At 66.5% G+C, this 115343-nt stretch carries 93 protein-coding genes, 2 tRNA genes and 2 pseudogenes (2 of these 97 only partly in view); 55 read left to right on the top strand and 42 right to left on the bottom strand.

The window, feature by feature from the left end:
- Both OHA42_RS37650 and OHA42_RS37645 read left to right on the top strand, forming a co-directional pair.
- Positions 1-32, top strand: partial view of an aminotransferase class V-fold PLP-dependent enzyme gene (locus tag OHA42_RS37650; RefSeq protein ID WP_406233091.1) — the end only. The gene continues 1153 nt to the left of window position 1, outside the view; 32 of the gene's 1185 nt are visible here — the last part of the coding sequence; its start codon lies off the left edge, out of view; its stop codon occupies positions 30-32.
- Positions 33-38: 6 nt separating this feature from the next.
- A complete protein-coding gene (locus tag OHA42_RS37645) occupies positions 39-956 on the top strand; it encodes a ribonuclease Z (protein ID WP_406233090.1) in 918 nt (305 codons plus the stop codon).
- Between the two features lie 7 nt (positions 957-963).
- Here OHA42_RS37645 and OHA42_RS37640 read toward each other — a convergent pair whose 3' ends face one another.
- From OHA42_RS37640 to OHA42_RS37615, 6 genes are all read right to left on the bottom strand, one after another.
- A complete protein-coding gene (locus OHA42_RS37640; RefSeq protein WP_406233089.1) occupies positions 964-1596 on the bottom strand; it encodes a DUF2461 domain-containing protein in 633 nt (210 codons plus the stop codon).
- 30 nt (positions 1597-1626) lie between these two features.
- Entirely contained in the window at positions 1627-2226 is a 600-nt protein-coding gene (locus OHA42_RS37635; RefSeq protein ID WP_406233087.1) for a hypothetical protein, read from the bottom strand.
- 125 nt (positions 2227-2351) lie between these two features.
- Complete coding sequence (locus OHA42_RS37630) at positions 2352-2612, bottom strand: hypothetical protein (RefSeq protein WP_406233085.1); 261 nt, start codon at positions 2610-2612, stop codon at positions 2352-2354.
- 133 nt (positions 2613-2745) lie between these two features.
- Entirely contained in the window at positions 2746-3726 is a 981-nt protein-coding gene (locus OHA42_RS37625) for a ribose-phosphate diphosphokinase (protein ID WP_366526999.1), read from the bottom strand.
- Entirely contained in the window at positions 3723-5213 is a 1491-nt protein-coding gene (gene glmU / locus OHA42_RS37620; protein ID WP_406233083.1) for a bifunctional UDP-N-acetylglucosamine diphosphorylase/glucosamine-1-phosphate N-acetyltransferase GlmU, read from the bottom strand. The genes OHA42_RS37625 and glmU overlap by 4 nt, the downstream gene beginning before the upstream one ends.
- Before the next feature lie 72 nt (positions 5214-5285).
- Positions 5286-5356: transfer RNA gene (locus OHA42_RS37615), tRNA-Gln, on the bottom strand.
- Between the two features lie 280 nt (positions 5357-5636).
- Between OHA42_RS37615 and OHA42_RS37610 the strand changes: the two genes are divergently transcribed.
- From OHA42_RS37610 to OHA42_RS37585, 6 genes are all read left to right on the top strand, one after another.
- Positions 5637-6251, top strand: coding sequence for a TetR/AcrR family transcriptional regulator (locus tag OHA42_RS37610; RefSeq protein WP_406239874.1), 615 nt, complete (start codon positions 5637-5639; stop codon positions 6249-6251).
- Between the two features lie 216 nt (positions 6252-6467).
- Positions 6468-7115, top strand: coding sequence for a TetR/AcrR family transcriptional regulator (locus OHA42_RS37605; RefSeq protein ID WP_328406083.1), 648 nt, complete (start codon positions 6468-6470; stop codon positions 7113-7115).
- Between the two features lie 165 nt (positions 7116-7280).
- Complete coding sequence (gene mfd, locus OHA42_RS37600) at positions 7281-10895, top strand: transcription-repair coupling factor (protein WP_406233080.1); 3615 nt, start codon at positions 7281-7283, stop codon at positions 10893-10895.
- Positions 10892-11611 (top strand): MazG family protein, encoded by a 720-nt coding sequence (locus OHA42_RS37595; protein ID WP_406233078.1) that lies wholly within the window; start codon positions 10892-10894, stop codon positions 11609-11611. The genes mfd and OHA42_RS37595 overlap by 4 nt, the downstream gene beginning before the upstream one ends.
- 386 nt (positions 11612-11997) lie before the next feature.
- Positions 11998-12843: a C40 family peptidase gene (locus OHA42_RS37590; protein WP_406233076.1), complete on the top strand. Its 846-nt coding sequence runs from the start codon at positions 11998-12000 to the stop codon at positions 12841-12843.
- 150 nt (positions 12844-12993) lie between these two features.
- A complete protein-coding gene (locus OHA42_RS37585) occupies positions 12994-13941 on the top strand; it encodes a phosphodiesterase (RefSeq protein ID WP_406233074.1) in 948 nt (315 codons plus the stop codon).
- Here OHA42_RS37585 and OHA42_RS37580 read toward each other — a convergent pair.
- Positions 13889-15313, bottom strand: a complete 1425-nt coding sequence (locus OHA42_RS37580) for a stealth family protein (protein WP_406239872.1) — start codon at positions 15311-15313, stop codon at positions 13889-13891. The two genes, OHA42_RS37585 and OHA42_RS37580, sit on opposite strands and share 53 nt — an antisense overlap.
- 560 nt (positions 15314-15873) lie before the next feature.
- Between OHA42_RS37580 and OHA42_RS37575 the strand changes: the two genes are divergently transcribed.
- The 3 genes from OHA42_RS37575 to OHA42_RS37565 all read left to right on the top strand — a co-directional run bounded on the left by OHA42_RS37575 (position 15874) and on the right by OHA42_RS37565 (position 17594).
- The gene (locus tag OHA42_RS37575) at positions 15874-16326 is read left to right on the top strand and encodes a flavodoxin domain-containing protein (protein ID WP_406233073.1); all 453 of its coding nucleotides are present in this window, start codon (positions 15874-15876) and stop codon (positions 16324-16326) included.
- Positions 16327-16457: 131 nt separating this feature from the next.
- Positions 16458-16943 (top strand): hypothetical protein, encoded by a 486-nt coding sequence (locus OHA42_RS37570; RefSeq protein WP_406239870.1) that lies wholly within the window; start codon positions 16458-16460, stop codon positions 16941-16943.
- 75 nt (positions 16944-17018) lie between these two features.
- On the top strand, positions 17019-17594 hold the full coding sequence (locus tag OHA42_RS37565; RefSeq protein ID WP_328406071.1) for a TerD family protein: 576 nt from the start codon (positions 17019-17021) through the stop codon (positions 17592-17594).
- Positions 17595-17996: 402 nt separating this feature from the next.
- Here the strand turns inward: OHA42_RS37565 and OHA42_RS37560 are convergent, their stop codons facing one another.
- Genes OHA42_RS37560 through OHA42_RS37545 form a run of 4 tightly spaced genes read right to left on the bottom strand, consistent with a single transcriptional unit; the run spans position 17997 to position 21902 of the window.
- Positions 17997-19031 carry a PLP-dependent cysteine synthase family protein gene (locus OHA42_RS37560; RefSeq protein WP_406233071.1) on the bottom strand — a complete coding sequence of 345 codons (1035 nt, stop codon included), beginning with the start codon at positions 19029-19031 and terminating at the stop codon, positions 17997-17999.
- 39 nt (positions 19032-19070) lie between these two features.
- A complete protein-coding gene (locus tag OHA42_RS37555) occupies positions 19071-20474 on the bottom strand; it encodes a Y4yA family PLP-dependent enzyme (RefSeq protein WP_406233069.1) in 1404 nt (467 codons plus the stop codon).
- On the bottom strand, positions 20465-20719 hold the full coding sequence (locus OHA42_RS37550; protein ID WP_406233067.1) for a hypothetical protein: 255 nt from the start codon (positions 20717-20719) through the stop codon (positions 20465-20467). The genes OHA42_RS37555 and OHA42_RS37550 overlap by 10 nt, the downstream gene beginning before the upstream one ends.
- On the bottom strand, positions 20691-21902 hold the full coding sequence (locus OHA42_RS37545; protein WP_406233065.1) for a TauD/TfdA family dioxygenase: 1212 nt from the start codon (positions 21900-21902) through the stop codon (positions 20691-20693). Before OHA42_RS37545 ends, OHA42_RS37550 begins: the two co-directional genes overlap by 29 nt.
- A gap of 365 nt (positions 21903-22267) precedes the next feature.
- Here OHA42_RS37545 and OHA42_RS37540 point away from each other — a divergent pair, with 365 nt between their 5' ends.
- The 5 genes from OHA42_RS37540 (at position 22268) to OHA42_RS37520 (ending at position 26861) form a co-directional block, all read left to right on the top strand.
- A complete protein-coding gene (locus OHA42_RS37540; protein ID WP_406233064.1) occupies positions 22268-22981 on the top strand; it encodes a lytic transglycosylase domain-containing protein in 714 nt (237 codons plus the stop codon).
- 380 nt (positions 22982-23361) lie between these two features.
- The gene (eno, locus tag OHA42_RS37535) at positions 23362-24648 is read left to right on the top strand and encodes a phosphopyruvate hydratase (RefSeq protein ID WP_328406061.1); all 1287 of its coding nucleotides are present in this window, start codon (positions 23362-23364) and stop codon (positions 24646-24648) included.
- 16 nt (positions 24649-24664) lie between these two features.
- Positions 24665-25324, top strand: a complete 660-nt coding sequence (locus OHA42_RS37530; protein WP_406233061.1) for a septum formation initiator family protein — start codon at positions 24665-24667, stop codon at positions 25322-25324.
- Entirely contained in the window at positions 25321-25851 is a 531-nt protein-coding gene (locus OHA42_RS37525; protein ID WP_406233059.1) for a DUF501 domain-containing protein, read from the top strand. Before OHA42_RS37530 ends, OHA42_RS37525 begins: the two co-directional genes overlap by 4 nt.
- A 62-nt stretch (positions 25852-25913) precedes the next feature.
- Positions 25914-26861 carry an exopolyphosphatase gene (locus OHA42_RS37520; protein ID WP_406233057.1) on the top strand — a complete coding sequence of 316 codons (948 nt, stop codon included), beginning with the start codon at positions 25914-25916 and terminating at the stop codon, positions 26859-26861.
- Between the two features lie 7 nt (positions 26862-26868).
- On the opposite strand, the gene OHA42_RS37515 is transcribed toward OHA42_RS37520, so the two are convergent.
- Positions 26869-27318 carry an SRPBCC family protein gene (locus OHA42_RS37515; protein ID WP_406233055.1) on the bottom strand — a complete coding sequence of 150 codons (450 nt, stop codon included), beginning with the start codon at positions 27316-27318 and terminating at the stop codon, positions 26869-26871.
- Between the two features lie 409 nt (positions 27319-27727).
- On the opposite strand from OHA42_RS37515, the gene OHA42_RS37510 reads away from it, so the two are divergent.
- The 5 genes from OHA42_RS37510 (at position 27728) to OHA42_RS37490 (ending at position 50497) form a co-directional block, all read left to right on the top strand.
- Entirely contained in the window at positions 27728-29194 is a 1467-nt protein-coding gene (locus OHA42_RS37510; RefSeq protein ID WP_406233053.1) for a peptide MFS transporter, read from the top strand.
- A gap of 52 nt (positions 29195-29246) precedes the next feature.
- Positions 29247-30761: an amino acid permease gene (locus OHA42_RS37505; protein ID WP_406233051.1), complete on the top strand. Its 1515-nt coding sequence runs from the start codon at positions 29247-29249 to the stop codon at positions 30759-30761.
- A 166-nt stretch (positions 30762-30927) separates the two neighbouring features.
- A tRNA-Leu gene (locus OHA42_RS37500) sits at positions 30928-31001 on the top strand.
- A 739-nt stretch (positions 31002-31740) separates the two neighbouring features.
- On the top strand, positions 31741-31863 hold the full coding sequence (locus tag OHA42_RS37495; protein ID WP_406233049.1) for a hypothetical protein: 123 nt from the start codon (positions 31741-31743) through the stop codon (positions 31861-31863).
- 445 nt (positions 31864-32308) lie between these two features.
- Positions 32309-50497 carry an amino acid adenylation domain-containing protein gene (locus OHA42_RS37490; protein WP_406233047.1) on the top strand — a complete coding sequence of 6063 codons (18189 nt, stop codon included), beginning with the start codon at positions 32309-32311 and terminating at the stop codon, positions 50495-50497.
- Here the strand turns inward: OHA42_RS37490 and OHA42_RS37485 are convergent.
- The gene (locus tag OHA42_RS37485; RefSeq protein WP_406233046.1) at positions 50475-51095 is read right to left on the bottom strand and encodes a hypothetical protein; all 621 of its coding nucleotides are present in this window, start codon (positions 51093-51095) and stop codon (positions 50475-50477) included. The two genes, OHA42_RS37490 and OHA42_RS37485, sit on opposite strands and share 23 nt — an antisense overlap.
- Before the next feature lie 574 nt (positions 51096-51669).
- On the opposite strand from OHA42_RS37485, the gene OHA42_RS37480 reads away from it, so the two are divergent.
- Together OHA42_RS37480 and OHA42_RS37475 are read left to right on the top strand one after the other, a co-directional pair.
- Positions 51670-53136, top strand: a complete 1467-nt coding sequence (locus OHA42_RS37480) for a phosphoribosyltransferase family protein (RefSeq protein WP_406233044.1) — start codon at positions 51670-51672, stop codon at positions 53134-53136.
- A complete protein-coding gene (locus tag OHA42_RS37475) occupies positions 53133-54005 on the top strand; it encodes a universal stress protein (RefSeq protein WP_406233042.1) in 873 nt (290 codons plus the stop codon). Before OHA42_RS37480 ends, OHA42_RS37475 begins: the two co-directional genes overlap by 4 nt.
- 591 nt (positions 54006-54596) lie before the next feature.
- On the opposite strand, the gene OHA42_RS37470 is transcribed toward OHA42_RS37475, so the two are convergent.
- The 5 genes from OHA42_RS37470 to OHA42_RS37450 all read right to left on the bottom strand — a co-directional run bounded on the left by OHA42_RS37470 (position 54597) and on the right by OHA42_RS37450 (position 57815).
- Positions 54597-54989 (bottom strand): spore germination protein GerW family protein, encoded by a 393-nt coding sequence (locus OHA42_RS37470; RefSeq protein WP_406233039.1) that lies wholly within the window; start codon positions 54987-54989, stop codon positions 54597-54599.
- A 149-nt stretch (positions 54990-55138) separates the two neighbouring features.
- Complete coding sequence (locus tag OHA42_RS37465) at positions 55139-55747, bottom strand: TetR/AcrR family transcriptional regulator (protein ID WP_406233037.1); 609 nt, start codon at positions 55745-55747, stop codon at positions 55139-55141.
- 70 nt (positions 55748-55817) lie between these two features.
- Positions 55818-56513, bottom strand: a complete 696-nt coding sequence (locus OHA42_RS37460; protein WP_406233036.1) for a LodA/GoxA family CTQ-dependent oxidase — start codon at positions 56511-56513, stop codon at positions 55818-55820.
- Complete coding sequence (locus tag OHA42_RS37455; RefSeq protein WP_406233034.1) at positions 56429-56818, bottom strand: LodA/GoxA family CTQ-dependent oxidase; 390 nt, start codon at positions 56816-56818, stop codon at positions 56429-56431. The genes OHA42_RS37460 and OHA42_RS37455 overlap by 85 nt, the downstream gene beginning before the upstream one ends.
- Complete coding sequence (locus OHA42_RS37450) at positions 56715-57815, bottom strand: tryptophan 7-halogenase (RefSeq protein ID WP_406233032.1); 1101 nt, start codon at positions 57813-57815, stop codon at positions 56715-56717. Before OHA42_RS37450 ends, OHA42_RS37455 begins: the two co-directional genes overlap by 104 nt.
- Positions 57816-58220: 405 nt before the next feature.
- Here OHA42_RS37450 and OHA42_RS37445 point away from each other — a divergent pair, with 405 nt between their 5' ends.
- Positions 58221-58949: a TetR/AcrR family transcriptional regulator C-terminal domain-containing protein gene (locus OHA42_RS37445; protein WP_406233030.1), complete on the top strand. Its 729-nt coding sequence runs from the start codon at positions 58221-58223 to the stop codon at positions 58947-58949.
- Positions 58950-58971: 22 nt separating this feature from the next.
- Here OHA42_RS37445 and OHA42_RS37440 read toward each other — a convergent pair whose 3' ends face one another.
- From OHA42_RS37440 to OHA42_RS37425, 4 genes are all read right to left on the bottom strand, one after another.
- Positions 58972-60216: a fatty acid desaturase family protein gene (locus tag OHA42_RS37440; RefSeq protein WP_406233028.1), complete on the bottom strand. Its 1245-nt coding sequence runs from the start codon at positions 60214-60216 to the stop codon at positions 58972-58974.
- A 205-nt stretch (positions 60217-60421) separates the two neighbouring features.
- Complete coding sequence (locus tag OHA42_RS37435; RefSeq protein WP_406233026.1) at positions 60422-61732, bottom strand: glycoside hydrolase family 130 protein; 1311 nt, start codon at positions 61730-61732, stop codon at positions 60422-60424.
- Positions 61732-62745 carry a glycosyltransferase gene (locus tag OHA42_RS37430; protein ID WP_406233024.1) on the bottom strand — a complete coding sequence of 338 codons (1014 nt, stop codon included), beginning with the start codon at positions 62743-62745 and terminating at the stop codon, positions 61732-61734. Before OHA42_RS37430 ends, OHA42_RS37435 begins: the two co-directional genes overlap by 1 nt.
- Positions 62742-63935, bottom strand: coding sequence for a glycosyltransferase (locus OHA42_RS37425; RefSeq protein WP_406233022.1), 1194 nt, complete (start codon positions 63933-63935; stop codon positions 62742-62744). The genes OHA42_RS37430 and OHA42_RS37425 overlap by 4 nt, the downstream gene beginning before the upstream one ends.
- Before the next feature lie 243 nt (positions 63936-64178).
- Here OHA42_RS37425 and OHA42_RS37420 point away from each other — a divergent pair, with 243 nt between their 5' ends.
- The 3 genes from OHA42_RS37420 (at position 64179) to OHA42_RS37410 (ending at position 67998) form a co-directional block, all read left to right on the top strand.
- Positions 64179-65273 (top strand): glycosyltransferase family 4 protein, encoded by a 1095-nt coding sequence (locus OHA42_RS37420; protein WP_406233020.1) that lies wholly within the window; start codon positions 64179-64181, stop codon positions 65271-65273.
- A gap of 647 nt (positions 65274-65920) precedes the next feature.
- Positions 65921-66586: a trypsin-like serine protease gene (locus tag OHA42_RS37415; RefSeq protein WP_406233018.1), complete on the top strand. Its 666-nt coding sequence runs from the start codon at positions 65921-65923 to the stop codon at positions 66584-66586.
- 74 nt (positions 66587-66660) lie between these two features.
- Complete coding sequence (locus OHA42_RS37410; RefSeq protein WP_406233016.1) at positions 66661-67998, top strand: MFS transporter; 1338 nt, start codon at positions 66661-66663, stop codon at positions 67996-67998.
- Between the two features lie 193 nt (positions 67999-68191).
- On the opposite strand, the gene OHA42_RS37405 is transcribed toward OHA42_RS37410, so the two are convergent.
- Positions 68192-68941, bottom strand: coding sequence for an SDR family oxidoreductase (locus tag OHA42_RS37405; protein WP_406233014.1), 750 nt, complete (start codon positions 68939-68941; stop codon positions 68192-68194).
- Between the two features lie 102 nt (positions 68942-69043).
- Between OHA42_RS37405 and OHA42_RS37400 the strand changes: the two genes are divergently transcribed.
- Complete coding sequence (locus OHA42_RS37400) at positions 69044-69913, top strand: helix-turn-helix transcriptional regulator (RefSeq protein WP_406233012.1); 870 nt, start codon at positions 69044-69046, stop codon at positions 69911-69913.
- A gap of 378 nt (positions 69914-70291) precedes the next feature.
- Positions 70292-70492, top strand: a complete 201-nt coding sequence (locus OHA42_RS37395) for a hypothetical protein (protein WP_406233011.1) — start codon at positions 70292-70294, stop codon at positions 70490-70492.
- Between the two features lie 3 nt (positions 70493-70495).
- Here OHA42_RS37395 and OHA42_RS37390 read toward each other — a convergent pair whose 3' ends face one another.
- Both OHA42_RS37390 and OHA42_RS37385 read right to left on the bottom strand, forming a co-directional pair.
- A complete protein-coding gene (locus tag OHA42_RS37390) occupies positions 70496-71347 on the bottom strand; it encodes a metallophosphoesterase (protein WP_406233009.1) in 852 nt (283 codons plus the stop codon).
- Between the two features lie 330 nt (positions 71348-71677).
- Positions 71678-72388, bottom strand: coding sequence for a TetR/AcrR family transcriptional regulator (locus tag OHA42_RS37385; RefSeq protein WP_406233007.1), 711 nt, complete (start codon positions 72386-72388; stop codon positions 71678-71680).
- Positions 72389-72485: 97 nt separating this feature from the next.
- Between OHA42_RS37385 and OHA42_RS37380 the strand changes: the two genes are divergently transcribed.
- The 3 genes from OHA42_RS37380 (at position 72486) to OHA42_RS37370 (ending at position 75058) form a co-directional block, all read left to right on the top strand.
- A complete protein-coding gene (locus OHA42_RS37380) occupies positions 72486-74105 on the top strand; it encodes an FAD-dependent monooxygenase (RefSeq protein ID WP_406233005.1) in 1620 nt (539 codons plus the stop codon).
- 131 nt (positions 74106-74236) lie between these two features.
- Complete coding sequence (locus tag OHA42_RS37375) at positions 74237-74578, top strand: hypothetical protein (protein WP_406233004.1); 342 nt, start codon at positions 74237-74239, stop codon at positions 74576-74578.
- Between the two features lie 303 nt (positions 74579-74881).
- Entirely contained in the window at positions 74882-75058 is a 177-nt protein-coding gene (locus OHA42_RS37370; RefSeq protein ID WP_406233003.1) for a hypothetical protein, read from the top strand.
- Between the two features lie 6 nt (positions 75059-75064).
- Here OHA42_RS37370 and OHA42_RS37365 read toward each other — a convergent pair whose 3' ends face one another.
- The 4 genes from OHA42_RS37365 to OHA42_RS37350 form a co-directional block, all read right to left on the bottom strand.
- Positions 75065-75616, bottom strand: coding sequence for a hypothetical protein (locus tag OHA42_RS37365; RefSeq protein ID WP_406233002.1), 552 nt, complete (start codon positions 75614-75616; stop codon positions 75065-75067).
- Between the two features lie 146 nt (positions 75617-75762).
- Complete coding sequence (locus OHA42_RS37360) at positions 75763-76386, bottom strand: DUF305 domain-containing protein (RefSeq protein ID WP_406233000.1); 624 nt, start codon at positions 76384-76386, stop codon at positions 75763-75765.
- 87 nt (positions 76387-76473) lie between these two features.
- The gene (locus tag OHA42_RS37355) at positions 76474-76884 is read right to left on the bottom strand and encodes a DUF6153 family protein (RefSeq protein WP_406232998.1); all 411 of its coding nucleotides are present in this window, start codon (positions 76882-76884) and stop codon (positions 76474-76476) included.
- Positions 76885-76942: 58 nt separating this feature from the next.
- Entirely contained in the window at positions 76943-77521 is a 579-nt protein-coding gene (locus OHA42_RS37350; RefSeq protein ID WP_406232997.1) for a hypothetical protein, read from the bottom strand.
- 148 nt (positions 77522-77669) lie between these two features.
- Between OHA42_RS37350 and OHA42_RS37345 the strand changes: the two genes are divergently transcribed.
- From OHA42_RS37345 to OHA42_RS37335, 3 genes are all read left to right on the top strand, one after another.
- Positions 77670-78275 (top strand): hypothetical protein, encoded by a 606-nt coding sequence (locus OHA42_RS37345; RefSeq protein WP_406232995.1) that lies wholly within the window; start codon positions 77670-77672, stop codon positions 78273-78275.
- An 84-nt stretch (positions 78276-78359) separates the two neighbouring features.
- Positions 78360-79508: a class I SAM-dependent methyltransferase gene (locus OHA42_RS37340; protein WP_406232993.1), complete on the top strand. Its 1149-nt coding sequence runs from the start codon at positions 78360-78362 to the stop codon at positions 79506-79508.
- Positions 79509-79654: 146 nt separating this feature from the next.
- Positions 79655-80509, top strand: coding sequence for a Bax inhibitor-1/YccA family protein (locus tag OHA42_RS37335; protein ID WP_406232991.1), 855 nt, complete (start codon positions 79655-79657; stop codon positions 80507-80509).
- 159 nt (positions 80510-80668) lie between these two features.
- Here OHA42_RS37335 and OHA42_RS37330 read toward each other — a convergent pair whose 3' ends face one another.
- The 3 genes from OHA42_RS37330 to OHA42_RS37320 form a co-directional block, all read right to left on the bottom strand.
- The gene (locus OHA42_RS37330) at positions 80669-81889 is read right to left on the bottom strand and encodes an acetyl-CoA C-acetyltransferase (RefSeq protein ID WP_406232989.1); all 1221 of its coding nucleotides are present in this window, start codon (positions 81887-81889) and stop codon (positions 80669-80671) included.
- Between the two features lie 74 nt (positions 81890-81963).
- Entirely contained in the window at positions 81964-82851 is an 888-nt protein-coding gene (locus OHA42_RS37325) for an SGNH/GDSL hydrolase family protein (RefSeq protein WP_406232988.1), read from the bottom strand.
- Between the two features lie 63 nt (positions 82852-82914).
- Positions 82915-83376, bottom strand: a complete 462-nt coding sequence (locus tag OHA42_RS37320) for a hypothetical protein (protein WP_406232987.1) — start codon at positions 83374-83376, stop codon at positions 82915-82917.
- 177 nt (positions 83377-83553) lie between these two features.
- Here OHA42_RS37320 and OHA42_RS37315 point away from each other — a divergent pair, with 177 nt between their 5' ends.
- Positions 83554-84945, top strand: a complete 1392-nt coding sequence (locus tag OHA42_RS37315; RefSeq protein ID WP_406232985.1) for a cystathionine beta-synthase — start codon at positions 83554-83556, stop codon at positions 84943-84945.
- 108 nt (positions 84946-85053) lie between these two features.
- On the opposite strand, the gene OHA42_RS37310 is transcribed toward OHA42_RS37315, so the two are convergent.
- From OHA42_RS37310 to OHA42_RS37300, 3 genes are read right to left on the bottom strand one after another with little or no spacing between them, the layout of a single operon-like run.
- Positions 85054-85848, bottom strand: coding sequence for an MBL fold metallo-hydrolase (locus OHA42_RS37310; protein WP_406232983.1), 795 nt, complete (start codon positions 85846-85848; stop codon positions 85054-85056).
- Between the two features lie 30 nt (positions 85849-85878).
- Complete coding sequence (locus tag OHA42_RS37305) at positions 85879-86649, bottom strand: maleylpyruvate isomerase family mycothiol-dependent enzyme (RefSeq protein WP_406232981.1); 771 nt, start codon at positions 86647-86649, stop codon at positions 85879-85881.
- A gap of 18 nt (positions 86650-86667) precedes the next feature.
- Positions 86668-87282: a TetR/AcrR family transcriptional regulator gene (locus OHA42_RS37300; RefSeq protein WP_406232979.1), complete on the bottom strand. Its 615-nt coding sequence runs from the start codon at positions 87280-87282 to the stop codon at positions 86668-86670.
- 229 nt (positions 87283-87511) lie between these two features.
- Here OHA42_RS37300 and OHA42_RS37295 point away from each other — a divergent pair, with 229 nt between their 5' ends.
- The gene (locus tag OHA42_RS37295) at positions 87512-88402 is read left to right on the top strand and encodes a mechanosensitive ion channel family protein (protein WP_406232978.1); all 891 of its coding nucleotides are present in this window, start codon (positions 87512-87514) and stop codon (positions 88400-88402) included.
- A 176-nt stretch (positions 88403-88578) separates the two neighbouring features.
- Here OHA42_RS37295 and OHA42_RS37290 read toward each other — a convergent pair whose 3' ends face one another.
- Positions 88579-89754 carry an acyl-CoA dehydrogenase family protein gene (locus OHA42_RS37290; protein WP_406232976.1) on the bottom strand — a complete coding sequence of 392 codons (1176 nt, stop codon included), beginning with the start codon at positions 89752-89754 and terminating at the stop codon, positions 88579-88581.
- 195 nt (positions 89755-89949) lie between these two features.
- Here OHA42_RS37290 and OHA42_RS37285 point away from each other — a divergent pair, with 195 nt between their 5' ends.
- Complete coding sequence (locus OHA42_RS37285) at positions 89950-91095, top strand: cystathionine gamma-synthase (RefSeq protein ID WP_328405953.1); 1146 nt, start codon at positions 89950-89952, stop codon at positions 91093-91095.
- A gap of 115 nt (positions 91096-91210) precedes the next feature.
- On the opposite strand, the gene greA is transcribed toward OHA42_RS37285, so the two are convergent.
- A complete protein-coding gene (greA, locus tag OHA42_RS37280; RefSeq protein WP_328405951.1) occupies positions 91211-91705 on the bottom strand; it encodes a transcription elongation factor GreA in 495 nt (164 codons plus the stop codon).
- Positions 91706-92011: 306 nt separating this feature from the next.
- Complete coding sequence (locus OHA42_RS37275) at positions 92012-92467, bottom strand: DUF4307 domain-containing protein (protein ID WP_406232973.1); 456 nt, start codon at positions 92465-92467, stop codon at positions 92012-92014.
- A gap of 105 nt (positions 92468-92572) precedes the next feature.
- Here OHA42_RS37275 and mca point away from each other — a divergent pair, with 105 nt between their 5' ends.
- The 4 genes from mca (at position 92573) to OHA42_RS37255 (ending at position 95443) form a co-directional block, all read left to right on the top strand.
- Entirely contained in the window at positions 92573-93451 is an 879-nt protein-coding gene (mca, locus tag OHA42_RS37270) for a mycothiol conjugate amidase Mca (protein WP_328405947.1), read from the top strand.
- A complete protein-coding gene (locus OHA42_RS37265) occupies positions 93451-93732 on the top strand; it encodes a hypothetical protein (RefSeq protein WP_406232971.1) in 282 nt (93 codons plus the stop codon). Before mca ends, OHA42_RS37265 begins: the two co-directional genes overlap by 1 nt.
- 428 nt (positions 93733-94160) lie before the next feature.
- Complete coding sequence (locus tag OHA42_RS37260; RefSeq protein ID WP_406232970.1) at positions 94161-94700, top strand: DoxX family protein; 540 nt, start codon at positions 94161-94163, stop codon at positions 94698-94700.
- Between the two features lie 179 nt (positions 94701-94879).
- On the top strand, positions 94880-95443 hold the full coding sequence (locus tag OHA42_RS37255; protein ID WP_406232968.1) for a TIGR03086 family metal-binding protein: 564 nt from the start codon (positions 94880-94882) through the stop codon (positions 95441-95443).
- 132 nt (positions 95444-95575) lie between these two features.
- On the opposite strand, the gene OHA42_RS37250 is transcribed toward OHA42_RS37255, so the two are convergent.
- Positions 95576-96136: a GyrI-like domain-containing protein gene (locus tag OHA42_RS37250; RefSeq protein WP_406232966.1), complete on the bottom strand. Its 561-nt coding sequence runs from the start codon at positions 96134-96136 to the stop codon at positions 95576-95578.
- 143 nt (positions 96137-96279) lie between these two features.
- Here OHA42_RS37250 and OHA42_RS37245 point away from each other — a divergent pair, with 143 nt between their 5' ends.
- Positions 96280-97182, top strand: coding sequence for a serine hydrolase (locus tag OHA42_RS37245; protein ID WP_406232964.1), 903 nt, complete (start codon positions 96280-96282; stop codon positions 97180-97182).
- Here OHA42_RS37245 and OHA42_RS37240 read toward each other — a convergent pair.
- A complete protein-coding gene (locus tag OHA42_RS37240; RefSeq protein WP_406232962.1) occupies positions 97134-98084 on the bottom strand; it encodes a LysR substrate-binding domain-containing protein in 951 nt (316 codons plus the stop codon). The two genes, OHA42_RS37245 and OHA42_RS37240, sit on opposite strands and share 49 nt — an antisense overlap.
- Before the next feature lie 287 nt (positions 98085-98371).
- Between OHA42_RS37240 and OHA42_RS37235 the strand changes: the two genes are divergently transcribed.
- The 6 genes and pseudogenes from OHA42_RS37235 to OHA42_RS37210 all read left to right on the top strand — a co-directional run.
- Positions 98372-99148, top strand: coding sequence for an SDR family NAD(P)-dependent oxidoreductase (locus OHA42_RS37235; protein WP_406232960.1), 777 nt, complete (start codon positions 98372-98374; stop codon positions 99146-99148).
- A 45-nt stretch (positions 99149-99193) separates the two neighbouring features.
- A complete protein-coding gene (locus OHA42_RS37230) occupies positions 99194-102289 on the top strand; it encodes a BTAD domain-containing putative transcriptional regulator (RefSeq protein WP_406232958.1) in 3096 nt (1031 codons plus the stop codon).
- A gap of 52 nt (positions 102290-102341) precedes the next feature.
- A complete protein-coding gene (locus OHA42_RS37225; RefSeq protein ID WP_406232957.1) occupies positions 102342-103556 on the top strand; it encodes an FAD-dependent monooxygenase in 1215 nt (404 codons plus the stop codon).
- Positions 103557-103935: 379 nt separating this feature from the next.
- Positions 103936-105246, top strand: a complete 1311-nt coding sequence (locus OHA42_RS37220; RefSeq protein ID WP_406232955.1) for an FAD-binding oxidoreductase — start codon at positions 103936-103938, stop codon at positions 105244-105246.
- A gap of 100 nt (positions 105247-105346) precedes the next feature.
- Positions 105347-106774 carry an MFS transporter gene (locus OHA42_RS37215; RefSeq protein ID WP_406232953.1) on the top strand — a complete coding sequence of 476 codons (1428 nt, stop codon included), beginning with the start codon at positions 105347-105349 and terminating at the stop codon, positions 106772-106774.
- A 512-nt stretch (positions 106775-107286) separates the two neighbouring features.
- A pseudogene (locus OHA42_RS37210) lies at positions 107287-107452 on the top strand (DUF255 domain-containing protein); the annotation flags it as partial.
- Between the two features lie 41 nt (positions 107453-107493).
- On the opposite strand, the gene OHA42_RS37205 reads toward OHA42_RS37210, so the two are convergent.
- Together OHA42_RS37205 and OHA42_RS37200 are read right to left on the bottom strand one after the other, a co-directional pair.
- A complete protein-coding gene (locus OHA42_RS37205; protein ID WP_406232951.1) occupies positions 107494-107676 on the bottom strand; it encodes a hypothetical protein in 183 nt (60 codons plus the stop codon).
- 242 nt (positions 107677-107918) lie between these two features.
- Positions 107919-109664 carry a histidine kinase gene (locus OHA42_RS37200; RefSeq protein WP_406232949.1) on the bottom strand — a complete coding sequence of 582 codons (1746 nt, stop codon included), beginning with the start codon at positions 109662-109664 and terminating at the stop codon, positions 107919-107921.
- An 81-nt stretch (positions 109665-109745) separates the two neighbouring features.
- On the opposite strand from OHA42_RS37200, the gene OHA42_RS37195 reads away from it, so the two are divergent.
- From OHA42_RS37195 to OHA42_RS37170, 6 genes and pseudogenes are all read left to right on the top strand, one after another.
- Positions 109746-110351, top strand: coding sequence for a DNA-binding response regulator (locus OHA42_RS37195; protein WP_406232948.1), 606 nt, complete (start codon positions 109746-109748; stop codon positions 110349-110351).
- Between the two features lie 174 nt (positions 110352-110525).
- On the top strand, positions 110526-110873 hold the full coding sequence (locus OHA42_RS37190) for a DoxX family protein (RefSeq protein WP_406232946.1): 348 nt from the start codon (positions 110526-110528) through the stop codon (positions 110871-110873).
- Between the two features lie 34 nt (positions 110874-110907).
- Complete coding sequence (locus OHA42_RS37185; protein ID WP_406232944.1) at positions 110908-112008, top strand: FAD-dependent monooxygenase; 1101 nt, start codon at positions 110908-110910, stop codon at positions 112006-112008.
- A gap of 280 nt (positions 112009-112288) precedes the next feature.
- Positions 112289-112456 (top strand): annotated as a pseudogene (locus OHA42_RS37180) (DUF255 domain-containing protein); the annotation flags it as partial.
- A gap of 162 nt (positions 112457-112618) precedes the next feature.
- Complete coding sequence (locus OHA42_RS37175; protein ID WP_406232943.1) at positions 112619-113077, top strand: hypothetical protein; 459 nt, start codon at positions 112619-112621, stop codon at positions 113075-113077.
- A 164-nt stretch (positions 113078-113241) separates the two neighbouring features.
- A protein-coding gene (locus tag OHA42_RS37170) for a thioredoxin domain-containing protein (RefSeq protein ID WP_406232941.1) crosses the window boundary here: on the top strand, positions 113242-115343 show its 5' portion. It continues 43 nt past the right edge of the window; 2102 of the gene's 2145 nt are visible here — the first part of the coding sequence; it begins with the start codon at positions 113242-113244; its stop codon lies beyond the right edge, outside the window.

Below are 115343 nucleotides of genomic sequence, written 5' to 3'. Positions count from 1 at the left end.
ACCGTTTCGTGGCCGCCGTCGCAGCGCTCTGAGCACCCATGTCACCACGCGAACTCGTCGTCCTCGGCACCGCGAGCCAGGTGCCGACCAAACAGCGCAACCACAACGGGTACCTGCTCCGATGGGGCGAGGAGGGCCTGCTCTTCGATCCCGGCGAGGGCACGCAGCGGCAGATGGCGTACGCGGGGGTGTCGGTCACCGATATCACGCGCATCGCGGTGACCCACTTCCACGGCGACCACTGCCTCGGCCTGCCCGGGGTGATCCAGCGGATCAATCTGGACCGAGTCCCGCATCCGGTCGACGTGTACTACCCCGCCTCCGGCGAGCAGTATCTCGACCGGCTCAGTAATGCCACCGCCTTCCATCACACGGTCGAGCTGCGCAGGCATCCGATCACCGGGCCGGGCTCGTTGGCCGCCTCCGGCGCGCCTTTCACCCTGGCCACGGTGCCGCTGTCGCATCCGGTCGAGGCCTTCGGCTACCGGATCACCGAACCCGACGGTGTCCGTATGCTGCCGGATCGACTCCGTGCCATCGGGCTGCGCGGACCGATCGTCGGGCAGTTGCAGCGACAGGGTTCGATCGAATGGGGCGGGCGCACAGTCACTTTGGCCGAAGTCAGTGCGCCGCGGCGGGGGCAGAGTTTTGCGTTCGTGATGGACACTCGGCTCTGCGCGGGCGTCCACGAGCTGGCCGCCGAGGTGGACATGCTGGTGATCGAGGCGACGTTCCTGGACGCCGATGCCGGCCTCGCCGAGGAGTACGGGCACCTCACCGCAGGACAAGCGGCCAGGGTGGCCGCGGCAGCGGGCGTGCGCATGCTCGTGCTGACGCACTTCTCCCAGCGATACCGGGACCTCGACGAGCATTTCGCCGAAGCCGCACGGCATTTCACCGGCCCGATCGTTGTCGCGGAAGACCTGGCGAGAATCCCGCTGCCGCCCCGTCAGTAGGCCGGGCTCATCCCACGACGGCCGCAAGCCATTCGATGAGGGGGCGCATCCCTTCCCACGCGGCGCGAATCTCCTTCGCGGCCCTCGGCTTGTCGAGCCATGGCGGCGCGCCGAATTCTTTACTGCAGGTGAGGGATTTGTGGCGCAGCAGATCGATGCGGGGATGGTCGGCTTCGTAGCCCTTCGGCTTGGTTTTGAGCTTGTCCCCGCCGATCGTGTACCCCGCTTTGGTCAGCTTCGCGAGGATGGCCTCCAGCTCGGCGCCGCGCACCTCGTCGGCGATGGTCGCGCGCAGTTGGGCGACCTGGGTGGGGGAGCCCGAGTAGAAGCCGCCGCCGATGAACAACCCGGCCGCGCTGATCTGCACGTACCACCCGGTACCCGGTGCGACGCCTGCCACCGCGCCCTGCGCGGTCTTGTACGGCGATTTGTCCTTCGAGAAGCGGACGTCGCGGTACGGGCGGAAGATCTTCGCGGTGCCGAAGTCCGGCTCCAGTTCCGCGGCGAGTGCGACCATCGGCGCTTTCACCGACTGTTCGTAGACGTCCTTGTGCGCATTCCAGAAGGCCTTCGAATTGTCGGCCTCGAGGTCCTCGTAGAAGTCCAATCCCGCCAGGGGGAACCCACCGAATCCGCTCATGGAGAAAAATCTACCCGGTGGGTTCCCCGGTCAGCTCTGGTCGGGGAGTGCGTCGCCGGCCAGCACGATGTAGCTCACGACGATTCCGATGACCATGGCGACAGCGGCGACGATGACGGCGACCTTGCCGAGGGATTCGCCCTTGTTGCGGCCGATGACGCCGAGAATGATGCCTGCCGGGCCGAACAGGATGGGGCAGAACAGCAGCGATAGCGCCGCGCAGACGAAGGCGATGATCGAATAGATCTGAGCGCCGGATCGTTGGGGCGCGGCACCGTACCCCTGATACGGCTGCTGGGTGTACGCGGGGAACCCGACGTAGGGCGATTCCTGCGGGGCTCCGGTCTGCGGGTAGTTGTCCGGCCCGCCGGCCGCGGGAGTTGCCCACTCCGTGCCTGAAGGTGGCAGCGGCTCAGGCTCTTTGGCGAGCGACGGTGATCCGGCATCCGGCGGCTGTGGCGCATCGCCGCTGGGCTGTGGCGCATCGCCGGTGGGCTGTGGCGCATCGCCGGTGGGTTGGGGCGCGCTGCCGGGTTGCGCCGGGGGCGCTTCGTCTTCGGGCGGTCGGGGTGCGCTGCCGGTCGGCTCGGCCGCCTTGTCATGGTTGTCGGGATGCTGCGGAGTAGTCATGACGCCCTCCTCGTGTGTGTCCGGGTCGCGCTCTGCGGGGTACCACGGTGGAGCCAGCCCTCACACGATCACGCGTTCCGATTTCCCCGGACGCGTCGGGCCTGTTTACTCGGCAGGGAACGGTGTCATACCTCGGAATCGTCGATGATCACCATGGCGGCGACCTCCGCGGGACGTTCGTCGGCTTCGGCGTCTTCGGTAGCCTGACTGCCTGGCGTCCACTCCTGCTCGAGCTCCTCGGTGATGCCGAGGCGGCCGGCGTCGTCGTTCTCGTGGTCACGAATCTGCAGGTCGGCGGGTGGATCCTCGATATTGCGCTCGTACTCCCTGATCTCGTCCGCCTGCTTGTCGTCACCCATGTCGGTGTCCAGCGATTCACGGTCCATACGACCAGTATCCTCCGGCGCCCATCCTGCAAATGGGACCCGACACGGCTAACGTGTAACCGCAGCCGCGGACCACCGACGCGAAACGGCGGCCGGGACCCGTGGTCCCGGCCGCCGTTTCCGAGGCTATGCCTTAGGCGTTGCCGTTGAAAAGGCCGGTGACGGAACCGTTTTCGAAGACCTCGCGGATGGTGCGGGCCAGCAGCGGCGCGATGGAGAGGACGGTCAGCTGCGGGAACTTCTTGTCCTCGCTGATCGGCAGCGTGTTGGTGACGACGACCTCTTTGGCCCCGCAGTTCGCGAGGCGCTCGGCGGCCGGATCGCTCAGCACGCCGTGCGTGGCGGCGATGACGACGTCGCCCGCGCCGGCTTCCTTGAGGACCTTGACCGCGCCCGCGATGGTGCCACCGGTGTCGATCATGTCGTCGATCAGGATGCAGGTACGGCCCTCGACCTCACCGACGACCCGATTGGACTTGACCTGGTTGGGCACCAGCGGGTCGCGGGTCTTGTGGATGAACGCCAGCGGCGAGCCACCGAGCGAGTCGGCCCACTTCTCGGCGACGCGCACGCGACCGGAGTCGGGAGAGACCACGGTGATGTGCTCGAGGCTGTAGTTGTTGCGCACGTACTCGGCGAGCTGCAGCTGCGCATGCATGTGATCGACGGGCCCGTCGAAGAAGCCCTGGATCTGATCGGTGTGCAGGTCGACGGTGATGATGCGGTCGGCGCCTGCGGTCTTCAGCAGATCGGCAACCAGACGGGCGGAGATGGGCTCACGGCCGCGGTGCTTCTTGTCCTGGCGGGCGTACGGGTAGAACGGCAGCACCGCAGTGATCCGCTTGGCCGAACCACGCTTGAGCGCATCGATCATGATGAGCTGCTCCATGAGCCACTGGTTCAGCGGCGCCGGAAAGCTTTGCAGGACAAACGCATCGGATCCGCGGACCGACTCCTCGAAGCGGACGAAGATCTCGCCGTTGGCGAAGTCGCGCGCGGTCTGTGGGGTGACGTGCACGTCGAGCTCTTTGGCGACCTGCTCGGCCAGCTCAGGATGCGCGCGCCCAGAGAAGAGCATCAGGTTCTTCTGATTGTCGGTCCATGACGCGGTCACTGCTGTTTGCCATCCTTTTGCTCGATTGCCTGACTCGACATCTCGTTGGCCGCGATGGCTTCCGCCGCCGCGTGCGCCGCAGCAGTTCCGGGACGGTACCGCTGGACCCAGTTTTCGATATTGCGCTGTGGTCCACCTGACACCGCGAGAGCCCCCGGTGGAACGCTTCTGCGCAGTACAGTACCCGCCGCCGTATAAGCGCCGTCACCCACGGTGACCGGTGCGACGAACATGGTGTCGCTCCCGGTGCGCACATGCGATCCGACAGTGGTGTGATGCTTCTTCACTCCGTCGTAATTCACGAAAACGCTCGACGCACCGATGTTGCTGTGTTCGCCGATGGTGGCATCGCCGACATAGGTGAGGTGCGGTACTTTCGAATGCGCGCCGATCGTGGCGTTCTTGGTCTCGACGAATGCGCCGAGCTTGCCGGACTGCCCGACCACGGTGCCGGGTCGCAGGTAACTGAAGGGGCCGATAGTCGCGCCCGGGCCGATCATGGCCTGGTCGCCGTGGGTCCGCACGACGCGAGCGCCGACGCCGACGACCACATCGGTCAAGGTGGTGTCCGGTCCGATCTCGGCGTCCTCGCCGATGTCGGTGCCGCCGAGCAGCTGCACCCCCGGCCGGATCACCGCGTCCCGCGCGATCTTCACGTTCGCGTCGACCCAGGTGGTCGCGGGATCGACGATGGTCACCCCGGCCCGCATATGCCGCTCCAAGATGTAGCGGTTGAGCGTGCGCGCGGCGTCCGACAGCTGCACCCGATCGTTGACGCCGGTGACCTTCGCCGCGTCGATGAGCCGGGCGCCGTGCACCGGATGTCCGGCTTCGCGGGCCAATCGCAGCACATCGGTGAGGTACAGCTCGTGCTGGGCGTTGGCGGTGGACAGTCGGCCGATCATGGTGCGAAGCACTGCGGCGTCGAAGGTGTACACACCGGAGTTGACCTCGTTGATCGCGCTCTGTTCCGGTGTGGCGTCGGCATGTTCGACGATCTCGGTGACCTGGCCGTTGGCATTGCGGACGATGCGGCCGTAGCCGTTCGGGTCGTCGGGCACGAAGGTCAGCACCGTGACCGCGGAGCGTTCGGCATAGCTGCGGTGCTCATCGAGTAGCGCAGACAGGGTGTGCCCGTCGAGTAGCGGCACATCGGCTGAGGTGACGAGCAGGTCGCCGGTGAAATCTTCGGGCAGCGCCTGCAGCGCGCATTGCACGGCGTGTCCGGTGCCGAGCTGTTGTTCTTGGATTGCGGTAATGATCTCGCGGCCGAGATCGGTGGCGACGGCGCCGACCGCGGCGCCGACTTGCTCGCGGTCGTGTCCAACCACGGTGATGAGAAACGCGGGGTCGATCTCGTTAGCCGCATGCAGCGCGTGTGCGAGCATGCTTCGACCGGCGAGCGAATGCAGCACTTTAGGGGTCTTCGACCGCATCCGCGTCCCGGCACCAGCTGCGAGAACGACGACGGCGGTCTGCTGTGGCATGGATCTCCCTCGGCTGCCTGTCATCGTGCTGGCCAACGTGCGGGGCCAACGATAGGCCATCGTGCCGGTGAGCTCCGCCGCCAGGACTCGAACCTGAACTATCTGAACCAAAATCAGAGGTGCTGCCATTACACTACGGCGGATTATCACACCGGCGGATGGGTGAACCCGCCGCTGTGCTCGAGCACGATGAAGATCCTCGCATACTGTTGTGCTCTCGGGCGAATGCTCCCCGTCTCCCGGTGTCTTTTGCCGGTCGTCGGATGTTTGGTTCGGCGTTGGAGCAGTGCCGATCGATCGGCACTGCCCGGGGTGACTCGTGGTGCAGTGGGGCTGTCTGGAACAGTTGTTGCCAACTTATGGTCGTGCGCAAGGGAGGCGGGAGCGATGTCTTCGGGTGAGCCTCGTGTGCCCCGGCCCCGGATGACGGGCACGCAGCGGCGTCAGCAGTTGATCGAGATCGGTCGCGCACTGTTCGCCGAACGCGGGTACGACGCGACCTCGATCGAGGAGATCGCGCAGCGGGCCCAGGTCTCCAAACCCGTGGTGTACGAACACTTCGGCGGCAAGGAAGGTCTGTACGCGGTCGTCGTCGACCGGGAGATGTCGATGCTGCTCGACATGGTCACCTCCTCGCTGACCCAGAACCGGTCGCGGATCCGGCTCGAGCAGGTCGCGCTCGCGCTGCTGACCTATATCGACGAGCGCACCGACGGCTTCCGAATCCTGCTCCGCGATCAGCCTGCGACGACCACCGACGGGCGTTACTCGAGCCTGCTCAACGAAGCGGTCAATCAGGTATCCCACATCCTTGCCGGGGATTTCGAGCGCAGAGGCTTCGATACCAGTCTCGCGCCGATGTACGCGCAGGCATTGGTCGGCATGGTTTCCACTGCGGCAACCTGGTGGCTGGATGAGCGCAAACCGTCGAAAGAGGTTGTCGCGGCACATCTGGTGAACCTCTGCTGGAATGGACTCCGCAACCTGGAGGCCGATCCGCAGTTGAGCTCGGAATGGCGCACTGACAAGGGTGATTGACACGGTTGGGGTGGCCGGGATTGTTCGGTGCAAGACCGGGTTGGTAACCAGCAAATTGCGACGGAGGTCCGATCGAATGCTCGAATTGATTGGCGGGCGCCCACCTGGTGGTACGGTTCACGCATCCTCTGGGTGCTGTTCGGGCGGTAAGTCGGTCTTGTTCGTGATGTCGGTCTACTTCAGGATGGCTGGTTTTAGGGATGACAGGCGGATCTGATGGCTAGGCAAGCGCGCGCGGAGATCACCCGCGATTCCGTCCTTGCGGGCGCTGCCGATGTCTTTCTGCGCTTGGGATATGCGAATGCGAGCCTGAGCGAGATCATCGCGCAGTCGAACGTGACCAAGGGCGCCTTGTACTTTCACTTCGGTTCGAAGGAAGAGCTAGCGCGCGCCGTGGTCGACCAGGGCAACGAGCGCCTGGTCAGTTCGTGCCAGGGTTTCTTCGATCCCCGGGTGCCCGCGCTCGAAGCGTGCATCGGGATCACCTATGTGGTCGCGGACCTATCGATGAACGACCCGATGGTCGGCGCGATGCTCAAGCTGACCCACCAGATCGGTGACTACCGCGGCGCCCAGGGCGACAACATCGCCAAGACGTGGGGCGACACCTACCGCGTGCTCTCCGAACGTGCCATCACCCAAGGCGATCTGGAGCCCGAGCTCGATCCCGAGGTGATCGGGGTGCTGCTGCAGGAGATGACCGCGGGCGTGCACATCATCGCCGTCGGCACCGATTCGATGGATCAGATGGCCGCGCGGATGGAACGCATGTGGTTCTTCCTGCTGCCGTCGATCGTGCCGCCGGAGAAATTGTCGTACTTCCGTGAGTTCGCCGCTCGCCGTCTCCGCCGCTACGTGCCGTAATTTGCCGCGTGGCCGCGAATGGGCCCGTAGGACTCACCTGAGCGGGTCGGCCAGGGTGGAATGTTCGGTCGAGATCCTGTCCCCATGTGGGGCCGGGTTGCCTGTCAGGGGGAGTGGCTAGACTCGGTTGGCCGTCCTAAACCCCGCCTGAGCTCAGGAGTCCGCATGTCCACCCATCGTCCACCACTGGCGGGACTGGCCGCGGTGGCCGGTGCCGACGCCGCGCTGCGAACCGTCGCCGACCTGGTCGGGAAGTCGCCGGTCGAATTGGTCGCGCCGTCGGCGGTGCGGCCGTTCGTGGCGGCGACGATCGCGGCGCGCAAGCCGCTGGTGGTGGTGACCGCGACCGGTCGTGAGGCCGACGACCTGACTGTCGAGCTCGAGGAGATTCTCGGCCCCGCCGTTGCGCAGTTCCCCTCCTGGGAGACGCTGCCGCACGAGCGGCTCTCGCCGGGGGCGGACACCGTCGGGCGCAGACTTTCGGTGCTGCGACGGCTGGCGCACCCGGAGGACCCGACGTTCCCGGAGCCGCTGCGGGTGGTGGTGACCACGGTGCGGTCGCTGATGCAGCCGATGGCTGCCGGGCTCGGCGATATCGAGCCGGTGGTGCTGCGCGTCGGCGCCGAACTGGATTTCGACGAATTGCTCACGCGCCTGGTCGAATTCGCTTACACCAGAGTCGACATGGTCGGTAAGCGCGGCGAGTTCGCGGTGCGCGGCGGCATCCTCGATCTCTTCCCGCCGACCGCCGATCACCCGGTGCGCGTGGAGTTCTGGGGCGACGAGATCACCGAGCTGCGGCCGTTCGCCGTCGCCGACCAGCGATCGCTGCTCGACGTCGAGGTGGACCTCGTCGTCGCGCCGCCGTGTCGCGAACTGCTGCTGACCGCGGCGGTCCGGGATCGCGCCGCCGAAGTTGCCGTCGAGAATGCGGCCGATGCCGCGCTGGTCGAGATGCTGGAGAAGCTGGCCGAGGGCATCCCGGTCGAGGGCATGGAAGCACTGCTTCCGGTGCTGCAGCCCGGCGAGCTGCGGCTGCTCACCGAGGTGCTGCCGGACGGAACCCATCTGCTGCTGTGTGATCCGGAGAAGATCCGCACTCGCGCAGCCGATCTGGTGCGCACCGGCGAGGAATTTCTCGAAGCCTCCTGGACCGCGGCCTCGTTCGGCAGCGACGCGCCGCTGGGCGCACATGGTCTCGATCTCGCCGCGTCGGGCTACCGTGCGCTGCCGGAAATCCACGACAGCGCGAACGCGCAGGGATTGCCCTGGTGGAGCCTGAGCCCGCTCACCTCCGGCGATCCCGCCGAGGTTGTGTTGCCGGTGCTGGCCGGTCCCGCGGCGCGCGGTTCCGACGAGCTGGTCGCGACGATCTTCGCGTCGATGCGTGCGCACGTGGCGACCGGTGGCCGTGCCGTGGTTGTCGTCGCCGGACACGGTACGGCGCAACGCATTCTGGAGCGACTCGCCGACGCCGAGGTGCCCGCCGCGGCGTTGGCAGCGGGTGCCGAACCGACCGCGGGCGTGGTCGGGGTGCTGTGCGGTTCGCTGCACGACGGGATGGTGCTCGACGACGCCGGATTGGTCGTCGTCGCCGAATCGGATCTCACCGGCAACCGGGTCACTGCACCGGGCGAAGGCAAGCGACTACCCGCGAAGCGGCGCAACCAGGTCGACCCGCTTGCGCTGAACGCGGGCGACATGGTGGTGCACGACCAGCATGGCATCGGCCGGTTCGTGGAGATGATCGAGCGGACCGTCGGCGGAGCGCGCCGCGAGTACCTGGTCATCGAATACGCACCCGGCAAGCGGGGCCAGCCGGGCGACCGGCTGTTCGTCCCGATGGAATCCCTCGATCAGCTCTCCCGCTACGTCGGTGGGGAGATGCCGAGCCTGTCCAAGCTCGGCGGCTCCGACTGGGCGAATACGAAACGCAAGGCGCGCAAGGCCGTTCGCGAGATTGCCGGTGAACTGGTGCAGTTGTACGCGGCACGACAGGCCGCGCCCGGGCATGCGTTCGCCTCCGACAGCCCGTGGCAGAAGGAGATGGAGGACGCGTTCGCCTTCACCGAGACCGTCGACCAGATGACCGCCATCTCCGAGGTGAAGGCCGACATGGAGAAGCCGGTCCCGATGGACCGCGTGGTGTGCGGCGACGTCGGCTATGGCAAGACCGAGATCGCGGTGCGCGCCGCGTTCAAGGCGGTACAGGACGGTAAGCAGGTCGCGGTTCTGGTCCCGACAACGTTGCTGGCACAACAACATCTGCAGACCTTCGCCGAACGCGTCGCCGGCTTCCCCGTCACGGTGAAGGGGCTGTCGCGTTTCACCGATCCGGCCGAGTCGCGGGCGGTGCTGGAGGGCCTGGCCGACGGCAGTGTCGACATCGTGGTCGGCACGCACCGATTACTACAGACCGGTGTGCGCTGGAAGGACCTCGGCCTGGTCGTCGTCGACGAGGAACAGCGTTTCGGTGTCGAGCACAAGGAGCACATCAAAGCGCTGCGCACCCACGTCGATGTGCTGACCATGTCCGCGACGCCGATTCCGCGCACGCTGGAGATGAGCCTGGCGGGCATTCGCGAGATGTCCACCATCCTGACTCCGCCCGAGGAGCGCCATCCGGTGCTCACCTATGTCGGCGGGTACAACGACAAGCAGGTCACTGCCGCCATCCGCCGCGAGCTGCTTCGCGACGGCCAGGTCTTCTACGTGCACAATCGGGTGTCCTCGATCGACAAGGCCGCCAAGCGGATTCGCGATCTGGTGCCGGAGGCCAGGGTCGCGGTCGCGCACGGTCAGATGAACGAGGACGCGCTGGAAGGGACCGTGCAGGGTTTCTGGGAGCGGGAATTCGACGTGCTGGTCTGCACCACGATCATCGAGACGGGGCTCGACATCTCCAATGCGAACACGCTGATCGTGGAACGCGGCGACTCCCTCGGCCTTTCGCAGTTGCACCAGCTGCGCGGCCGGGTCGGGCGCAGCCGTGAGCGCGGCTATGCCTACTTCCTGTACCCGCCGGAGAAGCCGCTCACCGAAACGGCCTACGACCGTCTCGCCACCATCGCGCAGAACTCCGATCTGGGCGCGGGCATGGCCGTGGCCATGAAGGACCTCGAAATCCGTGGCGCAGGAAACGTGCTCGGTGCCGAACAGTCCGGTCACGTCGCGGGCGTCGGCTTCGATCTGTACGTGCGCCTGGTCGGCGAGGCTGTGGAGGCCTACCGCGCCGCCGCGGACGGCAAGCCGATCACCACCGAGGAGATCAAGGAGGTGCGCATCGATCTCCCCGTCGACGCGCACATCCCGCCCGACTACATCGCCAGCGATCGCCTCCGCTTGGAGGCCTATCGCAAACTCGCGGCCGCCCAGGACGATCCGGCCCTGGCCCTGGTGGTGGAGGAACTCGTCGACCGCTACGGCCCGCTGCCGGTCGAGGTCGGCCGGTTGATCTCGGTGGCCAAGCTGCGCCTGCTGGCCCGCGAATACGGTGTCACCGAAATCGCGGTCACCGGAACCACTCTCAAGGTTGCGCCGCTGAGCCTGCCGGACTCCAAGCAGATGCGTCTCAAGCGCATCTACCCCAGCGCGGGCTACCGGGCCGCCAGCGGCGTGGTCCAGCTGCCGCTGCCGAGGGTCGAGGACAGTGTCGGCGCCGAGCGGGTACGTGACGTGGTGCTGCTGCAGTTCGTCGCCGACTTGCTGCTGGCGTTGGACGGAAAAGCACAGGGCGCGGTCGATCTCACCGTCGCCACCGAGGTTTCGGCGTCGCGATGACCGGCTCCTCGGCATCGGAGGGCACCGCCTCCGACACGGCCAGGCTCGCCGAGGGATTGGCCGAGGCAGTGGAGGTGATGGACCGGCTCTGGAACTTCGGCGGGTGGGAGGTCACCCAGACCCACGACTCGTTGCGTCCCTACCTGCTCGAGGAAACCTACGAACTCCTCGACGCCATCCAGCACAACGACGCCGAAACCATCAAGGAGGAACTCGGCGATCTGCTGCTGCAGGTGCTGTTCCACTCCCGGATCGCCGAGGCTGCAGGGGAATTCACGGTCGACGATGTCGCGGCCGCGTTGGTCGCCAAGCTCGTCAATCGCAGCCCGCACCTGGTCGATGCGCCCATCGACCCCGGCGCGACGGTCGCCGAGAAGATCGCGGCCCAGGAAAAAGCGTGGGAAGAGCGCAAATCCAGCGAAAAGTCCCGGCGTTCCTGCCTGGACGGCATCGCCATGGCGCAGCCCGCCCTCGCCCTCGCCGAAAAGATTTGCGAGCGCAGCGCCAAGGCCGGCCTACCGGACGACCTCGTTCCGGATGCCCTTCGCACGGTGCGGTTGGGCGGCCCCGGTAGCGCCGAAGAACGGCTCCGCAAGGCGACTCTCGCGTTCGCAGCCGAGATTCGCGCCGCCGAGGATGCCGCCGAAGCGAGCCGTGGCGAACGCACGCCGCTGTCGTCCTCGGCCTGGCGCAAGCATTGGCCCGCTGCGGATTAGCCTGTGCTTCGGCCGCAGGGCCGCCCGATCGGGTTGACGGTCAACGAGATCGGTCTTCGACGGCGTGAAATACAGTGGATTCACTCGTGTGTCCTATCGAATCCAACCGAGCTGCGCCGTTCTTCGATTCGCGGTAACGTCGCAGGTAGTTAGCGATTTTTGGCCTTAATGCGAACGGGACTTGTTGTGGGATAACCCGTTTTTTAGTGCTCGTTATTGTTTCGTTATAGTTATTCGGTGTGTCGATACCGCGATCGGCGAGTTATGCCGCAAGATTTCACGTGGATCCGCTGGACTTTCTATACATGTGTTTCGAAATCCTTTCGAGGCCTTGATGGAGTCCGTGTTCGACCATCTGGGCCTCCATGTGAGCATCGGAGGACCGCATGAAGATTTCTGTTCATCGAAAACGTTCGCACGCGGCAGCCGGCTGGACTGTCGCCACAGCCGCTGCGGGTATCGGCTGTCTGGTGTTGACCGCCGCATCCGCGGCGGGTCAACCGATTCCGATTCTCGACTCCGGCGCCATCGAAGTCCCGAACGGCATCTCGATTCCGATGGATGCGCTCGGCGGCGAGTTGCCGGGCCGCACCGAGATTCCGGGCTTCGAAATCGCACCGCTCACCTTTATTCCGGGGGCCGAGCCGCAGAGTGTCATCGACGCTGCCGGACTCGAGTCACTCACTTCCCCCAGTGCACTCGGTGTCGACGATCCTCGGGTGATTCGTGCAGTCGGGCTCCGTGCGATTCCTGGAGTCGGACTCCCGTTTCTCTCCGGCCTTCCCGCCGCGGTGCAGTCCCTGCTCGCTGGAGTGCCGGGCGTCGAATTCCCGTTCCTGACAGATGTTCCCGGCAGCAGGCCCCCTGCGCTCCCCCGGGTCGCGGCGCCGCGAACCATCGATGAGCTCGCCGTCGACCTCGCGCGCTCCGAGCTCGAGTCGCAGCACGCCGGCGGCGCGGGCCCGGATGCCTTCGACTGCTCGGGGTTGGCGCAGTGGTTCTATGACCGAGCGGGCACAGAGGTGCATCGCACCAGCTACGAACGACTCGGTTCGGGCACCCTGGTATCGGCCGATGAACTGGAACCAGGCGACCCGTTGTCGTGCTACGCCGGCGGCCACGCCGGTCTGTACACGGGCGAAGCGACCGTCATCCACGCCTCGACGTACAGCAGCGGTGTCGAGATCTCCCCGATGGCCTCGATGCCACAGGCCGGCGCGCGTCGCTTCTGATCGGCAGTTTTGTCACCGAACCCACACCTCCCCGCAAGCATGTCGTCACCGTGCGTCGGGAAACCCTTTAGTGGGCCTTCGCTATCCTGGCGGTGGAACCCGAAGCCAATGGCGGGCAAACCGCCGGGGAGGACGTTCGGTCCGGTGCCCATGAGCAGAGTCGCGGAGCACCCGCGGCCGAATCACGTGTTGTTCCATTTCAGCGATACCCATCTGATCGCAGGCGACGGCGAACTGTACGGTGCCGTCGACGCTGAGCAGCGGTTGCGCCAGCTGCTCGACCAGGCCGCTGCCAGTCATATCCGGCCGACCGCGCTCGTGTTCACCGGTGATCTCACCGACCAGGGTGAGCCCGCCGCCTACGACAAGTTGCGCGCGCTGGTCGAGCCGTTCGCGCGACGATTGCACGCGCCCATCGTCTGGGTGACCGGCAATCACGACGATCGGGGAGCGCTGCGCCGGCGATTGCTCGGGGAGCGGGAGTCCACTGCGCCGCTCGACCGAGTGCACATGGTCGACGGTTTGCGCATCGTCGCCCTCGACACGTCGGTGCCCGGCCACCACTACGGCGAGATCACCGACGACCAACTGGCCTGGTTGCGGTCGGTGCTCGCCGAGCCCGCCCCGTTCGGCACGATTCTGGCGATGCATCATCCGCCGGTGCCATGCGTCATCGACCTGGCCGTCACCGTGGAGCTGCGTGATCAGCGCAGGCTCGCCGATGTGCTCGACGGCAGCGATGTGCGCGCCATTCTGGCCGGGCATTTGCATTTTTCGACGAGCGCGACATTCGCAGGCATCCCGGTATCGGTGGCGTCGGCGACCTGCTATAGCCAGGATCTCGGGGTCGCGGAGGGCGGGTTGCGTGGTCGCGACGGGGCGCAGTCGTTCAACTATGTCCACGTCTACCCCGACACGGTGGTCCATTCAGTGGTCCCCATTGATCGAGGACCTACCGTCGGGGCCCCGTCGACGCCCGAGGAAGCCGCGCGCACGCTGGCGGACGAGGGCATCGTGATCCCGCCCGCCACCCGCATTCCACGGGTTATGCGGCGCCAGGCGCAGACTCCGAAATCTGATGACGAGGCGGTGCACTGACGCGCTCCCACGGCGCCCGGTCGGGGAAATAGCCGGACAGGAATTCCGAGACCGCGCGGACCCGTTCGGCTTCGGTGATCTCGGGGAAGCTCCCGTCGTTGAGGCAGAAGAAGTCGACATCGCGATGCGCGGCGAGTCCGTCGAGCAGTGTGAGCCCGGTCCGGCTCGTGGTGTCGACGTAGCGCATCCGCGCCGACTCTTGCGGTACCGCGCGTCCGGAGAACAACGCGTAGTAGTGATAAAGCGAGTTGGTCACCGAAATATCGGTAGCAGACCGGAATCGGCTCGTCCGGGTCCGCGCGAAATCCCCCGAGAATTCGTCCTCCATTTCGAGGAGCACGCTACGGCGCAACGGCACCGGCGTGTGCTCGAGATGCCGGGTGATGACATGGCCGAACCGCGCGGCGAGCAACTCGCGGTTCACCCGCGCCGCATTCTCGAAACCGCTGCGGCGCTCGTTGTTTCGGCCGAGGCCGATCCTGGTGTCGGCCTCGATGAATCGGCTCACCCCGGCCGGGGTGAAGAACATCGACGGGCGCACCGGCCGGGCGAAGAACATGTCGTCGTTGGAGTACAGGAAGTGTTCGCTGAGCCCGTCGATGTGCTGCAACTGGCATTCCACCGCGTGGGAATTGAAGGTCGGCAGCCCACTGGTGTCGCTGAAGTGGTCGACCGCACGCACGACAGTCACCTTCGGGTGGGCGCCGAGCCAGTCCGGCACCGCGGAATCGGTCGCGATGAAGATGCGCCGGATCCACGGCGCGTTCTTGTCCACCGACCGCAGTGCGTATTTCAGTTCGTCGATCTGCCGGATGCGCGCGTCGGCGTCGTCGCCTTCACCGACGACGACCTGCGCGAGCATGCCTGCGCGGCGGGCGCGGAACTCCGGGTCGGAGCCGTCCACCCAGGAGAAGACGATGTCGATATCGAAGGCGACATCGGTCGGCTGCGGTGCGAACATGTCCACCAGCGTCGGCCAGCCGCGTTCGAACAGGCGCACCGTGGTCTGCTCGACATCGGCGAGGTCGAAGACCATGCGCGTCAAGGCGTTCGGTCGCGGGCATTCGACGGTGTCGCCGTGGTATTGCCACAGCTCCAGATCGACGTGGTGTGCCGGGTCCGCGTCGCGGCCGAGTCGTAATACGTTGTGCTGCACTTCCTTGCAGGCGAAACCCGAGGTGATCGCGGTCGCGATCACACGCTGCAGCATCGCTCGGTGCGCCGCGTCGGCGGCGAGCACGAGCCGATGTCCGCAGTCGCGCACGAGCAGGAACGGCACCTCTGCTGCTGCGAGTTCCGCTCGCAGATAACCCAGGTCGTCGATCAGCGTCGTCGATACGATCAGATTCCCGGCCGTAGGCCGGAGCACCATCTCCACGGCCCTTGGATCCACTGCCCCCATATCCACCATTTCCGTCTCCACATCTGTCCGCATATCGAAAGGTCCGCAGACGCCGCGCGTCGGGACTTCGCCAACTGCCGCATCGAACCGGGTGCATCACCCGAGCGGTCGGCCCGCCGACGCGGGAACGTCGACAGGGGTACCGCGCCCGATGCGGCCGCAGTCAGAAATTGGGGACAGTGCCGTAGCGGAGGAGAAACGTATTGACGGCACGATATCCAAACGATCGGTAAACCATTCGTTCTCACCTCTCTTACGGCGGGACGCCATGGCGTCGTGGGAAGTGCTGTGGCGTGCGCACAGTGGGTCGAGGCGAGCGCGAACAGGAACAGCACGCTTGGCCGGACAATCATCGGCCGGCGAAAAAGGGAGATGCCCCAGATGAACAGGGCGTTGCTAGAAAATGATGCATCCATGGCGACCGGCCGTCAATCCGAACACACTGCCCTGTCGATGCCATTGCGCCGCCTAACATCGGCTCGGCCGAGTGAGGATAGCCTCACCATATCCTGCGGAGAGGAGCGATCCCGGTGCGCGTCGTCATTCTGTTCGGATCCGAGATGGGCACGGCGGAGACCGCCGCCGACAGCATTGCGGACGTCATGGCTGCCGCCCACGATGCCTCGGTGTACGACATGTTCGATTTCGATATCGACGATCTCGACGTTCGGGATTTCCACGTCCTGGTGTGCTCCACTTACGGCGATGGCGATCTGCCGACCGGAGCGGAACCTCTCATCGACGCCCTCGATGCGCGCAGTCCTGATCTGAGCGGACTGCGCTTCGCCGTGTTCGGTCTCGGTGATTCCGTCTACGGCGACACGTTCAACCGCGGCGGCGAGATCATCGCGGAGAAGTTCCGTTGGTGCGGCGCGACCCAAGTGGGTGAGCATGCGCGCCACGACGCCTCGTCCGAAGTTCGAGTGAAGGACATGGCACGCGACTGGCTTGCGCACTCCTCGACTCAGCCAAGGCTGTCCTGACCTCGGTCTAATAGTCGGCTGAGAGCAGTTCGGACAAAGGTGGCAGGGTCAGCGGACAAGGGGCACAGCACCTTAGACTGCTATCAGCGCGGCACAGCCCGCCGCGCGTGACGATCCATGAGGTGACGAAGATGGCAGCCGGAGCGAGCCCTGCGCAACGTCAAGACCACTCGACCGATGATCACCCCGTACTGGACGTGTTACCCGAATGGCCGAAGGAAACGATCGCGGTACTCGTCACCACCGACCCGGCGCCGCACGCGATTCCGGTGTCCTGGCCGGTCCGTGCCGGCGACCGGCGCATCCTGCTCAGCCTGAAATCCGATCGCGGTTCGCTGGCCCGGCTGCGGGAGCGCGCCGATGTCGCGCTGCTGATCCTCGGGGGTGGCGACGTCGCATTGTGTGCGCGGGGCAAGGCGCAGGTGATCCCGGAGGACCTGCCCGGCGCGCCCGATTATGTGGCGGTTCGGATCGATGTCGAGGTGATCGACGATCATCGGCAATCGGCATTCGAGGTGGCCGACGGCATCCAGCGTAAGGTGCTCGACGCGAGCGAGTTACGTGCGCTGGAAGGCCGCGTGACAACGTTGCGCGCCTGGGCAGGAAACCAGAACTGAACCCGCGCAGCACTTCTGGTACCGAGTCATAATCGTGGAGAAAGGCGGCGCGAACGCGCCGAGCGGAAGGGGATCATGAGCGTCACATTGGCCAAAGGCGGAAATGTTTCGCTGTCCAAGCAGGCACCGAACCTCACCAAGGTGACGGTCGGGCTCGGCTGGGACGTCCGCACCACCACCGGGGCCGACTACGACCTCGATGCGAGCGCGCTCGCCACCGGGCCGAGCCTGAAAGTGCTGTCGGATCAGCATTTCATTTTCTACAACAACCTCCGCTCGCCCGAGGGCACTATCGAACACACCGGTGACAACCTCACCGGTGAGGGCGAGGGCGACGACGAGACGATCGTTGTCGACCTGGCTGCGACACCGCCGACCATCACCAACATCTTCTTCCCCGTTTCGATCCACGACGCCGACGCGCGTGGCCAGTCCTTCGGGCAGATCCGCAATGCGTTCATCCGGGTCGTCGACCAGAACACCGGCGCCGAACTGGCCCGCTACGACCTGACCGAGGACGCCTCCACCGAGACCGCGATGGTGTTCGGTGAGCTGTATCGGTACGGCAACGAGTGGAAGTTCCGTGCCATCGGCCAGGGTTACGCGTCCGGGCTCGCCGGAATCGCGCGCGACTACGGCGTCCACATCTGATTCAGCGCGGCCGGGCCCGACGCGGCTGAGGCTGGGCCAGCCGTTCGGACGGAGCTGGGCCCGATTCAGGTGGAGTCGGGCCCGATTCAGCCAGGCTGCCGGCGGGACTCAGCCCGGGCTGGGCAGACTCTCCGGCACCAGGTGCGGGTGTGGGCGGTTCCTTCGCGTCGAGCAGCGTGAAGTAGAGACGCAACATGAGCGCGGCGGTGGTGGCCAGGCCCGCGGGGAGCCCCCACCACACGCCCGCGGCGCCAAGGCCGACCGGGAAGGCCGGCAGCAGCGCGGTCGGCAGGCCGACCAGCCAGTAACCGACCAGGGAGAGCCGGAAGCCCGCGTTGGTTTCAGCTAGCGAGATTCACCGCAGTGCCTCCGCCGGAGGTGCGCTCGGCAGGAAAAGAGCGTTCATCGCGCCTCCACGAGCTGAGCGCGTCGGGCGGTGGGGGAATAACGGTCCAGCATCTCACGGACCTCGCGTTCGGTGGCGGCGTCGAGCAGGTCGCGGTTGTTCATCCAGTCGTCGTCGAAAACGGTGTCCAGGTACTTTTCGCCACCGTCACAGACGATGGTGACCACGGTCGAGCCGGGCGGGAATTCCGCCAGCCTGGTGAGCGCGGCGTGCACGGAGCCGCCCGCGGAGCCGCCGATCATCAGGCCGAGCTTGGCCGCGATCGCGCGGGCGGTAGCGAAGGCCGCGGTATCGGACACCTTCACGCCCTCATCGAGCAGGGAGTAGTCGACCGCGGTGCCGATGGTTGCGCCGGGCGGCGTGCCGGTGCCCGACTGCCAGTACGGCCCGCCGGGGCCGCCGAAGGCGATGGAGCCGACCGGCTCGACACCGATCACCCGCGGCGTGCAGCCGAGCTGGCGCAGTCGGGTCGCGGTGCCGAACAGCGAACCGCCGGTGCCCACCGCAGACAGCAGGATGTCGACCCCCTCCACGTCCTCCAGCAATTCCTCGGCCACCGCGTAGTAGCCGAGCGCGTTGGCGTCGTTGTTGTGCTGTTCGGTGAAATACGCGTCGGAAAGTCCGGCGGCCATTGCCTCGGCGAGGTCCTCTCGCGCCGAGGTGGCCAGGTTGTCGTCGTCCTCGTCGGCGACGAATACCAACTCAGCTCCCATTGCCCGCATAGCGCGCAGTTTGTCCTTACATGCGTGATGATCGACCACGGCAGTGAAGCGGTACCCACGTTCGGCAGCAACTACCGCAAGGCCGAGTCCGGTATTCCCGGATGTGGATTCGATGATGTGCCCGCCATCGGCCAGCAACCCTCTGCGCTCGGCATCGAGCACCATCGCACGCGCCATCCGGATCTTGGCGGCGCCTGTCGGGTTGAACTGCTCGAGCTTGAGCAGCAGCCGGGTGCCGGTCGCGGTGGTCGCCAGTTCGAACAGGGGGGTGCGACCGATCAGATCCGTCACGCGCGTGATGAGCGGCATGGGTGTCTCCATCGTTCAGGGCCTGGGTGAAAGTTCCGGTTATCCGGCGTCGAGCGTCCAGCGCAACCGTCCGCGGGGTGCTTCGTGCAGCACCGCCTTCGGCGGTATGGGTAGTTCGTGAAAAGCCGATTCGTTCGAATCCATTTGGTAGCCGGCGGTATTCGGGTAGATCAGCAGATCGCCGACCGTTGCGGGCCGCGGCAGTGGGATGCGCCGCCAGCTGAGCATGTCGGATTCCAGGCAGGTTGCCGCGCCGACACAGGTCGGTGTGGGTGTGCCACCGGGTTGCGGCGGCCACAGCACCGGGTCCGGAAGGTATTCGCTGTCGAACCACTGCTCGGACAGGCTCAGACTGCTGCCGTCGACGGTGAGCAGGTGGTAGGGCTGCCCGTCCGTGTGGCGGGTTTTGCTGCCCTGCACCCGGAAGACGGTGCAGCCCGCGTGGTCGAGCAGGGCACGGCCCGGTTCGACGGCGAGGCGGATGCCGTTGTCGCGCAGGCGTCCTGCCAAGCCACGGTGGTCCAGGATGGTGGTCAGCATGGCCGGGCCAGGGGCGGGGAAGTGGTAGGGGTAGTACGAACCGAAGGACTTGCCCGCATGGAACCACCGCGGGTCGGCGGCAGCGGTGAACTCGGCCCATGCCGACGCCGGGACATAGTCGACACGGAATCCGCCGCCGATGGAGATGGTCGTCACCGGATGTCCGAGCGTCCGGGCGTCCCGGCACCGGTCGATCAGCGCGTGCGCCTGCTCCGCGCGCGCGACGGCGTCGTAGCCCGACAGGTGGAAACTGAAACCCGTCAACCGGATCGACTCGTTGCCGACGGTGCCGGAGGAGCCGATGAACGACAGCGCCCGGCCCAGCTCGCCGTCGGTCATCCCGAATCTGCTCGTCGATGTGGCGGGCAGCACGCGAAGTACTACCTCGGCGGGTGCGGCCACGGTGGTGATCGTGGCGAGCCGGTCGAGTTCGTCGAGGCTGTCCACCGCGATCAGCGCGCCGTGCCGGACCGCGAGCCACAGCAGGTCATCGGATTTGGCCGGGCCGGTCACCATCAACTCGTGCCCGCGAACACCCTGTGCCAGTGCGGAAGTCAGCTCGCCGATGCTGGAGACATCGACACCAGCACCCTGTTGCGCGCAGACCCGTGCGACGCAGGCGGCCTTGTTGGCCTTCTTTCCGTAGTAGACGACCCGGTCGACGCCCGCCTGCTCGAACGCGGCATGAAATCGGTCGATATTCCGCCCGACCCGCTGGGGATACATGAGATGGAACGGCCCGCCGACCGCGAAGGCGATATCACCGAGCAGATTCGGATCGTCGCATACCCGCCGCTCCCATTCGTCGGTGCGCGCGGGCATCGGTGCCGCGTGGATCTGGCGCAACCCCCTGTTCGGCGCGGTCTCGTCGCCCGGCCTGGCGGCACCGGGGGCTAATCCCACAGCGGTACCAGGCCCTCCGGGCGTGTGCCGTACAGCATGAGCTTGCCTAGCTGCGGATTGGTGGCGAGCAAGTGCGGCAGTGCATTTCGGCCCTGGGTGCCGGTGCCGATCAGCAACACGCTCTCGGCGCCGCGGCGTACTGTCTGCCGGACGAGCAATGCCGAGACCGCTGGTGTCCGCAGCGCGCCGACCCGCGCGCAATCCATCATGCTCCGGTCACGAGTGTCCAACGGTTCCTCGATCATCGGCTGTGTCCCGCTCTGCTCCGGCCGAGGCGTGGCCGCGGCCGGCACCCGCTCGAATCGGTACTGCTCCGCCGGTCGCGAGCGGGGCAGTGCGAGCCGAGCGGAACGGGGCGACGATCTGTTGCCCATAGCCATTCTCATCGGCCTCGGCGGCGCGGCGACGTCGTTCGGGCAGACGGACGTTCACCCGCTTGAGCCATCGATCGGTGCCGTCGTAACGCGCGGTGAACGGCACTCGACCGTGCACGGCGACGTCATTGTCGACCAGCAGCAGCTGACCGGGTGCGAGCGCCGCGGTGACGCAGACGCGCTCCAGCTCTGCGGTGAGGTGTGCGTAGGCACTGCGGAATTCGGCGTCGGCGTCGTCGAGCGGGGTGTAGGCCGGGTCGTATCGAAGCGTCAGATCTGTGGTGTCGCCGGTGGATTCGGCGTGCCAGAGAGTGGGCAGCGGAGTCGCCGGGTAGTGCTCGTGGCCGGAACCGTAGGACACGTCGGGCAGGATCGGCAGCCTCGGCGTGCTGAGCAGAGTGCGTTGCGCCGCGGTGAGTTCGGTGCGGCGTACCGAGGAGACGGTGGTGGCGACCCGATCCGGATTGCGCAGGCATGCGAGCATCAGCAGGTTGGCCCGCTGCGGGTGGAAGGCGTCTTCGGTATGCGGGCTGAGCAGCGTTTTGCTACTCGCGCCCGACTGTTCGTGTTCGTGGCCGGGGGACGGGACGATGTTGTTGACAAGGCGACCATCCTGCTGACCGTGCCAGCCGAATGGTTCGCCCGCGCTCCTGGCCAGCAGCAGCATGACGATGTCGAGCTGGAAAGAGCTTGCGCGACGGGCTGCCTCGCCGTTCCACTGTGCCGCGTCGTGCCAGCTGGGCGGGGTCGGGCCGAATTCTTCGTCGGTCAGCGGCAGTCTGCTGACGATGGTCGCGCCCGCGGTGGTGGCGGGTGGGCGCATCGCCGTGCGCACGTCGGCAGGCAGTTCGCCGACGCGGCCGTCGATCTGCGCGAGCAGTTCGGGATCGGTCAGCGTGCGCGTCATGTGTGCAGCACCACCGGCGCGGCTGTCCAGTACGGTGCATATCTCTCGCGCCAGCTCGCGGACCGCACGTCCGGCGTCGGTGGGCAGCTCGCGTTGTTCGATGTCCTGCGGGTGAAACGTCTTACGTTCGGCGAGAACGCTTTTCACCAGGGGTTCCCTTCTTCGCATCGGGTCGAAAAGCAGGTGGGGACGATTCGATCTGCGAAGCTATCGCCTCTCGGCGCCTTAAGCAAGGCTTACCTAAGCGAGTCGCGAAAAATAGCGAGAATGCATCACTGGGATTATGTCATCCGCTCCCATCACTACACCGCCCTACTCATCCCACGACATCCCCTGGCGGTCACTTACTGCGCGTCCTCGACCACGGCAGAATCGTCGAATCCGGCAACACCCCCACAATCCTCGAATTCCCCGACCCACAACGTCATCCGAGAACTCCTCCCCTACTGGTCGTGCTCCGGATTCGCGGGAGTGGTTCGGCGGATCTGGATGATGGAGGGATGCTCCTGAGGATGACCGGCGTTCTGGCCGTTGCGATGGTGGCCGTTGCACTTGCCGGTTGTGGAGGTGAACGCAATCTGCCCCCGATTCCCGAGGGTATTCCGCCTGGGCCCGGTACTGCGTTGCCCGTGATCGATCTGGATGCGCCGGGTCGGACCGCAGTGCAGTTGCGTGGTTGGGCCGACGAGCAGGCCGACCGGCTCGGCATACCGTCGATCGCTTTGGAGGCGTATGGGTATGCGGCGGCGGTGCTGACGCGATCGCGGCCGGACTGCGGCATCGCGTGGACGACCCTCGCGGGCATCGCGAGTGTGGAAAGCAAGCACGGCACCCACCGGGGTGCGGGGGTCGGCGCTGACGGCTCCGTACGCCCGTCGATCATCGGCATCCCGCTGGACGGATCCCCCGGCGTCGCGCTCGTGCGTGACACCGACGGCGGCAAGCTCGACGGTGACCCGGTCTACGACCGAGCACTTGGCCCACTGCAATTCATCCCCGAAACCTGGAAACGCTGGGGCGTCGACGCCAACGGCGACGGCGTGATCGACCCGCAGAACATCGACGATGCCGCCCTCACCGCCGCCCGCTACCTCTGCGCCAGCGGTGGCGACCTGACCTCTGAGCGCGGTTGGCAAAGCGCGCTGCTCACCTACAACCAGTCCAACACCTATCTCCTTACAGTTCGCGACCGCGCCGCCGCCTACAGCGTCGGTCGCCGCGCATAACCCGCACTTCGACCCGGTGCATCCGCCGCATCCAAGCCCTCGCCCGGGATCCGGCCGCCTCACCCACTGGGTGCAGATCCCGACGTCTGGCGCAGCACGTGCGACCGCGTCGACCGCCGTGATGTGGCAGACCTGGCGCCGCTGTGTCGGGCAGCGTGGGCGGTCCCGGGCGGGCAATTCGGCGGGCGGTGTGTGGTTTGTGGTGGGTCGGGTGCATGGATCGGGCCGTATCGATCGGCGTGGTGTGGTGGATCGGGTGCACAGATCCAGGGCGCGCCGACCGGGGCGATGTGGCAGAGCGGGTGCGGCGCGTTAGGCTCGCAGGCGCACGGTTCTCCCGTGTTATCCACCGTGCCAGCAGCCGAAGGAGTGTCGTTTTCGTGGCCATCATCGAACAGGTCGGAGCGCGCGAGATCCTGGATTCTCGCGGCAACCCCACTGTCGAGGTCGAGATCGCCCTCGACGACGGCACCCTGACCCGGGCAGCAGTGCCCTCGGGCGCCTCTACCGGCGAGCACGAGGCCGTCGAACTTCGTGACGGCGGCGAGCGCTACGGCGGCAAGGGCGTGCAGAAGGCCGTCGAGGGTGTGCTCGACGAGATCGCGCCTGCCGTCATCGGCTTGGACGCCGTCGAGCAGCGCACCGTCGACCAGGTGCTGCTCGACCTCGATGGCACCCCCGACAAGTCGCGCCTCGGTGCCAACGCGCTGCTCGGCGTCTCGCTCGCCGTGGCCCGCGCCGCCGCCGAATCCTCGGGGCTGGAGCTGTTCCGCTACCTCGGTGGCCCGAACGCGCACGTGCTCCCGGTGCCGATGATGAACATCCTCAACGGTGGCGCGCACGCCGACAGCGGCGTGGACGTGCAGGAATTCATGGTCGCCCCGATCGGCGCGGCCACCTTCAAGGAGTCCCTGCGCTGGGGCACCGAGGTGTACCACGCGCTCAAGTCGGTGCTGAAGTCGAAGGGCCTGTCGACCGGCCTCGGTGACGAGGGTGGCTTCGCGCCGTCGGTGGCGGGCACCAAGGAAGCGCTCGACCTGATCAGCGTCGCCATCGCGAAGACCGGCCTGAAGCTCGGCACCGACGTCGCGCTGGCGCTCGATGTCGCGGCCACCGAGTTCTACACCTCGGGCAGCGGCTACAAGTTCGAGGGCAGTGTTCGCACGGCCGCCGAGATGACGCAGTTCTACGCGGAACTGCTCACCGCCTACCCGCTGGTCTCCATCGAGGACCCGCTGTCGGAGGACGACTGGGACGGTTGGGTCGCGCTCACCGACGAGATCGGCGACAAGATCCAGATTGTCGGCGACGACCTGTTCGTCACCAACCCGGAGCGTCTGGAAGAGGGCATCGCCAAGGGCGCGGCCAATGCGCTGCTGGTGAAGGTCAACCAGATCGGCACGCTCACCGAGACTTTGGACGCGGTGGAGTTGGCGCATCGCAATGGCTACAAGACCATGATGAGCCACCGGTCCGGCGAGACCGAGGACACCACCATCGCCGACCTTGCCGTCGCGGTCGGCAGTGGCCAGATCAAGACCGGTGCACCGGCGCGTAGCGAGCGGGTCGCGAAGTACAACCAGCTGCTGCGTATCGAAGACGCGCTCGGGGACTCGGCTCGCTATGCGGGTGACGTCGCGTTCCCGCGGTTCGCGTTCGAAGGCTAGTCACTAGGGGAGCAGTATGACGGAGCGACGTGCGCGTGGTACCAGTCCGGCCGGACGCGGGAACCGCCGCACGTCGCGCGCCGTCCGGCCGCGCCCTGCCGACACCGCTGCCCGACCCGCCGCCGCGCGCACTTCGCGCAAGCGGGCGGACTCGGACAATAAAGCAGCGCCACAGAAGGTCGAAGCGCGGGCCGGTGCACACGACGACCGGCATGAGCGCACCATCCTCGGGCTGTCCACCGGCAAGGCGGTAGTCCTCGCCATCGTGGTGTGCGCACTGGCACTCACTCTGGCGGTGCCGCTGCGCACCTATTTCACGCAGCGTGCCGAGGCGGCGCATTTGGCGCAGCAACGCACCGAGCTGGAAGCCGATCTGGCCCGGTTGCGTGATCGCCGTGCGCAGCAACAGGACCCGGCCTTCGTCAAGACCGAGGCCAGGGACCGGTTGCGGCTGGTGATGCCCGGTGAAACGCCCTACATCGTGCAGGTGCCGGGTATCGAAGCACCTGCCCAGCCGGCCGCGGCGCCCAAATCCAAGGCGCCCGACCCCTGGTACACCGAGCTGTGGCGCAGCATCTCCCAACCGCAGGCCCCCGCGGCCGATCCGGTGGCGCCGACACCGTCCGGCCCGCCGTCTGCCGCGCCGCCCCCGCCAGGACCGGAAGGACCCAGGTGACCGAACCGACCGACCGCGATCTCGAGATCATCGCCAAGCAGCTCGGCCGCGAACCGCGCGGTGTGCTCGCCGTCGCCTATCGCACCCCGGACGGACTGCCCGCGGTGGTGAAGACCGCGCCCCGGCTGCCCGACGGCACGCCCTTCCCGACGCTGTATTACCTGACCGACCCGAGGCTGACCGCCGAGGCGAGCAGGCAGGAATCGGCGGGTGTGATGCGGGAGATGACCGACCGGCTCGCTGCCGACCCGGAATTGGCCGCCGCCTACCGTGCCGCGCACGAGAGCTATCTGGCCGAGCGCAACGAAATCGAGTCCCTCGGCACCGATTTCACCGGTGGCGGGATGCCGGAGCGGGTCAAATGCCTGCATGTGCTGATCGCGCATGCCTTGGCGAAGGGGCCTGGGGTCAATCCGTTCGGCGACGAGGCGGTGGCTCTCGCGGCCGACAATGGTCTGCGTGGCACGGCGATTCCCGCCGACTGGCCGACATACCAACGGACCGAGGCGCAGGCGCACGAGCGCTGATCGGCGCTGAATGTGGACCTCGCGGCGAGTGGACCTCGCGGTAGAAGTGGACGGAGCACAGCATGAGTGACCGAGTAGCAGCCGTCGACTGCGGCACCAATTCGATCCGACTATTGATCGCCGACGTGCTCGGCGACGGTCGCCTCGCGGACGTGCATCGTGAGATGCGCATCGTCCGGCTCGGCCAGGGCGTCGACGCGACCGGCTCGCTGGCCCCCGAGGCCATCGAACGAACCAGGGTCGCGCTGGCCGACTACGCGGTATTGATGCGTGAGGCGGGCGTCAGCCGCGTGCGGATGGTCGCCACCTCTGCCACCCGCGATGCCTCCAACCGGGAGGACTTCTTCGACATGGCCCGTGCCGAACTCGGCACCGTGGTGCCCGGCGCAGAGGCCGAGGTGATCACTGGTGACGAGGAGGCGCGGCTGTCCTTTACCGGAGCGGTCGGCGAATTGTCCAGCGAGCGTGGCCCTTTCGTGGTCGTGGACCTGGGCGGCGGCTCGACCGAGCTCGTGCTCGGCGACAGTGACGGTGTGCAGGCCGCATTTTCGGCCGACATCGGGTGTGTCCGGATCACCGAGCGCTGTCTGCCGGGCAACCCGCCGACGGCCGACCAGGTCAGCGCCGCAAGGGAATTCGCGGCGCAGCGACTAGCCGAGGCCTTCGCGCGCGTTCCCGTCGAGAGTGCACACACGTGGGTCGGCGTCGCGGGCACCATGACCACCATCGCCGCCGTCGCCCTGGATCTCCCCGAATACGACTCCGAGCGAGTTCATCTGACCCGCCTGAACGCGGATCAGATCCACGCGGTCTGCGACAGTCTGATCGCCATGAATCACGACCAGCGCGCAGCCCTCGGCCCCATGCATCCCGGCCGCGTCGACGTCATCGGCGGCGGCGCGGTGATCACCGAGGTCCTCGCCGACGAATTGTCCCGGCGCGCAGGCATTTCCGAACTCATCGTCAGTGAGCACGACATCCTCGACGGCATCGCGCTGTCCATCGTCTGAGGTCCGGTCAGGTCGCTGCGCGGGACTTGCCGATGATGAGATCGGACAGTCGTCCCAGTGACTCCTGGTTGCGCGGTTTGAGCAGCAGGCCCTGCACGGCGTTCGGCAGCAGCTGACCGGGGCCGCTCATGGCGTGTTCGGTCATTCTGATCCGCGTCACACCCGGCGCGACCTCATCCAGGTCCAAGCGGATGCGCGCCGAGCCTACCGGCCACAGCCGCGCCTCCAGGTCGAGCATCCGAGGTGCGTCTACCGCGCGCACCTCGGTGACATCCTGCACGGTCAGGGGCCAGAGCCCCAGGCTGTAGTGGATACGGGTGCCGACCGCGGGCCAGCCGGGATCGACTTCTCGGATATGCGATGCGCCGACCACCCAGCTCGCATACAGCCAGCCGTCGGCGAGCGCCGCGAACGCCCGCTCGGGGGTGACGGGCACGGTAACTTCGGTTTCGATCATCGATGTTCCCGCTTTCTTGGGTGGCGCCGTGACAGCACGGCGATGTTGCCGAGGAAAACGTGCGATCAGTGTCGATGGCCGCGAAGCCCAGCCTAATGTGCGGCTGCCAGTGTGCCTCGGGAGCGGAGGAGTCGAGGCCACCGGACCGCGGGTGCAGGCAGACAGCGTTTCCTCGACAATCCGCACTCGACGAGCGGAGCGGATGTCCAGGCGTCAGGAAGGCCGGTCATCGACGCGATCTGCGACTGCCGGCGGGTGTCGAGCCCCGCTGCGAAGGGCTCCTGCAATCCCGCAAATCCGCAGTTTGCCTGGATCGTCGGCACACTGTGCACCCGAGCATCGAACCTGATGGCTGAAACATTCTTTACGGATGCCGGATATTTCCTGCCCGGCGTGGGATCGTCGGAGCATGTCCGACGCAGCTATAACCGAGCAACCGGTCGAAGATCGGACCCTGTTCGGTCATCCCATTGGGCTGACCAACCTTTTCGGAGTCGAACTCTGGGAACGATTCTCGTTCTACGGAATGCTCACCATCCTCGGCTACTACCTGTATTACTCGACGACCGATGGCGGTCTCGGGTTGTCGCAGAGCACCGGCGTCGGGATCGTCGGCGCCTACGGCGGCCTGGTGTACCTGTCCACGGTGCTCGGCGGCTGGATCGCCGATCGGCTGCTCGGCATGGAGCGCACCGTGTTCTACGGCGGCGTCGTGGTGATGGCCGGACATATCGCGCTCGCGGTGCTGCCGGGCCTGGCCGGAGTCGGGGTCGGCCTCGTGCTTGTCGCGCTCGGCAGCGGCGGGCTGAAGGCCAATGCGTCCTCGCTGCTCGGCACGCTCTACAAACCCGGCGATCCACGTTTCGACGGCGGCTTCACGCTGTTCTATCTGGGGATCAACCTCGGCGCGTTCACCGGTCCGCTGCTCACCGGTCTGCTGCAAAGGCATTGGGGATTCCACTACGGATTCGGCGCCGCTGCGGTCGGCATGGCGTTGGGGCTGACGCAATACGTGGTGTTCCGGCGCAATCTCGGCACCGCGGGCAGGCAGGTGCCCAATCCGTTGCCGCGCAGTGCCATCGGACCGATCGCCGCACTCCTTGTCGGCGCGGCGATCGTTGTCGCGATCGCGCTGACAATCGGGCTGGTGAACCTGGACAACCTCTCCGAGGTCACCACCGGGGTCATCGTCGTCGCCTCGATCACCTATTTCGTCGTGATGCTCACCAGCGCCAAGGTGACTCCGGTCGAGCGCAGCCGGGTCCGCGCGTTCATCCCACTATTCATCGCGAATGCCGTGTTCTGGTCGCTGTTCCAGCAGATCTTCACCGTGCTCGCGGTGTACTCCGACGAGCGGATGAACTGGAGCGTCTTCGGCTGGACCGCACCGTCGAACTGGATCGGCTCGGTGGAGCCGGTCTGGATCATCATGCTGTCCCCACTTTTCGCGGTGATGTGGACCAAGCTGGGCAATCGAGCCCCGAGTACACCGCACAAGTTCGCCATGGGTGTGATCGGCATGGGTCTGGCCTTCTGGCTGTTCGTGCTGTTCTCGGGCACCGAGGGCAAGTCCGTTCCCGCACTGGCGGTGCTCGGCATCATGGCCGCGTTCGCGGTCTCGGAGTTGTTGCTCTCGCCCATCGGTCTTTCGGTCACCACGCAGTTGGCTCCCGAAGCCTTCCGCGCCCAGATGATGGCGCTGTACTTCTTCTCGGTCGGCCTCGGCACCTCGATGTCGGGCACGCTGGCCCGCTTCTACGACGCCGACCACGAATTCGCCTACTTCGGCATCACCGGCGCGGTCGCGATTCTGGCGGGGCTGGTAGTCGTTGCCTTGTCACCCTTGGTGAGCCGACACATGCAAGGCGTTCACTAGCATTCAGCGAGTCTCGAGTACCCCTTCGAGATCAACGATACAAGGAGACCGTGTGACGACTTCGCGACCCGATCGTCGAAACGCTCTGTTCCGCACCAAATCCGTGGAGCAGTCGATCCGAGACACCGACGAGCCGGACTCCAAGCTACGCAAGGATCTGACCGCCTGGGACCTCACGGTCTTCGGTGTCGCCGTCGTCGTCGGTGCCGGTATCTTCACTCTGACTGCGCGGACCGCCGGAAATGTTGCAGGACCGTCGGTTTCGCTCGCCTTTGTCTTCGCCGCGATCGCCTGTGGGCTCACAGCGCTCTGTTACGCCGAGTTCGCCTCGACCGTGCCGGTAGCCGGCAGTGCATACACGTTCTCCTACGCGACTTTCGGTGAGCTGGTCGCCTGGATCATCGGCTGGGACTTGATTTTGGAGTTCGCGCTCGCGACTTCCGTTGTGGCCAAGGGCTGGTCGCAGTACCTCGGTGAAGTGATGGGGTCCCGACAGCCGGTCGTGCATCTCGGGCCTATCACCTTCGATTGGGGCGCAGTACTTCTCATCGCGATTCTCGCGGTGTTGCTCGCGGTCGGAACGAAGGTCTCATCCCGGGTTTCCGCAGTGGCGGTGGCCATCAAATTGTGTGTGGTCGCGCTGGTGCTGGTCGTCGGTGCCACCTATTTCGACTCTTCGAATCTGAAGCCCTACATTCCGCCGTCGCAGCCGGGAGCGGAAGGGGAGGGGTTGCACCAGTCGCTGTTCTCGTTCCTCACCGGCGCAGGACACAGCACCTTCGGCTGGTACGGCTTGCTTGCGGCCGCCAGTCTGGTGTTCTTCGCGTTCATCGGCTTCGATGTCGTCGCGACCACCGCCGAGGAAACGAAGAACCCGCAAAAATCCTTGCCTAGGGGCATTCTCGGTTCACTGCTGATCGTCACGGTGCTCTACGTCGCGGTCTCCCTCGTGCTCACCGGAATGGTCCCCTACACCGCCCTCGCCGGTGACAACGCCACGCTCGCCACCGCCTTCGCGATCCACGGCGCGACCTGGGTGAAGAACATCATCTCCGTCGGTGCGCTCGCCGGTCTGACCACCGTCGTCATGGTGATGTACCTCGGGCAGACCCGAGTCCTGTTCGCCATGTCCCGCGACGGGCTGCTGCCGCGCAGGCTGGCCCACACCGGTAAGCACGGCACCCCGGTGCGCCTGACCGTCGTCGTGGGCGTGATCTGCGCGATCCTGGCCGGCTTCATCGACTTCGGCACCCTCGAAGAGATGGTCAATATCGGCACCCTGTTCGCCTTCGTGCTCGTCGCCATCGGCGTGCTCATCCTGCGCCGCACCCGTCCGGACCTCCCGCGCGGCTTCCGAGTCCCCCTGGTCCCGCTCATCCCCATCCTCGCAGTCCTGGCCTGCGCGTGGCTGATGCTCAACCTCTCCGTCGAAACCTGGCTCCGCTTCGTGGTCTGGATGGCTCTGGGCCTGCTCGTCTACGTCGCCTACGGCCGCCGCCACTCCGTGCTGCGCACCACCCCCGACGAAGACCCCAGCACAGCTCAGCCCGCAGACGCCACCGACTGAACCGGCGAATTCTTCGACGAGCAGCACACGAGGGCGGCGACACGCCGTGAACCCCGCCATCATGCGCCACTCGTCGCCCAGGCATGCCCATCCGGCCTAGCGTGGCAGGCACAGCCGTCCGAGGAGTATTTCGGTACGGCAGTACGAGTCGGTACGCTGACCGGGCGCCCCTATAGCCCAATTGGCAGAGGCAGCAGACTTAAAATCTGCAAAGTGTCGGTTCGAATCCGACTGGGGGCACGAGATTTCTCCGGCCGGCAACCAGCCCCGGGATGATGGCGAAGGCCAGGGCGCCAGTCGTGCATATCGCGGCGAGCCACGATAACCAGTGTCACGACGGTTGCTGCCGCGGTGGTGAGCAGCAGGCAGCCGAAATGTCGAAGAGCGCAGGACGCATCGGCGGCAAACCACCCGGTTTCCAGGGGAGGGGCAGCCGCCACTTCTGGTAGGGCCGGGGTGGGTGTGAGGCAGGTCTGATGGCGCGTGTGTGGTGGCAGCCTGAGGTTCGGGCGTGGCGGCCTCGGGACACCCCTGTGGGCCAGGCGAGTGATACATGAGGCCGAACTCCAAGGGGCGGACGTGGCCGCGATGGCGGTAGCTGCTCGAACGAAACCCTGTCGCCGTGCACCGTGGCGCGGTCTCGTCAGTGGCGCAGCCCGAGCGATTCGCGAGCGCCGGGCACGAGGTCGGCGGTAACGGATTCGTCACGTCCACGTTGGAGCGCGCGGGCATCATGACGCAGGCGAGAGGCGGATCCTGTCGCGGGAGCGGCGTGTCGCCGATCAGTCCCTCGATAGTGAGCTCGCTTTCGAGCGAGCGAATCAAGAACGTTGCAGATAGTTATTCCCAGTGCGGACCGTCCCCGGCTCGTCCATAGACGTAAACGGGTTGCGCGGCATAAATTCAGCGGCTCGTAATGCCTCGGCAATCCCGCGATACACGGGTGCTGGCAGTGCTTCAAAACCTAACACAGTTAACTGTGAGCATTCCCCTGGTCGAGGAATCGCATCGGCAGGTGGGGAGCCCTGGATCTCCCGCAGGAATCGATGTCTACCTGGTGCTGGAGTGTTCGAAGCAGGTCGCGCAGTTGTTCGGGGTTTGAAGGCCCACTGTGGGGCAGTGGAACTGTCGGTAGTCTAACCTGACTGATCATAACAGCTGTTAGCTAACTTATTGCTGGTCTACCGGTATGAACTGCTCCTTCAGGCTTGCGCGGGCTATCGTACAACGTTATAGCCATCTTGACGGTGCAGCAAGTGTCTGCGCCATATTTGCGGCCGGATGTCGAATCGTACTCTAGACTTGTGGCTTCAGTCCCTGGGCCGTGCGCTGCGGGCGACCTGACGATGGATGAATGGCTGAAACGTCCGGCCGACGAGAACGCCGCGCATCGTCGGCGAGATCGGGTGCCGATCGCCATGACTATCCCTTCCTGAGCACGTGATCCGGTTATCGTTACCATATTGCAAATTCCAACAAGCTGGTATGGGCAACTTTGCAGCAATATAACTGAGATCCTGAATGCAACGATGTCAGCGGAGGTCGAAATGGGCCAAAAGAGTGACAGCCCGGACTTATCGAAATGGTTGGAAACCAGTTCATTCCGCTCTTCCGGAAACCCGGATTCTGGTAACGGGTCCGGCGCGCGCTCCAACGGTAATGGGGACGCGCGACTGCCGTCATTCGACATTCTTCCACTGACTGCGGCGCAGCGGGGGATCTGGTTTGCCCAGCATCTCGCGGAATCGTCGCCGATATCTGTGGCCCAATACGTCGAGATCGTAGGCGAGTTGGACGTGGAATTGCTTGCCGAGGCCTGCAGAACCGCCAGCCGCGAGTTCGGATCCGGACATATGCGACTGATCGAGGTCGACGGAGAGCCGTGTCAGTTCGTCCACGAAAGTGGAGGTCAGGTGTCGGTCGTGGACTTGCGCCGGCACGCCGATCCGGTGGCAACCGCGCACAGACTTATGGTTCGGGATTATTCAGCTCCGTTGGACGTGCTGAATGACGACCTCATGACGAGCATTGTGTTCCAGGTTGGCGAGGACCATTTCCTGTGGTATCAGCGCGCGCACCATATCGCGCTCGACGGATTTGCTGCGGTAACGATGCTGCACCGGATAACCGAGTTGTACAACGCTTGGGTGAGGTCCGAGGAAGCGGCACCGTGCGCGGCGCAGGACCTGGGCGACGTCGTCGAGCAGGATCTGGCGTACCGGGGTTCGGCGCGTTTCGACAACGACCGTAAGTACTGGCTGGAGCACCTGGCAGGCGCGCCTCCCGTCGTCAGCCTGGCCGGTCGCGTGGGCAAGCCCACCATTCATCCGGCGCTGGTCAGCACAGAGCTGCCGGACGCCACCGCGCAGCTTCTGGAAAGCGTCGCGCTCGCGCACGGCCCGAGCGTGGCTCCGGTCATCGTCGCGGCGTTCGCCGCTTATCTCGCGCGGATGACCGGAAGCGATGAAGTATTGCTGAGTCTGCCGGTTTCGGGTCGGCACTCTGCCGTGCTGCGCCGTTCCGGGGGGATGGTGGCAAATGTGGTCCCGTTGCGAGTGCAGGTCGCCGGCCGCAGCGTCGGTGAACTGATCGCCGCCGTGCAAAGCGAGTTGACGAGTGCTCTTCGGCGGCAGCGCTACCGCCAAGAGGACATATTCCACGATATGGGGATTGCGCGCGACGAGGCGGCATCCTTCGGGCCGGCCGTGAACCTCATGATGATCGAGAACGAGGTTGTACTGGGCAACACGACGGGGCGCCTGAACGTCCTCACCTCAGGCCCTACCGCCGACCTTTTCGTCAATATCTACCCGGGCGCGGGCAGAAACAGTACACATATCGACTTCCAGGGGAATCCGAATGCCTACAGCCCTGACGAGCTCGCTGCTCACCACCGGCGGTTCCGCATGTTTCTGCACGAGTTCCTCGCCGGGGGGGCGGGATGTCCGGTCAGCAGACTGCCGCTGCTCGAAGCACAGGAACGGTCTGCGCTGCTGCCTGTCCGGGGGCCCAGCGGGGTCGAAACACGGCTACTTCCGGAGATTCTGACCGAGAGTGCGCGCCGGAATCGTAGTGCGTGCGCAATCACCTCGGCCGGGCAGACAATGACGTATGGCGAGCTGGACACCAGATCCTCCCAGCTGGCCCGGCATCTGATAGCTCTGGGTTGTGGGCCGGACACGGCGGTGGCGATCATGCTGCGACGCTCGGTCGAATCGGTCGTGGCGACGTGGGCGGTCGCGAAATGCGGGGCCGCGTTTGTCCAATTGGCCCCCGAGTACCCGTCGATGCGGATAGAACATATGGTCGCCGACAGCGGCGCAGCTGTGGCGATCACGGTCGACGCCTTGCGCGGGCGGCTCCCGCTGGCGATGCGCCATGTGGTTCTCGACGACCCCGCAACGCTGGGGGAATGCGACGCTGCGAGCGGACCGATTTCCGACGATGACCGTGTCCGCCCACTACGGCCGTCCAACGTCGCCTATATCACCTATACCTCCGGATCCACCGGAGCGCCCAAAGGCGTCCAGGTCACGCACACCGGCCTCGCGAATCTCGTTGCCGACCGCGCCACCACGTACGGCATCGACACGACATCCCGCGTGTCCTATGCCCTCTCACCCAGTTTCGACGCCTCCCTGGAACAGTTTCTGACCTGCTTCGCGAATGGATCCACGCTGGTGATCGTGCCGCCTGAGGTGACCGGCGGTGAGCCGCTCACGCAACTGCTGGCCGACGAGCACGTGACCCACCTGACGCTGACGCCCACGATGCTGGCAACCGTGGACCCGCGTCCGACGACCGACTTGCGGGTGGTCGTGGTCGGTGGCGACGTATGTCCACCGCACGTCATCGAGCGGTGGACACCGTCCGTGTCCATGTACAACGAATACGGTCCCACCGAAACCACCGTGACCGCCGTCGGCGCCATGCTGAGACCCGGCCGCGCCCACACGGTCGGTGGCCCCATCCGTGGCGTCTCGGCGATGGTGCTGGACCGAACGCTCCAACCGGTGCCCAAAGGCACCGCGGGCGAGTTGTATCTCGCCGGGCCGGGATTGGCCCGTGGGTACAGCCATCTGTGCGTCGAAACCGCCGCCCGGTTCGTCGCCGATCCGTACTGCGGCACCGGCGATCGGATGTACCGCACCGGCGACATCGCGCGCTGGACCGGCGACAACGCCGAGCTGACGCTGGAATTGATGGGGCGCAGCGACTTCCAGGTCAAGATCCGCGGGTACCGGATCGAACCGGGTGAAATCGACGCCGTGCTCACCACACACGAGGACGTGGCCCTTTCCGTCACGGTGCCGGTGCAGAACAACACCGGCACGACCGTGCTGGCGTCCTATGTCGTCCCGGTCAACGGCCGTCGGATCGATCCGCTCGAACTCCAGCGCTTCGCCCACGATTCGCTGCCGCCGCATATGGCTCCGGCGGTGATCCTCTCGTTGGACAGCCTCCCGGTGAACGCCTTCGGCAAGCTCGATCGCAGCGCTTTGCCGAAGCCCGAATTCGGGACCGCGCCGGTCGGTCGGGCGCCGGCCACAGCCCGGGAAAAGACGGTCGCAAGGCTGTTCACGGAGGTGCTCGGCGTGCCTCGAGTCGGGGCGGACGACAGCTTCTTCGCCCTCGGCGGCGATAGCATTCTGTCGATCCGGTTGGTGGCGCGGGCCAAGGCCGAGGGCCTGAGTTTCTCCACACAGGATGTGTTCGTGCACAAGACCGTTGCGGGCCTGGCGGCCACGGCGACGGACGCTGGCGATACCCCCGGTTTGGCCGAGTTGCGCGGTGGCGGCATAGGGCCGATGCCGTTGTCGCCGATCATGCGCGCAATGCTCGATCGGGGTCACTACGACCGATTTGCGCAGGCCGCGCTCGTGCAGCTGCCCGAGGGGGTCGATCGAGCGGGTCTTGTGCGCGCACTGGGATCCCTGCTGGACCGCCACGATATGCTGCGCGCGGCACTGCGCGGCGGCGATTCGGTTGATCGGTACGTCGAGGTACTCGATCGGGAAGCGGTCGACCCGGACGGCGCGCTCGCCGATGTTCGGCTCGATCGCCGTGACGCCGCCGAAGTCGACCGGCACCTGCACAACGCCGCGGACCGATTGGACCCGGGTAACGGTGTGCTCGTTCAGGCCGTGTGGATCCAGGATGGCAACGGCTCGGAACCCGACCTGATGTGGCTGGTGATCCACCATCTCGCCGTCGACGCGGTGTCGTGGCGCATCATCCTCGCCGACCTCGCGCAAGCCTGGTCGCAAGTCTCCGACAGCGCCAAACCGCATTTCGGCCCGGTCGCCACCTCGTTCCGGCGGTGGGTGCACGGGCTGGTCGAGCAGGCGCCGGGCAGGCGGTCGGCGGAGCTCGACCTGTGGAAAGACCTACTCGAGCGAGGCGATCAGCTAATCGGGTCGCGCCGTCTGGTCCCGGATCGAGACGTCGTGGCCACGGCGGGCCGGGTACATCAGCGCATCCCGGCAGCGGTTGCCGAGGCAGTTCTCACCACCATTCCGGACCGCTTCCACTGCAGTGCCAACGATCCGTTGCTCGCGGCCCTGGTACTGGCACTGAGTGAGTGGCGGCGCAGGCGCGGTTCGGCGGCGGCCGCCGGAGAGTTGATCGCGCTGGAGGGACACGGCCGCGAGGAGCGGGCCGTCCCCGGCGCCGATCTCAGCACCACCGTGGGCTGGTTCACCACACGCTTCCCGGTCCGGATCGAATGGGAGAATATCGACCTCGATGATGCGCTGGCCGGCGGCATGAGTGCGGGACTGGCGATAAAGCAGGTGAAGGAGCAGCTGCGCGCCGTGCCCGGCAACGGCATCGGCTATCAGATGCTGCGTCACCTCGATTCCCGGGGCAGCGCCGAGCTCGCAGACCTACCCGAACCTCAGATCAGTTTCAACTATCTCGGGCGGGTGGGTGTCGGTGAACGCTCGGGGCCCTGGGCGCCCACCACCGAATTCACCGCACTGACCGCGACGAGCGATCCGGGGATGGCGCTGTCCGCCGTGCTCGATATCAATGCGATCGCCGAGGAAGGTCGCGACGGGCTCGAACTCGACGCGACCTGGGAGTTCGCCTCGCAGGTGTTGGGAGCTGAGGAGGTCGACGAGCTCGCCGGGCTGTGGGCTCGCGCGCTGGGGGCACTTGCCGATCATGTCCGATCCGACACCACACCCGGCTTCACCCCCTCCGACTTCCCGCTCACCGCGGTATCGCAGGACGATGTCGACAACTGGCTGCGGGAATACCCGTCGATGACCGATGTGTGGCCACTCACCGCCCTGCAGTCCGGGCTGCTGTTCCACACGATCTACGACCGGGACGGCGACGACGGCTACATCGTGCAGGCGGCGCTGACGTTTGCCGGGCAGGCGGACGCGGAGCGGATGCGGCGGGCCGCGCAGGTGCTCATCGACCGGCACGACAGCCTGCGGACCGCGTTCGTCGAAAGTGCCGATGGGCCACGTCAGATCGTGTTGCGCGACACCAGGGTCGATTGGGCCGAGTCGAGTATCACCGATATCAGCGATGCCGGCCAGCAGGCCGAAGCACTTCGGCAACTCGCGGTGGCGGCCGCGACTCCGTTCGACCCGGCCCGCCCGCCGCTGGTGCGCTTCCACCTCGTGCGCACCGGCGTCGATATGTTCCAGTTGCTGGTCACCAACCACCACCTCGTGCTGGACGGCTGGTCGATGCCCCTGCTGATCCACGAATTGCTCGCGTTGTACACATCCGATGGCGATACCGCCGAGCTCGCGCCCCCTCGTTCGTATCGAGAGTATCTGCAGTGGCTACAGGTTCAGGATCGCGACGCCGCAACCGCCGCGTGGCGGGAGATGCTTGCTGGAATCGACAGTCCGACGCAGGTCACGAGCGGGCCGGATCGGACCGTCACCATGCACGCCGGCGAAGTCGGCGTGAACCTGGACGCCGCGACCACCGCTGCGATTCTCGATCTGGGCCGCTCGCACGGCGTCACTGCCAACACGGCCCTGCAGGTGGCGTGGGCATTGCTGGTGGCCGTCCTGACCGGACGGTCGGACGTGGTGTTCGGCAATACGTTGTCGCACCGCCCGCCGCAGATTCCGGATATCGAGCGGATGGTCGGGCTCCTCGTCAACACGCTGCCCGTCCGCGTCCGGCTCGAACCCGACGAAACCGTCGGCGACCTGCTCGTCCGCGTGCAATCCGAGCAGGCCGCCATGCTGGATCACCAGCACATCGGCTTGGCGGAGCTGCAAAGGGCCACCGGTATCACCGATATGTTCGACACCGCGACGGTACTCGAGTCCTATCCGTTCGACCGGGAACTGTTGGCACGCAATCTCTCCGACGCCGGATTGCGGCTCGTCGAGATCGACGCACACGATGCCACGCCGTATCCGCTGAGTTTGCAGGTGACCCCGCCGCGGTCGAGTCGCGACGGACGACCGGACGCCGACGAGCCCGGCACGTACTCGGTGACGCTGAAATTCGCCACCGACCGATTCGATTCACACGATGCCCACACACTGCTCGAACGATTCGAACTGCTTCTCACGCAGACCGTCAGCGATCCCGCTCAGAAGGTCGCCGCGATCTCCTCCTGCTGGGATTCCGAACGCGCGGAACTGCTTTCGGTCGGCAGCGAAGAACCTGCCGCGGAGCTCGTGCTTCGCGACATCCTGTGGGAGACCGCGCGGAGGTATCCGGATGCCGTGGCTGTCCGGTGCGGTGACACCACGTGGACCTATCGTGAGCTGGAGCGTCGCGCGGACGGGTGCGCTCGTCTGCTGGCCGGCCACGGTGCTCGCGCCGAGTCGATCGTCGCATTGGCCGTTCCCCGTTCGGCCGAACTGGTGGTTGCGATTTGGGCGGTGGCGAAAACAGGCGCCGCCTTCCTGCCGTTGGATCCCGGCAATCCCGCCGCGCGGATCGGGGAGTTGTTGTCCGACTCGCGGACCAGTCTGGGCGTGACGACCAGCGCTGTGGCACCGCAGCTTCCGGATACTGTCGACTGGTTGATTCTGGACGCTTCGACTTCGGACGTCGATGAGGGTCTACCTCGTCCGTCCGGTGTCCCGGCTGGGGCCGACCGGCTGTCGGCCGACAATGCGGCCTACGTGATCCATACGTCCGGATCGACCGGCAAACCGAAGGCGGTCCACCTCAGCCATCGAGGTCTGGCCGACCTTGTCGCGGCGCAAGTCGATGCCTTCGGTGTGGGTGCGGATTCGGTGGTGTTGCAGGTCGCGTCGCCGGGATTCGACGCCTGCTTGTCGGAGTTGCTGTTGGCGCACGGCAGTGGCGCCTGTCTCGTGGTGGCGCCACCGGAGGTGTACGCCGGGATCGACCTCGAGGAACTGCTTCGGTCGCAGCAGGTTTCGCACGCGATCATCACCCCGTCCGTGCTGAATACCATGGATCCGTCCCGGACGCCGTCGTTGACATCGCTCGCGGTCGTCGGCGAAGCGACCGGGTCGGACACCGTGAACCGGTGGGGCCCTGGGCGACGGCTGATGAATCATTACGGACCGACCGAGTGCACGATCTGGGCAACAGGGTCGGATGCGCTCGTACCCGGCGAGCCGGTGACGATCGGTGGCCCGATCCGAGGCGCGTCCGCGACGGTTCTCGACACGTGGCTGCGACCGGTGCCGGTCGGTGTCGCGGGCGAACTCTATATCGGTGGGCCCGGACTTGCCCGCGGGTACGTCGATCGACCGGGCGTGACCGCGTCGCGCTTCGTTGCCGATCCGCGATCCACCCGCGGCGAGCGGATCTACCGCACCGGTGATTCCGTGCGCTGGGTGCGCGGACGCGCCGGATTGGCACTGGAATATCTGGGCCGCAGCGATCAACAGGTCAAGATTCACGGCCTGCGGATCGAGCCGGGGGAAATCGATGCCCACCTGGCCCGGCACCCGGACATGGCGAGCGTCGCCACCGTTGCGGTGCAAGGGCCTGCCGGCGAACCGGTTCTGGTGTCCTATGTCGTCTCCGCGACGGGCGCTGCCGTGGATGTGGCGGCGCTCGGCGACGATCTCGCGGGCAGGCTACCTCGTTATATGAATCCTGCGGCGATCGTGCAGCTCGAAGAGATGCCGTCCACGCCCACGGGAAAGATCGATCGGCAAGCGTTGCGGCAGCGCGCCTTCGATTCCGACACCGCAGCCGGCAGGCCGCCGTCGACGCATACCGAGCAGGTCGTGGCGCAACTGTTCGCCGATGTGCTCCATCTCGACACGGTGTCCGCCGATAGCAACTTCTTCGCGCTCGGCGGGGACAGTATCGTCTCGATGCGGCTGGTGGCGCTGGCGAGATCCGCCGGGCTCACGTTCACGCCACGAGATGTATTCGAAGGCAAGACAGTTGCCGCCCTCGCCGCAATGGCGGGCGGCGGTGCGGCTCCGGTGACAATCCCGACGGCGGATCATGCTTCGGAGTTTCCGCTCGTCGCGCTCACACAACCCGACATCGATCGGCTCGAACGGCAGTACCGCGGTCTGTCGGACGTATGGCCGTTGTCGCCCACGCAATCCGGGATGCACTTCCACTCGATGTTCGACCCGGATGCCGGGGACAACTACACCGTCCAGACGATGATCGGACTTTCCGGCGCGGTCGACGGTGCACGCCTGCGACGTGCCGCCCAGGCCGTGGTCGACCGGCACGATATCCTGCGGGCCGCATTTGTGCAGACGGCGGCCGGGCCGTGCCAGATCGTGCTGGACCATGCCGAAATCCCGTTCCGGGAGATCGATCTCGCCGATGCGGGCGATGCGGAATCCCCCGCCGACCCGGGATCCATTGCCGCGGCGGACGCGGCGGCGGGATTCGACCTGTCGGCTCCTCCGCTGCTGCGCTTGACGCTGATCCGTATCGATGCGGGGTCCTTCCAGCTGCTCGTCACGAATCACCATGTGATCCTGGATGGCTGGTCGATGCCGCTGCTGATGCGGGAACTGCTCGACTACTACGGATCTCCCGCACATATCGACTCCGCCGAACCCGCGCCCTCCTACCGCGACTATCTGTCCTGGCTGGGTCGGCAGGACAGCGCCGCATCCAAAGCGGCATGGGCGCAAGCCTTTTCGGATGTCGGCGCACCCACCCGGGTGTCCCGCGACGTCGGCGCGGCGGGCCCGGTATCCGCCGCTGAGGTCGGGGCCGAGCTGACGGCGGATCGTTTCGGAGAACTCCGTCGAGTGGCGGCGCAGGCGGGTGTCACCGTCAATACGACCGTCACCGCGGCCTGGGCCCTGAATCTGCGCGTGCTGACCGGTGAGACCGATGTGATCTTCGGCGCCGCGGTGTCGGGCCGACCGCCGGAGTTGCCGCTGGTCGATCAGACGCTCGGCATGTTCCTGACTACGGTTCCGGTGCGAGTCCCGCTCGAACCCACAATGACGGTACGCGAGTTGCTGACCGGCATTCAGGCGCGGCACGCGCGCATGCTGGAGCATCACCATATCGGTCTGCCCGAGATTCACCGCAGCGTCGGACTGCCCGAACTCTTCGACACCGCGATCACCTTCCAGTCGTTCCCGGTCGACCGGACGGCGCTGCAGGAACTCGTCGATTCGGCGGGCCTGCGGGTGGACGAACTCAGCGGTGTGGACGCGACGCCGTACCCGCTGAGCCTGGTCGTGGAACCGAAGCAGTCCGAGGACGGCGAGGCGCAGGGGCTGCGGATCATCCTCCGATTCCACGACCGTGCATTCGACACTGCGTCGGCGCGCCGCATCCTCGACCGCTTCGTCGAGTTGCTGTGCCGGATCGCCGCGAACGCGGACGTGCGGCTGGGTGCGCTGCCGCTCGACGCGGAACCGGGGCCGTCGTGGCCGGTTTCGGGTGCGGAAGCTGCGATTCCGGACACGTTGGACCGCATACTCGCCGCTTCCGCTGCCGCCGAACTCGACGCGATCGCCGTGCGGTGTGGTACGGCCGCCATGACCTACCGGCAGCTCGACGAGCGCTCCGCACGTCTGGCTCGGGTTCTGCTGCGGCACGGCGCCCGGCGGGGGCAGGTCGTCGCTTCTGCGCTTCCGCGATCCCTTGCGGCGACGGTGGCACTGTGGGCCGTGTCCAAGGCGGGCGCCGCCTTCCTGCCGATTGATCCGGCCCTGCCATCGGACCGCATCGCATTTCTGCTGTCGGACTCGAAAACCGTGCTCGGGCTCACCGATACGTCCACCAGGAAGCACCTTCCGGATGGCGTCGACTGGCTGATCCTCGACGCGGAGCAGACGCTCGGCGCCGAGGACTCGGCTCCTGCTGTGCCGATCAGCGATGCCGAACGCGGCGGGCCGATTCGGCGGGATCAGACCGCGTACGTGAGTTACACCTCCGGGTCGACCGGAACGCCCAAGGGCGTTCTCGTCAGCCATCGCGGCTTGGCCGATATCGTCGCGGCCCAGCGGCGGATACTCGGCGTCGACCCGACGTCGGTAGTGCTGCAGGTCGCCTCGCCCAGCTTCGACGCCTCGGTGTTCGAGCTGTTGATGGCGCACGGCTCGGGCGGTCGGCTCGTCGTCTCGCCTCCCGATGTCTACGCCGGTCCCGAGCTGGCGAATCTGATTCGGCGAGAAGGTATTTCGCATGCCATCGTGACCCCGTCGGCGCTGGCGACAGTCCCGTGCGATGGTCTCGACGGGCTGCGTGTGCTGGCAGCGGCCGGTGAGCCGGTCGGGCCGGAACTGGTCGATCGGTGGGCGCCGCATCGCGCCATGGTCAATGTCTACGGTCCGACGGAATGCACGATCTGGGCTACCTCCGGCGACGCTCTGGCACCGGGTGCCACGATCACGATCGGCAGGCCGGTCGGCCCGGTCGCGGCCGTGGTCCTGGATACCTGGTTGCGGCCCGTGCCAGCCGGTGTCGCGGGCGAGCTGTACCTGTTCGGCCCCGGCCTGGCCCATGGGTATATCGCGAGGATGGGGTTGACTGCGGCGCGGTTCGTCGCCTGCCCGTTCGGGGAGCCGGGTCAGCGCATGTACGCGACCGGTGACGTGGTGCGTCGCACCGTCGATGGTGAGATGGAGTTCTTGGGTCGCAACGATTTTCAGGTGAAGGTGCGCGGCACCAGGATCGAGCTGGGGGAGATCGACGCGGTGCTGGGTGCGCGTGCGGATGTGGCATACGCCGTCACCGTGCCGCGCAGCGATGAGGGGCGACCGGTGCTGCTGGTGTCCTATGTCGTGCCCGCGACCGGGGCACAGGTATCGGGTGAGGAGTTGCGTGCGGCGCTGGCCGAGGCGTTGCCCCGGTACATGGTGCCGTCCGCGGTGGTGGTGCTGGACGAGGTGCCGCTGAACGCCAACGGGAAGCTGGATCGCGAGCGGTTGCCCGAACCGGTTGCCGTCGCCCGCGAATTCCGGGCGCCATCGCCGGGGTTGGAAGAGTTGGTCGCGCGGACATTCGAGCAGGTACTCGACGTGGACCGGGTGGGAGTCGACGACGACTTCTTCGCGCTGGGCGGCGATTCGCTGAGCGCCTCGCTTGTGGTGGCGCGCATAGGTGCGGCCATGGACGTGCGCGTGCCGGTGCGATCGGTATTCGAGGCGCCGACCGTCGGTGAATTGGCCGCGCTCGCAGGGACACTCAGCGGTGGGGGCCGGTTGCCCCTGCTGCCCGGAGTGCACCCCGACCCCGTGCCGCTGTCGCTGGCACAGCAGCGGATGTGGTTCCTGAACCGGTTCGAGCCGGACTCGGCGGCATACAACATTCCGGTGATGCTGCGGCTGTCGGGACGGCTGGACACCGCGGCGCTGGCGGCCGCGCTCGCGGATGTGATGGCACGTCACGAGGTACTGCGAACGATATATCCGGAAGTTTCCGGTGAGCCGCGGCAGGTCGTTCTCGACGAGCCCGCGGTGCCGGTGGAGCCGGTGCGGGTGCCGGTGGATTCGGTCCCGGAGGTGGTGGGCGAGTTCGTGCGGCGCGGATTCGATGTGACGGCCGGAGTGCCGATGCGAGTGGGATTGTTCGAGCTCGACGGTGACACCGGAGAATTCCTGCTGGCGCTGGTGGTCCATCACATCGCAGGCGATGGTCACTCGATGGGGCCGCTGGCCCGTGACGTGATGGCGGCGTATACGGCGCGCCTGGCAGGGCACGCGCCGGAATGGGAGCCGCTCGCCGTGCAGTACGCGGATTTCGCGTGGTGGCAACGGCAGGTGCTGGGGACCGAGGACGATCCGGCGTCGTTGATGTCCACGCAGCTGGAGTTCTGGCGCTCGACGCTCGCGGACGCACCGGACCGGCTCGAACTGCCCGCGAACCGATCACGCCCGGCCGTCGCATCACTGTCGGGAAGCCGGGTTCCGGTGGAGATCGATGCGAGGCTGCACGAGCGGTTGCTCGCGCTGGCACGGTCGCATGGGTCGTCGCTGTTCATGGTGATGCATGCGGCACTGGCAACGGTATTGGGGCGTCTCGGTGGCAGCGACGATGTAGTGATCGGCACCCCGGTCGCGGGGCGCGGCGAGTCCGCTCTGGACGATCTGGTGGGGATGTTCGTAAACACCCTCGCATTGCGGACCCGGGTGGATACGGGCGAGCCGTTCGCCGAGTTGCTGATGCGCACTCGCGAGACGGACCTGCTTGCGTTCGAGCACGCGGACGTGCCGTTCGAGCGGGTCGTGGAGGCGTTGAGCCCGGAACGATCGGCGGCGCGGCATCCGTTGTTCCAGGTGGCCCTGGCGTTCCAGAACGTGTCGACGATCGATATCGCGCTGCCCGATGTCCGGGTCGCCCGAGCGGATGTGGATACCGGGGCGACCCAGTTCGACCTGCAACTGGTGCTGTCCGATTCGTTCGGCAATGCCGGTGTGGTGCAGGGCATCTCGGGAACGATGACCTATGCGCGGGATCTGTTCGACGAGGCGACCGCGGCGGCGATCGTCCGACGGTTGGTGCGGGTGCTGGAAGCCGTCGCCGACGATCCGGCCGTAGTGATCGGGGATATCGACTGGCTGGAAGCCGACGAGCGCTCGGCGCTCACATCGCGGGTGGGGGCGCATACCGTGGCGGCGCCGGAGCCCTCCGGATTGCTGCCGGATGTGTTCGCCTCGGCCGTGCGGGACAACGGCGACGGTATCGCCGTTGTCGCGGGGGATGTCACGTTGTCGTATGGACAGCTGGACAAGCGGTCCAGCCGGCTGGCGAGGGTACTGATCCGCCGTGGCGCCGGACCGGAGCATCCGGTCCTGGTGGCGGCAGCCCGGTCGATGGAATCCGTCGTCGCGTGGTGGGCGGTGGTCAAGACGGGTGCGGCGTACGTGCCGGTGGACCCAGGCTATCCCGCGAGCCGGATCGAGCAGCTGGTCTCGGATTCCGATGCGACGCTGGGAATTACGGTGTCGTCGGCGCGTGCCAAGGTGCCCGATTCGGTGGACTGGATCGTGCTCGACGACCCGGCCGTCGCCGCGCAGATCGACGCGGCGGCGAGCGGCCCGATCAGCGATGACGAGCGGCCGCGGCCGCTGCGGGCTTCGGATGTCGCCTACGTGATCTTCACCTCCGGAACGACCGGGGTGCCGAAGGGCGTCGCCATAACACATTCCGGCATCGCAGACTTCGTCTCGGGGTGGCGCGCGGACCGCGAGCTTCGGCACACGTCCAGGGTCTTGCACTTCGCGTCGCCGTCGTTCGACGCCGCACTGATGGAGATCCTGATCGCGGTCAGCCGGGCCGCTGTACTGGTCGTGGCGCCGACAGGGATCTACGGCGGCGGCGAGCTGGCCGAGCTCTTGCGCGTACAGCGGGTCACCCACGCCTTTCTGACCCCGGCCGCGCTCGCCTCGGTGGATCCGGCCGGGCTGGACGACTTGCGGGTGGTGATGTCCGGTGGTGAGGAGGTCCCGGCGGATCTGGTGAGCCGATGGGCTGGCACCGACACCGCGGGCGCCAGGAAGTTCCAGGTGCTGTACGGGCCGACCGAGGCCACGATCGCCGCCACGGCGACGGGTGCGCTGCGACCGGCCGACCGGCCGACGATCGGTACCCCGCTGCCGGGAATACAGACGCTGGTTTTGGATGCCCGGTTGCAGCCGGTGCCGATAGGGGTGGCCGGAGAGCTGTATCTGGCGGGTCCTGCGCTGGCGCGTGGGTACCTGAACAGGGCGGCGACGAATGCGGCGCGGTTCGTGGCGCACCCGTTCGGGGAACCGGGACGTCGCATGTATCGCACGGGTGATGTGGTGCGCTGGAATACCGACAGTGCCCTGGAATTTTTGGGGCGCAACGATTCCCAGGTGAAGATCCGCGGTTACCGCATCGAGCTCGGCGAGATCGACGCGGTGTTGAGCGCGCGAGCGGATGTCGCATACGCGGTCACCGTGGCGCGGCGGGAGGACACCGGTGCGGTGGTGTTGGTGTCCTATGCGGTGCCGGAAGCCGGGGTCAGCTTGTCGGGCGAACAGTTGCGGGCGTCGTTGACCGAGGTGTTGCCGTCGTACCTGGTGCCCGCCGCGGTGATGATCCTGGACGCGATCCCCCTGTTGCCGAATGGAAAACTCGACCGCGCGGCCCTGCCCGCACCCGTCGTCCAGGCCAAGCGATTCCGGGCCCCGGCGTCACCGGTGCAGGAAATAGTGGCCGGCGTATTCGCCGACGTCCTCGGCATCGATGGTCCGGTAGGCGCCGACGACGACTTCTTCGAACTGGGTGGCAACAGCCTGGTGGCCACCCGCCTAGCCGCACGGATCGGTGCCGCCCTCGACGCGAACATCCCGGCGTCGATGATTTTCGAGGCGCCGACGGTCGCGCGGTTGGCCGCGCGCGCCGAATCGCGGGTCGACACCGGTCGGGTGGCGCTGACCGCACAGCAACGGCCGCAGCGAATTCCCCTGTCGTACGCACAGCAGCGAATGTGGTTCCTGAACCGGCTCGACCCCGGCTCGGCGGCCTACGGCATTCCGATCGTGCTACGACTGTCTGGGCAGCTGAATCTCGACGCGCTGCGCGCGGCCGTCGAGGATGTGCTGAACCGGCACGAGGTACTGCGGACCGTATACCCGTATCGTGAGGGCGAGCTGTCGCAGGTTGTCCTTCCCGCCGCCGAGGCGATCGCGCCGGTGACCGTGACCTCGGTCGCGGAATATGAACTGGCCGAAGCGTTGTCGGCGTTCGTCTCGACGGTGTTCGATCTGACGGTCGAGGCGCCGGTGCGGGTCCGGTTGTTCGAGCTCGGGCCGAACGAGTGGATCCTGGCCGTGGTGGTGCATCACATCTCCTGTGACGGGTTGTCGCTCGGCCCGCTGGCACGGGACATGATGACCGCGTACACGGCACGCCTGGTCGGGGAGATACCGAGCCGCCCGCCGCTGCCGGTGCAGTACGCCGACTACGCGATCTGGCAGCGGACCGTGCTGGGGACCGAAGACGATCCCGACTCGCTGCTACGCGCCCAGATCGACTACTGGACAGTCGAATTGGCGGAACTTCCGGTTTTGCTCGAGCTGCCGACCGACCGAACGCGCCCGCCCGTACAGACCCACGCGGGCGCGAGCGTACCGATAACCGTCGGTGCCGATCTGCACGCGCGATTGCAGCAGGTCGCGCGAGCACACAACGCGACGCTGTTCATGGTCTTGCACGCTGCGCTGGCGGCTACGCTGGCCCGGCTGGCCGATACCGACGATATAGCGATCGGCACTCCGCATGCGGGACGCGGCGAACCCGAACTCGACGATCTGGTCGGGATGTTCGTCAACACGCTGGTGCTGCGGACCCGGTTGGCCCCGGGGATGACCTTCACACAGCTGCTCGAGCACGTGCGCGGGACCGATCTGGCCGCGTTAGCGCACGCAGATGTTCCGTTCGAGCGACTGGTGCAGGAGCTGAACCCGGTGCGGTCGCACGCCCACCATCCACTGTTCCAGGTGATGCTGGCATTCCAGAACGTCGGCAGTGCCCAGTTCGAACTTCCGGGGCTCTCGGCCTCGGCTGTGACCGCCGACATCGACACCGCACTGTTCGATCTGCAGATCACGATGTCGGATTCCTACGACTCCACCGGTGCCGCGGCCGGCATCAGCGGCGCGGTGACCTACGCGAGCGATCTCTTCGACGCGACAACGGTGACCACGATCGTCGATCGCCTGCTGCGGTTGCTCGGCGCACTGGTGACCGATTCGGCACAGCCGGTGCACGAGGTGGATCTGCTCAGCGCCGATGAACGGGAAGCCGTGCTGACACAGTGGAATTCGACAGATCAGATGCTCCCTCCCGGCGAGACGCTCGCCGCGGTCTTCGCCCACTCCGTGCAGTCGTATGCGGACCGGCCCGCGGTGATATTCGGCGAACAGTCGCTGACCTATGCGGAATTCGCCTCTCGCGTATACCGGTTGGCGCGGTGGTTGATCTCTCGCGGAGTGGGTCCGGAATCGTTGGTGGCGCTGCGGATGCGGCGTTCACTGGACCAAGTCACCGCCACGTACGCGGTGCAGGCCGCCGGCGGCGGGTACGTGCCGGTCGATCCGGACCTTCCGGCCGACCGGATCGCGTACATGCTGTCGATTGCCGCACCGGTGCTGGAGCTGTCGTCCCTCGATGGGCTGGAGCTGTCCGGATTCGATGACGCGCCGGTCACCGACGCCGATCGGCTCGCACCGCTACGACCGCACAACGTTGCATACCTGCTCTTCACTTCGGGGTCGACCGGGCGACCGAAAGGTGTTGCGGTATTGCACTCTTCGGTAGTCAACCAGGTGCGGTGGGTCAACGAAATCTCCGCACTGACGCCGAATGACGTCGTACTGCAGAAGTCCCCGGCCACGTTCGACATGTCGGTGTGGGAGCTGTTTGCGCCACTGGCGGTGGGGGCGCGGCTGGTGATCACGCGAGCCGACGGGCATACCGACCCGGCTTATCTCGCCGAAACCATTGCCACCCAGCGGGTCACGATCACCGCGTTCGTGCCTTCGATGCTGGCGGTATTTGCGGACGCGACGCCTGCGGGGTCGCTGGAGTCGGTGCGGACGCTCCTGGTGGGTGGTGAGGCATTCGGCCCTGAGGTGGTGGACGCCGCGCGGCGAATTGTGCCCGGGGTCGAGTTGCACAATATGTACGGGCCGACCGAGTTCACCGTGTGCGCGACCTCGCATCGGGTGACCGACGCCGACAGCGGGAGCATGCAGATGGGCACACCGGTGTGGAACGCGCGGGCATATGTACTCGACAAGCGGTTACATCCGGTACCGCCCGGGGTCGCGGGGGAGCTGTACTTGGCGGGTAACCAGCTCGCGCGCGGCTATCAGTCACGTCCGGGCCTCACCGCGGAACGGTTCGTGCCCGACCCGTACGGTGACGGCCGGCGCCTGTACCGCACCGGCGACTTGGTGCGGTGGCGCCGGAGCGGCGAATTGGAATACATGGGCCGCACCGATTTTCAGGTGAAGCTGCGCGGCCTGCGCATCGAACTCGGTGAAATCGAGGCAGTACTTGCCGAGCACCCCAGCGTCGCCCGGGCGATCGCTGTGGTGCGCTCCACCGGTGCGGTGGACCACCTCGTCGGCTACCTCGTGCCTGCCGCGGGTACCACGGTCGACACCGCAGCGGTCTCGGCGCACGCGGCAACGAAACTGCCCGACTACATGGTGCCCACCACGATGGTGGTGCTCGACACCGTGCCCCTCAGCCCGTCGGGCAAGCTGGACAGCACGCGGCTACCGGAGCCGGTGCTCGCGGTAGGGGAGTTCAGGGAGCCCTCGTCGTGGCTGGAATGGGAGGTTGCCCGGGCCTTCGGAACGGTACTCGGTATGGATCGGGTGGGCGTCGATGACGACTTCTACGCATTGGGTGGTAACTCGCTGAAGTCGGTGCAAGTGGTGAGCGAGTTGCGCAAGGAACTCGACTACGAGGTTCCGATCAGCTGGATGTTGTCGGATCGCTGTCCGGCCGACCTGGCAAAGCGGATCGAATCCGGAATGCGCTCCGGCCCCGCCCTCGACCGGACCGATGTCGGCTTCGATGTGTTGCTGCCGATCCGGACCGGCGGTGAGCGAGCACCACTGTTCTGTATCCACCCGGCCTTGGGCCTGTCGTGGTGTTACCGCACATTCGACCAGTACCTCTCCGACGGTCGACCGATCTACGGCATTCAGGCGCCACAAATCGGCGGTGAGGTCCCCGGTCCGACATCGATCGAAGAAATGGCCGAACGCTACTTCGACGAGATTCGCGCGGTTCAGCCACACGGCCCCTATCACCTCCTCGGCTGGTCACTGGGTGGTGCGATCGCCCATGCCATTGCCGTCGAGATGCGCGCCGCCGGTGAACAGGTTGCGCTACTGGCACTGTTGGACGCCGAGGTGGGCGGTGTCGACGAGTCGACGCTGCGCACCGTCACCGCCGGAGAACTGATCAGCAATCTCGGCCCGGTCATGGGCGTCGATTACGTGAGCCCCGATGCGAATGCCGAGGAGGCCGCCGACCTGATCGAACGGCACTTGGGGGGCAGCCTCGGTATCGACGCCGCACGGATCGAGCGCCTGACCGATGCCTACAACCTGGCGATCCGGGCAGCCAGTGTGTGGCGGCCCGCGGTCTTGGACAGCGACATGCTCTACTTCGCCGCGACACGTGAAAGGCGATCCGATGCTGCGGGTCACGAGGGATGGGCGCGGGTGGTCCGCGGGCAGATGTCGATTTTCGACATCGATGCGACCCACCTCACAATGACCGAACCCGGAGCGATTGCCCAGATCGCCCGGATTCTCAATGCACGACTGGATCGATGACCGCGTTTTCTTTCGGCGAGGTGGTGGGCGCGCCGGACCCATCGAGGCCGTCCTCTTGCGGGAGGGGCGTGGTGATGCCCACTATCGCCCCGACCGACGCCCCGAGCGCCCCACCGAGCAGGGCGGCAGGTCCGGCAACGACGGCGACGCCGACGGCCGCGCCGGCGAGCGGGCCGACAACCAAGCCGGTCGGCATGAACGGGATCCCGGCGACGAACCCGGCGCCTGCACCGATCATTCCGGCGGTGATCGCGACGGGCGCGGACACTCCCGCGGCGATGCCCGCACCGATTGCTGCACCGACGGCCGCGTCCATGGCGGTGACGGTGCATCTGCGGGGATCTACGGGGACGTGCTCGCAGAACGCCTGGATCGGCTCCTGGCTCACGGTCGGCGGCGAGTCCGGCGCGTCCACCGTCGCGAGTCGGGTCCAACTGCCGGCGGCGAGCGGATTCGCTGGGATAGGACCTTGCCCCTGCTCATGGTCCGTCAGCGATAGCCAGTTCGCTGTCGTCGGTGGCGCGGCAGGTGCCTTCGCGGTGTCATCCAGGGATGCGTTGGCTACTCCGGTTGCGAGAACGACCGCAATCGGCAACATGCTCGCAATCAATATCGGACGTGATCGCTGCCAATGACCGGCTTCCGGCATTCCGCACCTCCTGGACGTCTACCTCTTAGGTTTCTCGACTTCGAGTATTTGTCGCACGTTGCGGCGCTGATAGCTTAAGCGGTCGGCGGGGCTGGGTCGGGGAGAACTGTCGACGCCCGCGTGTCAGGCAAATCTGTGGCTATGCCCAGCTGGTGCGTGACACGCTCCGCTACCTGAATGTGCCGGACCGGTATCCCGCCGTGCTTGCCAGTCCGCCGCGCGCTGACGTCGGCCGGCCGAGTGCTGTGCTCCAGGGCCCACAACGCCGAGTGTCAGCACCGCACGGAGATTCGGACTGTTCGGATCGGGCCGGCGCTCTGGTTGGGTCGGCCGCCAGCCGGTAAGCGGAGCGCCCGGGCGGGGCCGCCACAGAGCTGTGATGTCGTCGGAGGGACTTCGGTCAGAAACTCCCTCGGGACCCACGGCGCATTCGAGGACCAATGTCTCCTTCTGCGGCGACGATCGGATCTGGCGTCTACGTGGGTATATGTCGAAGCTGAAGAGATCACTGAGGAGGTTCGTCGTGCTGTTCGATGATCGTGCGGACGCCGGACGTCAGCTGTCGCTGCGGCTGAGGTACCTGGACGAGGAGGACACCGTGGTGGTCGGGTTGCCCCGCGGTGGCGTCCCCGTCGCCTACGAGGTCGCTGTCGGGTTGGGGGCCCCGCTGGATGTGATCGTGGTTCGCAAGCTCGGGGTGCCGCATCAGCCGGAGCTCGCGTTCGGCGCCGTGAGCGAGGACGGCATCGTGGTGATCGACAACGGCATCGTGACGCGTGCCAGACTCACCCTCCACGAGATGGCGGAGGTGGAACGCCATGAACGTCAGCAGCTCGTTCGGCGTACCGCGCTGTTGCGAAGTACCCACCCGCGCATAACGTTGTGCGGCCGGACGGTGATCGTCGTCGACGACGGAGTCGCGACGGGTGCGACGATTCGTGCGGCCTGTCAGGATGCACGGGCACGCGGTGCGCGCCGGATCGTCCTTGCCGTTCCTGTGGTGCCCCGAGCCGTCCTGCCTCTGCTGGCAGGTGATGTCGACGAGACGGTGTGTCTGGCGTCGCCGTCGTGGTTCGGGGCGGTCGGCCGGTGGTACGGCAGGTTCGATCAGGTCTCCGATGCCGAGGTCGCCGACCTGCTGCGCCGCGCTGCGGGGCATCTGCCGGCGCCGCCGACGGCCGGCGCGGACGATCCACTGCTGCGGAATGAACCGGTGCGGGTGATCACCGGGGGAGTGGCATTGAATGGGTACCTCACCGTTCCGGAGCACCCGCTCGGGCTGGTGGTATTCGCATACGGCAGTGGCAGCAGCCGGCACAGCCCCCGCAATCGCTATGTGGCCGAGGTGCTGAACCGTGCCGGGCTCGGGACGCTGCTCGTCGATCTTTTGACCCTGGAGGAGGAGACCGATCGCTCCCGAGTCTTCGATATCGGGCTGCTGTCGCGGCGGCTGGTGGACATCACGGTTTGGCTGTCGCGGCGCAGCGATGTGGACTTGCGAATCGGATACTTCGGAGCCAGTACCGGCGCGGCGGCTGCCCTGCGGGCGACAGCAGATCCAGCTGTGCGGATTTCCGCGGTGGTGTCGCAGGGCGGTCGGCCAGATCTCGCCGGACCGCACCTCGGCGACGTTACGGCGCCGACCATGCTCATTGTCGGAGGCGATGATGAGGGCGTACTTGCGCTGAATCGTCGTGCGATGCAAGCGATGACGTGCGAGACGGCGTTGACCGAGGTGCCAGGCGCCACCCACTTGTTCGCCGAGCCCGGGGCGCTGGAGAAGGTCGCCGCGATCGCCCGTACGTGGTTCGTGAACCAGCTGTCTCCGTCCGAGGCAGCCCAGCAGCCCGCTCGTGAGCAGGGTGTATACCGACCTGGCGGAGGCAGCCGGGATCGGCTCGATGAATCGTTCGCCCCGCGTCGAGTCAGGCCGCGGCGGCTGCTGCTACAGAATCGGCGGCGCAGCGAATTCAGAGAGGACAAACAATGAACGACCATCCGATCATCGCGGCCGTGGACGGTTCGGCGAGCTCATACCAGGCAGCGGCCTGGGCGGCGGTCGACGCCGCCCTGTGTCACTGCAATCTGCACCTGGTCACGTCGGAAGCGCTACCCACCACGTACGCGCCCGGCGTCATGATGGGCCCGCCGGAAACAGACTTGCTGCGCGCCCAGGGCGAGCAGGTCCTGGCCGAGGCCACCAGCGTCGCAAGGCAGGCCGCGGGTGAAGAACTCGATCTCACCACGGAATTGACCTTCGGCGCGATCATCCCGACCCTCATCGAACGGTCGAAGACCGCAGCGATGCTGGTGGTCGGCAGTCGTGGCCTCGGTGCGTTCCGACGCGGTCTGCTCGGTTCGGTCAGCGCCGCGCTCACTCATCACGCCCACTGCCCGGTCACCGTCGTGCACCAGAATTCCGCAACCGACCCGGTGTCACTCGGCAGGCCCGTCCTCGTCGGTGTCGACGGCTCGACCAACAGCGTGCCCGCGATCGAGCTCGCGTTCGAACAGGCATCCCGGCGCAAGGTCGGGCTCGTCGCCCTGCACACCTGGAGTGACGTCAGCTCGGTCGACTACCTACCGGTCCCGGGATGGGACGCGGCACGGGAATCGGAAGAGGTCGTGCTCGCGGAGAGCATGGCCGGATGGAGCGACCGTTACCCGGACGTCGCGGTGCGGCGAATCGTGACGTGTGACCGGCCCGTTCGTTCGCTGCTGGACACATCATCGAACGCACAGTTGCTGGTCGTCGGTAGCCACGGCCGCGGTGGATTCACCGGGATGGTGCTGGGCTCCACCAGCAACGCGCTGCTGCATTCGGTCGAGTGCCCGATGATTGTGGTGCGCTGCCCCTGACTCCAGACGTGTTGTGCCGAAGCGCCGGCCGCTTCGGTCCGCGAACCATCGCCTCCGGCACGGTGTTTCACACCGCCGTTCGAGCTGGCGGGCGCGGGCGGATTCAGATGCTCGGTGAACCACACCGCGGCCCAACTCGATCCGAGATTGCACGACCCGTAGGGTGCCGGCGGCACTTCGCCGCACGGGTTGGTGGCTCTTCCAGCCAGCCGAGTCCAGGAAGCGGATAGTGCGGCGAGGAGCGCCGATCCAGTCGGCGACAGGCCGAGGTCATCCACCGATCCAGGCCGCCCGAGCGCAGTCTTCGGCCGCCCGAGCGCAGTCTTCGAGGATCGATCGTGTCAACGGCCATGACGCCGCGCCTACCTCGCCGACGCCGTAGAGTGCGGTCGGCCCACCGCAATGGTCTGCGGCGATCGTTCTTCGCGAAGCACGGGCCTCGTCCACGTCACAAGCATCGAGACGACATCTCCTCCTACACATCACAATCGACGCGCAGCGGACCCTGCCCGACGTTGTCGACGGCCTGGTCGGTGTAGCACGCGGTATCCATATCAGTAAGTGTGTTCGGCTCCGATCGCGGGCACACGATCACCGAGTCCCTCGTGCGAAGGGCTTTCGTTGTCGCCGTGAGCCCGGGATGTGGGCTGCCCGCGCTCGCAGTGAAGCGATGCGCAATCCGACGATGGCGGCGACGATGGTGACGACACCGGCGATCGTGACCAGCCGATTGACGTCGATCGCCGGCTGCCAGCGCACCTGGCCGTCCTTCAGCACGTACGCGCCGACTGGCTTGGCGCCCACACCGAAGCCGCCGCCGGATCCTTCTTTCCCTTCTACGTCGGTGCCTGCGCCTGCGCCTGCGCCTCCGGAGATCGCGGCGGCCGTGATCACGGTGGTTCCGTCACGTTCGACCGGCTCGGCGAATACCCGCTCGACCGTCATCGAGTCCTTTGTCCTGGCAAGGACGTCTTCAACCTTCATGTGTGTCTCCCGTGTCGACTCGGCTCGACCGGACCGCATGTCCAGCTCTTCGCCAGTGTCGGAGGCTTCGAGCACGCTGTGGAGGGCCGGTGGTCCTTCGTCGAGATGACGAAAGCAATCGCAGCCACGTCAAGACGGGATCCGGAATTTCAACCGGAGATGATCGGCACCAGATGCTTGCGGGCGAATTCGGTGAGCTCCTCAGTGGATTGGAGCGGGATGGATCCGTCCGGCTGCAGGACGAGTGAATGGACGAAACGGCAGACGATCTCCGCGCGGGTCCGCAAATCGGCGGAGTCCGGCAGCAGATTGCTTTCGACGGCCTGCTGCAGCGCGGCGGACGTCGCCGCGACCGACATGGCGAAGGTTGCGGCGCCCCCGGTGGTGAGTTGCGGAAGGACTCGCTCGGGTTCGAGGGTCAGCATCCGTTGCACGAGGGGATGGGTGCGCCATCGGGTGACGACCGTGACGAAAATGTCGGCGACGAGTCCGTCGAGAGTGTCGTGGCGTGCGGGCATCTCGGCGAGTTCGGCGAGCACGCGCCCCACCTCGCGGGTGGTGACCATCTGCACGACGTCGTCGCGGGAGCCGACGCGACGGTAGACCGTGACCCGATCGACGCCGGCGCGGCGGGCGATGTCCTCGATCGTCGTCTTTTTGATCCCGACCTGTTCGAACTGAACCAGTGCGGCGTCGAGGATGCGCGATTCGATGGCTTCGGCCGATTCGCGCGTATTCGACGAGGTCGTGGCGGTCACGTTTCGACGCTAGCAGGGATCGCGCCTTCTGAAACATTCTTGACCTAATTGTTGCTGCAACAGTGTAGTGCTATTTTGTTGCGCTTATCGGAAAACGGGCCGCGCCCCTGCAGTGCCGCGCCGACGCGATTCTCGAGATGCATTGTGCGCCGCCTTTATCAGTGGATTTCCGAGTCTGTGGTGGTGTCCGCCGATTCCCCCTCGACCACGACGACCCGGCCGTCGGGAAGCGACGTGGTCGGAGCACGCCGAGGCGGCTCCAGCCGGCCACCATCTCGTCGTCGGCGACGGTTGCCGTGTCGTTCAGGCTGCGCGCCCATGGCCGTGCGGTCCGGGGCAGGCCGCCGATATCCGGCTGCGGGCCTGCAGCGGCGGCTTGCGGATCGCTCGAGCTTGACGAATCGGCAAGGGCCGCAAGGAATTCCGCGAAGGCGGCCTCGGTGATCACCTCGTCGGGCCGCTGCGCGGGCCACCAATGGACCTGGCAGTAGTAGAAATCGGCCTGCCATGGCAGCGCCATTCGCTTGGTGAGTTCCCCGGGGGGCAGGTCGGGGCGCAGCCGGTGTGGTTCCACATACATGTTCGGATCGCGGCTGGTGTAGGTCATTTCGATGCCAGGGAAGAACGGCCCGCCCGCACATGCCTCCAGCGCCGCGCGCTCGAGGGCGGCCGGTTGCTCGGTCACCGGTATCTGGTCGAACCGCCGCGGCGTCGGCTCGCGGCCCGGCCAGTCCGCGTCGAAGTCGCCGTCGGCCCACCGGCGCATTGCCGCATATTGGTGGGGCAGCAGAGCCAGGAACGTTGCCGCTTCATCCGGCCTTGTGCGTCCTTGAACGGCCCTTCGGGGTTTGTCGGAATAATCCCCGGCGCTTCCGGTCCGAGGAAGAACTCGTCCGGGCTGTTACCGACGCGCGCCACTCCGATGCCGGGGTGGATCTGCGCAAACGCGATGTGCGACGGGTCGGTGTCACTGCCGGCTGGTGGCGGGGATGTCGCGGCGCGTCCAGAAGGCCGAGGCGGGCCACCGCTGCTCGGTCCGGTATCGGTCGCTGCGCTGTCGGAGGTGCTCATCGAATAACTCCATCTCGCGGTGCGGGTAGTCGGTGATGGCCGAAAAGTCCTGGGTGCGTAGGGCATCGGCGGCCTGCGCCCCCGCGGCCGCGCTGCTGGCCGCGTGCAGGATCCCGCTGCTGCTGAGTGGGTCGTAGGTGGCCGCGGCGTCACCGACGGCGAGCCAATTCGGCCCGGCAACAGGGTCCAGCCTGGACGGGCCGGCCGCAGCGACGGCAAGGGCAGGGTTGGCTGCTGCCCGGGCGCGAGCACTGGTGTTCGGAGCTCGCTGCAGCAACGCGACCCACTGCTTGCCCAGTTCGTTCACCGCGAGATCGACGACCTCGGTGTCGGTGACCAACATGACCGATAGTCCATCGGTCGCCGGTGCCGAATACCACCAGCCGATATCGGTGGCTTCCACCAAAGTATCGGTCGCCCCGGCATTTCCGGTGGGTTCGCATGTGGTGGCGAAACTCGTCGTTTGATCGATATTGAGGCGGGTGGCGCCGAGTCCGCGTGCCACCCGCGCCGAACGGCCGGTCGCATCGATCACCACGGCGGCATCCACGTGCATCGCGCGGTCGGATGTTTCGACATACAGCGCAACGTGTTCGGTGCGGTTCTCGGCACGCGTGACGTGGCCGTCGATCAGGCGAACCCGGTGTTGGGCCGCTGTGGCGCGCAGCTCGGCCTCGAAAGCAGGCAGGCTGACATGCCAAGCGCATCCGTACGGGTGGCAGATGTAATGCCGTTCGCGCGGCTGCGCGCTACCCCAGCACGATTGATTGCTCCAACACTCGCGAGGTCCGGACCGGAGAAATTCCGGCCAGAGTCCGAGTTCTTCCAGCAGCGGCCGGAACTCTGGGGGCACCGTCTCGCCCCGATTTCGGCGTCGCGGCCGTGCGTGGATCAGCGCAACGCTCCTGCCTGCGCGGGCAGCGATCAACGCCGCCACCGATCCAGCGACTCCCGCGCCCGCGATGGCGACATCCACCGAGAGCTGGGGGACGGCCATTGCTTCACGGTAGGACCGGCGCACCTCGACTACACGGGTAGTCGAGTACTCGTCCTACCCGAGCAAATCCGCAGCGTGCTCGAGTATCGGTCCGTGCTGGGTATCGGTACTGCTCAGTGCTCGGAGTTTCGGTCGAGTTTGCGGGCTGCTCGTTCGGCCTTGACTGCCGCGCGGGTGGGGCGGCCCTCGTTATGCATCGTTAGCGGTTCGCTGGGGCGGAGAAATCGCTGGATGGCACGGAGCGCGGTGCGGGCTTTGTCGGCGAGCGTCATTGCGGTGGACTTCCTAGGGGCGGTAACCAGCTGGGTCGCCGAATACCTCCAGTGAACTCCGATGGACCGCGGGTGTCAACGCTGTAGGTATACACTCATGACCCACGCTTGTTGCATAGAGGGAGTGCTTGTGATGGCCGAATCGCCGACCGGCGGCAAGGGCGCGGCCGCAGGGGGTCGTGACAACGGCCAGATCACGCGGGCGGTGGTGCTTGCGGCCGCGCTGGAGATCGTCGATCGGGACGGGGTCGAGGGGTTGTCGATGCGCCGCTTGGCCGACGCGGTGGGCCGGGATCCGATGGTGATCTATCGACACGTGCCGAACAAGGCCGCGGTGCTCGACGGTGTCGCCGAGTCGGTGTTCGCCCAACTGGCGGTCAATGCCACCGGTAGCGACTGGGCCAACCAGTTACGGGTGGTCGCGCGCGACTTCCGGCTACTGGCTCTCGCGCATCCACGCGCGGTTCCACTGCTGGTGACGCGGCCGTTGGCGACGCCGCTGGGGATGCGCCCCCGAGCCGTAGTACGGCCTTTGGAAGACATCATCGGCCTGCTGACCCGCGCGGGATTCTCGGGAGCCGACGCACTGCATATCTACCGTGCGCTCTTCGGATTCCTCTACGGCCACATCCTCAACGAACTCCAGGAGCTCGTGGAACGTCCGGAGGAAACCGACGAAGTACTGCGCCTCGGGCTGCATCGGCTGCCGATCGGTGAGTTTCCGCTGCTGCGCGAGCTGGCCCCCGTCCTGGCGTCCTACGACGGCGCTGCGGAACTCGAGCGCGGGCTCGACATCCTGCTCGCCGGCCTCACCGCGACACTGCCTGATCCCGGCAAGGCCGCTCGCACGCCGGGCGGGTGATGCGAGAGGCGCGGTTCGGCTCTCAATGGCGCAGTGCGGCAATTGATTCGATGCGCCGACGGAGGGCGCGGTTCTTCAGTGCGGTGCGTAGACCGCGTCGGGTCGCCGCGGAGCCGGTGTCGGAGGTCGTGGCGGCGACATCCTTGTCGAATCGTCGTTCGGACGCGGTTTCGGGTGCGTCATCGCTGGTGGCGGTGAGGAAGCGGTCCGGAAGGGCGAGTTTGTGGATGGTGCGCAGCGTCAGCAGGTACTGGTGGGTCAACGAACCGGTGGTGTACGGCAGATCGTATTTGTCACACAGGGCGCGCACCCGCTCGGCGATCTCGGCATAGCGATTGCTCGGCAGGTCCGGGAACAGGTGATGTTCGATCTGGTAGCACAGGTTTCCACTCATGAATGCCAGCAGCGGGCCCGCATCGAAGTTCGCGGTGCCGAGCATCTGCCGCAGGTACCACTCCGGTTTGGTCTCGTGCTCCATGACTTCGGGAGTGAATTTCTCGGCGCCGTCGGGGAAATGTCCACAGAAGATCACCAGATACGCCCAGATATTGCGCAGCACATTGGCGGAGGCATTCGCGGCTATGGTTCGCCGCCACCGCCGCCCGCTGAGCATCGGGAAGAGCAGATAATCCTTTCCTGCCTGCCTGCCGAGCTTGCCGATCATCGCCCTGGTCTGCGCGGTCTTCTGCTCCTGGGTGGGCATGCGATCGCGCTCGGCATACATGCCGTGCAGGGCGATACCCCACTCGAAGGTGGCGGCCAGGAAGAGATTCTGCAATGGCTGCAGCAGAAAACGGGGCTGCCAGGTTTGGTCGCGCGTCACCCGCATGACACCGAAGCCGATGTCGTCATCCATGTCGAGCACATTCGTGAACACATGGTGGCGATAGTTGTGCGAGTAGCGCCACTGCGCCGAAACGCCGGCCATATCCCATTCCCAAGTGCTGGAATGTATTTCGGGATCGTTCATCCAATCCCATTGGCCGTGGCACACATTGTGGCCGATTTCCATGTTCTCGATGCTCTTGGCCACCGCCAAGCCCGCGGTGCCGAGCAGCCAACCGGCCTTGGTCCTGCTGCCGCCGATCACCAGCCGCGACGCGGCATCCAGTACCCGCTGGAAGACAATCGTGCGACGGATGTACGCCGCGTCCCGCTCGCCACGCTGCTCGGTGATGTCCCGGCGGATCGCATCGATTTCGTGCCCGAGCGCCTCGACGTCGGCCGCGCTCAAATGCGCGTATTCCTTGATTTCGGTGATTGCCATACCAGGTCCTCGTTGTTCTGTGAGATCGAAACTCTGGTGCGCAGTCACCATAGTGATGAAAGTGCCCATCCAGGTGGAACCCCACGTTGGCCGAGATCTGATCTGCCAGAACTCCAGTACACGCCCGTATAGGTCAAGTGTCAACGGTGTAGGTCAACGAGTGAAGACTACAGTGTGAATAAACGATGAAGCAGTGCGCGAGCCCTCAGTCGGGACCGGCTTCCAGGGTTTGCCGCAGCAGCGTCGGTAGCGATATGAACGCGAATCCGACCGCCGAGTCGCTGCACCCATAGGGCAGCACGAGGGTGTCCTGGTGGACCAGTGCGCCGCAGGAATACACGACGTTGGGCACATAGCCGTTGCGTTCGGCCTCGTTCGGCGCCAGCAGTGGTCTGCGCAGTGCGCCGATGACACGGGTCGGATCGTCGAGGTCGAGCAGCATCGCACCGATGCCGTAGGTACGCATCGGTCCGACGCCATGGGTCAGCACCAGCCAGCCCGCGGGTGTTTCGATCGGCGGACCACAATTGCCGAGCTGGATCAGCTCCCATGGCCGGGTCGGCCGATAGACGGTGACCGGGTCGCTCCACACGCGAGCGTCGGCAGAGCTGACCACGCTGATGCTTTCCCGATCCCACCGCGACAGCATCAGATATCGGCCGCCGACCTGTCGCGGAAAGAGCGCCATCCCTTTGTCCCGGGCTCCGTCTCCGGCAAGTGCGGTGCTGACGAAGGTGGTGAAATCGCTGGTGTGCAGCAGTCTCGGTGTGACAACCGCGCCGTCGAATGCGGTGTAGGTGGCGTAATACGTCACGGTCCCGTCCGCCGTGACGAAGCGGGTGAACCGCGCGTCTTCGATCCCGCGGCTCTCCTCGTCGACTGCCGGGAAGAGCGCTCGCTCACACATCGGGAGTTCGGCCGGAAAGGCCACGGTGTAGTCGCCGGACGCCGTCGAGGTGAACTGCCCGGTCTCGATGTAGGGCGTCTGCTCGTCCAGCCGAACCGAATCTCCTTGTCCGAGTAGGCCGGTCCGGAACTCGATGCTCGAAATATGTCCTTCACCGAGCGCGCGCAGGCTCATGACGAAGCGCAGTTCGCCAGGGGCAACACCGGATTGATCGGGGTGCGCGACGATCGACGGATTGAACAACGCCGCGGCTTCGACCGCGTACTCCTGGGTGAAGCAGGCGCCGATGAGCTGACGGCGTTCGAGCGTCGGCGTCGATGTGCGCGGTACCCGGTGCGCGACCTGCGCATAGTGCGTCGCGAACGTTGCGCCGATATCGCGGTGCCGTTCGCCGAACCGGCCCATCGTGTCGGCCATGGTGGCCGACACATCCGCATCGGAGAGGCCGAGCACTCGCGCGATGATGGCGTCGGCGCGCGAAATGCCTTGCCCGAGAATCTCCTGGCCGGGCAGGAACAGTCTGGCCAAGACCCGGCGTTGGTCGGGATACAGCGCCCGGTCGCCCCGCCGCGCGAGCTGGGCCGGACTCGGCGCCGCGGGGTCGGCCACTACCGCGCCCGCTGAAGTCGGCGGGCGTGTTGCTGGGTGGAAATCAGCGCGAGTGTCGATTCGGCGCCTTGGTTTTCGTTTCTGCCGGTCGGTTCCAGTCCGTCACAGCAGCCGCCGCTGACCTCGTCGAGCAATGGCGTCCCGACGTCGTTCGCGCCGCGGAACCAGCTGTCGCACAGCAGGACCGCATCCTTCCAGCGCTGGTCGCCGGTCTGGTCGTAGGCGCGGGCGCACGCGTCTGCCAAACTCGCGACCTCGATCGGCTGCTGATCGAAGCCGGGTCGCAGCTCGCCGGTGGTCCAGCCGTCGACGGGGGTCACCGACAGGTGGTCGCCCGCCGTTTCCACCTCGAGCAGCCAGCGCAGCATTACCAGTCCATCGGCGTGTGTTCGTTCCTCGCCGAGGGCCGCGCCCGCCACCAGAATCGCCTCGGCCAACACCGCATTGGCGTAGTCGAGCCGGGGTTCGGGCCAGCGCCAGTGCAGTTTTCGAGTCGGTGGCCCGATCAGCGCGCTCGCGCTGGCCAGTAGCTCACGGGCGACCTGGTTGGTCGGATCGGCCTGCAGCACTTCGGCCGCACCGAGCGCCGCGAAGGCCATCGCGCGCGGCCATTGCGAACGCCGTCGCGCACCGACGGTGAAATGCGCGAGCGCGGTCTCCGCCAGGTCCGGCCTTCGGGCGACCACCGAGCCGAGCGCCCACAGGCCGCGGCCCCAATGGTCTTCGAGGCTCGGCTCGTCCTGCCAGGTTCGGTCGGTTCCGCGGCGATTGTGGAAGCGGCCGTCGGTGGCGAGTGCGCTGACAACGAAGTCCAGATACACCTGCGTGAGGGCGAGCAGTTGCGTGTCGGGCTCGGGCTCGCGGACGGCGACAACGAGGGCGCGCGCGACGTCATCGACGCAATAGCCGTTCTCGGTGCGCGGTTCGGTGAACTTCGCGTGCTCGAAGATCCCGCAGTCATCGCTGAGCCGGAACATGTGTGCGTAGGAGATGGTGATGGTGTTGTTGTTCATGCGGTGGCCAGCTTTCGGTCGGCCTGCAGGGTTTCCGTGGCGAGCGCGCGATACTTGCGGCTCACTGAGGACCAGAGCAGTTCGGGTGCAATGCGATCGGCTTCCTCGCCCATGCGACTCGCGAGGCCGGGCTCGGTGAGGATGCGGCGCAGTGCCGTCGCAATGGCAGTGGGCGACTCTCTCTCGACGAGCAGGCCCGCGCCGCTCGACAGCAACTCCTGCGCATGTGGGAAGGCCGTCGATACCACCGGTTTGCCCGCGGCGACGGCCTCGATCAACACGCCGGAGGTCACCTGCTCGCGCGAATCATAGGGCAGGAGTACGACATCGGCCTGCCGGATCAGCCGGTACAGCTCGGCGCTCGACAGGTAGCGGGCATCGAAATGCACGACGTTGCCGACCCCGCGACGACGGGCACGTTCGACCAGTCCGGTGCGATAGGACTCGCCGTGCTGTTCCAGCACCCGGGGGTGAGTCTGTCCGACCACCCGATACTGCGCCGCAGGTCGCAGATCGGCGAGCTGGGCCATCGCATCGATGCCCCACTCGATGCCCTTGCCGGCACCGAGCAGCCCCCAGGTGAGGATTACCGGTGACCGTGAGATCGGCTGGTGCCGGTCCTCGGGCTGTCCGGCGCGGTTGTCGGCGGCTCCGTGCGGGATCAGCCGGATCTTCGTCGGGTCGACCGTGTAGTGATCGATGAGCCGTTGGCCTGCGGTTTTCGTCATCGTGACGACCGCAGCGCAGATGCGAGCGAGCTCTTCGAGAATCACTCGTTGCCGGGACGTCGGGGTGGCCAGCACGGTGTGCAGCACCACGATCGCTGGAACACGAAGGGCGCGAACGGTTTCGAGCACATCGGCACCGTCTCGGCCGCCGAAGATGCCGAACTCGTGTTGGACTATCGCCACGTCGTAGCGGTTGAGCGCCGCGGCCGCGGCGATCGCGCCGCCGCGTGCGCTACGCACCCACTGATGCGCCACCTCGGGCAGCGGTGCCTGCTCGGGGGTGTCGACAACGGCGACAACGCCGACCGTACTCACCTCGCGCACCGGTTCGCGGACCAAATCGACTGGTGTATAACTGTTTTCGTGCGATGTCAGCGAAGCGACCAAGGCGTCGGTGAAGGTCGCCAACCCGCACTGGGTGGGCGGATACGTGCTCAGAACTCCATAGGACCGAACTGACACGACGTCAGCCTTCCTGTTTCGAGGCAGCGTCTACGGTGGCGCTGTCTGTAGCCACTCAATTGGCTATCGTGCTGCGCTCGAGCGCTTGAGAATCTGCTCCGGACTGCAACACGGGCGGATCGACCACTAGGCCCCGATCGTAACACCCAGGTCACGGGACATGGGGCGTGGTACGGTCGTGTTATCAAGTCCGCTCCGTCACTCGACGATTCTCGCGGCAAAATCGCCAGTAATCGAGGATCTATGAAAATCGGCGTTATTTCATCGGTCGCACACCGGTCGCCTCCGAAAAACTATGGACCGTGGGAGCAAATCGCCTCGACCTTGGCCGAGGGATTCCTCGCGCGTGGCCACGAGGTGACGCTGTTTGCCACCGCAGACTCGACGACGTCGGCACGGCTGGTCGGTCCCGTTCCTTCGGGATACGAAGAGACGGTCGACGCGGATGCGAAAGTGCTAGAGGCGCTGCACAATTCGACCGTGTTCGAGCATGCGGGAGAGTTCGACGTGCTCGCCAACCACTTCGACTTCATGCCGCTGACCTACAGCAGGCTGGTGTCGACCCCGATGGTCACCACGATCCACGGCTTTTCCTCGCCGAAAATCGTGCCCGTTTATCGGGCATTCGATGATATTGCGCACTACGTGGCGGTCAGTGCCGCCGATCGCCACCCGGATCTCGGCTATGACGCGACCATTCATCACGGCGTCGACCTCGCGGATTTTACCTTCCGGCCGGAGCACGGCGAATATCTGCTCTTTCTCGGCAGAATCCACCCGGAAAAGGGCACCCACCTGGCGATCGAGGTGGCGCGGCTGGCCGGGCTTCCGCTGATCATCGCAGGCGTGATTCAAGACGAGGAATACTTCCGCACCGCGGTCGAGCCGCATCTCGCCGATGCGGCGGTGACCTACGTCGGTCCGGTCGGTCCCGCGCAGCGCGACGAGTTGCTCGGCGGCGCGCGTGCGCTGCTGCACCTCATCGGTTTCGCCGAGCCGTTCGGATTGTCGGTCATCGAATCCTTGGCAACCGGAACACCGGTCATCGCCACGCCATTGGGATCGATGCCGGAGATCGTGCGCGATGGCTCGACGGGATTTCTGGTGACCGATGTCTCCGCTGCGGTCGAAGCGGTAGCCGAGATCGGCACGATCGACCGCCGCGCGTGCCGGGACGATGTGAAGGCACGCTTCGACGCGGACCGGATGATCGACGCCTACCTCACGCTGTTCGAGCGGATTGTGCGACTGCCTCGGCGGTCCGCCGAGTTCGCCGCACCTGTGACGGTGGGGCAGTCCATCGGCTCGCCGGGGCTGTTCTCACACGCAGGTCTGTAGTCACGGCCGCGTTGACGGAATCCGGTGTGTCCGAGTCCTGGTGGAATTGGCTCGGCGCCGCTAAGACCGTGTCTCACGTCGCAGAGTCAGGAAGCACGCAGGCAGTGGCCAGTTGTACGCACTACTCTCGGGGGTACGCAGTTCGAGCCATTGATAGCATGAGTGCCGGTCGGACAGACTGCTTCGGCGTACGCGACTAGGAGGTGGTCGCCGCCATTGATACGGGTCAGGTCAGGCCGAATATTTCGGGGGCATGCGTATAGATGTACGTTTGCCGAAAACCCACCTCCTTCGCGCGCCATCAAAGAACCGCGTCCGACGTTGATGTGATGCATGCAGGGTGCGTCCCAGAATGGGGCACCACCGTTGGGTGATCGAGCGCATGATTTCCTGGTTGGCGGCGCCGTCGGCACCGTGCTCAGGGCGCGCTTGTACTCCCACGTCCCGTTACCGCTGTTGTCTATGGCTCCGGTCATCGGCGCGACGGCACTCGGATTCGCCGCCTGAACTCTGTTCGCCTCGGCTGGGAAGCAAGGGGTCGTGGTTTAGCGCGCGCATCGCGGCGGCGGGCGATATCGTGCACGTGTCGGCGGCGCAGGCGGATTACCGGCGCAGTGGCCGGCCCGACACGACCGAGAAGGCGAATCATGCACTACCGCAACAGGCTGTCGATGTCGGTGATCGTGGCGGCCCTCGCGGTATGCCTCGGCGTGGGATCCCCCGCGACCGCGCAGGCTCAGGTGACCGCGTACCCGGGCATGACGATCCGGACTGCCGACCGGATCTGCTCGGTCGGGGCTACGGGACATATGGGTAGTGCGCAGTACGCCGTCACGGCCGCGCACTGCTTTCAGCAAGGGGCGCGCGTCTACGACGCAAACGGCGGCCTCGTCGGATGGTTCGAACAGAGCTACGGTGACGACTCGACGGTCGCGAACCTCGGTTTCGCCCTCATCCGACTTGCGAACAATGTCGGCATCTCGGCCTCGCTCGGCACCTTCGGCATCCAATCCACCTACACCGAACCCTTTGTCGGCGAGGGCGTGTGCCACGTCGGCTGGGCAACCACCTGGACATGCGGAACCATTACCTCGATCGGCGATAACTACTTCATCACCGACTTCAACGCCGACCGGGGCGATTCCGGCGGCATTGTGTACAACCAGACCCCGGAGGGACGTGCGGCATTCCTCGGAATCCTGATCGGGGGCAAGGAATCCGGCGGCGTCGTGGTCGAAACAGCCAACTACCTGCGGGATACCATCGACGCCCATGCCGTCGGCTACGACAGCTTTCGCTGGTACATCGAATAGCGGCACCGGCGCGGTCGGCCGTCTCCCGTCCCCGACGACTTGACTCCCGGGCGTCGCGCGTCGAGAGTGCCCGAATGGTCCACGCCACTGATGTGTCCGGCGCGACGGTGCGCAAGGTCACCCTCCGTCTGGTGCCCTTTCTCGGGCTGCTGTATTTCGTCAACTACCTGGATCGGGTGAATATCGGCTTCGCCGGGCCCAGCGGTATGAAGGCTGATCTCGGGTTGAGCGAAACCGCGTTCGGCCTCGCCTCCGGGATCTTCTTCATCGGCTACCTCATTCTCGAAGTGCCGAGCAATCTGGCGCTGCATCGGTTCGGGGCGCGGCGGTGGATCGCCAGGATCATGGCGAGCTGGGGGATCGTCGCCACCGCAATGGCTTTTGTGCCCAACGAAACCATGCTGTATTTGCTGCGCTTCGCACTCGGTGTTGCGGAGGCCGGCTTCTTCCCCGGCATTCTGCTCTACCTCACCTACTGGTTCCCGCAGCAGCACCGCGCGAAGATCGTTGCCTTGTTCATGACCGCGGTACCGATCTCCACCGCGCTCGGCTCGACGGTGTCGAGTCTGATCATCCAGTACGGCGATGGCGTGTTCGGGCTCACCGGCTGGCGCTTCATGTTCCTGGCCGAGGGCCTGCCCGCGCTGGCGCTCGCGGTCATGACCTGGTTCTACCTCACCGACCGTCCGGACAAGGCGCGCTGGCTCTCGCCGCCCGAACGCGATTGGCTGACAGCCGAACTCGCCGCCGAACAGGCCGCGCTGGAGCAGGCCGAGCACTGGACGGTGCGCAAGGCACTGACCCATCCGCGCGTACTCGGCCTCGCCCTCGTCTACGGTGGCATCGTCTACGGCCTGTATGCGCTCGGGTTCTTTCTGCCGACCATCATCGGCGGATTCCAGCAGCAGTACGGAACGCACTTCTCGATCGTCCAGCGCGGTCTCATCAATGCCGTGCCCTACGTCATCGGCGCGGTCGTCATGGTGTTGTGGAGCAAGCACGGCGACCGAACCGGTGAACGGACCTGGCACGTCGCCCTGCCCGCACTGATCGGCGGACTCGCCATCCCGGTGGCCCTCTACCTCGGAAATCCGTTCGCGGCAATGGCCGCTGTCACCGTGTGCGCGGTCGGGGTGCTCGCCGCGCTACCCACTTTCTGGGCGCTGCCGAGTACCTTCCTCTCCGGCGCCGCTGCGGCGGGCGGCATCGCGCTGATCAACTCGATCGGCAATGTCAGTGGCTTCGTCGCGCCGTATGTGACCGGTGCGTTGAAGGATCTGACCGGCGGCCAGCGCGCTGGTTTGTGGGTTGTCGGGCTCTGCATGGTGGGGGCGGCGCTGGGCGTACTGGTTCTGCGAAACCGAACGCGTGCGCTGCAGGGCGGTCTCCTGCCCACGTCACCGTCTGCATGATGTGATGAACTCCCGCTGTCCGCACCACAATTCGGACCCGTATCGACGCGGGACAGGAATAGCGCTCCGCGCTGCCGCGTGGGTGGTGTGTAGGCGGTCGGCGATGAGCTGGTGATGAGGTGGGCGGCATTGTCATCGGTGAGGCGGTCGGCGCGGTGGCGCCGATGGCCGCGCGGCCATCGGCGCCCGGTGGTCAGCCTTGTTCGGTGGGGACGACGATCAGCTCGGCCACATTGACCCGGCGGGGTGCCGCGACGGCGTAGACGATCGCGTCGGCGATGTCGGCGGGGGTGAGGGTTTCCAGTTGGGTGCGCCATTCGGCAAGACCGGCCCGTTGGCTGTCGTCGCGCATGCCGTCCCCGAGTTCGGTGGTGACGAAACCGGGTTCAATGTTCTTGACGCGGACGCCGCGCGGGCCGAACTCGGCCCGCAGGTTGCGGGTCAGGTGTGCGACGGCGGCCTTGGTCGCGTCGTAGACGCCGTAGTTGGGGAAGACCGCGTGCCCGCCGATGGAACCGACGTGCACCAGGTCGGCGCGCCGGGCCGCGCTCGCGGCGGCGAGCAGGTCATCGATGAAAGCCTTTCCGGTGTAGAGCAATCCGTTGATGTTGGTGGCGACCATCTGATCCCACTCATCGGTGTGGGCGGATTCGAACGGCGCCGCGAGCATGACGCCCGCATTGGCGACGACAATGTCGATCGGGCCGAAGGTGGCACGGACCGTTGCCGCGGCGTCGAGTACGGACTGCTCGACGGCGACATCGGTCGCGACGGCAATGGCCCGGCCACCGATCTCGGCCGCCAGCTCTTCGAGACGATCTTTGCGCCTGCCGAGCAGGGCGACCCGCGCGCCCGCGGCGGCGAGCTGCTGAGCGGTGGCGGCGCCGATTCCGCTGGATGCTCCGGTGACGACTGCCACCCGGCCTTCGAGGTTGTTTGTCATGACCGCAACGTTCGGGCAGGTCACGGCCTTGTGCCAGGCTGCGGGCTTCCTGGGTGCGGCAGGGCCACCCGCACGGCGCGGTGCGCGTCTAGGCTCGGATTCATGGATTCCGACAACCGATTGGGCGCCTTTCTGCGGGCACGGCGGGAGTTGGTGCGTCCCGAACAATTCGGGATGCCGGGCGGCGGTCATCGGCGGGTATCGGGGCTACGGCGTGAAGAGGTCGCGTTGCTGGCCGGAATGAGCGCCGACTACTACACCCGGATCGAACAGGGGCGCGACAAACATCCGTCGGAACAGGTTGTCGAGGCATTGGCCCGGGTGTTCGCGCTCGATGAGGCGGGCACGGCGCATCTGCGGGAGCTGGCCCGGCCGGTCGCGCGGCGCAAGCGGGCGGCGCGACGGCCCGAACGGGTCGGCCCCAGTTTGTTGCGACTGATGCGGGCATGGCCGAATACTCCGGCGTTGGTGCTCGGCCGATGCCTGGATGTGCTGGCTGCCAACCCGCTTGCCGTCGCCGTCAATTCCTGTTCGGTACCCGGCGTCAATCAGGTCCGGATGGTGTTTCTCGACCCGGAGGCCCGCAATCTCTATCCGGACTGGCCGACCGTTGCCGCGGAAACCGTTGCCACCCTGCGTGCCTGCGTCGGCGCGGATCTGGACGACCCCCGGCTGATCGACATCGTCGGCGAGTTGTCGTTGAAGAGTGAGGACTTTCGCCGCCTCTGGGCACGACATGATGTCCGCGCGAAAACCGTTGGGGTGAAGCGCTTCCACAATCCGGTGGTCGGGGCACTGACACTGTCCTACGACACGTTCGCGGTGAATGGCGCGCCAGGTCAGCTCCTCATCGTCTACCACGCCGAACCCGGCTCCGACTCGGAGCGGTCGATGGCATTGCTCGGCAGCATGATCGCCTCCGACAGCGAAACCCTCGAGTCTCCGGTCGATGTGGACGTGCACCAAGCGTGAACAGCAAACGTTCGAGAGTGTCATGTGTTGCGGCTCGGACTGCCGTCTCGTAGTCCACCGGTACCTGCGAAATTGGCCCCAGCATCAAGCCGGAGCGTCCCGGCATCTCGGGGTCGGGCCGGAGCGCGGCGGCTGCCTTGCGGCAACTCCGTTTCTCCCACCTGCCGTCCGAACCGGGACTTGCCGGAGGTTCGCGAGTGCTTCCCGAAGCTGTTCGGCCTGTGGGACGCTGTGCGGGCTCAGTACTGGGATATCGTGTCGCCGCTGGACCATCTGCGCTACGTGGGGCCTTGCGATTCAGTGCGCGAAGGCGGTGTCAACGGATGCAACGCGACCCGGATGGATGAACTTCCCTGTGCTGTAAGGCATTCGGTGTAGATGCCCGAAATGATCCCGTTCCAGCCAGCTGGCGAAATCGCCCCGTCTGTGCGCGCATTGCTCGCAGCGTTCCACGAGGACACTGCCCGCAAGCTCGAACTTGCACCCGTCGACAGTCAGCCGATCGTCCACCAGTCGGACGGAACACTCTGCGACGTGGACGACGACGGCTGGCTGGACTCATTCGATGACCTGCAGTGAATATCAGCTCGCCAACTCCGGATGCTCGCGGTCCACCGACGCGCGGCTATATGGCAATTGCAGTACCAGCCAAGACTTGTCGCCGTCGTAGTCGTGCTGATGGGAGGCCTCCGGATCCGCGCCGAGCCCGTCGACCTGCGTCCATTGATCGGCACCGCACCGAATCATGTCGGTGTAGCGATAGTGCAGATGTCCGTGCAGCATCAGGCCGGGCCGCAGCGTGTTCACCGCGCGCTGGATACGGTCCTGATTGGGCAGGCACTCGGGCAGATTCTTGCGATTCCAGTCCGGGGCCGAGTCGCGCGGTTTGTCGTGCGCGAGTAGCACATCGACCGGCGAGGTGTCGGCGGTGAGCACCGCATCGAACTCCTCATCGGTCATCTGCTCTTCCGGAAACCACAGCTTCCCCGTCGTGGCCGGGCGCCGCGACGACCCGAAGCGCCTGCGCCGCTCCGCATGCTGTTCGCTCTGCGCCTCCTTCGCCAATCGCCACGACTTGTCGACCGAATACGCCCCACCGAACGCTGCGAACCGCGTCCCCTCCCACACCCATCGATGCCCACGCGGGGCATACCGAATATTGCTGCGGCACACCAGGAAGCCGTCCTCATCGGCTTTACCGTCATACAGCTCATGGACCAGCGACGACTTATCGTGATTGCCGTCGAGGAAGTACACCTGAACCCGCTGCTTGCGCGCCGCCCGATTCACCACATCGAAGTAGTGCCTGCCCTCCGGCGTGTGTTCCCACGCGCCGAAGTCCCCGAGCACGAACATCCGCTCGCACTTCTGCCGCACCGCAACACGCACCAACCGCACCGCATGATCGGTATTGCCGTGTATATCCCCGGTCATCAGCACGCTCCCCATGACAACATCGTCGCAGGCGCGTCCACACTCGGCATCCGCATTTTCACCCATATCGAATGGCCTGGCCGCAGATCCAGCTCATCGCGGGTTCGGCAGGTCGATGCAGGGTTCCGATCGCGATCGTCAGGCTTGGTGTCAGTGCGCGCCGACCCGCATGCCGACCGGCCGTTGACGTCGTCCGGCGGCAGCCGGTGGCAGCGGCGATGCGGCCTGCCGAGCAGGGCCGGGATACCGACGAGCGTCACGGTCGCGGTCGTTCTGGACGCCCTCGTTCGATCGAGTAGCGGGCGGTCAGGGCTGATCAGGGCGCAGTTGTCAGCCGCGGATGCGGGCGGCGATGCCGTCCAGCATGCAGTCGAGACCGAAGTCGAAGCGCTGCTCGGGACCGGCGTCCTCGGCGTCGGCGACGCGGCGGGCGAAGTGGGGGTAGGCGTTGCTCGCGATGACTTCGCGGATGTAGGGCGCGACGGCGGCACGCCATTCGTCTTCGGTGTGGCCGGTGCGGCGTTGCGCCTGCTCCTCGGCGAGGTGTCGGGCGACCGCCCCGAAGACGTAGGCGTCGACGGTGTCGACGACAGCGGCCGCGACAGTGATGTCGGCGGTGAGGGTGCAGGCAGCTGCTAGTGCAATGTCTTGCAGGCGTAGGGAATTCGCGCCGAGGGTGGGGCGTCCGGTGAGTTCGGCGGCGAGCCACGGGTGGCGGATCATGGTGGCGCGCAGATGGCGGGCCACCGCGGTGAGGTCGGTGCGCCAATCGCCTGCCAGCTGCGGGGGTTCCACTTCGCCGTTGACCGCATCGATCATCAGGTCCAGCAGGTCGTCGCGGCTGGCCACGTAGCGGTAGAGCGATGCGGTGCCGGACTGGAGCTCGGTGGCGATGCGCCGCATCGAGACGGCCTCGAGTCCTGTGCTGTCGGCGAGGTCGACGGCGGTGCGGACGATCTGCTCTACGTCGGGCGCGCTGCGGCGTGGGGTGCGCCGCTCCTTGGTCCACACCACAGCGGGGGTCTCCGCCGACTTCGCCACTCCGTCCTCCTTGTGAAAAGTCCGACCTTGCGAACATCGTAGCAGTATGCCTACGGTGTAGCCGTAATGAGAACACTGTATCCATAAGGGAGTGGCCATGACACAGACTCGGGTTCCCGTGCTGATCGCGGGCGGTGGCTCGGTCGGCCTGTTCGCAGCGCTGTTGCTTGCACACCATGGGGTCGAGGCGATGGTCGTCGAGTGCCAATCGGGATCTTCGATCCATCCGCGCGCGACCGGCCTCGGACCGCGAACCCTGGAATTCCTGCGTGAGGTCGGGCTCGCCGACGCGGTCGATGCGGTGGCGGTGGACATGACGGCGGGCAACCTCGGCAAGATCTCCGCGGTCACGCTGGCCTCGATCGATTCGACCGACCTGCCGGATGTGGCACCCGCACGCGCGGGCCGGGTCGCCGACCGATTCAGCCCCGCCACGATTCGCGGCACCTGCCCGCAGCACCGGCTCGATTCGGTAGTGCTGCCTGCGGCGACGACGCGGGGCGCCACGATTCGGCACTCCACTCGGCTGCTGTCCTTCGAACAGGACGCGGACGGTGTCACCGCGCATCTGGACGACGGTGCGACGATCCGGGCGGACTATCTGATCGGGGCCGACGGCGTGCACAGCGGTGTCCGCGGCGCACTCGGGATCGGCACGACCGGCCCTGGCGCACTGGGTAATCCGAAGGTGAACATCCTCTTCCGCGCGGATCTGCGGCCCTACACCCGTGGGCGGTTCTTCGCCGCCTGCGACATCACCACCCCGGATGCGCCGGGCATGTTCATGACCGTGGACGGCGCAACCGAGTGGATCTTCCACACCGAATACCGCCCGGAGGATGGACAGTCGGCCGACGACTTCACGCCCGAACGCTGTCGTGCCCTGATCCGCGCTGCCGTCGGCGACCATGAGCTCGACGTCGAGGTGCGCAGTCGATTGCCATGGCGGGCACGTGGATTGGTTGCCGACAGCTTCCAGCAGGGGCGGGTATTCCTGATCGGTGACGCGGCGCACGCCGTCCCGCCGCTCGGCGCGTTCGGCCTCAACACCGGCGTCGCGGATGCGCACAACCTGGCCTGGAAGTTGGCGGCGGTGTGCGCCGGGCAGGCCGGTCCCGCGCTGCTCGACAGCTATCACGCCGAACGTCGACCGGTGGCGCTGACCACCTTGGAGCAAGCGTTGCTACGGCTGAAAGCGCCATGGCTGCACTGGGATTCCAGTGCGGCGGCAGCCTCGGAGCGGACGGCGATGGGCATGATCAACGCCCCGATCGTGCAGCTGGGCTACCGCTACGACTCGGCGGCGGTGGTCGATCCGCAACCGCACTTGCCCTCCACCGAGGACATCGAGCTGGTACTGGACGGCGCACCCGGCTCCCGGCTGCCGCATGCCTGGATCGACCTGGACGGTAGTCGAGTGTCCACGCTCGACCTCGTGCAATCCCGCACCACCCTGCTCATCGATGCGGGCGGTGTGGAGTGGGCGCAAGCCGCGAAAACGGCGGCGGATCGTCTCGGTGTCCCGCTCGCAGTCGTCGCGATCGACTCGGCGAACAGTTGGGCGCGACAGGTCGGGATCGAGGCGGGTGGCGCGGTTCTGGTGCGACCCGATCAGTTCATCGCCTGGCGATCGCCGACATCGGTCGAAGATCCGACCGGCGAGCTCGTCGCCGTGCTGGATCGCGTGCTCGCCGGCGGCGGGGATGGCCGATGCTGATTCCGTTGGCGGGGCAGTGCAGTCCCATCGACGAGTGGTAGCCGCCGAACAGTTTGGGGCCGCGTAATCGGGCAACCCCTCGATATGACGCAGCCGGGCGCTTCGCCCGAACCGAGACGTGAGGTACCAGCATGACATCGGACGGATCGTGGGAAATTCCCCCACTCGACGACGCACCCGATATCGCCCGCACACCCGAACCCCAACCGGGACAAGCGCTGGCCGACGCACGAAATTGGGCCGGGTTCGTCCTGCTCTTCATCGGAGGTCTGGTGACCATCGCCGCCGCGGCGATCGGGGTGGCCGGCTATCGCGGGCCGGCAGTGGTCGGCGCGGTCATCGCCATCGTTATTGTGCTCGGCGGCACCGCGCTGATTGTGCTCGAGCGCCGGAACGCGCGGTCGCAGCAAAGCCGGACGGCCGGGCCCGAGGCGCCGGCTTCCTGGCAGGCCGTTGTACCGCCGGGGGCTTGACCCGGCCATCTCGAGGATCGCGGCTGGACCGCCGCGGACGCCGAATCCTGGATCGCGTGAAAACCTTGGCGCAGGTAGTGCTGGCGCTGACACCGTAGAGGCAGGAGTTCGATCATGACCATCGACTCGGCAGACCCCGCGATCACGTTGCATGTGCACAGCCGGGGGGAGGGGCATTGCCCCTGACCGAGCCGATACCGCAGGTGCTGCTCGACGGAATGCGGCAACTGCAGGGAGCCTCTCCGCCGGACGAGGCGAACCCGCCGCTGGAGCGGGCTCCGTGCGGCGGGCTTCCCGATTCTGGTGGTCTCGGGCGGGCACCGGCAGGCGTTCGAGGACATCTGCGATGCCATCGCTGAGCGAACCGGCGGTAAGCGCGCTGTCTGCCCCGGCATGGATCACCTCGTGCCCGACACCGGCGCGCCGTTCAACGAACTGCTGGAAGACTTCCTCGAGCGCGCCGAACGTGGCTCGAAATGAGTTGTCTCAGTGATCTTTGCAGACAGCGATTGCGGCGTCCTTGGTGGCGTTGAACCTGTCGATGGCGGCATTCAGGGTGTCGGTCGGTGCGCGCTGGGCGAGCGTGTCGGCCAGCCCATTGGAGTCGTCGCGGTAGGCGCGCAGCGGACCGGCCACGTCGGCCGCCACCTCGTTGGTCAACTTTGCGTCGAGGTTGCGCGCGTTGTCGCGCAGCGTGCCGACCGCGACGTCGGCCTTGGCATTGACCTCGGGATCGTCGAGCCCGCGATCATTGCTCACGGTGATGTATTCGTTGAAAGAGTGCACCGAGCTGGCATTCGCGCTGCGCAGTGCGGTGCACGCGGCCTCGGTCGTGCGTTCCGCCGCCGCGGCGCGCGAGGAGGACGCGGCGATCGAGGACGCGGTGACCTCGGAGGTGTAGGCGGCGAGGTCGGTCCGGTTGACCGCAGCGGTGCCGGAGACCTGCGTGGAGCAGGCGCCGATCGTGACAAGACCAACGGCGGTCGCCGCGATGGTGGCGGCCAGACCCGCGCGTTCCAGTCGACGCATTGTCGGCATCCCCTCTTTCCCTCCGAGTTGCCGGCCGCTGGAAGTGCCGAACGAGGCCGGACATTCGACCGTACTTTTCGGCGCGCCGCTCGTCAGCGGGCCGCGCCGATATCGATGACGAACCGATACCGGCGCGGCGGCTGCTGCCTGTGGCGTCAGCCCTGGCCGAGCATGGCGCGCATGGTGCCGATTTCGGCCTGCTGCGCGGTGACGATGGCACCGGCCAATGCCTTCGTGTCCGGGTTGGTGCCCGTGGCGAGCTCGGTGTTCGCCATCGCGATCGCGCCGGCGTGGTGATCGATCATCATGGTCATCCACTGGCGATCGAACTCGACGCCCGACGCGGCGTGCAGGGAGCTCATCTGCTCAGGCGTCATCATGCCCGCCATGTCGTGGCCGGTGTGCCCGCCTGCCGCGGTCGGCGCCTGCTGGCCGAAGCTCTGCAGCAGGGTGCTGATCTGCTGCATCTCCGGAGCCTGTGCCTTTTCCACCTCCGTGGCGAGCGCGAGCAACTGCTGATTTCCGCTCCGGCCAGGGACCAGCTTCGCCATCTCGACGGCTTGCGCGTGATGGGGATACATCATGTGCAGGAAGGTCACATCGGCGGAGTTGAAGTCGGTTCGGGCGGCAGGCAGGCCGGAGCTGGCCGTCGCGCCGGCTGACGAGCCGTGCTCCATGCCGGGCATGGAGCCGGAGTCGTCGTTGCCGCAGCCGGCAACGAAAAGTGCTGCCGCGGTTGCGGCGATGGTGACGGTGATCCGGGTACGGGTGATGAACATGTCTGTGCTCCTGGTGAATGCGAATGACTCGGTGTCGGACAGGCGAAGGCCGCGGCCGTGCTCGGTGGCTCGGACGCGGTGGACCTGTCAGATCCGCAGAATCGACAATTCGGCCAGTGACGGAACCGTCCACGGCGGTGCGCGTTCGCGCCGGGGCCTGCTGTTGCGCAGTGCTGCTGCGTCGAGGTGCGGTCGATCGACGGTGACCCGATAGAGCAACACGAGTATCAAGGCGAGACCGACGGCGGTCAGGATGAACACGCACGCGTGCATGCCGCCGTGGGAGTCGCCGCAGCCATCGCTGCCGCAGTCCGTTCCGGTCGCGACAGTGCCATGGTCGTCGGCAGGCATGGCCGTTGTGACCGCTGCGGCCATATGGTGGTCGCCGGGGATCGCGAACACGCCCGCATGCATCGCGATGATGCCTGCGAGCAGCGCGAGCACGCCGAGCAGCCGGGGGAGCCCGGATGCGCGCAGTGGAGCGTGCTGTGCCGTCACCTCGCCCATTCTAGGCACGGCGGGTCCACGCTCTGCGATACCCCAGGTGGGTAACTCGTCATGGCGTGGCTATGTCGATGACCAGGCGGGTGGGGTTGGTGAGTGTGGTCACGGAGAATGGCGGGCGGTCGGCGTGCACGCCGATGAAGGACTGGGTGGTGCCTTCGAAGACGTTGGACCGGTAGACGCCGGCGACCGCGGGGGCGCTGGGGTCGGTGGCGGGGTCGGGACCCGCGTAGGGGGTTGCGCCGCTGTCGAATGGATACGCGGAGCCGGTGATCTGGACCTCGAGGATCGAGCGGCCCGCTACGTCGATGATCGTGCCGCTGCCGTCCTGGACGGCTCGGTCGGCATATTGCACGATCCAGCCCGGGACGCCGACACCGCCGAGGTCGTAGACCACACGGTCGAATCCGGGTTGGTGGCCGATCCGAATATCGGTCACGGTCAGGCCGGCGTCGCCGGAGGGTTTGGCCCGCTTCGGTTGCGCGTCCTCTGGTGTGGGCCGTGGTGTCGCGTCGGCGAGCGTGCTCGCGGCCGATGTGGTCGGGGAGCCCGAGGTGGCAGTCCCGTCGTCATCACAGCCGGCGAGCAGTGCCGCTGTGGCAGCGGCTGCCAACACCATCCTTGTGCGCATAGGGCCCGATGGTAGCCGTCGAATCGAGTGTTGCCGTTGATTTGCCCGATGCGGTTGCCGATGCCGGTGAACCAGGCGGGCGGCTGCCACGTAGTTATCGGTGACCGGGTGCACCGGATGCACCACGATCCATGGAGGGATTCGAAAAATGCTGTCGACCACAAGCTTCCGTCGTTCTGCGCTGCCGTTCGCCGCTGCCGCGGTGGCACTCGCCGGATTGCTGACTGCGTGCGGAGGCGCCGAACCGGCGAAACCGGTCGCCGTTACCAGTTCGGTCCCGCCGGCGTCCGCCGCCGCCCCTGCGCCGCAGGCAGGACAGGTGCCCGCGGTTGCGAAGACGCAGGGCTGGCTGAAGATCTACGACGGGCCCGCTCCGGCGGGCGCAAACGCGGTGCAGCTCAATGTGACCAGCAATCCGAGTGTCGGACAGTATGTCTCGGACGGAGCAGGTCGGTCGCTGTACCGGTTCGATAAAGACACCGCCAATCCGTCGGCCTCCAATTGCGCCGGGCAGTGCGCCGTCACCTGGCCGCCGCTGACCGTCGCGCGAAATCAGTCGATCTATGTGGCCGGCGTCGACCCGCAGCGCGTCGGATTCATCGAACGTGCCGACGGCGCATGTCAAGTCACCGTCGGCGGCTGGCCGGTGTACTACTTCGGGAAGGATAAGAACGCGGGTGATCTGCTCGGCCAAGGCGTTGGTGGCACCTGGTTCGCGGTGGCGCCGAGCGGCGGCAAGGCTACGGCGAGCTGATCCGGATCCCGTTGCGGCGCAGTAGCTCGGTGGTTCTCCCGGCCCCGACGAGACCGCGCGGCAACGATCTAGCACACTTGACGTGTGGGAACTGTCGAGGAAGTACTTGGCCGACTGCGGCGGTATCCGGATGTGGAGGCCCAGAACCTCTACGCCGTGGATGCCGCCGATCGGCTGATCCTCGATGTCGCCGACGACGCGATCGCCGCGGCCGGTAGCGGGAGAATAGCCGTTATCGGCGACAATTACGGTGCGCTCACCCTCGGTGCGATCGCCGGGCACGACTTGCGCGATGTCCGGGTGCATCAGGACCTGCTCACCGGCGAGCTGGCGCTGGCCAACAACGCCCGTGCGCTCGGACTCGCGGATCGCTACAGCGCGCAGCCACTCACCGACAGCCTGCTCGCGGACGTGCAGGTGGTGCTGCTGCGGCTGCCGCGGGTCCTCGCCGGGCTCGCCGAGGTCGCCGACGCCATCGCGCGCTACGCCGACCCGAAGGTCCAGGTGTTCGCGGGTGGTCGTGACAAATACCTCACCACATCGATGAACGACCTACTCGCCGAGTCCTTTTCGGAGGTGCGCGCCAGTCGCGGCAGGCAGAAGTCGCGCACCCTGCTCGTCACGGGGCCGAAACCGGTTGGCGAGCTGCTGTTCCCGGTGCGGGAGCGGATCGATGATCTCGACATCGATGTCGTCGCGCACGGCGCTGCCTTCTCCGGGGCCCGCCTCGACATCGGAACCAGGTTCCTGCTGCAGCACCTGAAGTGGATGAAGCCCGACGCCCGCGACGCCATCGATCTCGGCTGCGGCACCGGAATCCTCGCGGTCACACTGGCGAAGGCACGACCGGGCATCACCGTCCTCGGTACCGATCAGTCGGCCGCGGCGGTGGCCTCGGCGCGGGCGACGGCCGAAGCCAACGGCGTCGCCGACCGAGTGACGGTGGTGCGCGATGACGCGATGTCCTCGGCCGCCGACAACAGCGCCGATCTGGTGCTGTGCAATCCGCCGTTCCATGTCGGCGCGGCCGTGCACACCGGCTCGGCGATCAAGATGTTCACCGAGACCGGCCGGGTGCTGCGTCCCGGCGGTGAGCTCTGGACCGTCTTCAACTCGCACCTGAATTATCGAGGGGTGATCGAGCGGATGGTCGGGCAGACCGAAGTGATCGGTCGCAATCGAAAGTTCACGGTGACGCGGTCGGTGCGTGGGCTGCACGACGCGCATCGATAGTAGAGTCCGAATTGTCCGTCTCGTTGAGTTGCTGGAGCCTGGCTCCGGGAACTCGACACAGCCGACACGCGTTGGACGGGTAGTTGGATATCGAGTGACCAACGGCCACGGCGAGCGTGGGCCACGACTCCAGAAAGGCATTCACGGTGCGCACGACAAGCAATCCGGTTTTCAGAAATCTCCCTCGGCAAGAGGGCGGTGGCTATGCCAACTTCGGGTCAGGGGTAGCGGGCGCGGGCCAGCTGGGTCAGCAGTTCGGTAACCAGTACGGCCAGCCGTATCAGCAGCCGTATCAGCAGGCCCCCGCCACGCGCGCGATGACCATCGACGATGTGGTGACCAAGACCGCGGTCACGCTCGGCGTGCTCGCACTTTCGGCGATCATCTCCTACGGCCTGACCAACGCGAACAACTCGCTCGCGCCGCTGTTCGTTTTCGGCGGTGGCCTCGTCGGCCTGGTGCTGGTGCTGGTCGCTAGCTTCGCGCGCAAGATGGACAACCCGGTCATCGTGTTGTCCTACGCGGTGTTCGAGGGCCTGTTCGTCGGCGCGCTGTCGTTCATGTTCACGAATATCGAGTTCGGCGGGGTCGGCGGCAGCGCCATGATCGCGCAGGCCGTGCTCGGCACCTTCGGTGTGTTCGCGGGCATGCTCGTGGTCTACAAGACCGGTGCGGTCCGGGTTACCCCGCGCCTCACCAGGATGGTCGTCGGCTCCATGATCGGCGTGCTCGTCCTGGCGCTCGGCAACGCGATCGCCAGCTACTTCATCGACGGCGGCCTCGGCCTGCGTGACGGCGGCCCGCTGGCCATCGTGTTCAGCCTCGTCGTCATCGTGATCGCGGCATTCAGCTTCCTGCTCGACTTCGACGCCGCCGATCAGCTGATCCGCGCACAGGCGCCGGAGAAGGCGGCCTGGGGCGTCGCGCTCGGCCTGACCGTCACCCTGGTCTGGCTCTACGTCGAGATCCTGCGCCTGCTGAGTTACTTCAACAACGACTGACCCTGACAAGCAACGGCTCCCCATCCGATCCCGGATGGGGAGCCGTTTGGCGTTGCGGCGACGGTCGGTCGCCATCAGGCGGCCTGATCGGATGCTGTGGGCGTGAAACGCCGAACGGCTCCCTGTCCGCCGGGACAGGGAGCCGTTCGATTGACGTAACTAGCTGAGGCGCTCGATGACCATCGCCATGCCCTGGCCGCCGCCGACGCACATGGACTCCACGCCGAACTGCTTGTCGTAGGTCTGGAGGTTGTTGAGCAGCGTGGTGGTGATGCGGGCGCCGGTCATGCCGAACGGGTGGCCGAGCGCGATCGCGCCGCCGGAGACGTTCAGCTTGTCCTCGTCGATCTTCAGCTCGCGGGCAGAGCCGAGCACCTGCACCGCGAACGCCTCGTTGATCTCGAACAGGTCGATGTCATCGACCGTCTTGCCCGCCAGCGCCAGGGCGCGCTTGATGGCCTCGATCGGGCCGAGGCCCATGATCTCGGGGGAAAGGCCGGAGACACCGGTGGACACGATGCGCGCCAGCGGGGTCAGGCCGAGTTCCTTGGCCTTGGTGTCGCTCATGATGACCAGCGCGGCGGCGCCGTCGTTGAGCGGGCAGCAGTTACCGGCGGTAATGCTGCCGTCCGGCCGGAAGACCGGCTTGAGCTGGCTGACCGCCTCGTAGGTGACACCGGCGCGCGGGCCGTCGTCCTTGGAAACGACTGTGCCGTCGGGGAGGGTGATCGGGGTGATCTCGCGCTCGAAGAAACCGGCCTTGATGGCTGCCTCAGCCCGGTTCTGCGAGCGAACGCCCCAGCGGTCCTGGTCCTCACGAGTGATGCCGGTGAGGGACGCGACATTCTCCGCGGTCTGGCCCATCGCGATGTAGGCGTCCGGGATCAGGCCGTCCTCGCGCGGGTCGTGCCAGATGCCCGCGCCGCCCTCGGCTGCCTTCGCGGTGCGCGCCTTCGCCTCGTCGAAGAGCGAGTTCTGCGTGTTCGGCCAGCTGTCGGCGGAGCCGTTCTTGTAGCGGGACACCGTCTCCACACCCGCGGAGATGAATACGTCACCCTCGCCGGCCTTGATCGCGTGGAAGGCCATCCGGGTGGACTGCAGCGACGAGGCGCAGTAGCGGTGCACGGTGGTGCCGGGCACGAAGTCGTAGCCGAGCTGCACGGCGACGATGCGGGCGAGGTTGAAGCCCTGCTCACCGCCGGGCGAACCACAGCCGAGGATCAGGTCGTCGATCTGGGCCGGGTCCAGCGCAGGCACCTTGTCGAGCGCCGCGCGCACGATCTGCGTCGTCAGATCGTCGGGCCGCATATCGACCAACGAGCCTTTGGCGGCGCGGCCGATCGGGGAGCGGGCGGTCGAAACGATGACGGCCTCGGGCATGAGGACTCCTTTGTTGGGACGGTAAGTGTTGGCGTTCAGACGTTGTCCGAGCACACTCCGCGAACCGTTTGTTACTAGTGCGTTCTCATCGAATCTACGTCGCGTCCTGCTGGGCGGGAAGCGGGGGTCGCCTCGTTCAGCGCGTCGATCAGTGCGGGCAGCAGCAGCGCCGCAGCCAGTTCGTAGCCCGCCGCCGAAGGGTGGAATCCGTCGGCGGCGAACATCAACTCGGGCGCGGCGCGGAACTCGGGCGCGAGCAGATTGCCCATCTGCACCGGGCGCCCGCCCGCGACGGTGGTCGCCACGGTCTGGGCCCGAGCCAGTCGGGCGCTCCAGTTCTGCACCACGGTCCGCAGCGGCTGCGGAATCGCGGTGACGATGCCGAGATTCGGGCAGGTGCCGACCACCACGATGGCGTCGGCTCGGCGCAGCCGCGCCACCGCGCTGGCCAGTCTGCGTGCTGAAGCCCGGATGGAATGCTTCTTGGTGATGTCGTTGGCGCCGATCAGGATGACCGCGGCGTCCGGCGGCGGCCCCGCCACGAACATCGCGTCGACCTGGCCGGCAAGCCCTTTGGAGGTGGCCCCCGATATTGCCTTGGTGCTCAGCCGAATTCGCTGTCCGGTGGCCTCGGCGAGACCGCGGGCGATGCGCACGCCGGGCACCTCCTCGGCGCTGTGACAGCCGACGCCGCCTGCGGTGGAATCACCGAAGATCATCAAGTGCAGATCCGCGTGCACACCGGTTCGCCATGGCTGCGGCGCGAGGCATCCCGCGGTGTAGATTCCGTCTGCCTCCGGTGGTTTCGAGGTGTCGCGCCCGATCACGCCCCTCGCCACCCCCGCCTGCGCCATGAGCAGGCGATACGCCGCCCAGGATGCCGTCCCCGCGCCGGAACCGGCCAGCACGGTTGCGGCACTGGTGACTGCCGCGATCCGCCAGCTGATTCGTGGTGTGCTCACGGGGAGAAATTTTACGGACTCACCCGGCGGGCACAATTCCGCCGGGCGGTTCACTCGATGACCTCAGGCGGGCACGTCGAACCAGCCGCGGGCCGGGATGCTGGCGTTGTTGGTGGTGACGGTGACCTCGACACGGCCGGGGCCGGTGTCCTGGAACAGCGAGTATTGGATGCTGCCGTAGATGCCGGTGACCACGATGTTGTTGTAAGCGCCCGTCGCGCCGGTGGTCATATTGCGCCAGGCGACGGTGGTGTAGACCTCGCACAGCGGCGCAAACGGGTACGCGCCGGGACCGATTCCGGAGACCGGCAGGGCGCGGACGTTGAATATGGCACGGCCAGGCCATTCCTGGTTGGTCTCGACCCAGGTCCTGACGTTCGTCCAGCACAGTCCGCCGGTAGCCAACGTGGGCACCTGGGGGAACTCGACGGTCGTCGCGTTCGTCTGCGCACCGGATCCGACGATCACGGCCACCGCCGATCCGGCCAGAACCGCGGCGGCACGGGCGATGTTCGGCTGCCTCATGCTCAGAGATCCTAGGCGCGGGCGCACCGGATTGCCGGTAGTCACGACAGACGTGGCGTGCCCGAATTCACATCTACCGGCGCCTGCGGTGCGGGCCAAGGGTGTTCGGCCGGGTGCCGGGTAGTAGAGAACATGGCGGTGGGCTGCCCGGACGACGGTTCTGCAACGATGGGTGCCATGCGCATCGCGGATCATGTCGTGGACCTCATCGGTAATACACCGCTGGTCCGGTTGAACTCTGTGGTGGGACCGAACGCCGGCGTGGTGGCCGCCAAGATCGAGTACCTGAATCCTGGCGGCAGTTCCAAGGACCGGATCGCGGTGAAGATGATCGAGGCCGCCGAGAAATCCGGGCAGTTGCAGCCCGGCGGCACGATCGTCGAACCCACCTCGGGCAACACCGGTGTCGGCCTCGCACTAGTCGCCCAGCAGCGCGGCTACAAGTGTGTGTTCGTCTGCCCGGACAAGGTCAGTGAGGACAAGCGCAACGTGCTGCGGGCCTACGGCGCCGAGGTCGTGGTGTGCCCGACCGCCGTGCCGCCGGATCACCCGGACAGCTACTACAACGTCTCCGATCGGCTGGTACGCGAGATCGACGGCGCATGGAAGCCCGACCAGTATTCCAATCCTGGTGGACCCGACAGCCACTACGAGACCACCGGCCCGGAGATCTGGCGCGACACCGACGGCAAGATCACCCATTTCGTGGCGGGCGTCGGCACCGGCGGCACCATCACCGGCACCGGTCGGTACCTCAAGGAGGTCTCCGGCGGCAAGGTGAAGATCATCGGCGCCGACCCGGAGGGCTCGGTGTACTCCGGCGGCACCGGTCGTCCGTACCTGGTCGAGGGCGTCGGCGAAGACTTCTGGCCGTCCGCCTACGACGCGGCCATCCCCGACGAGATCATCGCGGTCTCCGATGCCGACTCCTTCGACATGACCCGCAGGCTCGCCCGCGAGGAGGGACTGCTCGTCGGCGGCTCGTGCGGCATGGCGGTGGTGGCGGCCATCGAGGTCGCGCGTCGCGATCCGGACGCGCTCATCGTGGTGCTGCTGCCCGACGGCGGCCGCGGCTACCTGTCCAAGATCTTCAACGACGAGTGGATGAGCTCCTACGGCTTCCTGCGTGAACGCCTCGACGGCACCACCGATGAGCCGCTCGTCGGTGACGTGCTGCGCGGCAAGTCGGGCGGGCTGCCCGATCTGGTGCACACGCACCCGTCGGAGACCCTGCGCGACGCCATCGAGATTCTGCGCGAATACGGCGTCTCGCAAATGCCGGTCGTCGGCGCCGAGCCGCCGGTGATGGCGGGCGAGGTCGCGGGCAGCGTCTCCGAACGCGATCTGCTCTCCGCGGTGTTCGAAGGCCGCGCGCACCTGACGGATCCGGTCGCCAAGCACATGAGCCCGTCGTTCCCGCTGATCGGTTCCGGCGAACCGATCTCCGCCGCGACCAAGGCGCTGTCGGACACCGACGCGCTCATGGTGGTGGAGGAAGGCAAGCCCGTCGGCGTCATTACCCGCCACGACCTCCTCGGCTTCCTGAGCACGGGCAGCATCGGCCACTGATTTCCTCATGATCGCCGGGCTGAATCCGAAGGCCCGGCGATCCCGGGGCCGCCGCGGCCCGCTATCGGCGGCCTGCCGGATCGGTGGCGTAGCAGGGTTATCCGATGATCAGGGTTCGAACGTCGTGAGCATCGCTTCCAGCGCCTGCTGATCCGGCCCGACGAACGGGGGAGCCGTCGGTGCCGCCGAGATCGTGTCGAACATGTGATCGTTCATGCCGATGGCCGGCGGCAGGTGTGTGCTGAAGATGCCGGACGGGTCCAGTTTGCGAATCGGATCCACAGTGGCCGAGTACTTTTCGGGATCGACCGTGTGTACCCATGGGCTGTCCACCGTGGCCCACAGCAGCTGCGCCTGCGGCAACTCCGGTCCGGCGGCGCGCACATCGGCGCCCATGGCGATCTCTGCGCTCGGCAATGGCGCGCCGAAACAGTCGGAGCTGAACAGTGCCCCGGAGCCGGTATCGAAAACGCCGACCGTAGCGGGGTTGTCGAACAGCGGCGGCCGGAGGCCGATCAGTGTGCGATCCCCGACGTCCAATTGCTGCCCGGGGTTGAGCAGAAACACTCGATCGAGCGGAATCGTCCACTCGCAGGACATGATTCCGACGCCGGCGAAGGTCGTGACAATGCGGGCGTGCGGTGCGGCTTCGAGCAGGCTCCACAGCCCGCCGGTGTGATCGCGGTCCGGGTGGGTGAGCCAGATCCAGCGCACGTCGGAGGGATCGATGACCTGCCCGAGCTCGGTGCGGAAGTCCTTGTCGGAGTTGCTCAAACCGGTATCGATGACGACCGGCTCGGCGGCGTGCAGAACGAAAGCGTTGACCGGGATGAACCCGAGACCGGGCACCTCGGCGCAGTCACTGAGCGCGGTGACATCGGCGGTGAGCTGATGGATGTTCATGGCGTCCTCGAAAGGGTTGGTCGGCGCGAGTCAGAACGGGACCTGGGTGCGCAGCAAACCGGTTGCTTCGCCGCGGCCGGAGAGTGCCCGGCAGAACTCGGTGGCGTCGAGTTCGAGCGGATCGGGTGCGTCGGCGGACGACCAGGCGCCGCCCGCCGCTCCGGTGAGCGTCAACCGGTAGGGCATACCGTGGCGCTGGGCCCATTCGCGAACGACGTTGTCGACTATGCGTCCGTCGTGGTCGGCGGTGAGCACCAGATCCTGGCCGGTGGCCCGGCACAGGTCGATCCGATGCATCCAGGGGTCCCGGGTCAGGATGATGTCGATCGGGTAGCCGAGGCTCCATCTTTCGGCGACGCCGTTGATCGGCTGCGAACCCGGCATCGGCCGACGGCGGATGAATCCGGGTATGCGGCGGCGCATCCGGGCAGCTCGGGGGCCGAGCTTCGCGAGTAGCGCGGTGAGCTCCGCGGGCGTGTGCTCGCCGAACTCGCGGACCTGCAGCGCGGTCAGCGCGTCGATCATCTCGGCTTCGCCGCCCGGTCGCTTGTTCGCGATCCGGTTCTGCCGGAAGTTCTCTCGCGGGGAGGCCGCCATTGCGGCCATGCCGACTACATGCGAAATCAGTTGGTGCACAGTCCATTCCGTGCAGTCGGTGGGCTTCGCCCAGTCATCGGGGGCGAGCCCGGCCACCGCTTGCGCAATGCGCGTGTATTCCGTTGCCGCCAGCCGCATTGCCTCGGGATGGTCGAGTGTGGGTCGGCGGAGCTCGGTCCGTTCGCTGGTGCTCATTGTTGTCATGGTCGCTTCCTTGCGCTGTCACTCGGTTGTTCCGCTGTCGTGTGCCAGGCCGACACCGTCGGCCCACATATCCACTGCGCGATCGAGCAGCCTGCGTCTGCTGTCGCCGCCCGGGTCGTTGGCCAGCTGCTGATCGATGAGTCCGGCCAGGAGGGCGAACCAGATCTCGACATCGCCGCGATCGGTGACGCCGATATTCGCGAGTAGCTCGAGGCCCTGGTGCATTACCCGGACGGACGGCGCATACGACTCCGACGACGGTACGAAGCCGGGGATGGTCCGCTGGTTCATCAACTGGTAGCGCGCCAGATCGGCGACCGCGAAGTCGAAGAAGACTCGGGACACTGTCCGCATCTGTGCCCGAGGTGAGGCGGGCAGCTCGGCGATCGCGCGCTGGGACACTTGCTCGTACTCCTGCCAGGCCTGGCCGAACATCGCGTCGTAAATGGCGTTCTTCGAAGCGAAGTGCGTGTACAGCGAGGGGGCTCGCATGCCGACCCGGCTCGCTACTGCGCGCAGCGTCAGCTGAGGGAGTCCGTGTTCTCGCGCCAACTCCCAGGCAACCTCCAGGATTTCCTGCCGAGTTGCCTCACGCCGTTCGGCTTGCCTATTGCGAGTAGATTCACCTAACACAGTTAGGAGTGTGATCCAGTTCACATCGAATGTCAATAGTGCACACCCGCGCGGATCGGCCGCCGAAGCCGGGATGCTTCGGCGGCCGATGCTGCTGCTGTTGCGGCAATATTCGAATTTGGCAAATTGTTCGCAAGTCTATGATTCCGGCGTTCACGCCGGGTATAACCGGCCTGGAAGCAGTCCCGGCAAATCGTCAGGGCGCAATCGGATAGCGAAGGGATGGGCCGTGCACACCTCCAGTTTGGCTATCGATTTCCAGCAAGGGTTCTCGGACGCGTGGAGTTCCGTCGCGACATTCGTCCCCAAGCTGGCCGGATTCCTCGTCATCCTGCTCATCGGTTGGATCGTTGCGAAAGCGGTCGCGGCGATCGTGAACCGAGTGCTCGAGCGGGTCGGCTTCGACCGGCTCGTCGAGCGGGGTGGGATCAAACAAATACTGTCGCGCAGCCGCTATGACGCTTCGGATCTACTGGCAAAGCTGGCCTACTACGCGATCCTGCTTATCGCGCTGCAGCTCGGATTCGGCGTATTCGGGCCGAACCCGGTCAGCGATATGTTGAACGGCATCGTCTCCTGGCTGCCGAAGGCCGCGGTTGCGATCGTCATCGTGGTGATCGCGGCGGCGATCGCGCACGCCGTCCGTGACATCGTCACGAACATGCTCGGCGGCCTGTCCTATGGACCGACGCTCGGCTGGTTCGCCGCGGTGTTCATCTGGGGTGTCGGCGTCATTGCGGCACTGAATCAGATCGGGGTAGCGACCTCGGTCACGATGCCGATCCTGATCACCGTCCTCGCCACCATCGGCGGCATTCTGGTGGTCGGCGTCGGCGGCGGCATGGTCCGTCCGATGCAGCGGCGCTGGGACAGCTGGCTCGGCAACCTCGAAAAGGAGATGTCCGCGGTGAAAGGGCATGCGCAGGCGTATAACCGTGGCCGAGAGGATGCGTCGCGCGAGCAGCTGTGGATGGATCAGCAGGCCGCCCGTGGACAGCAGTGGCAGCCGGAGGCGTCGGACGGGTCGTATTCGGGTGGGCATTCGCAGGGTTGGTATTCGAACGGCGGGTATCCGCAGGGCGGCTATTCGCAGTACGGCGATCCGCGCGATATGCGATAGGCAGCCGACACCGAGTAGGTGCAATGTCCGCCGCGGGCCGATCCGGTTCGCGGCGGACGTGCGTCATGGGACTCTGCGCCACGGATCGGATTGTGTCCTCGCGAAATCACTCGGCTGGGTGCGGAGTCGATTGTCGAAGTCGACTTGCCCCAGCACATCCGTGGCAATTTCAATTCTCAGCGAAACGCATTCGCGTCGGTCAGCGCTTTGCCGAGCACGAGTTGGTGAACCTCCGCGGTGCCCTCATAGGTGAGCACGGACTCCAGGTTGTTCGCATGACGCAACACCGGATAGTCCAGCGTGATGCCGTTGGCGCCCAGAATGGTGCGGCATTCGCGGGCAATCGCGATGGCCTCCCGTGTGCTGTTCAGCTTGCCCGCGCTGATCTGCTCCTGTCGCACCACACCCTGATCCTTCAACCGGCCCAGATGCAGCGCGAGCAGCTGGCCCTTGCCGAACTCCAGCGCCATGTCCGCCAGCTTCGCCTGGGTCAACTGGTAGGCGGCCAGTGGCTTGTCGAAAACTTCCCTGGTCCTCGCGTATTCGATGGTCGCGGCCAGGCAGTCGCGGGCCGCGCCGAGCGCACCGAAGATGATGCCGAAACGGGCCTCGCTCAGGCAGGCCAGCGGGGAGCTCAGCCCGCGTGACTGCGGCAGCAAGGCATCGGCGGGCAGGCGGACATCGCTGAAGTCCAGTTCCGCGGTGATCGAGGCGCGCAGCGACAGCTTGCGATGCATCTCCCGCGCAGTGAACCCGGGCGTGCCCGCAGGCACCAGGAATCCGCGAACCACCTGTTTGCCCTCGTCCTCGGTCTGGGCCCAGACCACCGCGACATCGGCCACCGATCCGTTGGTGATCCACATCTTCGATCCATTGAGCACCCAGTCGGCGCCGTCGCGCTTGGCGCGGGTCCGCATGCCACCGGGGTTGGAGCCGAAATCGGGTTCGGTGAGCCCGAAACAGCCGAGCGCGCGGCCCGCCGCCATCTCGGGCAGCCACTGCTGCTTCTGCTCCTCGGATCCGAACTTGTGGATCGCCGTCATCGCCAGTGACCCCTGCACCGACACCATGCTGCGCACCCCCGAGTCCACCGCCTCGAGCTCCTGGCAGGCGAGCCCGTAGGTGGTCGCCGACATCCCCGCGCACCCGTAACCGTCCAGATGCATGCCGAGCAACCCGAGCTTGCCCAGCTCAGGGGCGATCTCACGGGCCGGAAAGGTGCCCGATTCGAACCAGTCCGCGATATGCGGTCGCAGCCGTTGGTTCGCGAAGGCCGCGACGGTATTCCGGATCTCGCGCTCCTCGTCGGACAGCAGGGCATCGATCGCGAACAGTTCTTCGACAGTCACCATGGCCTCAGCCTAATTCGGATCGGCGGCACCGAGACCGGCCTCACTCCGACCGCCCGTCACAAGGCTCCGGGCACTGGCCGCGCGGCCGCCTGCTGCCGATGGCCGAGGGGCGGCGGGGAACAGGCGGTCCGGTATACGCAGTAAGAGGTTGCACCAGCCAGTTGCCCATAATTCACCGCCATCTAGGCTGGGGCCATGAGTGAGTTGGGATTCTCTACACGGGCCGTGCACGCCGGATTCGATCCCGATCCGCGGACCGGTGCGGTGAACGTGCCCATCTTCGCGAGTTCGACGTTTGCCCAGGACGGGGTGGGCGGGCTGCGCGACGGCTACGAGTACGCCAGGACCGGCAACCCGACCAGGACCGTGCTCGAGGCCAACCTCGCCGCGCTCGAATCGGGCCGCTTCGGACGGGCATTCGCCTCCGGCATGGCCGCGACCGACTGTGCGCTGCGCGCCACGCTGCGGCCCGGCGACCACATCGTGATTCCCGACGACGCCTACGGCGGCACCTTCCGGCTGATCGACAAGGTGTTCAGCCAGTGGGGCATCGAGCACTCGCCCGCCCACGTGTTCAACGTCGACGAGATGCGCGCCGCGATCCGTCCGAACACCAAACTGGTCTGGATCGAGACCCCGACCAACCCGCTGCTCAGCATCGGCGACATCCCCGCACTGGCCGAGGTCGCGCACACGGCGGGCGCGAAACTGGTGGTGGACAACACCTTCGCGACGCCGTACTTGCAGCAGCCACTGCTGCTCGGCGCCGACATCGTCACGCATTCGACCACCAAGTACCTCGGCGGGCACTCCGACGTGGTCGGTGGCGCGCTGATCACCAACGACCCGGAGCTCGACGCGGCATTTGCCTTCCTGCAGAACGGTGCGGGCGCGGTGCCCGGCCCGTTCGACGCCTTCCTCACCCTGCGTGGCACCAAGACCCTCGCGTTGCGGATGGATCGGCACTGCGACAACGCGGAGGCGATCGCCGAGTTCCTCACCAGGCACCCTGCGATCTCACAGGTCATCTACCCCGGACTGGCCGAGCATCCCGGTCACTTCATCGCCGACAAGCAGATGAAGCGCTTCGGCGGCATGATCTCGGTGCGGCTGCACGGCGGCCCGGACGCGGCGCGCGACTTCTGCTCGCGGACCAAGATTTTCACCCTGGCCGAATCGCTCGGCGGCGTGGAATCGCTGATCGAGCACCCCGCCGCGATGACACACGCATCCACCGAGGGCTCCGATCTCGAGGTGCCCGCCGATCTGGTGCGGCTTTCGGTCGGCATCGAAGACATCAGCGACCTGATCGCCGATGTCGAGCAGGCACTCGCCGGCTGAGGTATCGGACATGACGAAGCGGCCGCATCCGGAATCGGGTGCGGCCGCTTGCGTTCGGGGGAGAGCGTGGTTCCTCTGTCCGAGGAGGCCGGGCGCAATGCCTCGGCCCGATGCGTCAGCTGTGGTAGGGCTCCGCGCTGACCAGCGTCACCTTCATGGTGTTGCCGTTGGGCAGCGTGTACTCACGGGTCTCGCCGACCTTGGCGTCGATCAACGCGCCGCCGAGCGGCGAGGCGGGCGAGTAGGTCTCCAGTTTGGAGTCGTTCAGACCCTCTTCGCGGGTCGCGATCAGGAAGGTCTCGGTGTCGGACTCGTCGCCGTCGTAGTAGACCTTGACGACCGAGCCCGGGAGCGCGACGCCTGCCTTCGTCGGTGCGACGCCGACCTTGGCGTTGTTCAGCAGTTCCTGCAGCTGGCGGATGCGCGCCTCCTGCTGGCCCTGCTCCTCACGAGCTGCGTGGTATCCACCGTTCTCCTTGAGGTCGCCCTCTTCACGGCGTTCATTGATCTCGGCAGCGATGACGGGACGATTGGCAATGAGCGCGTCGAGCTCACCCTTGAGCCTGTCGTGCGACTCCGGGGTCAGCCAAGTCACTTGCGTCTCAGTCATCTCGATCACTCCCTAGTAGTTGTTCCCGGCAGGCCGGGATTCCCTGATAACCGCTGCAGTGCCCACAGGGGGCGGGCACGCACCAGCCGACGGCTAGTGCCATCCTGGGGAAGTTCTTCGAACCCCGACAGGCCTCTGCTCCGGGCAAATACGAAAATCCGGAACCGACAGCGCTGGCCGCCAATGCAGCAAACACGGCTCCGAGCCCCGGAACCGTGTATCAGGCTATTTTAGCATGAATCATAAACATGCAGGTCGGAGTTTGTTTTGTCGTGGCTGGGGTGTAGGTCAGCCGTTCGAAGGTACTCAGCCCGCGCGAAGGTACTCCGGGACCCGATCACTACAGGCGTAGATGCTGCCCGCGGAGGCGCGCGAGGATGACCGCACGGTCGTGGACAGCTCGATCGTGCCGCTGTCGGACGGCTCCACCAGGACTTCGCGGCGGCCGACCTCGGTGCCGTCCTTGTCCATGGCCCGCACGAAACACACCACCGGCTGCTGTGGATCGTTGCGGGTGATCTTCATCCGGACGGTCAGCGTCGAGTCGTCCACGACGACGTAGCCGAGCTGCTCGGCCTCGATGTCCTCGGGGCCGTATTTCTGCCATCCGAGGTAGGCGACACCCAGCCCGAGCAGCACGACGACCCCGCCCAGAACCGGTGGAATCCAGCGCGGTCTGCGGCGTGGCGCGGTGCCGTAGCGGTCGGCGCGCCGTTCGATGGCCGCATCGCCACCGGCTGATTCCGGCGCAGGCTCGGTCATGAGTGGTCGCTCCCGGGGGGTACGTCGGAACAAAAGTCTGTCGAATGGAACTATAGGGAACGAAGCCCAAGCACCCGCGAGCGAGAGCGATGAGGTGAACGAGACGTGAGTGGCCTTCGCCTCATGGCGGTCCATGCCCACCCTGACGATGAATCGAGCAAGGGTGCCGCGACGACCGCACGCTATGCCGACGAAGGAAACGAGGTCCTCGTCGTCACGCTGACCGGCGGCGAACGCGGCAGCATCCTCAATCCCGCGATGGACATCCCCGGCGTGCTCGACCGGATCGAGGAGGTCAGGCGCGAGGAGATGGCCGCGGCGGCCGCCGCGCTCGGTGTGCGTCAGACCTGGCTGGGATTCGTCGATTCGGGTCTGCCCGAGGGCGATCCGCTGCCGCCGCTGCCGGAGGGCTGCTTCGCGCTCGTTCCGCTGGAAGAAGCCACCGAGGCGCTGGTGCGGGTGGTGCGGGAGTTCAGGCCGCACGTGATGACGACCTACGACGAGACCGGCGGTTACCCGCATCCGGATCACATCCGGTGCCACGACGTGTCGATAGCCGCGTTCGAGGCCGCGGGTGACCCGGAGCGGTTCCCCGATGCCGGCGAGCCGTGGACGCCGCTGAAGCTGTACTACGACCATGGTTTCAGCCTGCAGCGGATGGAGGCGTTCGCCGCGGAGTTCGAGCGGATCGGCGAACCGTTCCCGATGCAGGAGTGGCTGGATCGGATTCGTAAGTACGCCGTCGAGCGCGGTGATGTGATGTCGCGGGTCACCACGCAGATCGAATGCGCCAAATACTTCCCACAGCGTGACGACGCGCTGCGCGCACATGCCACCCAGATCGACCCGAACGGCGCTTTCTTCGCGATTCCGCTGGAGATGCAGCAACGGGTGTGGCCCACCGAGGAATTCGAGCTGGCCAAGACGAAGGTGCGCACCGCGATCCCCGAGAACGACCTGTTCGCAGGCATCGAGGATCTGTGATGCTCGCCCTGCTCGCGCAGACTCCTGGCACCCCTACCGGGCCAGAGTTCGGTAAGGCGTCGCCGCTCGGGCTCGTCATCATCCTGATCCTGCTCGCAGGCACGGTGCTGCTGGTGCGTTCGATGAACCGGCATTTGAAGAATCTGCCCCCGACCTTCGAGCCGGAGCATCCCGAGCCGGATCAGGAGGCAGACGAGGGCACCGAGCCCGGTATCACCCGGCAGGTGTCCGAGGATGCCACCGAGATCGCCGAGCCCGACGGCAAGGCCGACAAAACCTGAGGCTTCCGCCTGTCACAACGGCCGTCCGCACCGAGCGGGCGGCCGTTGGACATTCGCAGGTCCTATTTCGTCATTTGAAGTAACGCGTCGGATTGCCGCATCTCACTGGCGGCAGTCAAGGCCAGGCGAACCGAGATCGTCGACGCTATCGGCGGTCATATCAGCGGGCTCGAGCCGTACGCCTTCCGCACCCCGGACGAAGGCGCGGCGGCCGCCTTCGGCGAGTCGACGCTGGCTCGCCTCGGCGAGGTCAAGCGCACCCGGGACCCGCACGGCGTAATTCGCGCCAACTATCCGGTGCTCGGATAGCGCTGTTGCGCTTAACGATTCGTAGGCCGCGGGCGCACATCGCAACCCGCGGCCTACCTATCGGCCGTCCATTGCGGAGACATCGTCGTTCTATCAACAGGGTCGCTCAGAGTAATGGCATGACAATCACAGAAACCGCCCCAGCCACCTCGACCGCCACCGCTACCGGCTCGAATCGGATCACCTCCTTCGTCAACGCCGTCGCGGGCGACACCCTCGCGTCGCGGGTACGTTTCACTGCCTTCGCCGTCGCTACCGGCGCGGTCCTCACCGAATCGGTGGTCGGTTCCTACTGGGATCTGGCCCGAACCCAGTACGTCGTCGATACTTTCGACGACCTGAAGTACCCGATGTATTTCGCCACCATCCTCGGTGTCTCCAAGCTCGCCGCCGTCGCGGCCGCGGTGGTTCCCGGATTCCCCCGGCTCAAGGAATGGGCCTATGCGGGACTGACTTTCGTCTATGTCGGTGCGTCGGCGTCGCACCTGGCGATCGGTGACCCGGCCCCGAAGTGGATCTCGCCCCTGGTGTTCGCCGGCCTGACCTTCGTGTCGTGGTCATTGCGCATGCCCGCACAGCGAGACCCGAAGCCGCTGCCGAAGGTGGCACTGCGCTTCAAGGCGCTCGTCGGCGGTTCCGGTCGGACCGAGCAGGTCTGATCGGTTGCCCGAGACGTCGCGGAACGCGGCGGCCCCGCCCCAAGGGGCTCGCCGCGTCCTTGCGCGCCGAATTCGGGCACGACGATGGATTTTTCGACGCGCGGCGTCTGTGCTGGCCGCGGTTTGAATGTCGGTCCGGTGTGCTACTTATTCAGCGAGCCCACGACCGAAGGATGACGATGGATTCTGTGATCGACCAGATCGACCGCGCTCTGGACATGACGGGGGCGATCGTCGCGACGGTCGACGACGACCGGCTGGTCGCGCCGACACCGTGCCGGGAATGGGATGTGCGTGCGGTGCTCAACCATGTCGTCGGCGGCATGCACCTGTTCGCCGCCGCGTTGACCGGGATGGATGCGGGGGCCGAGCACGAAGACGACTGGCTGGGCGTCGATCCCCAAGCCGCATACGCCGCAGCGGCCGAGGTGGATCGGGCCGCATGGCACCGGCCGGATGTGCTGACCGGGACGGTGCACATCTCGTTGGGCGATCTGCCGGGCTCCGCGGCAGCGCTGGTCCATCTGACCGAGCTGGTGGTGCACGGTGTCGACATCGCGCTCGGAGTGCACCGGCCGGATCTCGCCGATGACGAGTTGTGCGCTGAATTGCTCACCGCGATGCAGACGATGGGCGGCATCGATGGCTTCCGCAAGCCGGGCATGTTCGACGCCGAGGTACCGGTCGCCGCCGACGCGCCCGCTCATCAGCGGCTGCTCGGCTACGTCGGCAGGACGTGGTGACCACAGCGCTCAGGCGTGGACGTGCCCGACCGGTTACTCGGCCACATCGGCGTACCGGATAGCACCCAGACCCGAGCGGCCCGTCGATGAGCAAAGACAGCGTCGGCGAGATGGCGATCGGGTAGCGCGCGGTCAGGCGTCGATGTGGCGAACCGGGTGGCGCAGAATGGTTTTGGTGCTCGCGGCCGGGGCCTTGCGTGGATCGGATAAGTAGATTTCGTGATGGCGACCGTTCATCGTCAGGCCTTCGGCGGTCATGAACGCCTCCATGCGGGCGAGGGTCTCGGGCTCGGTCGAGTAGGGGCCGACGTGCAGCACCTGGATCGTGTCGCCCTCGGTGATCGACTCGAAGCTCGCGCCCGACACCATGTCCGCGGTGACGGGGTCGGGCATGCGGATCATCAGTTTCCAGTGCCACTGCTCGCGTGGCAGCGAGAGCGGTGGTTCGTCGGATTCCACCCACCATTGGCCCTCCAGCTTCGGTACAACGAAATCCGCTGCGGCGGCCTTGGCGATCTTCTTCGCGCCATAGGCGGCGCGATACAGCGCGGCGACGGCATCGAGGTACGCCGGGCTCTCCGGTGCGCCGGAGCCGGTGACCGTCACGTAGTTGTAGGCATCGAACGTGCGCAGCGCAGGATCGCGCGGCGCGTCGTAGTAGTGCTTGTCGGTCTTGGCCAGATCGATCTTCACCGGATGTCCTCCTGTCGGATTGCCTGTCGGTGGCCAGCGTGGACCCTCCAACGACGGGAGAGTCAAGACGCCGGTTCGACCCGTCGTTCGAATGGCGCGGGCGGGTTGGCGCGCAGTCGACTCGACCGTGAATGCTGGCAGCCGTGGACGAGTTCTTCCAGAAGGTTGGTGTGCGTGGCTGGGTGCACGCCAGGTGTTTCGACTGCGGCGGCGAAGAGGGGTCGGGCGCCGACGAGCCGGTGGTGCTCGCCTCGGTGGTGAAGGTGCCGCTGGTGCTGGAGTTCGCCCGTCAGGTCGCCGTGGGGCAGCTGGACCCGGCCGATCGGGTGCGGGTGCGTGCACGCGACCGGCTCGGCGGCGTCGGCACGGCGGGATGCGTCGACGATGTCGAGCTGAGCCTGCGCGACGCGGCGTTCTTCGCCCTCACCCTGAGCGACAACACCGCGGCCGATCTGCTGTTCGATCGAGTCGGCCTCGACAATGTCCGCTCGCTGGTGCGCGAACTCGGACTCACCGGCACCCGGATCGTCGGCGCGCCACGCCACATCGTGCAAACCATGGCCGAGGACATCGGCGCGGCGGACGCGATAGATTTCGCCGTGCGGTTTCCGGCGCTGAGCGCCGCGGAGGTCCTTGGCACTCGTGCCATGGATCCGCAACGGACCACCGCGAGCACGCCGCGCGAAATGACCGAGCTGCTTACGCTCATCGGCGCGGATCGGGCAGGCACCGCCGAGACCTGCCGATGGGTGCGCGATCTCATGCGTCAACAGGTCAACTGGCACCGCCTCGCCGCGGCGTTTCCGCCCGAGGTGCGGCTCTGGGCCAAGACCGGCACACTGCCCGGCGTTCGCAATGAGATCGGCGTCGTCGAATATCCCGGCGGAAGTCGCTACGCCGTGGCGGTTTTCACCAGGGCCGGCACCCTCGAACAGCGGTTACCCGAGGTGGACCGTGCGATCGGCGCCTCGGCGAAGCACGCGATCGAAAACATTGTTCACGGCCTGCCGTACACCACATTCCACGGACGCTGCGGTATTTCCTGAACAGGTGCGGGGCGGGAAGCTCCGTCACCCTGCACCACATTCGCGACCAGCTCGGCGAGCTCACGCACCAGCGGATGCGGTGCCGCAGCGGGCCATGCCAGCGACAGTCGCCAGCTCAATGTTCCTTCCGGCAAGGGACGCCAGACCACCCGCGGTTCCTTTTGCGCGACCATGCCCTGGTCGAAGGCCACGCCGCGGCCGGAAAGCACCATGCCGAGTACGAACTCGGGATTGCGGGCGTGCTGCACCGACGTCGGCCGGAAACCGTGGTCCCAGCAGGTGCGCAGCGTCGCGTCATACAGTCCGGGCGCCGCGGCTCTCGGAAAGATCACCAGTCCATGCCCGGCCAGGTCGGCGAGGGTGAGCGAAGAACGCACGGCCAGCGGTGAATCCCGCGGCAAAACCACGCCCAGGGGCGTGTCCACCGCTGGTCCCGTTTCCAGGCCGATCATGTCGACCGGATGCTGCAACAGGCCGGCGTCGAGTTGCCGGTCGGCCAGCAATCGGACCTGCTCGGCGGTGGACAGCTCCTGCAGGTCGACCCGGATGTCACGGCTCTCGAATGCGGTCAGCACCGCGGCAAGCACCCGCCCGGCCAGCTCGGGCGGCACCCCGACGCGTAAGGCGTCGATCTCGCCCCGATGCGCTTTGCCGACGAGCGCTGTCGTCCGCTCCCAGCGCGCGAGCAGATCGCGGGACTCGGCGAGCAGAATCTGCCCGGCCTCGGTGAGCGCGACCCGGCGACTGTCGCGATCGAACAGTAGCGCACCGAGGTCGGCCTCGAGTTTGCGGATCCGCTGACTCAGCGGTGGCTGGGCGATGCCGAGGCGCTCCGCCGCGCGTCCGAAATGCAGTTCTTCGGCGACGGCGATGAAATACCGCAGTTGGCGCAGGGGATCCACGCTGCGACGATATCGGTTTCGATATCGGTATTGCGATCAGCTCGCTCGCAAGGGGCCGCCGAGCGTTTGTGCGGGATTCATCCCGATGATGACCGGCCCCCGGGTTCGTTGCGAATTGAGAGATTCGGTCTGGATCGGTCCAGACTACTGGGTAGGTAAGGTCCCGCTCATCCTCCGCGACCGGGCGGTTGGGCGAAATCACCGTCCGTGAGCGCACGGTGAGGGTTTGGTGAGAGCGGTCGGCGAACGTCTGTGTCAAGGAAACACACCCGAGCACAGGAGTTCCAATGTCTCAGATCGGTAAGTTCGCCCTCGTCACCGGCGCTTCCCGCGGAATCGGCCGCGCCATCGCCCTGCGGTTGGCGGCGAACGGCGCGGTGGTCGCGGTGCACTACGGGCACGACGACGAAGCGGCGGCGAAGACCGTCGCGGAAATCGGCGCGGCGGGTGGGCAGGCGTTCGCCATCCGCGCCGACCTGAGCACGCCCGCCGGAATCGACGTGCTGTTCGCCGAGCTGACGAAGAGCCTGCCGGACGGACGGCTGGACATTCTGGTGAACAATGCGGGCGGCGGCGGTGGCAACGGCTCGATCGAGCAACTGACCCCGGCGGCGGTGGACAGCCTCTTCGCGGTGAATGTAGCCGCGCCGCTGTTCATCTCGCAGCAGGCGATGCCGCTGCTGCGCGATGGCGGTCGGATCGTCAATATCTCCTCTTGCGCACCGCGAGTGGCGGCCCCGTCGCAGGTGGCCTACGCCATGAGCAAGGGGGCGATCGATGTGCTCACCAAAACCCTCGCGGTACAGCTCGGTCCGCGCGGTATCACCGTGAACGCGGTGGCCGCCGGTGCGACCGAGACCGAGGGGATGGCCGCCTTCCTTGATGGCAATCCGCAGGTGCGGGCCAGCATCAGTGCCATGACCGCGCTGGGCCGGGTGGGGCAGCCCGCCGATATCGCCGATGTGGTGGCCTTCCTCGCCTCCGAGGATGCCCGCTGGATCACCGGCAATGTGGTCGATGTGAGCGGCGGCACCGCCATCAGCCCGGCCATCGGTGCCCAGTAGCCGTCCAACCGGTAGCTAGGAGAATGCGCGGGCATACTGTCAACCGTGCAGTTCGGAATCCTCGGTCCCATCGAAGTCCGCCTCGCCGACGGGAGTCCGATCGCGGTCGGCGGCCCGCAGGTGCGGGCGCTGGTGGCGCTGCTGGCGCTCGACGCCGACCGCGTCGTGTCGCGAGATCGGTTGATCGATGGTCTCTACGGGGAGCAGCCACCGGCCAATGCTGGGCATGCTCTGCAGGCGCAGGTGTCGCGGCTGCGGGGTGCACTGCGCAGAGCGGGCCGCACCGAGGAGATCATCGAGTCCTCGGCTGCCGGGTATCGATTGGCGGTAGCGCCGCGGGACGTCGATGCGCATCGGTTCGTCCAACTCACTCAGGACGGTCGAAAGGCCGTGCACGACAAGGATTTTGCCACCGCTGCCGTGTTGCTGGACGAGGCCGCGCGGCTGTGGCGCGGCCCGGCCCTTGCCGATGTGGCGGATGCGCCCTTCGCCGCGGTGCAGACTGTTCGCCTCACCGAGGCGCGGCTCGCGGCTCTGGAGGATCGCGCGGAGGCGGCGGTGGCGCTGGGCGATCACCGGGCAGCGCTGGCCGTTCTGCCCGAAATGGTTGCGGCGCACCCGCTTCGAGAGCGGGCACGGGCCCTGCTGATGAGGGCCCTGTACGGGGCGGGGCGGCAGGCGGAGGCACTGGAGCTGTTCGAGGAGGGGCGGGAGCTGCTCGCCGAGGAACTGGGTGCCGACCCCTCGGTGGAATTGGCGCAGGCGCATCTGGCGATCCTGCGCGCGGATGCCGCACCCGAACGCGCGGTCCGGCGGCTGCCCACGCCGTTCACCGGATTCTTCGGGCGCGATGCGGAATTGGCGCGGGTAGCGCTGCTGCTGGCGCAGTCCCGGCTGGTGACGCTGACCGGTCCGGGCGGGACCGGCAAGACGCGGTTGGCCTTGGAAGTGGGCGCTCGCACCGAGGGGCCGGTGTGCTTCGTGGATCTGGCCCCGCTGGTGGACGGGGCGCAGGTGGTCCAGGCGGTGGCCGCGGCGTTAGGTGGGCGCGAGAGCCCCGGGCACACCCCGGGCGAGCCTCGCGATATCGAGAGCCGCGTGCGCGCGGTGCTCGTCGAACGACCGCAGCTGATCATTCTGGACAATTGCGAGCACCTGATCCTCGACACCGCACGCCTGCTGCATCGGCTGCTGCTGGACTGCCCTGGTTTGCGCGTGCTGGCCACCAGCCGAGAACCCTTGCGGATCACCGGCGAAACCGTTTTCCCGGTCGGGCAATTACCCGTCGCCGCGGCCGATGCTGCATTGGCCGAGCAGCTCGAGTGCGCCGCCGTCCGGTTGTTCGCCGATCGCGCCGCCGCCGCGCGACCCGGATTTGCCGTGGATGCCGCGACGATCGGCGACGTCCGGCGTGTTTGCGCCCGCCTCGACGGATTGCCGCTGGCCCTCGAACTCGCCGCCGCCCGGCTGCGCACCCTCGATCTCGGCGAGATCGACGCGCGCCTCGGCGACCGCTTCCGGCTGCTCGCCCGCGGTGACCGTACCGTCGAGCCCCGCCATCGCACCTTGCAGGCGGTGGTCGAGTGGAGCTGGGAATTCCTGGCTCCGGCCGAACGGCTACTGGCCCAACGGTTCTCGGTCTTCGCGGGCGGAGCCACCGCGCGGACCGCGCGCGATGTCTGCGATATCGACGATGCCGATGAACTGCTCGACGATCTGGCCGACAAATCGCTGGTGGAGGTGACCGGCGGCCGCTATCGAATGCTGGAGACCATTCGCGAGTTCGCGCGGCGGCAGGCGATCGACTCGGGCGAGCATGAGCGGCTGCTGAACGCGCACGCCCGGTATTTCACCGCCCTCGCCGAGCGAGCCGACCCGCTGCTGCGTGGGGCCGACCAGCTGGATTGGCTGGCCCGGCTGGCCGCCGATGACGGCAATCTGCAAGCGGCGCTGCACTGGGCGGTGCGTACCGATCCGCCGCTGGCGCAACGGCTCATCGCTGCCCAGGCGTGGTACTGGTGGTTGAACGGTCGGCCCGGCGACGCGGTCGAAATAGCCGAACATATACTGCCCCAACTTGATTCGACGTCCGTCGAGGAGTACGCGCTGTGCGCGGCGGTGGCGGCGCGGGCCGGCGGCGAGTCGCGAGCGGCGATCGAACGCGCGGCTGCGGCGGTATCGGAATCCCGAACCCCTTTGCGGCGACCGCATCTGGTGTTTCTGCTCGCCATCGCGGGCGGTATGGCAACCGTCGATCCGGATCGCTCGCGACTGCTCTTCGGGCCTGACTCGTGGTCGCGGGCTTTCCTCCGATTGGGTGATGGGCTGCGCCTGCTCATGTCCGGGCGCATTCTCGACTCCGAGGCTGAATTCCACGGAGCCCTGGACGGTTTCCGCACAACCGGCGACCGCTGGGCGATCGCCACGGCGCTGGACAAACTTGCGGCGGTTGCCGACTGGCGCGGCGATCGACCGGCCGCCTTGGCCTTGATCGATGAGGCCGTGGAGCGCTACACCGAGCTGGGCACCGTCGACGACACCGCCGATCTGCTCAACCGCCGTGGTGACATCTTGGCCGGCAGCGACCCCGCCGCCGCCCGTGCCGCCTACGAACGCGCCGCCGAACTGTCCCGCGCGGTGGGCGCGACAGATATGCACGCCAATGCGATTCGCGGGCTCGGCGATCTGGACCGCGCCGGCGGGAACCTGTCGAGCGCTCGCGAGCGATACGCCGCAGCCCTGAACCTGGCATCCGAAGGCACGGTGGGCGCAACCGAGGCCCGAGCCCGCGCGCTCATCGGTCTGGGCTGGGTCGCCGTCTCCGAAGGCGACCTGGAGGCGGGACGCGCCACACATCGCAGGGCCTTCGAACTCGCATACCGCCACCAGCTGCGACCGGTGGCGGCCACAGCCGTCGAGGGCTTGGCCGGAGTGGCCGCCACGTGCGGCGATGTGGAGCGTGCGGCCCAACTGCTCGGTGCCGCCGAAACGTTGCGCGGTCTGTGCTCCGAAGGCGATGGTGAGGTCGCCCGCATCACCGTCGAAACCCGCTCCGAACTGGGTGAATCCGGATTCCTCTCGGCCTACCGCAAGGGCCGCGGATACCCCGTCGAGGAGGTGGCCGCACTGGTCGGTGAGTGACGGTGAGCCGATGGTCAGGCCACGGTGAGCGACCCCCGCGAAGCTACTTTCCATGACCGAGACACAGCAGTTCACCAACAAAACCGTCCTCATCTCCGGCGCGAGCATCGCCGGTCCGGCCCTCGCCTACTGGCTGACCCGCTACGGCTTCACCGTCACCATTGTCGAGCAGTCGCAGACACTGCGCGAGGGCGGCTACAAGGTCGATATCCGCGGTGTGGCGATGGATGTCGTCGAGCGCATGGGCCTCATGCCGCAGCTGCGCCAAGCCTCTACCGATATGCGCGGCGGCGCTTGGGTCGACGCGTCCGGCAAGGCCCTCGCCACGCTGGGCCCCGAGCTGATCGGCCTGCGCTCGCCCGGCGATGACGAGGTGCTGCGCGGCGACCTCGCCCGCATCCTCTTCGATGCCACCAAGGGCGATGTCGAGTACCTGTTCGGCGATTCGATCACGGATATGACCCAGCACGCCGACGGTGTCACCGTCGGCTTCCGCAATGCCGCCCCGCGCGTCTTCGACCTGGTCATCGGTGCCGACGGCATGCATTCGGCCGTGCGTCGCATTGCTTTCGGCCCCGAGGAGCAGTTCGCCCGCCACACCGGCATGGCGGTCTGCGCGTTCTCGGTCCCCAACGACCTCGGCCTGGACCGCTGGGAACTGGTCCACCCAACCCCCGGCAAGGTCGTCCAGCTCTACAGCACCCAGCACACCACCGCCAAGGCCCAGTTCATTTTCCCGGCGCCCGACCAGCTCCCCGACCGCCGCGATATCGCCGCCCAACAGCGCCTCGTCACGGAAACCTTCGCCGACGCGGGCTGGGAAGCCCCGAACCTGTTGCGCGCCATGCCCGAATCCCCCGACTTCTACTTCGACACCGTCAGCCAGATCCACCTCGACCACTGGTGGGACAACCGCGTGGCCGTCGTCGGTGATGCCGCCTACTGCCCGTCCCCCCTGTCCGGCCAAGGCACCAGCATGGCCCTGGTCGGCGCATACGTCCTGGCCGGTGAACTACGTGCGGCCAGGGGTGACCAGTACGCCGCCTTCCCCCGCTACCAGGAAGCCATGAGCGACTACATCTCCCGCAACCAAACCCTCGGCTGGTCCAACGCCACCCAGATGGTCGCCACCGACCGCCGCGCCATCCGCACCCAGACCACCATGCTCCGCATGCTCCGCCACATGCCCTGGAAGGGCCTGGCCCTGCGCCCCATCATCAAACCGATCGAGCGCGCCGCCAACGCCATCACCCTGGCGGACTACTGATCGTGCTCGGTCATATCGCTACGGCCACGATTTCCAGGGCAGGGCTCTGGCCGGCTTCAGCGTGGCTCATCCGTTGCTGATCCGCCGTTCCTCGAGGGCTCGGCCGTACAGCATGCGCCCAACTAATCCAGATAAGCAATAGTGCGGCAAACCAGGAAGAAACTAGGGCACTTGCCGGATAGTGCGGATGCGCCGCACTTCGTAGTCTCGGAGGCCGCGCCGGGCACAAGTCCGAAGACAAGACGGTCGATGCACCACCGACACCCGGCAACGAGTAAGCGATGTCACTTCGTCGGCGAGGAGCTCGTGTCACACCGGCGGGCCCTACGTCGTCGACCAGTAGACAACCCAGCACGACAATGATGAACGAGGATTGAGAATGTCTATCGAGAACTTGCGCACCGCGGTCCGTGGCGGTGTGTTCCTGCCGGGCGACGCCGATTTCGATCGGGCGGCGCGGCCGTGGAACACGGCAGTCGCGCAGTCGGTGGCCGGGGTTGTCGAGGTGGCCGACGCACTGGATGTGGCGGCGGTGCTCGAGTACGCCCAGCGGGCGGGTCGTGTCGTGGTGACGCAGCCGACCGGGCACGGTGCGACCGGCGATATCGACGGCGCGGTCCTGGTCCGCACTACACGCTTCGACAGCATCGACATCGACGCCGAGCAGCGTGTGGCGCGGGTCGGTAGTGGCGTGGCGTGGGGGCAGGTGCAGGCCGCGGCGGCCGGGCACGGGCTCACGGGGTTGGCCGGGAGCAACCCGGTCGTGGGTGTGACCGGATACACCCTGGGCGGTGGTTTCGGTTGGTTCGCCCGAAAGTATGGGTGGGCGGCGAACGCGGTGCGTGCGGTCGAGGTCGTCGATGCCTCCGGGCGCCCGCAGCGAGTCACTGCCGATTCCGATCCGGACCTGTTCTGGGCATTGCGCGGTGGTGGTGGCGACTTCGCGATCGTCACTGGTCTCGAGTTCGAGTTGTTCGCGCTGCCCCGGCTCTACGGGGGGCGGGTGATGTGGTCGGCCGACCGCACGCGCGAGGTCTTCGACCTGTTCACCGAGCTCACCGCTGACGCGCCCGCCGAGCTGTCGGTGTGGCTGCAGCGCTACCAGATTCCAGGTGCGGCGCCGACGGTTGCTATCGACTTCGCCTATCTCGGTGATCCGGCCGAGGGACGTCATCTGACCGGCGGGCTCGACGGGATCGACGGCGTCATCGCCGATACCCGCGGTGAACTGAGCCCGGCCGAGATCGGCAAGATCACTGCCGAACCGACCGATCCGAGCCCGTCGCTTTCGCGTGGCGAGTTGCTCACCGAGCTCGATGACGCGGTGGTGAAGACGCTCATCGACGCGCCTGTCGCGCCGCTGCTGAATGTGCAGATTCGTGGCTTGGGTGGTGCGCTGGCCGAGGGCCGGCCGGACGGTGGTGCGCGCGGCGCGGTTAGCGAACCGTATGCGCTGTATCTGCTCGGGCTCGGGCTGCCGCAGCTGCTGGGTGGTATCCGTGGCCGGTTCGAGGAGATCACCGACGCGCTCGGGACGCACATCACTGGCAGCAAGCCGTATACGTTCCTGGCTCCTGGTGAGTCCGCTGCTGCGGCGTTCGACCCGGACACTTTGGCGCGGTTGCGGGAGATCAAGCGAAACCGTGATCCGCACAATGTTATTCGCGCGAACTTCCCAGTTCTGGGCTGATACCGCGTCCGCCGCCGGCATGGCCGGCGTCTGTGGCGGGCATGCCGTTCCCGCTGCTGCCCCGTATTTCTGCTGCTTCTAGTGAGATTGAGAAGACCCGATGAGCTCAGTAACCGAATCCGGCGCCGGTTGGGGTGATCTGCTGACTCGTGACCGCCTCGGTGTGACGATCGTGCTCGCCGGCGGCACAGCCCTGTACGCCATCAGTAGCTATGTGACCGCGAGCCTGTTGCCGACGGCGATCGGCGAGATCGGTGGCGCGCGCTATTTGGCCTGGGCCACGACTGTTTTCGTGGTGACCTCGATCGTGTCGTCGACGCTGGTGGGCGCGATGCTTGCGGCCCGCGGTCCGGTCGGGTCGTATCTGACCGGATTCGGGCTGTTCTCGATCGGCACCATGATCTGCATGGTGAGCCCGTCTATGTCGCTGTTGCTGGTGGGCCGGGCAGTCCAGGGGCTGGGCGGTGGCCTGCTGATGGGGCTGGGGTACGCGGTGATTCACCAGGCGTATCCGGCCGCGCTGCGCGCCCGGGCGGCGGCGCTGGTGTCGGCGATGTGGGGTGTGGGGACGTTCGTCGGCCCGGCGCTGGGGGGTGTGTTCGCTCAGCTGGGGCCGTGGCGGCTGGCGTTCGGGTGTCTTGCGGTGTTGACGGTATCGGTCGGGGCGACCGTGCCGATTGCACTGCGCGGCACCGGAAGGTCCGGTCACGCGCAGCGGATTCCCGCGGTCTCGCTGACGCTGTTGATGGCGGCCGCGGCGCTGGTCAGCATCGCCGGCGTGCTGCCACGCGGCGGCTGGACCGCGGCCGGTGTCGTGGCGGCGCTGCTGGTCGTGGCCGGATTCCTGGCCTGGGAGCGGCGCGCCGCGGTGACGGTGCTGCCGCGCCTGACCTTCGTGAAAAGGTCGCCGCTGCGCTGGATCTACCTGACCATGGTCGCGGTTGCGATCGGTATCAGCCTGGAAAACTTCGTGCCGCTCTTCGCCCAGGAATTGGGTGGGCTCGCCCCGCTGGCGGCCGGATTCGTCGGTGCGGCAGCATCATTGGGCTGGACGCTGGCACAGGTCGTCAGCGCGGGCGCGCAGCGGCCGAGCACCGTCGATCGCCTGCGGCTGGCGGGTCCCGTCGTGCTGGCTGTCGGTCTGACGCTCACCGCTCTCACACAGATCCGCCACGCGGGCCTGTCCACCCTGCTGGTGTGGGTGCTGTGCATGATGGTCGCGGGTGCAGGCATCGGTCTGGCGTGGCCGCACTTGTCGGCGGCGGTCATGGCCAGCAGCCCCGATCCGGCCGAAGCGCAGCAGGCCGCCGCCGCGATCGGCACCGTGCAGCTGATCGCCACCGCCTTCGGTGCGGCCATCTCCGGTGTGTTGGTGAACCTCGGCGAACCCTCCCTGTTGCGCTCGGCCCGTTTCCTCGAGCTCGGTCTGGCCGCCATCGCCGCTCTGGGTGTGGCGGCCGCCCTGGCCGCGCACCACGCCGCTGCCCGTACTTCATCGCAGTGGCAGCCTGCCCTCACCCAGTCATAACTCGTTACACCACCAGGATCGCTGATCAATGCATCCAGAGCCGTTTCGCGGGATCCTGCCAATTCGCCCTGCGAGAGCGGCCACATCGTCACAACATGGGCTCGGCCGGTCAGTGACTGCCCGGCGGCCGGGAGTGACCCGTAGCGAGTCGAGCCGGTCAGTATGAAGCGGCCAGCCCGTAGATCCCCATAATCCCAGAATTGCCAGACATTTGGTCCAAGATCTGCCAGATGCTGCTGACCGCCCGAAGGCAGCGCCGGCCGGCTGGCCGGGCAGCCCGCTGACCAGGGTGACGGTCGAACTCGGACCCAGCGGACGCCGGCCGACCGCTCTCATCAGGATGGACGCAGATGTGGTCAGGTGGTGGCGCACTGATCACCATGTGATGGCCCACGAGTCGAGACTTTGATGGGCGGGGCGCTAGGTAGTGTTCGTGCGGTCGTGTGTCATCGGCCGCGCGGGGTTGTGTGCGGATCGTGTTGAGTGCTTGCCGGGTGTGGGAGGCTGGCAGGGTGAACCGATTGGTCAGTGCGATATCGCCTTATCTGCGTCAGCACGCGGATAACCCAGTCGATTGGCGACAGTGGGATGCCGAGGCTTTGGCGGAGGCGGCGGCGCGGGATGTGCCGATCCTGCTGTCGATCGGGTAGGCCCTGCCACTGGTGCCATGTGATGGCTTAAGGCTACTAGTCTGCGTATGCGCAGGTAGATCGTGGGCGTTAAGTTTCGTCGACGATTTCGCCGGTGAGCGTGGACGCCTCCAACATCAATGCCCCGGTAGCGTCGACCAGCGGGATGCCTTGTGCGGCAGCGATTGCGGCCAGCATGTTCTCGGCGCGGTCCCAGCGCCAGGTGTCAAGGTATGTGCCGTCCTCCAGCCGGGTGAGTCGGGTTTCGGTCAAGCCCGGATTGGCGAGACGGATTCCGTCGATGAGAGTTCTACGTTGAGCCAAAAGGTTTTCGAGATCGGCACGGGCGACTCGAAATCTGTGCATTCTGACCACGGCCATACCGGCGTCCTCGCTCCTTCGGGTCTTGTCGTGCGAACGAGTAACAGCCTCACATCGGCGGAGGACGGGGAGTAGTGTGCCGGGCACCGATCGTGCATGCATCCGGCAGCGTGGAACCGTGCAGAATGCACGAGTCAGCAAGGCACCGCGGCCTCGAGACGGAACTCGCCATCGCCGGTCGAGGTCATAAAGGACCCGCCCGCGTCGAGCACGCGAGCGCGCATGTTCCGCAAGCCCTGTCCTGACCCGCCCGAAGCCGCCGCTGCGCACACACCGTCGTTGTGAATATTCAGCTCTACATTCTGATATCGGCTTCGGCAGTAGATCTCGACGCGCGTCGCGGTGCTGTGGCGCAGCACATTGGTCACCGCCTCCCGGACGACCGGAGCGAGCACGGTGTCGGCCCGTTCCGGCAGGTCGTCGTCGTAGTCGATGCGTACGGTCGCAATTGCGGTGGCGAGTATCATTCGGGCCGAATCGAATTCGTGCCGCAGTGAGAGGGCAGCGCGATCGTCGGTGAGGGCAAGCGCCTCGAACTGCGCGTCGGCCGCGATGCGCAGGGCCTGGTCGATCTCGGATGCTGCGCGGCGCGGATCCCGCGAGATCAGTTCGCTGATGAGATCACATTTCAGCGCCAGGACGGACAGCGTCAATCCGAGCAGATCATGGATGTCGCGAGCCAGGCGTAGGCGTTCGAGTTGCGCTGTCCGAGTGGCCAGCTCGGCTCGTGACCGATTCAGTTGCGCCGAAAGCTGGTGGAATCGCGAGAGTCCGAAGAGGACCAGAGTCGTCTGCAGGGCGAGAAGAACCCAGCTGGTTCGGTCGGCCAGCGCGCCGGTCGGTTCGTTGAAGACCGCACGCAGCACGAAGAAGCCGACCGCTGCGACCGCCCAGGACACGCGCTGGCGCAGCAGCGCGGCCACGGCGAGCAGGCTCAGCCACGAACACCAGGACGGACCGAGCCACAGCAGCGGAATCAGGGTGAGAGTCAGCTGAGCCCACAGCAGCGGCACCGCGAACCGCGCCCAGACAACCTGCGCCAGTAGCAGCGCGGAGAAGGCGAGCCCACCCGCCGCGTTCAACACCTCGTACTGCGGGACCTCCAGGACCTGATTGGCGCTGATCGCCAGCAGGCTGGCCACCAGTGCGGCTAGTGTCAGCCGAGGAGCCAATCGCGCCACCGGTGCCCGGTCCCTGAAGGGCCTGTCGAAATCACGCTGGGCCGCCGCGGTGCGGCGCATCATGGCAACGATCGTGCGGGTAAGGCCGGCCACATCATCGGCCGTGCGACGTGCTCGATCCGGCGATTCCTCCATTTCGCGTTGCATCAGATGCAGGCGGTCTGCCACCAGGAGGAGCTCTTCACCGAGCCCGGCACGCAGGTCCCGCGCGACGCGGAATCGTTCTTCGGCACGAATGACTCGTGTCAGTTCCTCCTGTGTCGAGCCCAGTTGATCGACCAGGTCCGGCAACCTCAGCAGGCTGCTGAGCACCAGACCAACGGCCGCTGTCCCGACAGCGGCGTGCAGGTACGCCGTGCCGCTCGCATGCAACCCGTAGTCGAGAGGACCGGACGCCAAGGTCACGACGCCGAAGACGAACCACCGCGAGCGCTGTCCGGACCCCAAGACGATGGTGGCGGCCAGCAGGCCGTCGAGATGGACTGCGCCGGTATCGAAGAATGCGATCGGCAGATAGGTCGCCACGGCTTGCCCGACCAGGACGGGCCGGGTCGGGCCCGGCCACCGATGCGCCATGACCAGCAAGGCAGCCTGCGCGACGGCGCAGCAGGCGGTAGCAATGCCGTTCCCGCCGAAAACGATCGGGAGGACGCACGGGACCAAGAACAGGTACCCGATCGACCTCGAAAGCAACGACACGCGATGATTGCATACCGTTCGGCCGGTCCTTAGCAAATTGAACAGCTCTTGGGGGCGGGCCGCGGTGAGGAGAGGTATCAGATGATCAGAATACTGATCGCCGAGGACATGCGTCTGCTGCGCGAAACCCTGGTGGCGTCCCTGGAATTGGAGGACGACTTCGTGGTGGCCGCTGTTCTGGAAGAGGGCGGATCCATCGTGGTCACCGTGGCCACCGAGGATATCAATCTTGCCATCCTCGATATCGATCTGCCGGGCAAGGACGGACTCACTGCCGCCGCCGAGATTCGCCGCGACCACCCGGAATGCCGGGTGCTGGTGCTGACCTCGCTGGCGAGTCCCGGTCACGTCAAGCGCGCCATCGATATCGGCGTCTCCGGATTCGTGCTCAAAGACAGCTCACGCCGAGACCTGCTACACGCGGTCCGTACCGTCGCGGCCGGCGGCAGCGTCCTCGATCCCGGACTGGCATTCACGACGCTGCGCGGCCCGGCCAACCCGTTGACCGACCGTGAGGTCGACGTCCTGCGCTGCCTCGCCAGCGGAGCCGACCCGAAACAAATCGCCGCGCAACTACATCTGTCCTACGGCACGGTCCGCAACTACCTCGCTGCCGCAGCGGCCAAACTGCAGGCACGCACCCGAGTCGACGCCGTGCGCATCGCTCAGCAAGCCGGCTGGCTCTGATCCACGCGCAATGTGCACCGACGAACCGTGCGTTTTGCACGGTTCGCCACTATCGAATGCATCTTGAGGTCATGACTCGGCGCACTACAGCGCTCCGTCCCGCGATGTGACGCTTTCCTTGTTCGAAACGGACGTCGAAGCGTGTGCCTCGACTTGCAAAAGGAATGGTCTCTCATGAACATCGCGTACCACGTCGTCGGAGTCATCGCGGCCCTGTGGATCGGCTTCTCCGGTTTCTCCCTGTTCACCAGGAAACAGTTCGTCGTCGAACCGCTCCAGCAGTACAACGTCCCCGAGTCCTGGTGGAACTGGCTGGCTCTGGCGAAATCCGCGGGAGCCCTCGGCCTGGTCGTCGGCTTCGTCCTCCCCCCGATCGGCGTCGCGGCCGCGGTCTGCCTCATCGCCTACTTCCTCCTCGCCTCGGCCACGTCCATCCGGGCCGGCCACGCGGGATCGGCCATCTTCCCGGTCCTCTACCTCGTCCCCGCCGCCGCGACGGTCGCGCTCCAGTTCGCCAAGTGACACCTGCTCAACCTGCGTCAACGAAGGGAACAACATGCCGAAAGCGGTCATCGTCGGCGGCGGCATCGGTGGTCTCGCGACAGCTATCGCGTTCACGCGCCAGGGCTGGGAGGTCGAGGTACTGGAGCGTTCGGCCCGGATCACAGAGGTCGGGGCGGGAATATCGCTGTGGTCCAACGCACTTCAGGCATTGGATGAGCTGGGTCTCGGCGACGAGATCCGTGGCCGGGCACGAGAGGAGAGCTCGGCCGGTATTCGGAACAGCAAGGGACGCTGGCTTTCCCGGACCGATATCGAAGCCGTCCGTGCCCGCTACGGCAGTCCGATCATGATGCATCGTGCCGACTTCCTGGAGATCCTGCGCGCGGCGGTTCCGGAATACGCTGTGCGTACCGGGATTTCGGTATCCGGCGTGCAGGCGGACGACATCGTCGCGCACTCGGCGGGGACCTCGGCCGGGGATTTGGTCGTGGGTGCGGACGGTGTCCGCAGTGTGGTGCGACGCGCGGTCTGTGGTGAGATCGAACCCCGCTACAGCGGATATACCGCGTGGCGAGTGGTAGTAGCCCCTACCGAGCCGGTCGGCGATATGGGCGAAAGCTGGGGTAGGGGAGAACGCTTCGGATATGGCACCCTCCCGGACGGCCGGGTCTACTGTTTCGCCACGGCCGATATGGCCGCGGGAACCGCGGGCGGTGGGCTATCCGAAATGCGTGCCCGGTTCGGCTCCTGGCATGACCCGATCCCTGCTCTGCTGTCGGCGGCCGACGACACGGCGATCCTGAAGCATGATCTCTACGACCTGCCGCCCCTGAAAACCTATGCCACAGGGCGGATCGCCTTGATCGGTGATGCCGCGCACGCCATGACCCCGAATCTGGGCCAGGGTGCCTGCCAGGCGCTCGAGGATGCCGTGACGCTGGCTCGGGTCGCCGCCGAGGATGGTGATCTGGCGCGTTACGACGCGCAGCGCAGGCCACGTACCCAGATGATCGTCAAGCGTTCCCGCGTGATCGGTGCAGTCGGTCAACTCTCCTCGCCCCTGGCCGTGTTGGCGCGCAATGCCCTGCTGCGGTTGACCCCGCCTTCGGTGCAGTTGAAATCACTCGCCCCGGTACTCGATTGGGAGGGCTGACGGGCGGATGAGCATCGATGCTGTACCTGGACCGTTGTCGAGGTTGTAGGTGTTGTAGTTGTAGTTCATTTGCCCCGCCCTGCTGTCATTCGCGCCGGGCCAGGAAGTACAGCTGCCGCCCCGACCATCGATCCTGCCGCGCGCACTACTCTTCATGTGATGGCCCACGAGTCTGCGATGCGGGTGGCCGGACAGTTTTGCCATTCTGGCAAGTCCGAACTTCGCGGATCGAAGCGAAGTGGGAGGAGCGTGTCATGTGCCGGCTCAGCGTAGGAGGTTGATGGGTGTGAACCAATTGGCTGGTGCGACATCGCCGTATCTGCGTCAGCACGCCGGGAATCCGGTGGATTGGCGGGAGTGGGACGCCGAGGCGCTGGCCGAGGCAGCGGCGCGGGACGTGCCGATTCTGCTGTCCATCGGGTACGCGAGCTGCCACTGGTGCCATGTGAGTTGTTAAGTACCAGAGTCTCCGAAAGGTATTGCTAACTGCGGAGATTCGGTCACGAGCGGGTCGTTGTGTGCAGGGAATTCCGAGGCCGGCTGCTCGTGCAGGCCGCGGTCCTCTGGCGCCTGGGCCGACATGCGTTGCACTGAAAGGTATTCCGTGGAATTGTCGGATGATGTGATCAACAGACGAATTCCAACGATCGGTTTTCTCACCTCGGCGGCGGCCATAGCGCTTGCCTCCTTCGCCGCCGTGCCCGCGAGTGCGGACACACCGTTCAACGCCCCCGAAGTGAGCTTCAACGGCACCGCTGTGGGCACGGTGACTGCCACACTGCGCAATCCCAACGATCGCGGAACCTGCTGGGCGGAGGCCTCCATCGGGAATCAACGCGTCTTCTTCGGCGACAGCAAACCGCTGGACGGTTATGAAGAGGCTGCACGGAATGAGACGCTGGCCGGCGTTGGCCAGACGGTCACGGTGAAACTGGAAGGCCTCGAGCCGGGATCGACGATCAATGTGCGGGGCGGTTGTGTGAACAAATGGGAGGAACAGTTCAGTAATTTCGTCGCGGTCACCGTTCCCGCGACCGGCAAGCCCGCCACCGGCAGCTTCGGCTTCTAGAAAACGGCGAGACCGTAGCTCACAGGTGACCATCGGCGTGGAGCGTCATGCCGATGGTCGCCGTCGATCTTTAGTCCAAGAGCTGCCAGCGGCTGCTGGCCCGTGTGCAACGCGGCTGTGCGTGGGTTGCGTTGTGTGCTCGCCGGTTGTGGGAGGCTGGAGGCGTGAACCGATTGGGCAGTGCGACATCGCCGTATCTGCGTCAGCACGCCGGGAATCCGGTGGATTGGCGGGAGTGGGACGCCGAGGCGCTGGCCGAGGCAGCGGCGCGGGACGTGCCGATTCTGCTGTCCATCGGGTACGCGAGCTGCCACTGGTGCCACGTGATGGCGCACGAGTCCTTCGAGGACGAGGCGACCGCGGCGCTGATGAACGCGAACTTCGTGTGTGTGAAGGTGGACCGGGAAGAACGGCCCGATCTGGACGCGGTCTACATGACCGCCACCGTCGCCATGACCGGTCAGGGCGGCTGGCCGATGACGTGCTTCCTCACCGCGGACGGTGAACCGTTCTACTGCGGCACCTACTACCCGAAGCTGCCCCGGGGCGGCATGCCGTCGTTCACCCAGCTGCTTACCGCGATCACCGACACCTGGATCAACCGGCGCGACGAAGTGAACAAGGCGTCCGCGCAGGTGACCGAGGCGCTGCGGGCGCAGGCGGCGGGGCTGCCCGGCGGCGATTTCAGCATCACCACCGAACTGCTCGATCATGTGGTGGCCGCGGTGCTGCGCGAGGTGGATGATAAGCACGGCGGCTTCGGTGGTGCGCCGAAGTTCCCGCCGTCGGCGCTGCTGGAAGGGTTGCTGCGGAGCTGGGAGCGCACCGGTGATCCCGCGGTGTTCGAGGCGGTGTCCCACACCGCAGAAGCGATGGCTCGTGGCGGCATCTACGACCAGCTGCGCGGCGGCTTCGCGCGCTATTCCGTGGACGATGCCTGGCTGGTACCGCATTTCGAGAAGATGCTCTACGACAACGCCCAATTGCTGCGCGCCTACGCGCATCTGGCGCGCCGGACGGGATCGGCGTCGGGCGAAACGGTCCTCGCGTGGCCGCTCGCGTTGCGCATCACGGAGGAGACCGCAGGCTTCCTGCTCGATGATCTCGGCACCGAACAGGGCGGTTTCGCCTCCGCACTGGATGCCGACACCCACCTGGAGCCGGGCGGGCCGGGGGTCGAGGGCGCCACCTATGTGTGGACACCCGCCGAACTGATCGGCGAGCTCGGACCCACCGACGGTGCCTGGGCCGCAGAGGTTTTCGGAGTAACCACTGCGGGCAACTTCGAACAGGGCACCTCGATCCTCACCCGATACACCGATCCCGACGCCATTAAGGCCGCGGTGCCGGTCGATCCGGATGCCCCCGCCCGCTTCGAGCGCATTCGAACCACGCTGCGCGCCGCCCGCGACCGTCGCCCGCAGCCTGCGCGCGACGACAAAGTAGTAACCGCATGGAACGGGATGGCCATCACTGCGCTTGCCGAAGCGGGAGCTGCGCACGGCCGCCCCGATTGGGTTGCGGCTGCGGCGCATTGCGCACGCTATCTGCTCGGCCGGCACGTCGTCGATGACCGGGTGCTGCGCGCCTCGCTCGGCGGCGTCGCCGGAACGGCACCCGGGGTGCTGGAGGACTACGCGTGGCTGGCTGTCGGGCTGCTCGCCCTGCACCAAGCCACCGGTGAACCGAGTTGGCTCGCCGAGGCACAACGCCTGCTGGACAAGGCCATCGAGCACTTCGCCGACCCGGCGGCGCCGGGCAGCTGGTTCGACACCGCCGACGACGCGGAAATCCTGGTCACCCGCCCGCGCGACCCGATCGACGGCGCCACCCCGGCGGGCGCCTCCGCGCTCGCTGAAGCACTCCTGACCGCAAGCGCCGCAAGCGATCCTGCCCGCGCGGTGCGCTACCGTGAGCTGGCCGACCAGACCCTCACCCGAGGCGCGGTGGTGCTCGCTCGCGCACCACGCTCGGCCGGGCAATGGTTGACAGTCGCCGAGGCAGCGCTGCGCGGTCCGCTCCAGGTTGCGATCGTCGGTCCGAGTGGCGCATACCTCGGCGGCGGTGAACTGTCGCTCGATGCGCCAGGCGCGGTCGAGTTCCAGGACGAGCGGAGATTGCTCTCGGCCGCAAGGAAATCGGCCCCTGGCGGCTCGATAATCGTTGCGGGCGAACCGGACTCGGTGCCGCTGCTGGCCGATCGCCCTCTGGTCGACGGCGCGGCCGCGGTGTACGTGTGTCGCGGCTCGGTCTGCGACCTCCCGGT

This window comes from Nocardia sp. NBC_01009 (assembly GCF_045208035.1).
Lineage (GTDB): Bacteria > Actinomycetota > Actinomycetes > Mycobacteriales > Mycobacteriaceae > Nocardia.
Note: the sequence above shows the minus strand (reverse complement) of the source record. Positions and strands in the feature narration are given on the sequence as shown.

Bases quoted from the DNA above. Each gene is read 5' to 3' on its own strand.
- OHA42_RS37190 (WP_406232946.1), top strand. From the start codon at position 110,526: ATGAACATCGCGTACCACGTCGTCGGAGTCATCGCGGCCCTGTGGATC.
- OHA42_RS37410 (WP_406233016.1), top strand. From the start codon at position 66,661: ATGGTCCACGCCACTGATGTGTCCGGCGCGACGGTGCGCAAGGTCACC.
- OHA42_RS37560 (WP_406233071.1), bottom strand. From the start codon at position 19,031: ATGCCGCTCATCACGCGCGTGACGGATCTGATCGGTCGCACCCCCCTG.
- OHA42_RS37605 (WP_328406083.1), top strand. From the start codon at position 6,468: ATGGCTAGGCAAGCGCGCGCGGAGATCACCCGCGATTCCGTCCTTGCG.
- OHA42_RS37475 (WP_406233042.1), top strand. From the start codon at position 53,133: ATGAACGACCATCCGATCATCGCGGCCGTGGACGGTTCGGCGAGCTCA.
- OHA42_RS37365 (WP_406233002.1), bottom strand. From the start codon at position 75,616: ATGCCGACAATGCGTCGACTGGAACGCGCGGGTCTGGCCGCCACCATC.
- OHA42_RS37420 (WP_406233020.1), top strand. From the start codon at position 64,179: ATGAAAATCGGCGTTATTTCATCGGTCGCACACCGGTCGCCTCCGAAA.
- OHA42_RS37400 (WP_406233012.1), top strand. From the start codon at position 69,044: ATGGATTCCGACAACCGATTGGGCGCCTTTCTGCGGGCACGGCGGGAG.
- OHA42_RS37610 (WP_406239874.1), top strand. From the start codon at position 5,637: ATGACGGGCACGCAGCGGCGTCAGCAGTTGATCGAGATCGGTCGCGCA.
- OHA42_RS37390 (WP_406233009.1), bottom strand. From the start codon at position 71,347: ATGACCGGGGATATACACGGCAATACCGATCATGCGGTGCGGTTGGTG.
- OHA42_RS37255 (WP_406232968.1), top strand. From the start codon at position 94,880: ATGGATTCTGTGATCGACCAGATCGACCGCGCTCTGGACATGACGGGG.
- OHA42_RS37530 (WP_406233061.1), top strand. From the start codon at position 24,665: ATGACGGAGCGACGTGCGCGTGGTACCAGTCCGGCCGGACGCGGGAAC.
- OHA42_RS37305 (WP_406232981.1), bottom strand. From the start codon at position 86,649: ATGACAACAATGAGCACCAGCGAACGGACCGAGCTCCGCCGACCCACA.
- greA (WP_328405951.1), bottom strand. From the start codon at position 91,705: ATGACTGAGACGCAAGTGACTTGGCTGACCCCGGAGTCGCACGACAGG.
- OHA42_RS37415 (WP_406233018.1), top strand. From the start codon at position 65,921: ATGCACTACCGCAACAGGCTGTCGATGTCGGTGATCGTGGCGGCCCTC.
- OHA42_RS37260 (WP_406232970.1), top strand. From the start codon at position 94,161: ATGACAATCACAGAAACCGCCCCAGCCACCTCGACCGCCACCGCTACC.
- OHA42_RS37645 (WP_406233090.1), top strand. From the start codon at position 39: ATGTCACCACGCGAACTCGTCGTCCTCGGCACCGCGAGCCAGGTGCCG.
- OHA42_RS37565 (WP_328406071.1), top strand. From the start codon at position 17,019: ATGAGCGTCACATTGGCCAAAGGCGGAAATGTTTCGCTGTCCAAGCAG.
- OHA42_RS37185 (WP_406232944.1), top strand. From the start codon at position 110,908: ATGCCGAAAGCGGTCATCGTCGGCGGCGGCATCGGTGGTCTCGCGACA.
- OHA42_RS37405 (WP_406233014.1), bottom strand. From the start codon at position 68,941: ATGACAAACAACCTCGAAGGCCGGGTGGCAGTCGTCACCGGAGCATCC.
- OHA42_RS37450 (WP_406233032.1), bottom strand. From the start codon at position 57,815: ATGGCCGTCCCCCAGCTCTCGGTGGATGTCGCCATCGCGGGCGCGGGA.
- OHA42_RS37550 (WP_406233067.1), bottom strand. From the start codon at position 20,719: ATGATCGAGGAACCGTTGGACACTCGTGACCGGAGCATGATGGATTGC.
- OHA42_RS37375 (WP_406233004.1), top strand. From the start codon at position 74,237: ATGACATCGGACGGATCGTGGGAAATTCCCCCACTCGACGACGCACCC.
- OHA42_RS37490 (WP_406233047.1), top strand. From the start codon at position 32,309: ATGGGCCAAAAGAGTGACAGCCCGGACTTATCGAAATGGTTGGAAACC.
- OHA42_RS37225 (WP_406232957.1), top strand. From the start codon at position 102,342: ATGACCGAGACACAGCAGTTCACCAACAAAACCGTCCTCATCTCCGGC.
- OHA42_RS37455 (WP_406233034.1), bottom strand. From the start codon at position 56,818: ATGAGCACCTCCGACAGCGCAGCGACCGATACCGGACCGAGCAGCGGT.
- OHA42_RS37330 (WP_406232989.1), bottom strand. From the start codon at position 81,889: ATGCCCGAGGCCGTCATCGTTTCGACCGCCCGCTCCCCGATCGGCCGC.
- OHA42_RS37630 (WP_406233085.1), bottom strand. From the start codon at position 2,612: ATGGACCGTGAATCGCTGGACACCGACATGGGTGACGACAAGCAGGCG.
- OHA42_RS37275 (WP_406232973.1), bottom strand. From the start codon at position 92,467: ATGACCGAGCCTGCGCCGGAATCAGCCGGTGGCGATGCGGCCATCGAA.
- mfd (WP_406233080.1), top strand. From the start codon at position 7,281: ATGTCCACCCATCGTCCACCACTGGCGGGACTGGCCGCGGTGGCCGGT.
- OHA42_RS37310 (WP_406232983.1), bottom strand. From the start codon at position 85,848: ATGAACATCCATCAGCTCACCGCCGATGTCACCGCGCTCAGTGACTGC.
- OHA42_RS37585 (WP_406233074.1), top strand. From the start codon at position 12,994: ATGAGCAGAGTCGCGGAGCACCCGCGGCCGAATCACGTGTTGTTCCAT.
- OHA42_RS37345 (WP_406232995.1), top strand. From the start codon at position 77,670: ATGCTGTCGACCACAAGCTTCCGTCGTTCTGCGCTGCCGTTCGCCGCT.
- OHA42_RS37540 (WP_406233064.1), top strand. From the start codon at position 22,268: ATGACCGGCGTTCTGGCCGTTGCGATGGTGGCCGTTGCACTTGCCGGT.
- glmU (WP_406233083.1), bottom strand. From the start codon at position 5,213: ATGCCACAGCAGACCGCCGTCGTCGTTCTCGCAGCTGGTGCCGGGACG.
- OHA42_RS37510 (WP_406233053.1), top strand. From the start codon at position 27,728: ATGTCCGACGCAGCTATAACCGAGCAACCGGTCGAAGATCGGACCCTG.
- OHA42_RS37265 (WP_406232971.1), top strand. From the start codon at position 93,451: ATGCTCGCCCTGCTCGCGCAGACTCCTGGCACCCCTACCGGGCCAGAG.
- OHA42_RS37520 (WP_406233057.1), top strand. From the start codon at position 25,914: ATGAGTGACCGAGTAGCAGCCGTCGACTGCGGCACCAATTCGATCCGA.
- OHA42_RS37380 (WP_406233005.1), top strand. From the start codon at position 72,486: ATGACACAGACTCGGGTTCCCGTGCTGATCGCGGGCGGTGGCTCGGTC.
- OHA42_RS37285 (WP_328405953.1), top strand. From the start codon at position 89,950: ATGAGTGAGTTGGGATTCTCTACACGGGCCGTGCACGCCGGATTCGAT.
- OHA42_RS37320 (WP_406232987.1), bottom strand. From the start codon at position 83,376: ATGAGGCAGCCGAACATCGCCCGTGCCGCCGCGGTTCTGGCCGGATCG.
- OHA42_RS37195 (WP_406232948.1), top strand. From the start codon at position 109,746: ATGATCAGAATACTGATCGCCGAGGACATGCGTCTGCTGCGCGAAACC.
- OHA42_RS37570 (WP_406239870.1), top strand. From the start codon at position 16,458: ATGGCAGCCGGAGCGAGCCCTGCGCAACGTCAAGACCACTCGACCGAT.
- OHA42_RS37315 (WP_406232985.1), top strand. From the start codon at position 83,554: ATGCGCATCGCGGATCATGTCGTGGACCTCATCGGTAATACACCGCTG.
- OHA42_RS37595 (WP_406233078.1), top strand. From the start codon at position 10,892: ATGACCGGCTCCTCGGCATCGGAGGGCACCGCCTCCGACACGGCCAGG.
- OHA42_RS37350 (WP_406232997.1), bottom strand. From the start codon at position 77,521: ATGCGCACAAGGATGGTGTTGGCAGCCGCTGCCACAGCGGCACTGCTC.
- OHA42_RS37235 (WP_406232960.1), top strand. From the start codon at position 98,372: ATGTCTCAGATCGGTAAGTTCGCCCTCGTCACCGGCGCTTCCCGCGGA.
- OHA42_RS37460 (WP_406233036.1), bottom strand. From the start codon at position 56,513: ATGCGCCGGTGGGCCGACGGCGACTTCGACGCGGACTGGCCGGGCCGC.
- OHA42_RS37220 (WP_406232955.1), top strand. From the start codon at position 103,936: ATGTCTATCGAGAACTTGCGCACCGCGGTCCGTGGCGGTGTGTTCCTG.
- OHA42_RS37470 (WP_406233039.1), bottom strand. From the start codon at position 54,989: ATGAAGGTTGAAGACGTCCTTGCCAGGACAAAGGACTCGATGACGGTC.
- OHA42_RS37360 (WP_406233000.1), bottom strand. From the start codon at position 76,386: ATGTTCATCACCCGTACCCGGATCACCGTCACCATCGCCGCAACCGCG.
- OHA42_RS37440 (WP_406233028.1), bottom strand. From the start codon at position 60,216: ATGGCAATCACCGAAATCAAGGAATACGCGCATTTGAGCGCGGCCGAC.
- OHA42_RS37590 (WP_406233076.1), top strand. From the start codon at position 11,998: ATGAAGATTTCTGTTCATCGAAAACGTTCGCACGCGGCAGCCGGCTGG.
- OHA42_RS37430 (WP_406233024.1), bottom strand. From the start codon at position 62,745: ATGAACAACAACACCATCACCATCTCCTACGCACACATGTTCCGGCTC.
- OHA42_RS37395 (WP_406233011.1), top strand. From the start codon at position 70,292: ATGCCCGAAATGATCCCGTTCCAGCCAGCTGGCGAAATCGCCCCGTCT.
- OHA42_RS37515 (WP_406233055.1), bottom strand. From the start codon at position 27,318: ATGATCGAAACCGAAGTTACCGTGCCCGTCACCCCCGAGCGGGCGTTC.
- OHA42_RS37485 (WP_406233046.1), bottom strand. From the start codon at position 51,095: ATGTTGCCGATTGCGGTCGTTCTCGCAACCGGAGTAGCCAACGCATCC.
- OHA42_RS37290 (WP_406232976.1), bottom strand. From the start codon at position 89,754: ATGGTGACTGTCGAAGAACTGTTCGCGATCGATGCCCTGCTGTCCGAC.
- OHA42_RS37215 (WP_406232953.1), top strand. From the start codon at position 105,347: ATGAGCTCAGTAACCGAATCCGGCGCCGGTTGGGGTGATCTGCTGACT.
- OHA42_RS37640 (WP_406233089.1), bottom strand. From the start codon at position 1,596: ATGAGCGGATTCGGTGGGTTCCCCCTGGCGGGATTGGACTTCTACGAG.
- OHA42_RS37445 (WP_406233030.1), top strand. From the start codon at position 58,221: ATGGCCGAATCGCCGACCGGCGGCAAGGGCGCGGCCGCAGGGGGTCGT.
- OHA42_RS37580 (WP_406239872.1), bottom strand. From the start codon at position 15,313: ATGGTGCTCCGGCCTACGGCCGGGAATCTGATCGTATCGACGACGCTG.
- OHA42_RS37635 (WP_406233087.1), bottom strand. From the start codon at position 2,226: ATGACTACTCCGCAGCATCCCGACAACCATGACAAGGCGGCCGAGCCG.